This is a genomic window from Pseudonocardia terrae (assembly GCF_021343995.1).
Taxonomy (GTDB): Bacteria; Actinomycetota; Actinomycetes; order Mycobacteriales; family Pseudonocardiaceae; genus Pseudonocardia; species Pseudonocardia terrae.
Genome location: NZ_JAJTTE010000016.1, coordinates 1 through 115,343 on the forward strand (window position 1 = coordinate 1; position 115,343 = coordinate 115,343).

Here is a 115,343-nt window from a genome sequence, read left to right on the forward strand (position 1 = left end):
GTGCGGGGCCGTGCTGTCGTGCGGGGCCGGGCTGTCGTGCGGGGCCGGGCTGTCGTGCGGGGCCGGGCTGTCGAGCGGGGCCGGGCTGGCGTGCGCGGTCGGGCGGCCGAGGGGCGTGGGGGTGTCGTGCGTGGCGGGGCCTTCGAGAGCAGCCGGTCGCGACGACGGGACGGCCAGCCACTCCGGGTCGGCCGGCAGCACCTCGGCGACGGCCGTGGGCAGGGCGCACCACGGCCCGGCCCCGGGTCCCGGGCGCCGGCTGAGCAGACCCCGTCGGAGCAGGGCGCGCAGGAGCGGGTCGACCGGAACGCCACCGGCGAGCCCGTCCGGGAGCACCGCGGCGCACCGGGCCGGATCGACCAGGGGCAGCCCGGTGGCCCGGACGGCTTCCAGCACCTCGCGCTCGGCGGCAGGCAGGACGGCCAGCGCGATCCGGGCCGCGGCTCGGGCGGCCGCCGCCGCGTCGAGCGGCCGGGCCCAGGCCGTCGACGGCCCCGTCGAGGTCCCCGTCGACGCCCCTGTCGACGCCCCTGTCGACGCCTCGGTCGACGCCCCCGGCAGCTCCTCCGACAGCTCGTCCGTCAACGCCCGGAGCGCGGCGGCCGGCGTCGGGCAGGCGCCCGCGAGCAGGCGCACCGCGAGCGGCGACCCGTGACACGACTCGAGCAACACGACCCCGGGCTCCGGACGGCTCGGCGCCGGGCACAGGACGGGCACACCGGGATTCGCGGGGTCCGCGGGGTCAGCGGGGTCAGCGGGGTCAGCGGGGTCGGCGCCCGGCAGCAGCGCGGCGGCCGCGGCGGGCGGCAGACCCCGCACCGCGACCGGGGCCAGGCCGTCCAGGTGCAGCTCGTCGAGCGGCTCGGTCGTGGTCACCAGCACCGCCGAACCACCGCCCGGGAGCAGTGCGCGGACCTGCGCGGCCGAGCGGGCGTCGTCGAGCACGAGCAGTGTGGGCGCCGCGGAGAGCACCGCGCGCAGCAGGGCGGCGCGGTGCGGCGTCGACGCCGGGATCTCGCCGGCCCGCACGCCGAGGTCGCGCAGCAGCTCGCGCAGCACCGGCCCCGGATCCGGGCCGGTCAGCGGCACGAAGCGGACCCCGCCCGGGTACCGGCCGGACAAGCGCGCGGCCGCGGCGAGGGCCACGGCGGTGGTCCCGATGCCGCGCCCGCCGGCCAGCACGACCCCGGGCGCGCCGGCGGCGAGCGTCCGCAGCACGGCGCCGAGCTCGGCCTCGCGGCCGACGAGCCCCGCGAGGGTGCCCGGGTCGACCGGGGGTGCGGCCGCCGGCTCGAGGAGGACCCGCCCCACCTGCACGACGGTCCCGACGGGTGCCGCCACCCGCAGGTCCAGCTCCGGCTCCCTCACCTGTCGCCCCGGCGGTCCGGCAGGCCGATCGTGAGGCCGCCGTGCAGCTCGCGCGCCTGGACGACGGACCCGGCCTGGCCGCCGTCGGCGATCTCGATCCGCATATCGGGGACGTCGGGCTCCTCCGGCCGGACGCCGGCGGACCCAGCTGCGTCGAGCAGCGCGGGAAGCGGGCCACCCGTGTGCAGCCAGGCGTGGCCGGAGAACACCTTCGCCGGCTCGAGGACGAGCACGCGCCGGAAGTCCTGCACCGGGAGCACGCCGCTGAGCTCGGTAAAGAGCGGATCGGACAGCGCCACCGCGAGATCGGTGCCGGGCCGGCGGACCAGCTCGGCCCGCAGCGCGCGGGACCCGAGGAGCCGGCAGGTGCGCACCACGCCGCTGCCGGCGAACCCGTTGCGGGCGGGGCGGCCCGGGCCGCGGTGGGCGGCCGCGCGCAGCCGGAGTCGCTCACGCGGGGTGGAGCGGTTGAGCGCCTCCAGCCCGGCGCCCAGCGCCTGCAGCATCGCGACGACCGCCCCGGGCTCCGCCGCCGGGCCGAGCAGGGCCACCTCGCCGTCGCCGTTGGGCTGGCGCAGCGCCTCCGTCCGCGCAGCCCGCCACGCCGCGTCGAGCAGCCCGGCGAGGGCCTCCTGGGCCCGTTCCTGGCCGGCGTCCGAGCGCCGGCTGTAGCCCTCCAGGTCGACCGCGACGCACAACCGGTCGCCCGGATCCCCCCGGCGTCCGATCACCCGTCCCCCTGTACACCCGACCGCCGTCCACGGGGAGCCTACGAGGTGGGGGCACCTTCCGGGTAGGTTCGGCATGTGGACCGCCCGGTCCGCGGGGCACCCGGGGGTGACCGGTCGGTGACGACCCAGGAGCGGACGGACGGCCGGTGGGCCGGCGTCGGGTCCGACCCTGCCCTCGATCCCGCGTTGTGGGCGGCGTTGCGCGCCCTCGGGCACTCCGCCGAGTTCGCCGCCGGCGTCACGATCCTCTTCCAGGGCTCGCCCTCGGAGTCGATGCTGCTGCTGGAGGAGGGCCTCGCCACGGTGAGCGTCACCGCCGCGGACGGGGCCGAGGTGTTCCTCGCCTTCCGCGGGCCCGGTTCCCTGCTCGGCGAGTTCGGCTACGTCGACCGCAGGCCGCGCTCCGCGATGGTCCGAGCCGCCGTGCCCACCCGCTGCCGGGTGGTGCCCCGTCCGGCCCTCGACCGGTTCCTCGGCGCCGACCACGAGGCGCAGCGGGCGGTCACGGCCGCCGTCGTCGCGAAGATGCGGGCGGTCACCGACCGCCGGGTCCGGTACACGCAGGGCCGCATCGGCGTCCGGATCGCGCGGGTGCTGCTCGACCACGCCCGCGAGTTCGGCGTGCCGGGCCCCGGCGGGGCGGTGGTGATCGACGTGCCGCTCGCCCAGCCGCGGATCGCCGACCTGGTGGGCGCCAAGCCGCGGATCGTGGGGCTCGAGCTGGCCCGGCTGCAGGAGGCCGGGCTGGTCGACACGGGCTACCGCTCGTCGCCGCGGAAGCTGCGGGTCCTCGATCCCGACGGCCTGCGGCGCAGGCTGGGCGAACCCGCCGGCTGAGCCCCGCAGGTGGCACCGGTGCGACATCACCGGGCCGGATCCCGGCGATCATCGGGGCCCGACGCCCGGCGACGGGAAGGAGCCGCGGTGAGCGCTGAACCCGATCCCGACGAGGGACCGGCACCGGCCCCGTCCGGTTTCGCCGTGGACGAGGACATGCTCGCGTTGCTCGGCCACGACGGCGCGGCGCTGCCGACGGAGCTCCCGTTCGACTCCTGGTGACCCAGGGCGGCCAGCCAGCGGCGCGCCCTCGCCTCACCGGTCCGGTCGCCCGCCGCGACCGCGGCCCGGAGCGCCGCCCCCAGCTCGACCGCCGCCGCACCCGCCCGCCCGGCCGCGGCCAGCGCCTCACCCAGCCCCTGCCGCGGGGCCGCCGGCTCCGGCCCGCCGAGGTCCGCGTGCAGCGCGCAGCTGCGGCGGTAGGCCTCGACGGCTCCCGCGGCGTCGCACGCGGCCAGGCGTGCGTCGCCGAGGCCGTGCCACACCGCGGCCTGCCCCGGCCCGTGGTCCAGCACCCGGAACCGTTCCAGCGCCCCCGCCCCGCAGTGCAGGGCACGGTCCGTGCGGCCGCGCGAGCACGCCACCACCCCGAGCCCGTGCAGGGCCCACGCCGTGGTCCCCACCGCCTCCGCGCCCCGGTGTGCGCGCAGCAGCGCGATCACGCGCAGGTAGAGCTGCTCGGCGCGGCCCCCGTCGCCCAGCTCGCGGTGCACCTCGGCCCGCGCCAGCACCGCCCCGGCCGCCCCGACCGGGTCGCCGGCGTCGAGGAAGCGGCGCTCGGCCCCGTCGAGGGCACCCAGGGCGAGGTCGGCGCGGCCGCGCTCGCGGAGCGCGACGGCGATCCGCACCTGCAGCTCCGCCCGCCGCTCCGGCGGACCCTCGGCCTCCGCGCACCGCAACGCCGCGGCCTGGACCCGGTGCCAGTGCGACCAGGGCGCCGGGAGTGTGTCGCGGTCCGCGAGGACGTCGGCGACCTGGTCGAGCCCGATCCGGTCGGACCGCTCGAGGTCCTCGGCGACGACGACGAGGTTGTCCCACTCGGCCGCGAACCAGCCGTGGTCCGCGGGTCGGCCCGGGGTGGGGCGGGCGCGGTCGAGTGCCTGCAGGTAGGCGTGGGCGACCCGCTGCCGGGCGGCCGTGGCCATCCGCTCGCCGCCCGTGTCGCGCAGCGCCTCCTCCGCGAACCGCCGGGCGGTGCCGCGCAGGGCGTACCGCGGGGGCGTGCCCGCCCGCCGGTCGACGAGCCGGGCCACCGCGAGCACGGCCAGCGCCGGCCCGACGTACTCGACGTCAACCCCGGCCAGCGCCGCCGCCGTCGTCGGCGTGACGTCGGCGAGCGGCATCGCCCCGAGCGTGCGCAGCACCCGGCGCTCGGTCGGCCCGAGCTGGGCGTAGGCCGCGGCGTACGACGCCCGCAGGGTCCGGTCACCGATCCGGAGCCCGGCGAACGTGCGGTGCCGGTCGCGCAGCTCGGCGGCGAGCCGCTCCGGCGTGAGGTCCGGGTCGGCGGCCAGGCGGGCGGCCGCGATGCGCAGCGCGAGCGGCAGGCGGTCGCAGACCGCGGCGAGCTCGTCGACGCCGGGGCCGGGGCCGCCGAGGAGGACACGGGCCTCGTCCGGGTCGAGATCGCCGACCTCGACCCGAACGGCGGCGCCGTCGGGCAGTGCGAGCGGGCAGGCCGCGGTGAGCAGGGCGAACGAGCCGGCCCGGGTGGGCAGGAGCCCGGCGACCAGCCCGGCGTCGGGGACGTCGTCGAGCAGGAGGAGGACGCGCCGCTCGGTCAGGGCGGCCCGCAGCGCGGCCCGGGCGTCCACGGTCCGTTCGGGGACGGGCAGGCCCAGCCCGGCGAGCAGCCGGCCCGCCGGGCCGGCCGTCCCGGGCGGCCGGTCGCGCAGGTCCTCGGCGAGGACGCCGTCGGGGAAGAGCGGGGCGAGCCGGTGCGCGGCCTCGACGGCCAGCGCCGTGGTGCCCGCGCCCGGACGGCCGGTCAGCAGCACCGCCCGCACGGGTCCGCGGACGGCCCGCACGATCTCCGCCAGCTCGCGGCGCCGCCCGGCGAAACCGTGCGGGCGCGGCGGGAGGGCGCCCGGCACCGCTCCCGACGCAACGCCCGACCCACTGCCGACCAACCCGGCGAGCGGGACGGCGACCGTGCCGACCTGGACCGCGGCACCGACAGGGGCGTCGAGGCGCAGGGTCAGCCGCCCGACGGCGTGTGCGGCTTCGCCCACCCCGTGATCACCTCCTGCCCGGTCGAATACCCAGTGTCGTCGATCGCTCGATGCTCCGTGACCGGGGCGCGTTCCGTGGACGTGCACCGGACAGGTGTAACCAACGGCAACGTTGCAGCGACCTGATCAGTGCTGATCGACGGGACGTCAGCGGGGCACATCGGCGGGGGACACCGGCGAGGAGGAGGCGGGCGGCGATGCCGCAGAAGGGGCTGGACCCCCTGCAGGAGGACCTGCCGGAGCCCGTGCGCGAGGTCGTCACGGTGCTGCGGGCGATCTACACCGACGGCCCCTTCGACCGGCTCCGCCTGGTCGAGGAGGCGATCGTGCGGGCCCGCACCGACCGTCCCGACCTGGTCACGGTCTCGTCGGCCACCTGCTCCCGGATGCTCGGCCCACGTCGCTCGCCCGACGGTCGCAGCGCCCTGCCGCGCTGGCCCTCGGTGCGGGCCTTCCTGGTCGTGCACGGCGAGGACCCGGAGCCGTTCGAGACGCGCTGGACGTCGGCCCGGGACGCGTGGACGGCGGGCGAGGACGCGGAGGACACCGGGAACGCCGCGGAGGTCGGCGGTACCGGCGTCGGCAACGCCGCCGGTACCACCGGCCGCACCACGGTCGGAGGTGCGGATACCGCCGGGACGACCGCCCGCGAGGGCGCGCAGGCTCCCGCCGACCCGCCCCGGCGGAGTGGCCGCACCCGGTTCCTGGCGCTCGCGCTCGCCGGGCTCGCGCTCTTCGGGGCGGGCACGGTCTTCGGCCTCCTCCTCGGCCGCGGATCCTCCGAGCAGCAGACCGTGGCGGTGTCGCCGCTCGCCCTGCCCGGCGTGGCGACCACCGAGCCGGCCGGCCCCGGCGGGGTGAACTGCGGCGACGGCGGCGCGGGCGCCGACGTCCGGTTCCTCTCCGTGGCCTCGGACGACGGGCAGCCCGGGATCCCGGCCCGGATCCGGGTCGACCTCGAGGTCGTCGAGCCCGCGGACCCGGACCACACCTACTGGCTGATGCTGCGCCTGTTCACCGAGGGCCTGCCCTTCTTCGCGAAGGCCCCCGTCCGGGCCGACTCCGGGCCCGCCTCGTTCGTGCTCGCCTTCGACTCCCCGATCGGGTCCGTCCGCGATTTGTTCGTGGTGGAGGCGGACGCCGGTGCGGGACAGTGGCTCCGGGAGAGCTACGAGCACGACGGCGACAGCAGCTGGGCGCAGAAGCGCGGGTCGCTGCCGCCGGGCACCGACATCGTCTCCGGGACCTGCCGGGTCGAGCGCACCCGCTGAGCCGCGGTGGCGAGCGCCACTTTCGTCCCGGTTCGGGCGAAATGTCCCCCGTGTCGGTAGCCTGCTCCCGGAGGGCGGCGACGCCGACATCGACTTCAGGAGGCCGGGTGCTCGAGGTCAGCGGGCTGGCGTGGGCCGTGACGATCGGGGCGATCGTCCTGCTGCTCGCGCTGGACCTGATCGTGGCGGCCCTGAAGCCCCACCGGGTGGGCTTCCGCGAGGCCGTGCTCTGGTCGGTCTTCTACATCGCCGTGGCCGTGCTGTTCGGCGTGGTGTTCTGGGCGTATGCCGGCAGCGAGTTCGGCATCGAGTACTTCAGCGGCTACCTCGTCGAGAAGAGCCTCTCGGTCGACAACCTGTTCGTCTTCGTGATCATCATGACGACGTTCGCGGTCCCCGAGGAGCACCAGCACAAGGTCCTGACCTTCGGGATCGTGCTCGCGCTGATCATGCGCGGCATCTTCATCGCCGTCGGTGCCACGCTGCTCAACGCCTTCTCGTTCATGTTCCTGGTGTTCGGCCTGCTGCTGCTCTACACCGCCGTGCAGCTCTTCCGGCACCGCGACGAGGACCCGGACGTCGAGGACAATGCCGTGGTCAAGGGCGCGCGCCGGCTCTTCCCGGTCAGCGACGAGTACCACGGCGGCAGGCTGTTCGCGAAGGTCGACGGCAAGCGGCTGGCCACGCCGCTGTTCATCGTGCTGGTCGCGATCGGCGGCATCGACCTGTTGTTCGCGCTCGACTCCATCCCCGCGGTGTTCGGCGTGACCAGCGAGGCCTACATCGTCTTCGCGGCCAACGCCTTCGCCCTGCTCGGCCTGCGCGCGCTGTTCTTCCTGGTGAAGGGCCTGCTGGACCGGCTGGTGTACCTCTCGACCGGGCTGTCGGTCATCCTGGCGTTCATCGGGGTGAAGCTGATCCTGCACTGGCTGCACGTCGACATCAGCCCGTCGGTGCCGGAGATCCCGACGACGCTGAGCCTCGCCGTGATCATCGGAATCCTGGTGGTCGTGACGGTCGCGAGCCTGATCAGGACGCGCAACGACCCCGGCCAGCGGGCGCACGCGGGTTCACTGCGGGCCAGCCGGAAGGCTCCCGGCGCGGTGGGGGCGTCGGAGCAGGAGCGGGACCGCTAGGATGGCAATGTGCGCCACGCGCTGACCTCCCGGCGGGAGATCATTACCCGGCGCGCCGGCTGAGCCAGGTCGCCGGCGCGCTGTTCCTGTGCGCCCGCCCGGGACCTGGCCCGGATCCCCACCTCGCGAAGGAGATCCGATGACCGCCGCCCTGCCGTCCGCGCCCGCCGCCCCTCGTGTCCCGGGTGCCGTGACCGTCGCCGTCACCGTGACCGGGGGCCTCGACGGCGTCCAGCGCGTCGTGACCCTGCTGCGCGGCCGCGGCTACCCGGTCCGCGAGCTCACCGCCGACCTCGCCGACGACGACACCGGCGCCCTCGGGGTCCGCCTGCCGCTGACGCCCGAGGAGGCCGAGCTGCTGGTCGCGCGCCTGCACCGGCTGCCGGCCGTGCTGCACGTGACCGTCGGCTGACGCCGGCCGTCGCAGGCCGAGCCGTCCCAGCAAGCCGTCGCAGCCGAGCCGTCTCAGCCGAGCCGTCTCAGCCGAGCCGCCTCAGCCGAGCCCGGGCCCGCCCACCGGGGTGAGCTCGATGTACTCGGGCGGGCCCGCGAGCAGCGGCAGCACCGCGCCGAGGCCGGCCTCGCCGAGGTCGCGCTCCAGCGCGGCTTCGGACGCCGCCTCGTCCGCCCACACCTCGGTGACCCAGACGGCGTCCTCCTCGTCCGGAGCGCGGTTGACGATGTACAGCTCGCAGCCCGGCGCCGACCGCATGCCCTCGGCGACCCGGAGCATGCCCTCGGCCAGTGCGCCCCCGTCCCCGGGGGTCGCGATCATGCGGACGTACCTGCCGACGCGGGCGCTCATGCGGCGACGGTAACCGCGCCGGGGTCAGGCGGCGGTGACCGGGTCGGCGGCCGCGTCGACCGACGGCGTGCCGAAGCGCCGCAGCACCCGGCCCTCGGCGGTGAAGGCCGGCCAGCCCGGTGCGCCGGTCCGGGCGAACGCCGTCCAGGCGGCGACCATCTCGTCGGCCAGTGCGCGAGGCGGGTCCTCGCCGGCCAGGGCGTCGGGCCCGGCGGCGCGTTCCGGCGTGCCGAACACGAACGGCAGGTCCAGGGCGTGGCAGGCGCCCAGCCCACCGCCGAAGGCGGGGGAGCGCCAGCCGAACTCGTAGACGTGGGTGGCGCCGGAGCCCGTCCCGGTGTGCGCGAGAGCGAGGCGCAGCGCCGGACCGCGGAACACCAGATCGGTGAGCACGGCGCCGTACCGCTCGCCCGGCGTGGTCCCGGTGCCCGCGGCCAGCAGCTCCGCGGCCTGCGGGTGTACGGCGCCGAGCCCGGCGAGGGCCTGGGCGTCGGTCAGCGCGCCGAGCACCCCGGTCGGCACGAGGTAGAGGTTCATCTCCTCGGCGTTGAAGCCGGTGATCACGTCAATGCCTGCGGCAGAGCCCTCGGCGACGGCGTCGAGCGGGGAGCGCGGCAGGACGTCGTCGCCCACCACCGGGCAGAACCCGCCGAGCCCGAAGCCGGGATCGACGCCGTCGGGTTCCCGCAGGTCGCCGCGCTTGAGCGGATCGGCCATGCGGTCCTGCGCGGCCAGGGTGTCGGTCAGGGAGCGCCCGCGGAAGGCCTCGGCGGTGGGCTCCACGCCGAGCTCGGCCGCCACGCGCGCGGCGAACCCGCGCAACGGCCCCTCGCTGTGCACCATCTCCGCGCCGCCGCTCTGCACGATCGCCCGGCGGAACAGCCCGGCCGCGCGCGGCGAGCCGAGCAGGCTGCCGACGCTCATCGCGCCCGCGGACTCCCCGAACACCGTGACCTGCGCGGCGTCGCCGCCGAACGCGGCCGCGTTCTCCTGGACCCATGCCAGGGCCGCGAGCTGGTCGCGCAGCCCGATGTTGGTGGCCCCGCCGGCCAGCGGGAGGAAACCCTCGATCCCCAGCCGGTAGGTCACCGACACGAGCACGACGCCGGCGCGGGCCAGCGCGGTCCCGTCGTAGACCGGGGCGCCCGGCTCGCCGGCGACGAACGCGCCGCCGTGCACGAAGACCATCACGGGCAGTCCGGAGCCGCCGGGGTCCGGCGTCCAGACGTCGACGGTCAGGTAGTCGTCGCCCGGCCGCCAGCCCTGTCCGACGACGGGGGAGAGGTCCAGGGCGCCGAAGGTGCGCGGCGGCTGCGGGGCGTTCGGGCCGGCGGTGGTGCAGTCCCGCACCCCGTCCCAGGCGGGTGCCGGCGCGGGCGCGGCGAACCGGAGCGGGCCGACGGGCGGTGCCGCGTAGGGCACGCCCAGGAACCGGGCAACCCCGTCCTTCTCGACGCCCCGGATCCGGCCTGCGGTGGTGACCGCCTCCGGCGCCCGGCGGCCCTGGTCCTCGACCGACCGCTCGCTCGTCTGCACGGTCTCCGGTCTACCGGATCACGGCAGCGGAAGCACGAGAATGCGGTCGTCGTCGGGGCCGGGGTCGCCCCGGCCGTCCCGGTTGCTGGTGGTGAACCACAGCGACTTCCCGTCCGGCGCCGCCGCGACGGTGCGGATGCGGCCGTACGTGCCCTGGAACAGCACCTGCGGCTCGCCCAGCGACCCGTCCGGGTTCACCGGGTAGCGGAAGAGCCGTTCGCCGCCGAGCGCGCCGGCGTAGAGCGCGCCGTCCGCGTAGGTCAGGCCGCTCCACGAGGCGTCGTCCGTGCGCTGCTGGGCCAGCGGGTCGACGAAGCCGTCGCGGCCCTCCGGGCCCTCCACCTCCGGCCAGCCGTAGTTCGCACCCGGCGTGATCAGGTTGATCTCGTCCCAGGTGCTCTGGCCGAACTCCGCCGAGTACAGCCGCCCGGACGGATCCCAGGCCAGGCCCTGCGGGTTGCGGTGGCCGAGGCTGTAGACCGCAGTGCCGAACGGGTTGCCGAGTGCCGCCTGCCCGTCCTTGGTGAGCCGCAGGATCTTCCCGCCCGGGTCGTCCCGGTCCTGGGCCGGCTCGCCGCGGCCCGCCTCGCCCGTCGCGACGTACAGGAAGCCGTCCGGGCCGAACGCGATCCGGCCGCCGTCGTGGTTGCCGCCCTTCGGGATCCCGATGAGGATCTCCTGCTGCCGCGACCCGTCGATCGTGCCGTCCGGGTTCGCCGTGAGCCGGACGACCCGGTTGTCGTCCGAGGTCGTGAACATGACGTAGACACCGCGGTCGGTGGCGTAGTCGGGGGAGAGCGCGATCCCGAGCAGCCCGCCCTCCCCGGTCGGCGTGACGCCGTCGACCCTGCCCAGCCTCGTCACCGCGCCGTCCGGGGCGACCCGGGAGATCGTCGCCGGGATCCGTTCGGTGACCAGCGCGGAGCCGTCCGGCAGGAAGGCGATGCCCCACGGCACCTCGAGGCCCGACGCCAGCACCCGCGGCTCGCCGGCCGTCGGTGCGCTCTGTGGGGAGGCGGACGGGGTGCCGGGCGGGCCGGGCGACGTGGGCGCCGGGGCGGACCCGGCGCAGGCCGCCGTGAGGGTCAGCGCGCCCGCGAGCAGCAGCGCGGCGCCGGTCCGGAGGGGGAGGGCGGTGGGGGAGCGCACGGGCCGAACCTAGCCGTCGGAACCCTTCCGGGCGCGACGAACCCGACGGGATGGGAGGAAAGCGACATCCGGGTGGGGCCTGCACCCGGGCGGTCCGGTGGGTGGCCCCGCTCCGCCGCCCACCGACGTCGGGCACTCTGGAGGGCATGACCGTGGACCACATCCTGCTGGCGATCCCGCCGCTGGCGGTGTACCTGATCGTCGGGCTCGTGGTGGGTGTGGAGAGCCTCGGCATCCCCCTGCCCGGCGAGATCGTCCTGGTCAGCGCGGCGCTGCTGGCGTCGCACCATCAGCTGGCGGTCGACCCGGTCGCGGTGGGTGGGGCCGCGATCGCCGGCGCCGTCGTCGGCGACTCGATCGGCTACCTGATCGGCCGCCGCTACGGCATGACCCTGTTCGACCGGCTCGGCAGGCGCTTCCCGAAGCACTTCGGACCGCGGCACGTCGCGCTGGCCGAGCGCTTCTTCGGCCGCTGGGGCATGTGGGCGGTGTTCTTCGGCCGGTTCGTCGCCCTGCTGCGGATCTTCGCGGGGCCGCTCGCCGGGGCGCTGCGGATGCACTACCCGCGCTTCCTCGTCGCGAACGTCGCGGGGGCGATCGCGTGGGCCGGCGGGACCACCGCCGCCGTGTACTACCTGGGGATCGTCGCCGAGAAGTGGCTGTCCCGGTTCTCCTGGGTCGGCCTCGGCGTGGCGGTCGTCGTGGGTGTCGCCGTCGCGCTCGTGGTGCGGCGGCGCACCCACCGGATGCTCGACGAGGTCGAGGTCCCGGATCAGGCCGCACCGGTGTCGGCGGGCGACGACACGGCGGGCTCCGCCGGCACCACCGGTCCGGCCGGCACCGCCGGCTCCACGGCCCCGACCTCGGCCCCGTGACCGAGAACCGGCACGTGGCCGGCGGCATCGAGCTCCGGGGAACGCACCCCCAGGGCGCGCAGGGTCGCCGCGACCACGGCCGGGACTGGCCGTGCGGCGCCGTCGAGCACCGTGAGGGCCAGCGCCCGACCGTCGGGTAGCGAGGCGGCGAACACGCCCTCCGCCCCGTCCTTCGCGACGAGCCCGGGCACGGCCCGCAGGATGCGCGTCACCGGGCGGGCGGGCCCGCCGAGCCACTCCGGGTACGCCCGGACCGCCGCGGCGACCCGGCCCTCGGGGCTCGCGGGGTCGGCGGTCGCGATCGCGGCGAAGGCGCGGGCCAGCCCGGCGACGGTGCAGGAGAACAACGGTGCACCGCAGCCGTCGACGGCCACGTGGCGCACCTCGTCGCCGGTCAGCGCCTCGACGTGCCGGCGGATCGCCCGCTGCAGCGGGTGCGCGGGATCGAGGTACGTGCCCGTGTCCCACCCCGCGGCCACGCAGGTCGCGAGCATCGCGGCGTGCTTGCCCGAGCAGTTCTGGGCGACCGGCTCCGGTGCCGAGCCTGCGGCGCGCCAGGCCGCGGCGGCGCCGGGGTCGAGCGGGAGGTCCGGGGTGTTGCGCAGCGCGCCCGTGTCGAGCCCGGCCGCGGCGAGGATCCGGGCCGCGCCCGCGCGGTGCATCGGCAGGCCGGCGTGGCTGGCGGCCGCGAGCGCGAGCAGCTCGCCGTCGAGGTCCAGCCCGGCGCGCAGCATCGCGGCCGCCTGGACGGGCTTGAGTGCCGAGCGCGGGAAGAAGGTGGTGCCGGGCCGGCCGATCTGCGGCCCGTCGATCGTCGCCAGGTGCCCCAGGTGCACCGACTCGACCACCCCGGACCGGACGACGGTGGCCAGGGTCCCGGCCCCCGTCGCGACACTGCTCGCCTCGCCCACGGACGGGCACGCTAGCCGCCGCCCGCCCGGCCCGCTGCCCGTCACGGCGAGGATCACGCGCCGACGACGCCCGGGGCCAGCCTCGGCGGGTTCGGTCCGTAGGCGTTGCCGCGCGCGGCCCGGGCGCGCACACCGGGCAGCCCGAAGACCCACCGGAGAGCGGCCGGCGGGGCGATCGCGCGGTCCCGCTCGCGCGCCTGCACCACCCGCCGCTCGGTGCGGACCTGCTGGGCCTGCACCGTGCGGATCGCCGGCTCCCGGTCGCCCTGCACCGCGATCAGGTCGCTCTCGTGCACGCCGCCCGCGCGCAGGGCCGGGACCAGCCGGTTCGCCGCGGCGACGGCGTCCTGCAGGGCCATGAGGATGCCGTTGCCGCCGACCGGGGAGATGACGTGCGCGGCGTCGCCGATCAGCAGCAGGCCCGGCCGCCACCAGCGCTCCACCCGGGCGATGTCGACCGACAGCAGGGTCGTCTGCCGCAGGTCGGTGAGCAGGTCGACGCGGTCGGCCAGCCACGGCACGTGCGTACGCAGGAACGCACGGATCGGCTCGACGCCGGCCTTCCGCGCGGCCGGGAAGCCGCCCTTGGGTAGCGACCAGCCGACCTGCCAGTCCTCCGGCCCGCCGAGCAGCCCGACGTAGTGGTCGGCGCCGAAGTAGAGGTCGACGTCGGCCTCGGGCGGGTCGTCCGGGCGGCGGGGCAGCGTGAACCACAGGATGTCCGTCTGCGCGCCGAGCGAGCGGGCCGGCAACCCGGCCAGGGCCCGCACCTTGGAGAAACGGCCGTCGGCGCCGACGACCAGGCTCGCCGGGAGCTCCTCCTCGCCGATCCGCACGCCCGTCACCACCCCGTGCTCCTCGAGTAGCGCCGAGACCCGCGCCGAGGTGCGCAGCTCGAACGCCGGCAGCGCGGCGGCCTTCGCCGCGAGGAAGTCGAGGAACCGGGCCTGCGGCATGAGCGCGACGTACGGGAAGCGGCTGTCGAGCGCGCCGTAGTCGGCCGGGGTGAGCGTGCCGGCGGGGGTGTGGAAGCGGAAGTACCGGGCGGGGAAGTGCGGGAGCCGGAGCAGCTCGTCGGCCAGCCCCAGCTCGTCGAGCAGCTCGAGGGTCCACGGATGCAGCGAGTCGCCGCGGAACCGGCGGTCGAAGTCGCGGTGCGCCTCCAGCAGCGTCACCGGCACCCCGGCCCGCGCCAGCAGGTAGGCCAGCAGCATCCCGCCGGGCCCGCCGCCGACCACACGGACCGGTGTCGTCGCGCTCATGGTCCTCACGCTACCCGCTCGACGGCAAAGCCTCTCGATGATCGAGTGATCATTCCGGGCTGTCGGCCACGTTCCGGGCCTGGCACGATGCCCGGCATGGCCACGCCGCGGCGGACGAGGGTGGAGACGGTCGGCGAGGGCGCGGCGGTCACCACGCTCGAGCTCTTCTTCGACCTCGTATTCGTGTTCGCGCTCACCCGCGCCACCGACTGGATGGCCGAGGACCCGACCGCCGAGGTCGTGCTCCGGGGCGTGCTGATCCTCGTCGTCATGTGGTGGGCGTGGGTCGGCTACTCCTGGCTCGGCAACGTCGCCAAGGCCGACGAGGGCCTGATCAGGGTCGGCATGCTCGTCGCGATGGCCGGGGTGTTCCTCGCCTCGATCACCATCCCCGAGGCGTTCGACGACCTGCCCGGCGGCCTGTCCGGGCCCGTCGTGTTCGCGGTCGCGTACTTCATCGTCCGGATCGTGCACCTCGGCATGTTCTGGATCTGCAGCCGCGACGACCCGCAGCTGCGCGGCCAGGTCGTGCGGTGGATCCCGTCCGTGGTGCTGGGCACGGTGCTGCTGCTCCTCGCCTCGCAGGCCGAGGGCTGGGTGCAGACCGCGCTCTGGGCGGGCGCCCTGCTCGGCGACTACGTGGGCACCGCGCTGGCCGGCGCCTCCTGGCGGCTGAACTCCGCGAGCCACTTCGCCGAGCGGCACGGGTTGATCATCATCGTGGCGCTCGGCGAGTCGATCGTGTCCATCGGCATCGGCGTGGCCGCACTGCCGATCTCCTGGCCGATCATCATCGGGAGCGTGCTCGGACTCGCGGTCGCGGGCGCGATGTGGTGGGCCTACTTCGACGTCACCTCGATCCTCACCGAGCACGCCCTCGCCGAGGCGACCGGCGAGCGGCAGATCAGGCTGGCCCGCGGCGGCTACACCTTCCTGCACCTGCCGATGGTCGTCGGGATCATCCTCATGTCGCTCGGCCTCAAGAAGGCCCTGACCTTCATCGGCGGCGGCGAGGGGCACACGCTCGGCGAGCCGCTCTACGGCATCCCGCTCGCCGCGCTCTACGGCGGCGCGGCGATCTACCTCTTCGCGCACGTCTGGTTCAAGCGCTACATGATCGGCACGCTGAACGTGGAGCGCATCGTCGTCGGCGTGGTGCTGCTCGCGATCACGCCGCTGGTCGCGATGGTCCCGGCCGTCGTCGCGCTGCTGATCCTGGCCGTGGTCCTCTGCGGTCTCGTCGGCTACGAGACCCACCGGTTCCGCGAGCTCCGCCACCAGGTGCGGCACGGGCAGGCGGGGCGCGCGGAGCAGTGAGTCTCGCGGCGCCCACGAGAGGCCTGTGAGGCCTGGCGCATCGTCATCCCGACGTGGTCCCCGCTCCGGTCGTCCCGGGCTCGTAAGCCGCCCTCCGCACTGCCCGCCACCGGAGGTCCTGGATCAGGACTCCCGGCACGCGAGCCCCGCGTCGCCTCGCTCAGTTGAAGCGGGAGTACGCGGGCTCCGACCACCTCGAGGGGAAGGCGTTCTCGGTCCAGACCGCTCCGGTGATCCGGAAGACGGTCTCCCGTCCCGTGGCGGCGCGCGAGGCCGCAGCCCCCACCGACGGGCGCACCTCGGACGTGCCGGTCAGCTGCAGGGTCCCTCCCGACCGCCAGTCCGGGAGGAACAGCCCCGCCGCGGGGTTCACGCGGAGGTTGCCCGCCGTCATCATCATCGCGTTGCCGACGTAGTCCGGCCAGGTCAGCTCGGTCGGCGAGACGACCCTGACGAAGCCGGGGTCGCCGCCCTTGTGCGAGACGTCCGCGCCGCCCGCCGCGGCCGTCGCGATGAAGAAGGTGTCGGCGGCCGCCACCAGGTCCGCCTGACCGGGATCGAGTGCCGTACCCCGTGTCGCCATGGGCGGGCGGTCCATCGGCGGTCCCTGCTGCACGGCGCGGGCCTGGATGTACTTGGGGCAGTTGCCGAACGCCTGGTGCACCTCCACCTCGGCGCCCCCGTCGACGCGCCGCCACCGCCCGTTGATCCGCAACCGCTTGCGCGTCACGAGGTCGATGACCAGAGTGCCGACGTCCGTCTCGTCCCGCAGGACGTCGGCCAGGGGGTCCGTCGGCGGCACGTCCGCCGTCGCCCGCAGCGTGTACGGGTCCGCGGCGGACAGGAACCCCTCGGGGCCGTTCAGGCTGGTGGCCCAGACGCGTCCGTCGCGGTCGCGGGCGCCCAGCACCAGCATGCGTTGCCGCTGCAGGAACTCGAACGCCCCGCGGGGGATCGTGCTCGCGATGATCGGCCGGACCCGCTCGGCCATCTCGGAGGTCCCGGCCTCCCGCTGCGCGATGAGCTCGCCGTCGTGGAAGGCGAGGTGGTCGATCCGGTCGGCCATGACGTCAGAAGACCAGGACGCGGTAGCCGGACCGTTCCAGCTCCCGGAGGCTCGCGACGCCGGGGGTCCCCGGTGCGTGGTTCTGGCCGACCTGCTCGATGCCCTCGCCCGCGACGCCCTCGGTCGCGCCGAAGACCGTCGCGCACCCGTTCGGCGCCACCGTCGCGACCTGCTTCTTCACCGCCGTGTAGAGCTCGTTGGCGGGGTGCGCCGGATCGGCCAGGACGGCGGGCCAGCGGGTGCCGGCGCCCTGGAACAGCACCAGGGAGTCGCCGCCCTGCCCGTACTCCCAGGCCGTGGCGAGGGCGTTGAACACCCGGCCCAGCGCCTCCTCGGTCCCGGTCGACGGGTCGGCCAGGACGACCACCGCGGTCTTCTCGCTCATCGGGTTCTCCTTCGGTCGTGGGGACGGCTTCAAAGTTACCGAATGATCGGTAATTTTCAAGCGTGAATCGAGGCGTGCCGTGCTGAGCCTCTGACGTGGCTAGTCCGCCGCCTCCGGCACGAGCAGGGTCGGCAGGAGCGCGACGGCCTCGGCGAAGGCCCCGGTGTCGCCCGTCACCCGGCCCAGGACGAGCGCTCCCTCGATGCGCACGAAGGCGTCCTTGGCCGCACGCAACGCCGCATCGGGCCGGTGGCCGGCGCGTCGCGCGGCGTCGGTCATCGCGTCGATCCACGCCGCGGCGAGCGACCGGGCGTGGTCCCGGACCGCCGTGGGTGCCCCGGCCAGCGTCATGGTGTCCAGCACGCACGACAGTGCGCCCGCCCCGTAGAACTCGCCGATCCTGCGCGCCGTCTCGGCGATCCCCCGGGCGACCTCCGGGTCCTCCCGCATCGGCTCGAGGATCCACCCGAAGCGCTGCCCGACCTTGCCGAGGGCCACCTCCGCCATCTGCTCCTTTCCTTCGGGAAAGCGGTGGTAGAGGCTGGCCCGCTGGAGTCCGGAGGCTGCGGACAGGTCGCCGATCGCCGTCCCGTCGAACCCCTTCTCCCGGAACACCGACACGATCAGGTCGATCAGCTTGTCGTCCTCGATGGAGGGTGGGCGCGCCATGAGCCAACATTACCGAACTTTCGGTCAATATGATTGAGCGGCCGACCGTGCCCACGAGCCAGAGTCCGACGACCCGTGCCGCGCGCGCCGGCGCCCACCACCTCCCCGGGGCAGCGCCGCCGCTGGTCCCCGCTCTGCAGTCGAACGGGCGCTCCCGCCACGGACCCGGCTGCTGCTCGTCGAGTCCCTCACCAACCCGACGCTGCGGGTGCCCGACCTGCCTGCGCTCGCCGTGCTGGCGGCGGGCGTCGGGGCCGTCCTCGTCGTCGACTCGACGTTCACGAGCCCCGCACTGGTGCGGCCCCTCGACCACGATGCCGACCTGGTGTGGCACAGCATCCCCCAAGTACCTCGGCGGCCATTCCGCGGCGATGGGCGGCATCGTTGCGGGCGACGCCGAGCTCGTCGCCAGGGTCCGTCGGTCCGTCGTGCATCTCGGTGCGACCCTGGGGCCCTTCGACGCGTGGATGGCGCTGCTGGGACTGAAGACCCTCCCGCTGCGGATGCAGGCGCACACGCGTGGGGCGCTGGTCGTGGCCGAGTTCCTCGCTGCGCACCCGGCGGTCACCGGCGTGCACCACCCGAGCCGCCCCGACCATCCGCACGCCGAGATCGCCGCCCGGCTCCTCCCCGGCGGCACCGGCGGCATGCTCTCCTTCGAGCTGGCCGGCGGCCGTCCCGCCGTCGCCGGGCTGATCGCCCGGCTCGGGAACGCCGTCCCGCTGTCGCCGAGTCTCGCCGACGTCGCCACCACCCTCGTGCACCCCGCCACGACCACGCATCGCTCGCTGCCGCCCGCCGAGCTCGAGGCGCTCGGGATCACCGACGGGCTCGTCCGCCTCTCCGTCGGCATCGAGGAGCCCGCCGACCTCGTCGCGGAGCTTCGCGACGCGCTGAACGGCCTGGCCGCCGAGGGTGCCGGGCCGAGCGGGCTTTCCGGGGCTCTGACCTGAGGCGTCGGAGAGCGGATGCCCGGCATTCAGTCGCGCGACCGACCTGAGGGAGTGACGCCTCACCCGGCCGTCGATGTCGTGTCGAGCCCGGCACTGCGCCGGTTGGCCACGACAGTCGCCGCGATCCACTCGTCGACCCCGGTCCAGGCGTCGTCGAGCCAGGCGGACAGCGCGGCGTGGTCGTGGCGCGGGATGTCGGCGGCGGCCACGCGGACGGTGTGCACCAGCAACGTGCGATGGGTCGGGAGGCGCCACAGGGGACGGTCGCGGCCGTCGTCCGTGAAGCCGGAGTGTGCGAGCAGGACGACGTCGGCGCCGGGCGCGGCGGTGAGCGCGGCGAACGTCCCGCCGAGCCGCGGCGGCAGCGTGTAGGTGTTGCGACGCAGGTTCTTCAGCCTTCTGACGGCGCCCGAGTCACGCAGGGCGGTGAGCGAGCGGAGCCAGCGGGCTCGGCTGAAGTTCTGGCCCTCGGGGAACAGCAGGAGCGCGTCGCCGGCCGTCATCGACCGGGCGACGTCCTCGACGCAGGCCCGGGAGCGCCCGCGTCGGGGACCGATGAAGCACAGCGGGAGGTGGTCGCCCGCGAGATCGACGCTCGGTTCGAGCCGCAACAGCGCGGTGAGGACGACCCGCAGGCGCAGGCGGTGATGCACGGCCAGGAGCCATGCGATGAACAGCGAGTCGCCGGGCCCGCAGTGGCGAGCGAGGACGATCACGCCGCCCTCGCCGCGCAGGTCCGCCGACGGGACCGAGCCGTCCTGCTCGACGACGGTGACGTCGAGGATGCTCCGCAAAGCGCGGTAGCCGCGGCCGAGCACGTCACGCAGCAGTGTGTTCCAGTCGTGCTCATCGGCGGAGATCAGCCGGGGCAGGACCGAGAGCTCGATGGCCGCGTAGGCGACGAACAGCGCGACGGTGCGCAGCGGCAGGCTCGACCGCGCCGGGAGGCAGACCAGCGCGGCGACGGCGAGTGTGATCGGGGCGGTTCCGAGGATGAGCAGATCCAGGAGGGCCACCGTCGGGACGGTCACGGTGCGGCGCAGGGCCGCGCCGACCCTCATCCCAGCCCGGCCAGGTAGGCGCGCGTGGCGTCGTAGGCGCGGCCGGCGCTCGAGGTGATCCGGCCCGTGTCGCGGTAGCGCAGGTTGGACCACGTCGCGGCCGGTCGCGCGGGGAGGCCGGTCGGGAGGACGTGCACCGTGACGCCGTCGGGGACGAGGGCGAGGTCGGCGTGGAAGCGGTGCCGGCGGGCGATCTCGAACGACACGAAACCCACCTCCCAGGGCCGGCGCGGAACGCGCAACTGCTCCTCGATTCGTCCGACGTGCAGCACCCAGACCGTGTCCGCGCCCTCGCCCACGGCGCGGGCGAGCGGGATGCTGTTCACGAGTCCCCCGTCGATGAAGTGCTCGTCCCCGATGCGCACGGGCGGGAAGACCCCGGGCAGCGCGCAGGAGGCGAGGACGGCCTCGACCAGGTCGCCGCCGCTGAACCAGTGCTCGCGGGCCCGTTCGATGCTCGCCGCCACGCACTCGAACGGGACGACGAGATCGTCGAACGTCGCCACCGGGAGATGCTCACGCAGCAACCGGCGCAGGTCCTCGGTGTCGTGCAACGACGTCCCGCTGCGCACGACCTGCCCGACCCTGCCCAGCAGCGACCCGCCCAGCACCCCGCCGGACGCGAGCACGTCCCAGGTGCGGATCAGGTTCCGGGCGCCCCGGGGCGTCGGGTCGGCGGCGATGGCGGCCCCGTTGATCGCCCCGATCGACGTGCCGTGGACCAGGTCCGGCACGATGCCGGCCTCCAGCAGCGCGCGGGCCATCCCGGCCTCTGCGGCGCCGAGCACGCCGCCGCCTCCGAGAACGAACGCCGTGCACACCACGGCAGGTGGTATACGCCGACCGCGGCGAATCCGCCCGACGGAGCCGCTCCGGGCCGGTTCACCACGGCCGTTCGGCGCCCGTCAGTACTCCTTCTTCCGGTTAGTACTCCTTCTTGATGGTGAAGTACGAACCGCGGATGGTCCCGGCCAGCTTCGACTTCTGGCGCGCGAACTTGAAACGCGTGGCGAGCTCCTCGGGGACCTCCATCCCGTCGGACAGCTTGAACCCGACCGCCCTCTTGCCGCCGTCGTCGAGGCTGTACATGACGTTGATCGACAGGCCGTTCTCGTAGAAGACGTAGGCCATCCGGATGTTCTCGACCTGGAAGGCCGTCGCCTCGAGGGGCGGGGACGAGATGACGATGTCGCGTTCCTCCCGCAGGATCCGGTGCACCCACTCGACGGTCTCCTCGGCGTCGGTCGCGGGCACCACCGTGAACTCGTGGTCGTACTTGTTCTTGAAATAGCGGGCCTCGTTCGCCCGCAGGCCTGCGAGCGCCTCCGCGGCCGGTGACGACTCCAGGCCGACGGTCGACACGGTCTGGAAGTCCACGGTGTAGGTCATGACACGGAGTCCCCTCGATCGACGGGATGCCCTCTGGGCCCATCACCGGGGATCCTGCCAGCGAGGAGCGTGTCCCCGGAAGATCAAAAGCCACCAACTCCGCCGGCGGCGGCCGAGAACGCGAGCAGGCCAGAGCGAGAACGCTCTGACCTGCTGCTTCTGTGCGCCGCGAGGGAATCGAACCCCCAACCCGCTGGAGGGGAGTCGGGTGGTCTCCCAGAGTCCACGAACGACGATCCTGCTGGTCAAACGGTCATCGCTCTGCTGACGATCTTCTGCCGTGGTCGGTCGAACGGCGGGATGTCAGGAGCGACGGGCTGCGACGGCGTCGGCGCTGGCATGGTCGGTGGCCGACCTCAGCCCGGGCATCACCTCGTCGACGTCCGCGGCGGAGCGATTCTGACTCAACACGAACGACGCCTGGCTGCGCGGGCTATCCGTGCAGGCGGTTGAGCAGTGCGGCCAGTTCCGTGGGGGCGCTGATCATCGCGAGGTGGCCGGTTTTCATCCACTCGACGTCGGCGGAGGTCAAGGCGACCGAACGCTCCTGTAGGTCCGGGGTGTAGCAGTGGTCCGCGGTCAGCCGGATGTACGTGCGGGGGATGGGGCTCGCGTACCCGGCCAGGTCGACGGGCTCGGACAGCAGGGCGGCGGAGTCGTCGACGAGGCGGTCGAGTGCGGCGGTCGCGGTGGCCTCGTCCATGTCGTTGCACAGCATGGTGTGTGCGGCCACCCTTTCCTGGTGGTAGATCCCGCCGGCGAGTGACTGCTCCACGAGTCCGCGGACGTCCGGGTCGATCTGGTCCAGCACCCGGGTGCCGTCGGGCGGGACGACCGCGGAGAGCAGGACGACGCGGCGGATCCGCCCGCCGAGCGCGGTCATGATGCGCGGCACGGTCACCCCGGCGAACGAGTGGCCGACCAGCACGACGTCGGTCAGGTCGCGGGACTCGACGTCGGCGACCACGGCGTCGGCGCAGTCCTGCAGCGTGACCCTGGTGAGGTCGGTGCCAGCGCGCGATCCGCGACCGGGAAGGTCGACCGCGAGGGTGTCGTGCTCCAGTAGCGGGACGAGCTCGTCCCAGCAGGATGCGCCGTAGCCGGCGCCGTGGACGAGGACGAACGACATCGTGGGCTCCTCGGTGAGTCGGGCGGGAATCCGCGACGGCAGCCTAACTGAACTCAGCTCAGTCGGTTAGAGTCCGGTGTCAACGACGGGAGGCACAGGTGCGCGCATATCGGATGACCGGCGCCGGCCGGGCCGCTCTGGTGTCGGTGCCCGACCCGGAGCCGGGGCCCGGCGAGGTGCGGCTCGACGTCCTGGCGGCCGGGATCTGCCACTCGGACCTGAACGTGCTCGACCACGGCGTCGGCGCGGGCTGGCCGCTGCCGATGACGCTCGGGCACGAGATCTGCGGGCGGGTGGCGGCGCTGGGCGCCGGGGTGGAGGGGCTCGAGATCGGTCGCCAGGTCCTGGTGCACGCCCCGCTCGGCTGCGGCCACTGTGGCCGCTGCGACCAGGGGCGGAGCAACTACTGCGACGAGCAGGACAGGCTGCCCGCGGCGGGTGTCGGCCTCGGTGTCGACGGGGGCATGGCCGACGCCGTCGTCGTCTCCCAGGAGCGGCTGGTGCCCGCCGACGGCCTCGATCCGGTGGCGGCAGCGACCCTCACCGACGCCGGGCTCACGTCCTTCCACGCGATCGAGAGCTGCGCTGCGGATCTGGCGGATCCGGGCTCGGTCGCCGTCGTGATCGGGGTCGGCGGGCTGGGGCACCTCGCAATCGGGCTGCTGCACGCGCTGCGTCCCGCCCGGGTCGTCGCGGTCGACACCCGGGAGGCGGCCCGGCAGCTGGCGCGGGACTGTGGCGCGGATGTCGCCGTGGCGCCGGACGAGGCCGCCGCTGCGGTGGCCGCGGTGGCCGGGCGGGGCGCCGAGGTCGTCCTCGACTTCGCGGGCGCGCAGACGAGCATCGACCTGGCCGCGTCGCTGCTGCGGACGGCGGGGGTGCTCGTCCTCGTCGGGAGCGGCGGGGGAGTACTGCAGGTCGCCAAGCCCGGGGTGCTGCGCACGGGATTCCGCCTGCAGCTGCCGTTCTGGGGCTCGCGCGCCGAGCTCGCGGCCGTGGTGGACCTGGCGCGCCAGGGGGTCCTCGCCCCGCACACCACTGTGTTCCCGCTCGCCGACGCCGACCGGGCCTTCGACGAGGTGCGCGGCGGCAGGCTGACCGGCCGAGCGGTGCTCGTGCCGGACTAGCGAGCCGACCAGCCGCCGTCCACGAAGATCTCGGAGCCGGTCGTGTAACCGGCGTCCCCGCTCGCGAGGAAGGCGACGGCCGCCGCGACCTCCTCGGGGCGGCCCAGCCGGCGCATCGGCGTGTTCGCCAGCATCGCGGCGTGCCGTTCCGTGCCGGCGAACCGCTCCAGCAGCGGTGCGGTCCCGATGAAGGCGGGGACGACGGCGTTCACCCGGACCGCGCGCGTAGCCCAGTGCAGGGCGGCGTTCATGGTCATCGAGCGGACGGCGCCCTTGGCGGCGGCGTAGGAGAAGCTGTTGGCCAGGCCGCCCGTCGCGCCGAGGATCGAGGCGATGTTGACGATCGCCCCGCCGCCGCTGCGTTCGATCACGGGTCCGGCGTGCTTCATGCCGAGCCAGGTCCCGAGCTGGTCGACGTCGACGACCTGGTCCCACCGCCCGCGGCTCTCGGACTCCACGGTCCCGGTGCTGCCGATGCCAGCGTTGTTGACCAGCACGTCCACGCCGCCCCAGTGGTCCGCGACGGCGCCGACGACCTCGGCCCAGGCCTGCTCGTCCGCCACATCGAGACCCAGCGCGAGGGTCGGCCCGTCGAGCTCGGCGCCGAGCTTCTCGCAGGCTGTGGGGTCCACATCGGTCAGCGCGACGCGAGCGCCCTCGGCGCTCAGTCGGGCCGCGATCGCGGTGCCGAGGCCGCCGGTGGCGCCGGTCAGGATCACGCGGGTGTCGTCGAGTCGTCGCACAGGGTCTCCAGAAGGGTCGGGTCAGACGGCGGTGTAGCCGCCGTCGACGGGGACTGCGGTGCCCGTGATGAACGATGCCTGCGCCGAGAGCAGGAACGCGACGGCGGTCGCGATCTCCGCGGGCGCCGCCGTCCGGGCGATCGGCGGGGTGACCCGGCCGGCGATGGCGGTGCGCGGCTCGGGCCGCAGGCCGTGCGGGTCGTCGGCGCTGGACCGGGCCAAGTCCGTGGCGACCGGCCCCGGGCAGACGCAGTTCGCACGCAGCCCACGGTCCGCGTACTCCGCGGCGAGGCTGCGGGTCAGGGCGAGCACCGCCCCCTTCGACGCGTCGTAGGCGCTGGACCGTCCGGCCGCCACCAGGGATCCGACGGAGCCGATGGTGACGATCGCCCCGGCATCGGCGCGCAGGAGGTGGGGGAGGGCCGCGCGGACGCAGAGGAAGGTCCCGGTGAGGTTGACGTCGACCAGGCGCCGCCACACAGCGAGCGGCATCTCGTCGGTCGGGGTGCCGTCGGTGACTCCCGCACAGGTCACGAGCCCGTCAAGGCCGTCCAGCGCGTCGACCGCCGTGGCGAGGGCGGCGTCCACTGAGTCGGCGTCGGCGACGTCGCAGCGAAGCTCGCGGGCCGCGGCGCCGCCGTCGGTCAGGGGCCGGATATCCAGAGCTGCAACGGAAGCGCCCTGCGCCGCGAGCAGGTCGACGGTCGCCCGTCCGATTCCGCTCGACGCCCCGGTGACGGCGATCCGCCGCCCCCGCAGCGCAGGGTCCGTGGTCGGCAGCGTCATCGCGCCTCCTCGTCGTGTCGGTGACGGCAAGAACTTAACTGAACTCAACTCGGTAGGCCAGCGCTCTTGTTGCGGCATCGCCGCCGGTCTACTCTTCGGCCCCGACTCGAACTGAACTCACCTCAATTGCATTTCACGAAGGAGTGGAGATGCGTCCTCGACCGACGAGCGCGCTGGCGGCGCTGGCGGCGGTGCTCGCCATCGTGCTGACCGCCTGCGGCGGATCCCCAGCCGGCGGCGGGGCCGCCGACGACGGGTCCGGCCCGATCAAGATCGGCGCGTGGATCCCGCTGTCCGGCCCGCAGGCCGCGTCGGGCGTGCCCCAGATGGAGGGGGCGAAGGCCTACTTCAGCTGGGTCAACGACCACGGCGGGATCAACGGCCGTCAGATCGACTGGATCGTGAAGGACAACGCCTACGACCCCCAGCAGACCGTGCAGGCCGCACGGCAGCTCGTCGGGCAGGAGAACGTCGTCGCCATCGTCAACGCGAACGGCGTCGCCCCGTCCGAGGCCGCGTTCCCGTTCGTCCTCGAGCAGTCTCAGGTCCCGATCGTCGACCACTACGGTGGCATCGCGAGCTGGTACACCCCGTCCCGACCGCTGCTGTTCGGGACGCAGACGCTCTACGAGGACCAGGCCGCGGCGATGGCGCAGTGGGCGGTCCAGTCCGGGGCCCGCAAGCTCGTCGTGGTGCACGACGACCCGAAGGCGTTCGCCGACGTGGCCGGGCAGATCGGGCCCGCGGCGGAGCGAGAGCAGCCCGGCGTCACGACGACCGCGGTACCGGTCAAGCTGGGGACCACGGACTTCGCGCCGGCGGTCAGCCAGGTGAAGGCCGCGGGTGGTGATGCGGTGATGCTGGTCCTCCCGGCTCCGGAGGCCGCGGCGTACCTCAAGGCCGCCGCCCTGCAGGGCGTGTCGCTACCGACCTACGGCTACGCACCGACCGCGTCGGGCACCACGGTGACGCTGGCGGGCCCCGCAGCCGAGGGCTACCACTCGGTGTCGCTGGTCCGCTCGCCCACCGAGCAGACGCCGGAGATGCAGCAGTTCCGGGACGCGATCGCGAAGTACTCGCCGGGACAGCCCGCCGACTTCTCCACCCTGCTCGGCTACGCCAACGCGGCGGTCTTCGTGGAGATCGCCAAGACCATCCAGGGGCCGGTGACCTCGAAGTCGATCGCGGACGCGTACGGCAGGGCGTCGGACGTGAAGACCGGGGTCGCGCCGGACATGTCGTTCTCGGCGCAGTCGCACCTCGGCACCCGGGACGTCCAGCGGGTCACCGTCCGGAACGGTCAATGGGTCTCCGAGGGCGACTTCGTCAGCGCGCCGGAGCGGGGGTAGGCCGTGGACCTCGACGAGGCACTCGCCACCACCCGCGCCGTACGACGGCGCCTCGACCCCTCCCGCCCGGTGCCCGCGGACCTGGTCCGCGAGTGCGTGACCCTCGCGATGCAGGCCCCGGCGGGGTCGAACGTCGCACGGACCCGGTTCGTCGTGGTGCGCGATCCCGCGTTGCGCGGCGCCGTCGCCGACCTCTACTCCGACGTGTACCTGAACTCCTACAAGGACTCCGAGGGGTACATCGGGCGCGTGCAGGTCGCGGACGCCGAGGGGGCGACCGCGCAGGAGCGCACCGGCCGCTCGGCCGACGCACTGGAACGCGCGCTGCACGAGGTCGACACCATCGTCATCGCTTGTCTCGACGGTGCCCGGCTCGACGGTGCCGCCGGGTTCGCCAGCGCGTCGCTGCTGGGCGGGGTCCTGCCCGCGGTCTGGAGCATGATGCTCGCCGCGCGGGCCCGCGGCCTGGGCACCTGCTGGACGACGATGCACCTCGCGCGGGAGAAGGAGGTCGCCGAGCTGCTCGACATCCCCTTCGACACGGTCCAGCAGGTCTGCCTCACGCCGCTGGCCTACACAGTGGGCACCGACTTCCGGCCCGCCCGCCGCCCGCCGGCCGACGACGTCCTGTTCTGGGATCGGTGGGACGCCTCAGCACCGCGCCCGCCCGCCGTCACGGGACTGATCACCCGATGAGCGAACTGTTCCTCGTCGTGGTGAGCGGGATCGCCAGCGGTGCCGTCTACGGCCTGCTCGGGCTGGGTCTCGTGATCATCTACCGGGCCACCGATGTGGTGAACTTCGCGCTGGCGAGCATGGCCACGCTCGCCGTGTACGTCGCGCTCATGGTCGTGCAGCGCGGGCTCGGGGTGGGGTCCGCCGTGATCGCCGCGGTCCTCGTGGCCGTCGTTCTCGGGCTCGTCGTCCGCGAGCTGGTGATCCGCCCGCTCGGCACGGGGCGGCTGTTCGCCGCGTTGGTGATGACGATGGGGGTCTCGCTGATCGCCGAGGCGGTGATCAGCGACGTCTGGGGGACCGAGCCGCACGCCCTCCCGCCGCTGGTGGGAGGCACCGTGATGCTCGGCTCGGCCACGCTCGCCACGCAGGACCTGATGGTGATCGGGGTGTCCGCCGTCGCGATGCTCGCCGTGGGCTACCTCTTCACCCGCACCACCCTGGGCTCGGCGATGCGCGCGGCGGCCGAGTCGGCCACCACCGCGCAGATCGTCGGCGTGCCCGCGCAGCGGGTCGCGCGCATCGCGTGGGCGCTCGGTCTGGGGCTCGCCGCGCTCGCGGCGGTCCTCTACGTCCCCCGGGTCGGACTCGCGCCGACGGTGCTGGCCGCCCCGCTGTTCCGGGCGTTCGCCGGCATCTTCCTCGGTGGGCTGACGAGCATGCACGGTGCGGTGATCGGCGGCGTGGCGATAGGGGTGCTGGAGAACCTTGCCGCCTCCTACGTCTCGGCGAACTTCCGCGACACCTTCGTCTTCGCGCTGACGATCCTCATCCTGCTGCTGCGGCCGCAGGGCCTCTTCGGCACCCGCAGCTTCGAGAGGGTCTGAGCGCCATGATCCTGACCTGGAAGGTGGCGGTGCGAGCGGTCCTCGGCCCGGTGGCCGCGGCGCTGCTCGTGGTGCTCGTCGAGAGCGGGCTCCTGCCCGGGTACCAGGCGTACTCGGTGGCCCTGGCCGCGACCTACACGATCCTGGTGCTGAGCGTCGGGCTGCTGGCGGGGTGGGCGGGCATCTGGTCCGTGGGCCATCCCGCGCTGTTCGCCATCGGGGCCTACACCGTCGCCTACGGCTCCGCGCACGGCTGGGCGTTGGAGCCGACGGTGCTGGTGGCGATGCTCCTCGCCGGCGGCTGTGGTGCGTTTCTGGGGTTCGCGGGCGCGCGCTTCTCGGTGCTCTACATCGCCCTGCTCACCCTGGCGTTCAGCCTCGTCGCGCTCGAGGTGATCAACCGCTGGGTCGACGTGACCGGCGGGGACCAGGGCGTGGCGGTCACCGAGCTGCCCAGCCTGACGGGCGCGGGCGCGCTCGGTGCCGGCGGCTCGGAGGCAGTCGTGGCCGCGATCCTGACCGCCGGGGTCGTCGTCGGGGGCGCCGTGCTGGCCCGGTCGACGAGCCTGCGGATGCGGATGGTCGCGGCGAAGTCGCATCCGGTGGTGGCCCGGTCGGTCGGGATCGCGCCCGAGGCCCAGAGCGCCCTCGCGTTCGGGGTGAGCGGTGCCGCGACCGGGCTGGCGGGCGTGCTGCTCGGGTTGATCACCGGCTTCGTCAGCCCGGAGACGTTCTCGCTGACCCTGGGGATCAACACCGTCGCCGCGGCGGTGCTCGGTGGCGTCGGCGCGGTCGGCGGCGGGGTGTTCGGCGGGATCTTCCTGGCGTTCGCGCCGAGCCTGGCCGGACTGCTGGGCGTCGACCAGATGATCCTTCAGGGCGCGCTGCTCATCCTCGCGCTGCTGCTCCTGCCGGCCGGCGTGGTGCCCGCTCTCGGGAACGTGCTGCGCACGCTGCAGCGGCGGGTGCGGCGGCCGGGTGGACCGCCGGTCGTCGAGATTCCGGACGAGCCGGCTCCCGCCCCGGCCGCGAAACGACGGACCCTCGAGGTCGCGGACCTGGGCGTGGCTTTTGGCGGTCTGCAAGCCCTCGAGGGCGTGTCGCTCTCAGTGTCCCCGGGTGAGGTAGTCGCGATCATCGGACCGAACGGCGCGGGCAAGACGACGCTGGTCAACGCCCTGTGCGGCCTCGTCTCGGGCGGCCGGACGACGGGCTCGGCGACCTTCGGCGGCGTCGACCTGCTGCGAGCGCGCGCGACCCGCCGCCGGCGCCTCGGCATCGGCCGCACATTCCAGCACGCGGAGGTGTTCACCGAGCTGACGGTCGCCGAGAACCTGCTCTGCACCACGCGATGGACCACCCCGGCGCGTCGTCGGGCGGTCGACACCCTGCTCGGCCGGATCGGCCTCGCCGGTCAGGGGGACGTGCATCCCGACCAGCTGCCCTTCGGCCCGCAGAAGCGCCTCGACCTCGGGCGTGCCGTCGCCGAGCAGCCCGGGCTGCTGATCATGGACGAGCCGTTCGGCGGGCTGGACGCCGAGGAGCGCAGGCTGCTCGCCGGCCAGATCCAGGGACTGCGCGCGGCGGGCACGTCCGTCGTGGTGATCGACCACGTCCTGGAGGACCTGTTCGCCGCCGCGGACCGGGTGGTGGCTTTCGACTTCGGCCGCCCGATCGGCTCCGGCGCGCCGGACGAGATCCTGGCCGACGACCGCGTCCGCAGCTCCTACCTCGGGACGACTTCCGCGCGGCAGCCCCGCACGCCCACCCGCGCCGAGGGGCCTCCCGCGATCGCGCTGTCCGGGGTGACCCACCGGTACGGCGGGGTCACCGCACTCGACGGTGTGGACCTGGCCGTGCCTGGGGGCGTCGTCCTGGCGGTGGTCGGGGCGAACGGTGCGGGCAAGAGCACGTTGGGCCAGGTCCTGCACGGCACGCTGAGTCCCACCGCGGGAACGCGGACGACCGACGGCGCGGTGCGCAGCAGCCTGGTCCCGGAGGGACGGGCGCTGTTCCGGACGCTGTCAGTACGGGAGAACCTGGAGGTTGCCGGGTACGCCGCCGGCGTCTCGGGGCGGGACCTGCGGTCCCGGATCGACCAGGCCGTCGAGTGGCTTCCCGAACGGGTCCGGACCCGGCTGTCCATTCCGGCGGCGGCGCTGTCCGGAGGCGAACAACAGCTCCTCGCCATTGCCCGTGCGTTGATCGCCGATCCACGTCTCGTCGTCGTCGACGAACCGGCGCTGGGTCTCGCCCCGGCCCTCGTCGACGAGGTGTACAGGCGGATCACCGGCCTCGCTGAGGACGGGGTGACCGTGGTGGTGCTGGAGCAGCTCCTCACCCGGGCCCTCGCTGTGGCACACGAGGTGGTCGTGCTGCATGAGGGCGTCATCCGGGCAACCGGCTCGCCCGACGACACGAACTTCGCCACGCGGGCCGAACAGGCCTACTTCGGGACCCCGGTCGACGGCGGCGTCCGCGCCACCTGATCGCCCCTTGACAGGGGACACGTCGGTCCGCAGTATCAGAGGTGAATTCAGTTCAGTTTCAGGAGGAACCATGGCAGTCGAGGACGACATCCAGTTCGAGCGTGACGGTCACGTGGCGCGGATCTGGCTGAACCGACCGCACAAGCGCAACTGCATCACCGTCCCGATGCTGCACAAGCTCGACGAGTACATCACCGAGATCGAGGCGGACTCCGAGCTGCGCGTCGTGGTGGTGCGCGGCCGGGAGAACACCTTCTCCTCGGGCTTCGACCTCGACAGCCTGCAGTCGGACTTCATCGGCACCAGCACCGCGATGGACGTCGCGGTGGTGTCGGCGAAGGTCTGCGACCGGCTCTACAACATGACCAAGCCGTCGGTCGCGGTGCTCGAGGGCTACGTGACCGCGGGCGGGTTCGAGGTCATGATCTCCTGCGACTTCGCGATCGCGGACGAGACCGCGCAGATCGGCGACTTCCACATCCGCCGTGCCCTGTTCGGCGGGGCCGGCCCGATCTACCGACTGCCGCGCATGCTCGGCATCCGCAAGACCAAGGAGCTCATGCTCACCGGCAAGCTGCTCTCGGGCAAGGAGGCGGACGACTTCGACCTGGTCAACGCCAGCGCGCCCGCCGAGAAGCTCGACGAGACGGTGGAGGAGTTCATCAGCCACCTCACCGACAAGAGCCCGTTCCAGATGAAGCTGACCAAGATGGCGATCGACCGCGGCCTCGACGCCGACATCGCGTCGCTGATGGTGCTGGAGCACCTGGCCGTCGGTGTCACGCTGAACTCGCAGGACGCTGCCGAGGGGGTCGCGGCCTTCCTGGAGAAGCGCGACGCAAAGTGGACCGGGCGCTGACCTCGCCGTGATTGCGTCGGCGGTCCTGCGCGCCGCGTGGGCCGCCGGCGCCGCGACCGGCCGGGCTCGGTGGAGGAGTGAGATGACGGAGACAGTGGACACGGCAGTCGATGCGGACCCGGTCCTCGCGAACCGGGTGCGTACCCGCCTCGGCCTCGGCGGGACTCACGCCCTGGCCGTCCTCGAGGGCGGCCGCTCGGGGCTGACCTACACGATCGGCGCGGGTGCGGTCAGGGCGGTGGTCAAGGCGGTGCCGCCGGGCCGGAAGGCGCTGGGACGCAACGATGTCCTCCACCAGGCCGCGATCCTGGAGGCGCTGGCCGGAACGGCGGTCCCCGCGCCAGCGGTGCTCGCCCGCGACACCGAGCAGCCCGCCTGGTTCGCGATGGAGTTCGCTGCGGGGCAGGCGGCGGAGCCGGTCCTCGAGGTCGACGCGGCGGTCGAGCCAGCGCTGGCTCGCACGCGGATGCTCGAGGCCGCCCGGATCCTCGGCGTGCTGCACGCCGTGCCGCTCGACGTCGTGGAGCGGAGCTTGAGCAAGACCGGCGGGACCCTGCCCGAGGCGATCACCGCCGATGGCGAGGTGGCCCGCTGGGCGAAGACGATGGACGCCGTGCCGGAGGACCTGCGACCGGGTGGCGGGGAGCTGGTCGAGCGGTTGGCCGCCGTGGTCCCGGCACCCGTGGCCCCGGTGATCGTGCACGGCGACTTCCGACTCGGGAACCTGCTGTTCGAGGGCGCGACGCCGACCGCGCTGGTCGACTGGGAGATCTGGAGCGTCGGCGACCCGCGGGTGGACCTCGGCTGGTTCGGGGTGTTCACCGACGGGGCGCTGTTCCCCGGGTCCGGCCGGGTCGTCGAGGGGCTTCCGAGCGAGGCCGAACTGGCCGAGACGTACCGCGCGACCCGCGGTGCAGATGGTGGCACCTCGGCGGACGCCGTCTGGTTCAGCGCGCTGGGCCGGATGAAGATGGCGGCGATCATGGGGCACAACCTGGTGCGCCACCGCAGCGGCGCCCACCACGATCCCGTCCAGGAACAGCTCCCACGGACCATCACGGTGTTGATCACGGACGGCCTGCGGCTGCTGGAGGGGGCCCGATGAGCGTTCCCAACCCGGCCGAGTTGTTCGACCTGACGGGGCGCACCGCGTTGGTGACCGGGGCGTCGTCCGGGCTGGGGGAGCGGTTCGTGCGCGTGCTCGCCGCCGCGGGCGCCACGGTCTGGGCGGCGGCGCGGCGCAAGGAGCGCCTCGACGCGCTGGCCGCCCAGGTACCCGGGCTGCGGACGGCGGCGGCCGACGTGTCGTCGGAGGCGGACCGCGCCGAACTCGTCGAGCGGGTGGTGGCGGAGTCCGGCCCGATCGACGTGCTGGTCAACAACGCGGGCTCCGGTAGCCCGGCCAAGCCGCACCGGGAGACCAGTGCCGAGTTCGCGGACGTCCTGGAGCTCAATCTCACCGGCCCCTTCCACCTGGCACAGCTCGCCGCGGCCGCGGCGGGCGGACGTCCGTTGTCGATCGTGAACGTCAGCTCGATCGTCGGGCTGGTCTCCACGGCGCCGCGCGGCGGCGCGAGCTACGCGGCGAGCAAGACGGGCCTGATCGGCCTGACCCGGCAGCTCGCAGGCCACTGGGGTCGCGACGGCGTGCGCGCCAACGCGCTGGCCCCTGGCTGGTTCCGGACCGAGATGAACGACGCGATGTTCACCGACGACGCGTCGGTGCGCTGGATCGAGCGCAACACCCTGCTGCGCCGCGGCGGTGACCCGGGCGAGCTGGACGGGGCGCTGCTGTTCCTCGCCTCCGCCGCCTCCACCTACTGCACCGGCCAGGTCCTGGCGATCGACGGCGGGTGGACGGCCCGATGACCGCGGTGACCGAGAGCGCCCTGGCGGACTACGCCGCCACCGCCCGGACCTGGCTGGTCGAGCGGCTCGCTCCGCGGGGCGACGCGCCGCGCGAGTCGGTGGCGGTTTTCCACGATCTCCCCTTCGACGACGAGCGTGCCCTGTTGGGACGCATCCAGGACTGGCTGCGTGCGCGGTACGACGCCGGCTACGGCGCGATCTCGTGGCCGGTCGAGCACGGCGGCGCGGGTCTGTCGGCGTTGCACGAGGAGGCCTTCGCGGAGGTCGAGCGTGAGTTCGAGACGCCCGGGCAGCACGAGCTGACCTCGGTGTCGACCGAGCTGATCGCGCCGACGGTGCAGCTGTTCGGCACGCCGTCGCAGAAGGAGATGCTGGTTCGGCCGCTACTCCGCGGGGACGCCCTGGCGTGCCAGCTGTTCTCCGAGCCGTCGGCGGGGTCGGACCTCGCGGGGCTCGCGACCCGGGCGGTCCGCGACGGCGACGAGTGGATCGTCAACGGGCAGAAGGTGTGGAGCTCCGGCGCACAGTTCGCGGGCTGGGGCGAGCTGATCTGCCGCACCGACCCGGACGTGCCGAAGCACAAGGGGCTCACCGCCTTCCTGCTGCCTATGGACACCCCCGGAGTGGACGTGCGGCCGCTGCGGCAGATGTCCGGGGGTTCGTCGTTCTGTGAGGTCTTCCTCGACGACGTCCGGATCCCGGACTCGCTGCGCCTGGGCGAGGTCGGCGGGGGCTGGGGCGTCACGCTCGCCACGCTCGGCTTCGAACGGGGGGCGTCCGGGGCGAACATGGATCTGGGCGGCGGGTTCGCCCAGCTCGCGGACGACGCCCGCCGGCTCGGTCGGACCGTGGACCCGGACGTCCGGCGAGTGCTGGCGGACGTCTGGACGGCGGAGAAGGTCGCGGCCCTGTCGGCCCAGCGCGATCGAGAAACCCGGCTGGCCGGCGGCGAACCGGGTCCCATGGGCTCGCTGCGCAAGCTCGACTGGGCCCAACGACTCAAGCTCGTCTCCGAGGCGGCGGCGCTGGTGCTCGGCCCGCGGCTGGTCGCGGACGTCGGGGACGGAACCTACCGCTGGACCGAGCACTACCTGGGTGCGCCGGGCTACCGGATCGCCGGGGGCTCGGACGAGGTGCAGCGCACGATCATCGCGGAGCGCCTATTGGGGCTGCCGCCGGAGCCGCGCGCCGATCGCGGCGTGGCATGGAAGGACATCCCGAGATGAGTGTCGAGGAATCGGTGAGGGCGGCGCGTGCCGTCGACCAGCCCCTCGCGGGGCGCACGGCGCTGGTGACCGGCGGGTCGCGCGGGTTGGGGCGGGAGATCGCGATCGCGTTCGCCGCCGCGGGTGCGGATGTGGCGGTGGCGTCGCGGAAGAAGGACGCCTGCGAGGCGTTGGCCGAGGACCTCGTCGCCGCGACGGGGCAGCGGGTGACCGCGCACGCCGCCCATGTCGGCGACTGGACCCGGCTCGGCACCCTGCTCGACGAGGTCGAGGAGGCGCTCGGCCCGGTCGACGTGCTGGTCAACAACGCCGGCATCGCGCCCGTCTACCCGAGCCTGGTCGCGGTGAGCGAGGAGCTGTTCGACAAGGTCTTCGCGGTCAACGTCAAGGGCCCGTTCCGCCTGATGGCCGCCGCGGGCAGGCGGATGGTCGCCCGCGGTGGGGGGGTGATGCTGAACATCTCCTCGATGGGATCGCAGCGCCCCACCGCCGGCGACCTGCCCTACACCGCGGCGAAGTCCGCCCTGAACACCCTCACGGCCGGGTTCGCGCAGGAGTACGGCCCGACCGTGCGGGTGAACACGATCCTGGCGGGTCCGTTCGCCACCGACATCAGCAAGGCCTGGGACCCGGAGGCGGTGGCGCGCATGGCGCAGGACTGGCCGGCGAAGCGGGTCGGCGAGCCGCACGAGATCGTCGGTGCGGCGCTGTACCTCTGCGGGCCGCATGCCACGTACACGACCGGCGCCTTGCTCGCCGTCGACGGCGGACGGCTGGCCGCGCCGTGATCGCCGGCAAGACGACCGTCGACGACGCGCTGTTCGTCGAGACCGCGGAGGGGCCGGCGCTGCTCGGCAGCCGGTGCACGGACTGCGCGGCCCACACCTTCCCGCGCCAGGGCGGCTGCCCGCGCTGCACGGGCTCGGCGATGGAGGACGTGCCGCTGTCCCGGACGGGCACGCTGTGGTCCTGGACGGTGCAGGGGTTCCGGCCTAAACCGCCGTACACGGGCACGGAATCCTACGAGCCCTACGGGGTCGGATACGTCGAGCTGCCCGGGCAGCTGATCGTCGAGACCCGCCTCGTCGAGACGGATCCGGAGCGGCTGGAGATCGGGATGCCCGTCGAGATGGTGCTCACCCCGTTCCGAGATGACCAACACGGGTGGCCGGTGCACACCTTCGCCTTCGTGTCGAGCAAGCCGGGAGCGTCCGATGTCTGAGGTGTCCGGGTCTGGGGTGGCGATCGTCGGGATCGGGATGCACCGATTCGGTCGCACCGAGGGGGTGTCGGGGCGGGCGCAGGCCGTGCACGCCGCCCGCGCCGCGCTGGCCGACGCGGGCCTGAAGTTCTCCGACATGCAGTTCGGGTTCGGCGGCTCGCACTCTGCGGGCGACGCGGACACCCTGGTCTCCGAGCTCGGGCTGACCGGGCTGCCGTTCATCAACGTGGCCAACGGCTGCGCGACGGGCGGATCGGCGCTGATCGCCGCAGACGCCGCGATCCGCTCCGGGCAACACGACGTCGGCATCGTGATCGGGTTCGACAAGCACCCGCGCGGGGCCTTCAACACCGACCCGGCCGAGCACGGAATCGGGGCCTGGTACGGCGAGACCGGGCTGATGGTCACCACGCAGTTCTTCGGCCTGAAGATCAAGCGCTACCTGTACGAGCACGGCATCGCGCCGGGCGTGCTGGCCACGATCGCCGAGAAGGCCTTCCGCAACGGCGCCCGCAATCCGATGGCGTGGCGGCGCAAGGAGATCGACGCCGCGGAGATCGCGGCGGCCCCGATGATCTCCCACCCGCTGACCCAGTACATGTACTGCTCGCCCGCCGAGGGCGCGGTCGCGTTGGTCCTGTGCCGGGCGGACAAGGCTCGCGGGTACACCGAGCACCCGGTGTTCCTGCAGGGCGCGGCGTTCCGCTCCCGCCGGTACGGGTCGTTCGAGGTGTTCTCGCCCTGGACGGCCGCGGAGCGGGCGGGCTCGCCCACGGCCGAGGCGGCCGCGGCGGCGTTCGCGGCGGCGGGGATCGCCCCGTCGGAGGTGGACGTGGCGCAGATCCAGGACACCGAGTCCGGTGCGGAGCTGATGCACACGGCCGAGACCGGGCTGTGCGCGCACGGCGAGCAGGAGGAGCTGATCGCCTCCGGAGCGACCGCGATCGAGGGAAGGCTGCCGGTCAACACCGACGGTGGCTGCCTGGCCAACGGCGAGCCGATCGGCGCCTCCGGGCTGCGGCAGGTCTACGAGAACGTGCTCCAGCTGCGCGGGGGCGCGGGGGAGCACCAGGTCCCGGGGGACCCGCGAGTCGGGTTCACCCACGTCTACGGGGCGCCGGGCATCTCCGCCTGCACCGTCCTGACCCGGTAGGAGCGAGTCGATGAGCTGGGGATTCGAGAACGACCCCGAAGTCCAGGAGGAGCTCGACTGGGTCGAGGAGTTCGTCCGCAGCGAGGTCGAGCCCATCGACCAGGTGATCGAGCACGCCTGGAACCCGCGGGACCCGGTGCGCAACGCGCTGATCAAGCCCCTGCAGCAGCGGGTCCGTGAGAAGAAGCTGTGGGCGTGTCACCTGGGCCCGGAGCTGGGTGGGCCCGGATACGGCCAGCTGCGGCTGGCGCTGCTGAACGAGAAGCTGGGCCGCACCCACTCCGGGCCGGTGGTGTTCGGCTGTCAGGCCCCGGACTCGGGCAACGCGGAGATCCTGGCGCACTACGGCACCGACCACCTCAAGAAGACCTACCTCGAGCCGCTGATCGAGGGCGACATCGTGTCGTGTTTCTCGATGACCGAGCCGCACGGCGGGTCGGACCCGACGGGCTTCCGCACCACCGCCCGCCTCGAGGGCGACGAGTGGGTCATCAACGGGGAGAAGTGGTTCTCCTCCCACGCCCTGTGGGCGGAGTTCCTGATCGTGATGGCGGTGACCGAGCCGGACGCTCCGGCGCACAAGTCGATGTCGATGTTCGTGGTGCCCGCGGACACCCCAGGGATCGAGCGGGTCCGCGACGTGTCCGTGTGGGGGCACGACGAGCCGGTCGGCAGCCATAACTACCTGCGCTACACCGACGTCCGCGTGCCGGCGGAGAACATCCTCGGCGAGCGCGGCCAGGCTTTCGCGGTGGCCCAGACCCGCCTCGGCGGGGGCCGGATCCACCACGCGATGCGCACGGTCGGGCTGGTGCAGTCGGCGTTCGAGATGATGAAGCGGCGCGCGGTGTCCCGTACCACCAAGGGCGAGCGGCTCGCGGACAAGCAGCTGGTGCAGGGGATGATCGCCGACTCGTGGATCCAGCTCGAGCAGTTCCGGCTGCTGGTGCTGCGCACGGCGTGGCGGATCGACCGGTACAACGACTACCGCAAGGTCCGTGCCGACATCTCCGCGGTCAAGGCGGCGATGCCGAAGGTGCTCGCCGACGTGGCCGGGCGGGCCATCCAGGTCCACGGCTCGCTCGGCATCTCCAAGGAACTGCCGTTCGGGAAGTGGGTGCTGGAGTCCTTCCACATGGGACTCGCCGACGGCGCCACCGAGGTGCACAAGGTCAACCTCGCGCAGTTCCTCCTGCGCGGCACCGAGCCGGACGACGGCCTGTTCCCGCCCTACATCGTCCCCATCCGTCAGGCGGAGGCCCGCGAGCGGTTCGCCGACGTGCTGGCTGCCGTGGACGACGGTGAGCCCGCATGATCCCCCGGCTCACCCCGGACGCCGACGCCGAGGACCTGCGCGCGGCGGTCCGTGACTTCTTGGCACGGCACACCGAACCCGCGCGAGAGCCCGACCAGCCATGGGACCGGACGGTGTGGAAGCGGCTGGCAGGCGAGCTCGGCGTCGTGGCCCTCGACGTCCCGGAGGCGGCGGGCGGTGCGGGCGCGACCTTCCGCGAGGTCGGCGTGGTCGCCGAGGAGCTGGGCCGGTCCCTGGCCCGACTGCCGTGGTTCTCCACGGCGGTCCTCGGCGTGGGCGTGCTGCTCCACACCGGGGGGAACGACGAGCTGCTCGCCGAGCTGGCTGCGGGATCGACGACCGCGACCCTCGCCGAGCGCGAGGCGCCCAGCGGGCAGGCCACCCGGGCGGAGGAGGATGCCGGCGGGTGGCGGTTGACCGGGGGCAAGACGCTCGTCGTCGAGGGCGCCACGGCGGACCTGCTGTTCGCCGTCGCCGCGGTCGACGGGCAGTCCGCGCTCTTCGTCGTCGACGCGGAGGCCGACGGCCTCACCCGCGCGCCGATGCGGGCGCTGGACCCCAACCTGCAGCTGGCGGACGTGGTGTTCGACCGGACCCCGGCGACGCTGCTCGCCGCCGACGCGCAGGCGGTGCTCGACCGCGTGCACCACCGCGCGGCCGCGGCGCTGGCCTGCGAGCAGACCGGGGGAGCAGCGGCGGCCCTGGAGCTGTCCGCGACCTATGCGGCACAACGGCTGCAGTTCGGCCGCCCGATCGGCAGCTTCCAGGCGATCAAGCACCGGTGCGCCGACATGGCCGTGCGGGTGGAGGCGGCCCGCTCGGCGTCGCTCTGGGCCGCGGCCACCGCCGCGGACGATCCCGCGGAGCTGCCGACCGCCGCGGCCACCGCCGCCCTCGTGTGCGGCGACGCCTACCGTTGGGTCGCGGCCGAGACCGTGCAGGTCCACGGCGGTATCGGCTTCACCTGGGAGCACCCCGCGCACCTGCACGTCCGGCGGGCGGCGACGACGGCCGTCCTGGTGGCCGAGCCCGCCGCGCACCGGGAGACCCTGCTCGCACGGCTCGGCATCTGAGAACACTTCGACGCAGAGAGGCGACGACGCATGCCCGACGCACCGACCCCGACCGACCCGGTCGACCTCCTCGTCCTCGGCGGCGGCATGGCGGGCATGACCGCCGCCGCCCGCGCCGCCCGGTCCGGGCTGCGGGTGGCCGTCGTGGAGCGGGCCCCGGAGCTGGGGGGATCGGCGCAGTTCGCCGGCTACCTCTGGACCGCCCCGGACACCGCGACTATGGACGAGATCAACCCGCACGGGGATCCGGAGCTCAAGGCCGCCGTGGTCGGCCGGTTCGCCGACGCCGTCGCGTTCCTCCGGGACCTGGAGGTCCCCGTCGCGGACGCGGTCACGATCCTGCGGTTCGGCCGCGGCCACGCGTTCGACACCAGCCTCTACATCGACACGTGCCGGCGAGCCGTGCTCGCCCAGGGGTCGGTCACCACCGGCGCGCGAACCACGAAGCTCACGATCGACGCCGAGGGCCGGGTCTCCGGCGCGGAGCTGCTCCTCGCAGACGGCTCGACCCGCACCGTGCGGGCCGGTGCGACCCTCCTGGCGACCGGTGGGTTCCAGGCGGACGCGGAGCTGCGTGCGCGGTACGTGCACGCGCAGGCCCGGGACGTGGCCCTGCGCTCCAACCCCTGGAGCAGCGGTGACGGGCTGCGGCTGGCCACCGAGGCGGGCGGGGCCGTGACCGGCGAGGGGAGCGGCTTCTACGGGCACCTGATTCCGGCCCACGTGGACCTGGAGCCCGAGCACTTCGTGGACCTCGCCCTCTACTACAGCGAGCACGCGCTGCTGTTCAACCTCGCCGGCGAGCGCTTCGTCGACGAGACCGTGGGCGACCACCTGACCACCATGGCGCTGCTCGACCAGCCGGAGGGCCGAGGCCTGCTGGTGACGGACGCCCGCGGCTACCGCGAGTACATCACCGGGTCCTATGTGGAGGGCGCGCCTGCCACCGACAAGTTCGCGCTGGCCCGGCGGGAGGGCGGCCGGTGCGTCGTCGCCGACGACGCGGACGACTTCCGCGCCATGCCGGAGGAGTGGGGCTACGACGGGGAGCGGATCGCCGACGAGGTGGCCCGGCTCGCCGGCGGGGCGGCGCCGAGCCCGCCGCGCACGATCGACCCGCGGCCGCTCGCCGAGGCGCCCTACTACGTCGTCGAGGTCGCGGCCGCGCTCACCTTCCCGTTCGCCGGGATCCGGATCGACGCGCGGGGGCGGGTCCTCGGCGCGTCGGGGGACGTGGTGCCCGGGCTGTACGCGGCGGGATCGGACGTCGGCGGGATCTACGCCGGCGCCTACGCCGGCGGCATCGCCGCGGCCGCCGCGACCGGCCTCGCCGCGGCGGACGACGTGGTGAGCGCGAAGTGAACCCGGTTCGGGCACGTGGCTAGGCTGAGCCACCGGACGAGGGAGTGGTGACGTGAGCATCGAGGCTCTGACCGAGGCGGACGACGGGCCGCGGTCCAAGCGGCCCGCGATCCTGGCCGCGGCCGTGGAATGCTTCGGGGAGGTCGGCTACGAGGCCACCAAGTGGTCCGAAGTGGCGGACCGGGTCGGCATCGGGCAGACCGCGCTCTACCACTACTTCGAGTCCAAGGCGCACTGCCTGCTCACGATCATGCGGCTCGGGCTGCGCAACTCCGACGCCGCGTTCCGCGAGGCCACGGCGGGGGCGCCCAGCTCGTCGCACGCCCTGCGGGCCGCGGTCGAGGCCGCGTACGCGCTCTCGCCGCAGGAGGTGCAGCAGAACCGCATCCTGCAGAGCAACATCGCCCTGCTGGCCAACGAGCGGGCCTCGCGCCGCGAGGAGACCGAGCGGCAGGCGTGCCGCGAGCTCGTGGCGCAGGTCGAGCACAACTGGGCGGAGCTGCTCGAACGCGGGATGGCCGCGGGGGAGTTCCCCCGCCGCGACCCGCAGATGATGGCCCGCAGCCTGCTCGGCCTCGTTGTCGGCGTCTGGCGCTGGTACCGGCCCGGCGGCCCGCTCGAGCTGCGGACCATCTCGGACTTCATCACCGGGTGCTGCGTGCGGATGGTGGCGGGCCGGGAGCCGGACGCCGGCTGAACCCCTTGCCTCCGGGTGGGGGCTTGCCTAGTCTGAACTCAATCAAACTGAACTCAGCTCAGTTTTGAGCCGGTCGGTCGTGGACCCTCCACGCGGGGCCCACCGTCAGGGAGGACGGTCGACATGATCATCGAGGACTACTACGCGCGGCTCGACGGCACGACGCCGCTGGCCGGGCTCGACCTGGTGGAACCGGACGTCGAGTTCCTGATCGCGCTGCCGGGCCAGGAGATCACCGGTTCCGGCCGCGCCGATCTCGAGGCGTACATCGCCGGGCGGCCCGCCGTCGGACGGCGCCACCGGATCGTCTCCCGTGGGACCGACGGCGACCTGGAGATGGTCTACGGGATCATCACCGAGGGCGACGGCCGGGGGACAGGCTCGTTCTCCTCGGTGGCGCTGGTGTCGCCGGACAAGCGCCTGGTCCGCTACCAGGCCTTCTTCCACCCCACGTTCGGCATGTTCCCGCTGCCCACGGGCGGTGCCGCGTGAGCGCCCCGTTCCTGGCGAAGTGGTTCGACACCCTCGACGGCGGTTCCCCGGACGACATCCTCGGCATGATCGCGCCGGACTTCCGCTTCTCGATCGTGTTCGGCACCGGCGGCGAGGCGGCCCGGGACTTCGCAGGCGGCCGGGAGGCGATGGAGGCGTACCTCCGCCAGCGGGAGAAGGGCGTGCTGACCCATCACGTGCTGTCCGCCTCGACCGTCGGGTCCGACGAGCTGGTGCTGGGTCAGGCGCGGCGCGGCGGGAAGTTCGAATCGACGTTCGTCGCCGCGGCTCGGCTGGACGACTCGGGGCAGGTGGTCGGTCTGATGATCGGCCGCTCCCCGGAGTTCGACATCGAGGCCTGAGACTCAAGAGGAGACCGGAGATGTTCAACCTCGCCCTGCTCGCCGCCCGTCCCTCGGACTGGACCCACGAGCAGTTCATCACCTGGTGGCGCGGCGAGCACGCCGAGGTGACCTACCCCCTGCCGGGGCTGCGGGCCTGGCGCCACACCGCCGTGTCGAGCGCGCTCGAGCCGCGGTCGGAGGGCTGGGACGGCCTGTCCGTCCTGAGCTTCGACGACGAGGCAGCCGCCCGCGCCGCCCTCGCGAGCGACGAGTGGGCCGCCGCGGTCCGGCACGTGGGCGCCATGCGGGGCAAGCGGATCGCCCTGCTCGGCGACGAGCGCGAGATGTTCCGGGCCTGACGATGCGACAGCTCGTTCTGGATCTGGACCGGCGCGCCGCGGCGGCGCCGGACGACGTCGTGGCGATCGGCGCCGACGGCCCGCACCGGCTCGCCGCGATCCTGGAGCAGGGCGCCGCGCTGGCCGCGGCGCTGCGCGAGGCGACCGGCCCCCGCCCCACGCTGCTGGTGCAGGCGGACAACTCGTGGCGCACCGTCGTCGCCGCCGTGGCAGTGGGCAGGCTCGCGGGCACACTCGCGCTGATCAGCAGGCACGCGACTCGGCAGGAGTTCGCCGCGGCGTGCGAGGACATCGACCCGGACGCCGTCGTCGCCGCCCCCGGCATCAGCCAGGACTGGGCGGTCGGGCTCCCGGCGGCGGCCGACGTCCTGGACGGCTGGCGGCTCGCGGCCCGGCCCGCCCGCGACGGCGACCGCTGGCGGGGTGGGGTCGTCATCGGCCTGACCTCGGGGTCGACCGGTCGCGCCAAGGGTGTGGTGCAGTCCGAGGCGTCGCTGCGCTACGCCGGGCAGGCCACGATCGACGCGGTCGGGCTACGACCCGGGGACACGGTCGCCGCACTCGTCCCGCTGTCGTCCGCCGCCGCCGTCTGCTTCGGCCTGTACCTGCCGCTCATGCTCGGCGGACGCGTGCTGCTGGCGGACCGCTGGGACCCGGCCGCCGCGGTCGACCTGATGGCCGAGCACGAGGCCCGCTGGACGATGTGCGTGCCCACGATGGCGCTGCAGATGGGCGGGGCCGCCCGAGAGCCGGGCCTGCTGACCGCGATGACGGCGATGACCGTCGGCGGGGGGCCGATGGACGCGGGCGCGCTGGGCCGGGCCGAGCAGCACCTCGGGACGCGCTTCCTGCGGGTCTTCGGGATGTCGGAATGCCTGGGCCACACCACCTCGCTCCCCGGCGACACCCCCGGGAAGCGGCTCGGCACCGACGGCGTCCCCTTCCCGGGCACCGAGCTGCGGGCCGTCGACGAGGGCGGCGCGCCGCTCCCGGCAGGGGCGACCGGACGGGCCCAGGTGCGCGGCCCCTCGCTGTTCGAGGGCTACGCGGGGGCCGGGGCCGTGGACCCGCCCGAGCTGACCGCGGACGGGTTCTTCCCGACCGGCGACCTCGTCGAGACCGCTTCGGACGGCACGATCTCGATCAAGGGCCGGGAGAAGGACATCATCATCCGCGGCGGGCGCAACATCGACATCACCGAGGTCGAGACCGCGGTGGCCCGCCATCCGCAGGTCGACCAGGTCTGCGTGGTCCCGGTGCCGGACGAGGTGCTGGGGGAGCGGATCGCGGTCCTGCTGGTCACCGAGCGAGCCGATCTCGACCTCGCCGAGCTGCAGCGTCACCTCGGCGAGCTCGGCCTGATGAAGGGCAAGTGGCCGGAGTTCGTGTTCCGGGTGGAGGCGCTGCCGCAGAACCGGGTGGGCAAGCTCTCCCGTGCCGACGCGTCCCGGCTGGCCCGCGAGCTGCGGGACGGGGCCCCGGCGTGACGACGGTGGCCCGCCGGTTCGAGGGCTCGGTCGCCGTCGTCACCGGGGCCGGCTCCGGCCTCGGGACCGCCGCGGCCGAGCGGCTGGCCGCCGAGGGCGCCACCGTCGCGCTGCTCGACCGCGACCTGCGGGCCGTGGCCGAGCTGGCCGACGAGCTCCCCCACGCCACCGCGCACGAGGTCGACGTGACCGACGCAGCCGCCGTCGACACCGTGATCGACACGGTGGCCGCCCGGCACGGTCGGATCGACGCCCTGGTCAACAACGCCGGCGTGGTCGGCCCGCAGGTGCCGGTCCACGAGACGACCGACGCGATCTGGTCGACCGTCATGCGGGTCAACGCCGACGGCGCGTTCCACGTGCTGCGCGCGACCCTGCGGGCCATGGTCGCGGGCGAGGGCGGTGCCGTGGTGAACATGGCCTCCTCGTCCGGGTTGTCGGGCAAGCCCAACATGGCGCCGTACAGCTTCTCGAAGGCCGGGATCGTCGGGCTGACCCGCTCCGCGGCCATCGAGTACGCGGCCCGCGGGGTGCGGGTCAATGCCGTTGCCCCGACCGCCGTCCGTACACCGCTGGTGGAGCAGCACATCCAGAATGCGCCCGACCCGTCCGCGATGGAACGCCGGGTCACCTCCCAGACACCGATCCCCGGCCTGCCCACGCCCGCGGACGTCGCCGCGGTGGTGGCGTTCCTGCTCTCTGCCGAGGCCGCGTGGATCACCGGCCTCACCGTCCCTGTCGACGGCGGATACCACGCCACCTAGCAGTCAGCATCCACGACCTACGGGCCACGCCCGGGTCGACGCAGCGCGAAGGAGCGCCGATGTCCCAGGTCACCCCCGAGGAGGCGGCCCGCACCGGCCGGCGGGCGAGCATCGCCGCCGCCGTCGGTACCGCCATCGAGTACTACGACTTCGCGATCTACGGCTACCTCGCCGTCGTCCTCGCGCCGTTGTTCTTCCCGAGCCAGGACGGGCTCGTCGGCGTCCTGTCGACGCTGGTCGTCGTGGCCGGCGGGTTCGCCGCCCGCCCGCTCGGTGGAGTGATCTTCGGGCGGATCGGTGATCGACGTGGCCGGCGGATAGTGCTCATGGCGACGGTGAGCCTGATGGGGGTCTCGACCGTGCTGACGGGACTCCTGCCGACCTTCGCCACCATCGGCGTCGCCGCGCCGATCCTGCTCGCCGTGCTCCGGGTCGTGCAGGGCATCTCTGCCGGCGGCGAGATCGGCGGGGCCGCCTCGTTGGCGACCGAGTCCGCCCCGTCGCGACGCCGCGGCCTGTTCGGCTCTGCAACGTCCGTCGGTGTCGCGTTCGGCTTGGCGGGTGCTGCGGCCGCTGTCGGGACCGTCACCGCGGTCACGACTCCCGAGCAGCTCGCCTCGTGGGGCTGGCGCATCCCGTTCCTCATCGCCGGCCCTCTCGTGCTCGGCGCGGTGCTCTACCGGATGCGGGTGGAGGACTCGCCGGTGTTCAAGGAGCTGGTTCAGCACTCTGAGCCGGTGAAGGCCCCCGTGACCGAGGTTCTCCGCAATCACGGAAGTGCCGTGCTGCGGACCGTCGGCATCGTCTATGCCACGTTGACGACCGGCAGCCTCGCCTCGGTCTACATCCTGGTGCACCTCTCAGCGGTGCTCGGGTACCCGCTGACGGGTTCGCTGTGGTTGATCGTGTTGATCGTGCTGCTGCCGGTCGGGTTGGTGCCGTTGGCCGGCGCGCTGAGCGACCGGTTCGGGCGTCGAGCCGTGCTGGCAGCGGCGGCGCTCGGGTTCATCGTCCTGGCGGTGCCCTGTTACTGGGTGATGCAGCAGGGCTCCCTGGTCTGGGCCATGGTGGCGGCGATCATCCTGAACATCCCCTTCGCCGTGCAGCAGGGCGTGCTCTACACCCTGCTCCCCGAGCTGTTCCCGACACGCGTTCGCTACACCGGCGTCTCGATCGGCTTCAACATCGGTGGAGTGCTGGGCTCGGGCCTGGTCTCGGTGATCGCGACCGCCCTGGTCACATTGACCGGCAACACGTTGGCGCCCGCGTTCTACTTGATCTTCGCCGCCCTCGTCGGCCTCGCGTTCGTCGCGATCACCCGCGAGACCTCCCGAGACACCCTCGGGAGCGAGGACACCGAGAGCTCGACGCTGGGCAGCTCGCGTACTGTTTGACCTTCCCCCGCCTGTATGGACTCGGTGATCCTCGCCGGCATCTCGGGGGCACGCTGCACGCGGCGGTCCGCAACCTCGGCGGTCACGACATGCTGGCCTTGGACGACGTGTTCGGCCCGATCGACGACACCCGCCCCACCGTCATCTTCGTCTCCACGGTCAAGGGTGGGGCTTGGCCGGCGAAGGACATCCGCAGAACGGCAGCCTACTGCTCTCCGCCGGCTGCCGATCCCGGCGATTTTCTTCGCCTTCGTCGCCTCGGCCCTGCCCGGCGCAGTAGTGGTCACGGTGGTGCCGCGGCGGTCGGCACCCGACGCGGTCAGGGCGGCGCGGGAGGTCACTACGTGGTGAGTCGGCACGCCTTCTTCGATCTCGGCGAACCACGGAGCGGCCGCCTCGTCGAAGCGGGCGCGCTATTGAGCGATTTCGCCTGGGTGTCGCTGACGTGAGCATGCAGCTCTTCGCGGATTGCTTCCGCCGCGGCGCTGGTCTGGCTCATCGCCTCGGCCAGGTCGTCGCCCGCACCATCGCCCTTCAGATCGGCGTGGCCATGGTGTCAATGGCCTCGCCGAACCCGCCGCGCATCGCCGTGGGCTGCAGCACACAGCCAACGCCGTCGCCTCAACAACCGCGCGCCGCGTCATCGACGCCCACAGCACGAGCGTGCTCGTGGGGAGCGCGACGCAGGTGGGGCTGGTCCGGCCCTGTCGCTGACCCTCAGCTGATTGGGCTCACCACGTGACGTCGAGGCGCGCGGGGCCGCAGAACATCGGGCTCGTGACCTCGGTGACCCCCGTGCCGGGAGCGAGGCGCAGGCCGGGCATCCGGTCGGCCAGGGCCTCCAGGGCCGTCGAGATCTCGATCCGGGACAGCTCGGCGCCCAGGCAGAGGTGGATGCCGTGGCCGAACGAGACGTGTCGGCGCGCGCTCGGGCGGCGCGGGTCGAACGCGGCGGCGTTTGGGCCGAACACCACCTCGTCAAGGTTCGCCGACTCCAGCCCGACGATCACCCGTTCGCCGTCGTGCACCGCGGTCCCGCCCAGGTCGTGGTCGCCCACCACGGTGCGCAGCACCCAGCGGATCGCCGAGCCGTGCCGCAGACCTTCCTCGCGCACCCCGTCGAGCAGGGCGCGGTCGGCGCACAGCTCCTCCCAGAGCGTGCGGTTCTCCAGGAGTTGCCGCAGCGTCGAACCGATTGTGTAGGCGGTACTCTCCAACCCCGCGACAAACAGCTGCCACGCGTGGAAGGCCACCTCGCGGTCGCTGAGGTCGTTGCTCGTCGCCAGGAGGGTGATGAGGTCGTCGGTGGGGTGCGCGCGGCGCTCGCGGGCGGCCGCGGAGAAGTACTCCTCCAACCGCCGCCACGCCTCGGTCTCGGTGAACGCGGCGGGGAGGATCGCGGTGATGTCCAACGACAGCCGTGCGAGCTCTGCCGCGTCCTCCGCGGGCACCCCGACGAGCCGGGCGATAACCCGCGCGGTCAGGGGAAGGGCGTAGTCGCCGACGAGGTCGGTGGGCGCGGCGAGCCCGTCGAGCAGCGCGTCAGCGTACTCACGTATCCAGGGCGCGGCCTCGGTGATCGCGGCCCGGGTGAAGCCGGGGCGCAGCAGGGCGCGCAGCGCGCTGTGGCGCGGTGGGTCACTCTGGGTGATCAGCTCGGGCGGGGCCGGCCCGTCGCCCGCCTCGAGCACGAAGTTGCCGTTGTTGCTGTACGCGGAAGGGTCGAGCAGCGCTGCGCGGACTGTCTCGTGCCGGGCGGCGAAGTGCAGGCCGGGGGCGATCCCGGCGACGGGACAGCGGGACCGCACGTGGACAAGGGTGCGGCGGTTGTCGTCCAGCTCGGTTGGGGCGAACGGATCGAAGGGTGCGACCTCGGGGCTGACCATGAGCACGCTCCTTTGCGTGGTGGGCGGCTCGACCGTAAGCGTCGTCTGACGACTGAGTCAATACTTCGACGAGTTCGAAGGTGAACTGTCTGACATGGATGAGTGGCCCTGGTGCCGCAATGGGGGCTGCGGGGCCTGCACCGCGGTCGTCGACGGACGCCGCGTCAAGATCTGCCTGATCCTCGCCGGTGCGCAGAGGGCGCCCGCGTCGACACCGTCGCCGGGCTCGGCACCGAGGAGGCCCCCCATCCGGTGCGGGAGGTTTTCATGGTCGAGTACGCCTTCCGGTGCGGGTTCTGCCTGTCGCGACCGGCCTCACTGAGGACGAGGTGCGGGCTGGGCTCGAAGCCACCTCCAGCCTGCGCCGGCTCGTCTCGTTGGCGGAGGTCGTGGACGTCGTCTTTCTCTGCTCGCCCCCGGCTGCTGCGGTCACCGGTGACGCAGTCGGCGTCGCGGGCGGCGACCGGGGTGCGGTGCACTACTGACGATTGCTCCGCCAATCGACCTTCATCTGCCAGCTGATTCGTCCATGACCCGACGGCCCACCGTCAGGTCAGCAAGCCGAGGGCCGGAGGAGCACAAGGCGGCGCCGAGGTTGGTGCGTCTGCTGGCCAAGGGCCTAGCGATGCTGCTGGCCAGTTGACGCAGGTTCGAGACGCTCGGCGGGCACACCTGGAAGCTCGTCGGTCAACTCGTCCCGCTCGGCGCAGACAGGCCGGCCTACCGGTCGAGGTTGGTGATCGTAGCCGGGGTGGGAGGAACCGGATGCCGACCGTGATCAGTCGACTCCACTTTCCGCTGTACCGGCGAATAAGCGGTCAGTATGATCTTGGAAAAGCACTGCAGGCCAGAGCGACAACGCTCTGGCCTGCAACTTCTGTGCGCCGCGAGGGAATCGAACCCCCAACCCGCTGGAGGGGAGTCGGGTGTTCGCCCAGGTTCCTCCAGAGTCGTTCTTGCTGGTCGCGAGGCAGGTGCAGGCTAAATTGATCATCGCTCGTGGTGTCTGCCGCTCACGGTGTTCTGGCGTAAGCGGTGACCAAAACGGTGACTCCGGAAGATCAACGAATGCCCGCGGTGACGACCGCCGTCGAGGAGAGGTCGTCCGGGCGGGGGCGCCGGCGCGAGTCTAACCCGAGGAACGCCCGGCCGCGGACCGTCTTGCGTGCGTCGTCGATCGTCAGATCGCCAAGCCCGGTCACGCGATGTCGACTCTCTTCAGGGGCTGAAAAGCGCTGTGCGTAACGAGGCCGAACCTGGCCCCGACTCATGATCCATGGCAAGGATCAAGGCGCGACTCTCGGCTCGCTCGCAGCGCTTGTCCTCTTTGCAGGGTGTGGCAGTCCCTCGGAGCTGGCTCCGGCGGCCGCTCCCGTCGCTTCGGCCCCGATCCCTGCCCCCTCAGCGGCGGCCGCCCCAGTGGTGGCCGCGGAGGTTACGAGCGCAGCGCCGGCAACCGACGCCCCGGACGCGCTCTGGGCGCGGTGGAAGGCGCTCAACGACGACTGCCGCGGCAGGTCGCCGGGGCCGGCTACGGGTCGGGCGTGCGTCGAGCGCGACGAGGTGATGGAGCAGCAGGCCGTGGCGAGTGCGGACGCCTTCCTCGCTGCCTGGCGGGCCGGGGACGCGGCAGGAATGACCAGGCTGTCAACCGCGGACGCGACGGACACCTTCGGGCGGCCGCTGGTCGGGAGCCTGTTGCAGTTCGCCCCGGCGGAGCGGCGGTTCGAACTTACTTACGACGTGGAGAGGACCGGCAAGGTCTCGGCGTACATAAGCACCTCGGGGCCCGATCTCTACTTCGAATGGGACGACGACTACCAGCGGGGATGGCTCGTCCGGAGCTACGCGCTGGACGTCGGCTGAATGCGTCTCGGTCCGACAACGCTGCGCCGCCCGGCCGTTACGTTGTGCCGCCCTGGAGCGATCTCCTCGTCGTCAGTGTCCGATCGGTGATCTGAGGTGCGGGTGCGTTTCCTGAAGGGGCGGGTGCCGGCGGCGGTCATCAGCGCCGTCGTTGTGGCCGGGCTGGTGGGGTTGGCGACTGTCGCGATCGGGACCGCAGGGCCCGCGGTCGCCTTCGCGCAGTCGGGCCACTGGGTCTTCAACCGCGCGGAGAGCGCCGTCGTGCACGTCGACAGCGGTACGCGGGCCGTCGACGCGCGCGTCGCCGTGCCGCAGGCCGGTGGGGACGAGGCCTTCGCTGTCCAGGGGCCGACGCAGGGCTTCCTCGTCGGTCGCCGAAACATCACCGTGTTCGGGAAGTCCACGCTGACCGTCGAGACCACTATCCCGAGCGGCCAGGACGAGCTTCCCGTAGGGATCGAGACCGTCGGCGGGCCATATCTCGTCTACAAGCAGGCTGGGACGATCGTCCGCCTGGGCGTTCCGCCGACGACCATCCCCGTCGGCGGCCCCGTGAGCAGGCCCGTCTACACCGACGACGGCACGGTCTGGGTGCACCGCACGGACAACGGAGACATCTGCTCCCTCGCCGCTGGCGAGTCCGAACTGGACTGCTCGATCGGGACCCCCGCCGGGGCGCCGGGCGCTTTGGCGATCACGCAGGCCGTGGCCGGTTTCGTCGACACGTCGGACGACGCCGTGGCGATCGTGCAGGGCGCCGGGCTGTTGCCACCGGTCGGGGTCGGCACGGACCTGCCAAACGGCGCGTTGATCGCCGACCGGGACTCGGAGAACCGGCTGCCCGCCGTGACGGCGAACCCCAACCGGCTCGTCCTCACCGACGACGGCGGGGTGCTCGCCGGACGGGCCGGTGCGGCCCCGGTCGTCGTCGAGCTGGGGCCGGGTGATTTCTCGGCGCCGGTCGCCGCGAACGGCGTCGTCGCCCTGATCGACCTGACCCGGCACCGCCTGTTGACCTTCGCGATGGACGGGCGTCCACTGGGGACGGCGGACCTCCCGCCGGGGGAGGGGCAAGCGACCATCGCGCGTGGGAGCGACGGCCGGCTGTACATCGACGACGCGAGCGGCGCCCAGACCCACGTCATCGGCCGAGACGGGTCGATCACGTCCGTCGCAACGGGGACGCCGTCCGATGCCGTGGTCTCGGCCCAGCCGGACGCCCTCGCGGCCGTACTCCCCGCGCCGCCGGAGCTCTCGTCCCGCCGGGGAGACGTTCCGCCGGTCATCCGCGACGGTGGGGAGGCCGTCCCGGACGAGGGTGGCGAGTGGACCCCGGCTCCGCAGGACGGCCGACACGAGGACGCGCCGTACGTCCCGCCGGTCGAGCCGGAGGTCAAGGCTCCGCCGACGCCGACCGGCGTCGCGGCTCGCGTGGGTGCTGGCGGAGCCGTGACGGTCTCCTGGAACGGAGGCGGTGGCCAAGGGGTCACCTACACCGTCACCGGCGGTGGGAACTCGAAGACCGGCGCCGGCACGACCGCCCAGTTCACCGGCCTGGAAGCGGGGGAGACCTACACCTTCACTGTCGTGGCCACCAACGAGGGCGGAGACAGCGGAGCAGCGACGAGCAACACCGTCACGATCCCCGGCGGGCCTCCGGGCGCGCCGACGGGGCTGAGGCTGACGAAGGATGGATACCAAGGGGCGCGCACGGCGTGGCTGGAGGCGGCATGGAATGCGCCGGAGCTGAACGGCGGGACGCTGGTGCATTACGTTCTCACCGTCGCGGACCGGACGGGAGCCCAGGTCACCAGCAAGACAACGACCGCCACGGCTCTGGGGGAGATTTGGCAAGACCGATGTGCTGGCCCGTTCACGATCTCAGTCGTCGCGGTTACTAATGTCGGCGGACGCCAGATCACCGGACCGCCCGCGACGGTGAAGAGCGCCAATGCAGGGAAATGCGCCATCTACTTCACAGTCGACGCGGTAGCCAACGGTCCCACCAACGTGACTGCCACCCTGAATGCGCAGGAGACCTCAGATGGCGTGACCGCGCCATGCAGTATGCAGTTCAACGGACGAACTGTATGGAACGGCCAATGCGGTGGGGCTCTCATGACCACCAACGGTGGGAAGACACGCGTTCCCGTAGACGGCTTGACGCCCGGAACCACCTACAATGTCGTCCTCAACATGAAACAGCTTGACGGCTCGACGCGGACCTCGAGGACCACTGTCACGACTCCGGCGGGCGGCGGCGGATGACGCCGCGCCCGCGGAAGACGGGGGCAACTGAGGTTCGGTCGTGGGGCGGGTGCCGACGGCGGTCCTGAGCGTGCTGGTGGTCGGGGCCGTCCTGGCGTCGGTGATGCTGACGACTGGAGCGCGGACGGCAGCGGCGTTCGCGCAGGCGGGGCACTGGGTGTTCAACGGAGCGAGAACGCGGTCGTGCACCTTGACAGTGGCACGAGGGCCGTGGACGCACGGCCTGGTTAGACGCGGCAACCTCAACGGGGGACGCTGCAGAACTACCTCGTCGAGGCCACCGGGAAGTTCGGGGGTGCCTTCACGAAGACGACAACGGCCACGGCGATGACCGAGATCTGGATGGACCGCTGCGCCGGCCCCTTCATTGTCACGGTCCGCGCGGTGACCACCGGCGGCGGGAAGACCCTGACCGGCCCCGCAGCGACCGTGACGAGTGCCCGCGGCGTGGGCTGCGCCATCGACTACGACATCACTGCAGCGGCGACGGGGCCGACGGCGGCCAGCGTGACGATGACCCAGCTGGCCCCCGCGTGACCCGGCCGTCGCGGGTGACTGCTCGCTGCGGCTCGTCATGCTGTGTGGAACGGCCGCTGTGGCGGTTCGGCGGCCGCCATCAACCCGACCTCCACGGTGCCCCTCACCGGGCTGCAGGTTGGCACGACCTACGACCTCTTCCTCTAGGTGACGCAGATCGACGGCAGCACCAGCACCGCCACCGCGACGCTGACCACGCCAAGCCGGCCGTGCGCGGCGACGTCACAGGGGACGGCAAGGTGAGCTGCTACGACCTCAACCTCGTCCAGCAGCAGTGGGGCAGCAGGGCGACGATCTCGACGGCGACATCAACGGCGACGGAGCGGTGAACCTCACCGACATGAGCATCCTGCTGTCCAACTGGGAGACCGGCGGCGCGGACGGTAGCACCTGCACGAAGCCCGAGAGCTGATGACGTGTTGCAACATCCTCGGCCTCGCGAACGATTGATCGAACGCACCGCTCCGTCGAGAGGACCTCAGTGAACGCCTTTCCCGACCCGACCACCGCCTACCGGATGCTCGCGGACAACATCCAGCGGGTCGTCCAGGGCAAGCCCGAGATCGTCCGCATGGCGGTTGTGGCGCTGTTCGCGGAGGGGCACCTTTTGCTTGAGGACGTGCCGGGCCTGGGCAAGACCACCCTGGCCCGCAGCATCGCCCGGAGCATCGGCGGTGAGTGGAAGCGCATCCAGTTCACACCGGACCTCCTGCCCAGCGACATCACGGGGACGATGGTGTGGCACCAGGGCAGCGGCGAGTTCGAGTTCCACAAGGGCGGGATCTTCGCCAACGTCGTGCTCGCCGACGAGATCAACCGCGGCACCCCCAAGACCCAGTCCGCGCTGCTGGAGGTCATGGCAGAGCGGAAGGTGACCGTCGACTCCGAGACGCATGCCGTGCCGCGTCCGTTCCTGGTGGTCGCCACTCAGAACCCGATCGAGCTCGAGGGCACCTACCGGCTCCCGGAGGCCCAGCTCGACCGCTTCATGATGCGGCTGACGGTCGGCTACCCGGACCACGACGCCGAGGTGCGCGTGGTCCTGGGCGACACCACCGGGCTCGATCCCGACCGGCTCCAGCCGGTGCTCGACGTTGCGGCCCTGAAGCGGATCATCGCGCAGGTCCAGCAGTTGCACGTGGACCCGCAGGTGGCGTCGTTCGCGGTGCGGCTCGCCACCGCGACCCGCTCCCACCGCGATATCCGGTTCGGGGCGAGCCCCCGCGGCAGCGTCGCGCTCATCCGGGCGGCGCGGGCGTCGGCGGCGATTGAGAACCGCCGCTACGTCACGCCCGACGACGTCAAGTCCGTCGCGTACGCGGTCCTCGAGCACCGGCTGATCCTCACGCCCGAGGCGGAGCTCAACCGGCGCTCCACCACGGACGTCCTGACCGACGTCCTCGGCACGACGTCCGTCCCGATCGCGTCGGCGGGCTGAGGTGCGCCCCACCCCTCGGGGCATCGCGGTGCTGGTCTGCGCCGTGGTGCTCTACGTTGCCGGGCTGCTGCTCGGCCTGCCCGTCCTCCGGGCGTTGGGCGGCTGCGCGCTCGGCGCGTTCGTCGTCGCCGTGCTGCCGGTGGTGACCCGGCTGAAGCCCGCCGTCACCCGGCACGTGAACCCCGACCGGGTCCAGCGCGGCGGGACGGCGATCGCCGAGCTCGTCGTCGGGAACGCGGGGTCCTTCCGCCAGGCCGCGTTCGTCGCGCGGGACACGATCGGCGACGAGGTCACGGAGATCCCGGTCCGGGCCCTGCCCGCGGGCGGCTCGGCGCGCTACCGCTACGAGGTCCCGACGGACCGGCGCGGGCGGATCCCGCTCGGGCCGCTGTCGATCGAGCGCTCGGACCTGCTGGGGCTGGCGCGTGCCCGCGGGGAGCTGGGCGAGGTGTCCGAGCTGCGGGTGTACCCGAAGCGGCATCCCGTCCGGCTCTCGCCCGCCGGGCGCGCCCGCCACCACCACGAGGGCGAGCCGCCGCTGCAGCCGATGCCCGGGTCGATGGACCTACGGTCGCTGCGCGAGTACGTCGTCGGCGACGAGCGCAGGCACCTGCACTGGAAGGCGACCGCGCGGACCGGGCAGCTGATGGTCCGCGAGTACGTGGATCCCGCGCAGCCGTGGATGGTCGTGCTGCTCGACACCCGGTCGGCGGCCCTGTCCGCCGAGCGGTTCGAGGAGGCCGTGGAGGTCGCGTCGTCCCTGCTTTGGGAGGCGAGCGAGCAGGAGCGGCCCTCCAGGCTCTGCACCACGTCGGGGCTACGGCATTTGGTCGCGGGCGGCGCCGCGGGTATCCGCGAAGTCCTCGACCTGCTCTGCGACGTGCGGCAGGACGACCGGCTCGAGATCACCCTCGACCTGGCCCGGCTCGGCGTGGGCCGGGGCGACGGTCTGCTCGCGTACGTCGGCGGGTCGGCCGCCGAGTTGCGGGCCCCCGGACGCCGGTTCGCGCAGGCCGTGGCGTTCGACCTGACCGTGACGACGCCGAGCCGCGGCGTCGACGGCCTGCTCACTGTGCGGGCCTCGTCCGCCGCCGAGGCGCTGGCGACGTGGAACGCGGTGGTGGCGCGATGACCTCCCGGGTCGCCGGCGCGGGGGTCGTGCTCACCGCACTGGTCGCCGGCCTGTCGTTCAGCGAGGTCTTCGCGCCGACCGCACTGGTCCTCCCGCTGCTGGTGGTGCTCGTCCCGGTCGCGGTCGTGGACCAGCTCGCGCTGCGCTTCACCGGGCTCGCACCGGTGCGTCCGCTGCTCGGGTTCGTCGCGGGCGCCGCGGTCGGGCTCACCGTGCTGACGCTGCCGGGCCTGCCGTGGGAGGCCGCCGGTCGGGCGGTTCTCGACGGCGCCCTCGACGGCTGGCTGCACACCCTCGAGTCGACCTTCCCGGCCCGCCCCGAGGGGCCGCTGCTGGCGTTCGTGCCTCTGCTCGCCCTGTTGGCTGCGGTGATTGGCGTGGAGTGGCTGCGCCGCGGGTTCGCCCCGCTCGCGACGCTCATGCCCAGCGCCGCCGTCGTCATCCTCGGCCAGGTGTTCCGCGCCGCCGAGGGCTGGACCGCCGTGCTGCTCGCCGTCGGGTACGGCGTCGCGGCGGCGGTCGCGCTCGCCGCGGGCAGGCAGTCGCCGGGGAAGGGGTTCAACGCCCGACGGCTGGTCGACGTCACCGCGCTGGTCCTGCCCGTGCTGCTGGTCGCGGGCCTCGGCGCCTGGGGACTGGCGGCGGCCGACCCGCTCGGCCTGCCGACCTACTCTGTGCACGACCGGTTCCAGCTCACCCAGGTCCCGGCGGGCACGGTGAGCCCGCTGACCGAGATCGGCGGCAGGCTTGACGCCCCCGAGACCGTCGTGTTCACCGCGCGCACCGAGGCGCCCGTCGACCGGTGGCCCCAGCTGGTGCTCGACGGCTACGACGGCGCGGGCTGGACGAGCAGCGCCACCTACCGGCCGCTCGGCGCCGCCCTCCACGCCGACCCGGCCGTCACGGTTGGCACGCAGGCCTTCGACGCGGACATCACCCTCGGTGCCGGCGCGGACGGTCCGTGGCTCCCGAGTCAGAACCGCACCGTGTCCGTCGACGGGCTGAGTCCCGCAGTCGACGCCGTCACGGGGACGTTGCTCGACCCGGACCGGGGCGGCGTCGCCGACTACCACCTGCGGTGGAGCGCGGCCCAGCCCGCGCTCGAGCAGCTCGTCGGCGCGGCGATCGACCGGGGCGCGCCAGGGTCGGTGCAGGTCGCCGACCTGCCCGCGGGCATCGCCACGGCCACGACGGCGGCGATCGGGCAGGATCCGCCGTCGTTCGCCACGGCGCAGAAGCTGGAGAAGTGGCTTAAGGACAACCACACGGTCGCGACGGGCGATGAGCTGCCGACCGGCAGCGGGAACGCCCAGCTGCTCGACTTCCTCAACCGCTCCAAGCGCGGGACCAGCGAGCAGTTCGCGGCCGCCTACGTGCTCATGGCGCGGCAGGCGGGGATCCCGGCCCGGCTCGTCGTCGGGTTCCGGTCGCCGAAGTCGGACGGGTCGGGGACCTACGTCGTGCGCAACGCGGACGCGTTCGCCTGGCCCGAGGTCGCGGTGGCCGGGGTCGGCTGGGTCCCGCTTGACCCGACCGGCGGCGCGCGGGAGAACCCGGACAAGGCCCCGCCCGTCACCCAGGCCGCGGACGCATCGGCGGAAAACCCGCAGCAGCCCACCCAGGCCGTGCCGCAGCAGTCGTCCGGGCCCGGGCAGGCGGCGCCCGCACCCGCGATGGGCGAGGACGACCGGCCCCTGTGGGTGGTGCCGGTGGTGATCGTGGGAGCACTGGTCCTCGCGTGGCTCGCCGGTGTGCCCGCGGCGAAGTGGTTCCGACGGCTGCGGCGCCGCCGGGCACCGGGTGCTGAGGGGGTCGTGGGGGCGTGGCTGGACACCCGCGACCGCCTGCGTGACCACGGCGTGCCGACGACCACCGGCATGACGGTGCGCGACGTGGTCGAGCCCGGCCGCGCCGTCCTGAACGGGTCCTCCGGCGAGCTCGAACGGCTCGCGCGGTGCGTCGACGAGGCGCTCTGGTCCGGCGAGGCGGTCCGCCCCGAGCTCGCCGACGAGGCGTGGGCGGCCGCACGGACCGTGCGTCAGGCCTTGCACCACCGCCCGGTCGGCGAGCGACTTCGGGCCGCGTTGGGACTGCGCGGGCTGCGTGGAACTCGAAGTCCGAAGGAGAAGACGACCGTCAGGAGCTCGTGAACCGGCAGACGGCGTCCCGGACGGGCTGCACGTTGCTTTCCGACACCGTGCCCGCCTGGTTGCTGCCCTGGACCTGAAAGCAGTACTGGGTGCCGGGCTCGACCGGGACGGTGTACGAGGTCACCCGGCCCACCAGCTCGACCGCGGGCGCGGCGCCCGGCTGTCCGATCAGGACGGCGTAGTCCAAGGGGCCGGGGTCCTCCGCGGCCCAGGTCAGCTCGACGGTGCCGCCGTTGTCGACGGGTCGCGCGAGCTCGATCCGGGCGTCCGCGGTGGGCTGCTGCCCGGGCGGGGCCGCGCTGGTCGTGGGGACCGGGGTGGGATCCTCGCCGCCGGTCCCGAGAAAGGCGAACAGCCCACCGCCGATCGCGAGGACGGCGACGAGCGCCGCCGCGGTCGGGACCAGCCACCGTGGCCGCGCCCGGTCGTCCTCCTGCGCAGGCGGCGGGGTGCCCGCGCGCAGGCGGGTGTCATCCTGACCAGGGGACGGGGGAGCGTAGGTCGGCCCCGTCGGGACCGCTCGCAGCCGGGTGTCCTCGCCCGGTGGCGGCGGCGCGTACCGAGACCGTGTGTCCTGGGGCAGTGCCCCCGGGACGTCCGACGGGGGTGCGTAGGCGGGCGGCGCAGCCGGCCCGCTACCCGCGTCGAGGGTGTCCGCGACGCCGACCAGCGACGGCCGGGCGGCCGGGTTCTTGGCCAGCATCGACGCCAGCAGATCGGCGAGCCAAGCGGGCCCGGCCGCCCGCGGCGGAGCCTCGGTGAGGATCCGGCTGATGTGCGCGGGGTCTTGCTCACCGGGGCGGGGGGCGATCGGCGGGGCGCCGGTGAGCGCGGCGTAGAGGGTGGAGCCGAGGCCGTAGACGTCGGTGCGTTCGTCGATGGCGCCGTCGTAGCGCAGGGTCTCGGGGGCGGCATGGGTCAGGGTGAACCCGCTAGCGACGTTGCCCTGGTAGTCCCGCAGGACGGCGAGGCCGAAGTCCGCGAGCACCGGCGCGCCGGTGGCGCGGAGCAGGACGTTCTGCGGCGTGACGTCGCCGTGGAGCACCCCGGCGGAGTGCGCGAACAACAGGGCTCTGGCCAGGGTGAGCCCGAGATCGACCACCTCGTCGGCCGGGCGCGGCCCGCGCTGTGCCAGCAGCGCGGCCAGGGAGATGTCGCAGGCCTCGGTGACTAGATAGGGCCGCCCGTCGGGCAGGACGTCGGCGTTGTAGACCTTGATCAGGTTGGGATGCCCGTCGAGCCGGCCGACCGCCTGGCACTCGGCCCGGAACTGTTCGGCGGCAGCGCGTTCGGCGAGCGTAACCCGGAAGACCTTGGCTGCGACGAACCTGTCGAGATGGGCTTGCCGGCCTCGGTACACGTCGGCGAACCCACCCCGCCCGAGCAGGTGCAGGTTTGTCAGCCCGGGCAGGTCGGGGGTCACGGGCGCCACCGGCCGAGCGTATCGGCAGTCGATCTGGAGGTCAGGTGCACTACCGGCTCACCGTGTCCGACGGGGCCACGGGCATTCGCTCCGACGTCGTCGTGGAGTGCGAGCCGACCGACCCGGTCGGGGTCGTCCTGGACCTGGTGGCCGGCGTGCTGCCGGTGCGTGGGGCACCCACCGTGTCCGGCGCGTTCCTCGACCCGTCCGCTGCGGTCGCCGTGTCCGCACTCCGCGAGGGTGCCGTACTCGCTTACGGGCCCCCCGCCGCCGGGGCGCCCGACCCGTTCGGGACGGCGCCGGGCAGGGAGGCGCGGCTGCGGGTCGTCGCCGGTCCTTCTGCAGGCCTGATGGTCCCGGTGGTCGGCCACCTGGAGATCGGCCGGGCACCGACCGCCGGACTGGTGCTGGACGACCCGGACGTGTCCCGCGTCCACGCCAGGGTCCAGGGTGGCCCGGCAGGCGTGCAGGTCAGCGACGCGGGCTCAGCCAACGGGGTGTTCGTGGACGGGCGTCGGGTCGAGGGCGCGCACGCGCTGCGCGAGGGTGAGGTGCTGCAGCTCGGCGGGACTCGGCTCGTCCTGGAGGACCCGGCGCGGGCCCGGGCCGCCCTGAGCCGGACCGCGGACGGCGCGTACCTGCTCAACCGTGCCTTCCCGGACCGGCGCGCCCCCTTCACCGCGCCGACCGTCACCCTCCCGACCCCGCTGCCCGAGGACGACGCCCGCGGCATTCCGCTGTTGGCGATGGGTATCCCGCTCGTCCTCGCGGTCGTGCTCGCCCTCGTCCTGAAGTCTCCGATCTATCTGCTGTTCGGCCTGCTCAGCCCCGTGATGCTGGGCGCCAACTGGTGGACCGAGCGCCGGCGCCGCAAGGCCCGCGAGCAGCGCGCCGAGGGCTCCTACACCGAGAAGCTCCGGGCCGCGCGGGTCCAGGTCGAGGCCGCCGTCGACGACGAGGACGCGGACCTGCGTCGGGCGTATCCGGATCCAACGACGGTCGTGCGCATGGCGACGGAGCTGCGCCGCGAGCTCTGGTCCCGCCGGTCGGGCGACGACGACTGGCTACGCCTGCGGGTCGGTACCGCGGACCGCCGCGCCGCCGTGGTGGTGCAGGGGGAACGCCCCGCGGACTGGGCCGATGCGATGCTTCGCGCAGCCCCGGTCGGTATCGACTTAGAGGCCGCCGGGGTCCTCGGTCTCGCGGGTGCGCAGTCCCACGAACACCTGGGCTGGGTGCTGACCCAGATCGCGACCGGCCACAGCGCGGACGAGTTGGCCGTCGCGGTCCTCGCGCCGGATACCGCCGAGGACGAGCTCGGCTGGGTGCGCTGGCTACCCCATGCCCGCACGGCGAGTGGCGGCGTGCTCGCCGCCTGGGACGACGAGTCGGTCGCCCTGCTCGTCCGTGAGCTCGGTGAGCAGCTGGACCGGATCGAGGCCGAGCGGTGTGGCCCGCTCGGGGCGCCAGGGCGCGCGGTGGCGGGCCAGGTCGTCGTGGTGCTCGTCGGTGCGGGTCGGCTGGTCCGGTCGCCGCAGGTCGCGGACCTGCTGGTGCGGGGGCCTGCGCTCGGCTTCCGGTTCGTGTGCACCGACCGGGACGAGCGGCTGCTGCCGGACAGTTGCCGCGCGGTGGTGTCGGACCGGGGCGGGCAGACCGTGGTGCGGATCGACCGCGGCGATGAGCTCGTCGTCCGGCCGGACCGCCTCGCCCCGGGAACGGAGGAGCGGGTGGCCCGCATCCTCGCCCCGCTCCGGCGTGTCGGCGACTCGCCGCTGGGCGGGCTGCCTGCGGCGGTCCGATTCACCGAGGTCGTCGACGTCGGCGATCCTGACGCCATCCGTGCCGCCTGGCGGCTCGTCCCGGAACGGACGGATATCATCCTCGGGCGAAGCGGCGACGGCTTGTTCACCCTCGACATCGCGGCCGACGGCCCCCACGCCGTGGTGGCGGGCACGTCCGGAGCTGGCAAGAGCGAGCTGCTCCAGACCTGGGTCGGCGCGCTGGCGCTGGCGAACTCACCGGAGCGGCTGTCCGTGGTGTTCATGGACTACAAGGGCGGCGCCGCGTTCCGGGACCTGGTCGCGCTGCCGCACGTCGTCGGGACTGTGACCAACCTGGACGAACGCCTGGCCAGGAGGGCGCTCGCCTCGCTGCGCGCCGAGCTGACCCGCCGCCAGCACCAGCTCAAGCTTGCCGACGCCCAGGACCGCAACGACTACCTGCGGCGCGCCGAACGCGACCCGGGCCTGCCGGCCTTCCCCCGGCTGCTGATCGTGGTGGACGAGCTCGCGGAGCTGAAGGACCAGCTGCCGGAGCTGGTCGAGGGGCTCGTCGGGGTCGCGCGGATCGGCCGCTCGCTCGGCGTGCACCTGGTGCTAGCCACCCAGCGCCCCGCGGGGGTCGTGGACTCCCAGATCCGCGCCAACGTGAACCTGCGGGTCTGCCTGCGCACCCGGGATGAGGGCGAGAGCATCGACGTGATCGAGACCGGGGACGCGGCCCGGATCCCGGTCGACCGCCCCGGTCGCGCCCTCGTCGGCAGCGGCGGGCCGGTGGCCACACTCGTCCAGACCGCCCGGATCACCACCCCGGTGCCCGATGGGAGCGGGGCCGCCCGCCGAGCCGTTTCGCTGGCGTGGTCGGCCCCGGCCGCGCCCGTCGCCGCGGCGACCGGCGGTCTGCGCACCGATCTGCACGAGCTCGTCGAGCGTGTCGCCTCCGCCGCGGAGGGCGAGGGCCTCGTCGCGCCGTTCCGGCCGTGGAGCGCGCCGCTGGCCGACCTCGTCCTGCTCGAGTCGCTGGAGGTGACACCGGGCCACCTGCTCCTTGGCCTCGTCGACCGGCCCGCGCAGCAACGGCAAGACGTCCTGTCGGTGCCCCTGGGCACCGGTCACCTCGGCGTCGTGGGAAGCAGCCGGACCGGGCGGACCGCGACCCTGAGGTCGATCGCCGCCGGGCTGGCGATGAGCGATCCGGCGGACACGGTCCATGTGCACGCCGTCGACGGAGGTCGCGGCCTCGCCGCGCTGGCCGCGCTGCCCAACGTGGGTGTGGTCGCGGACGACGACGATCCGGAGCGGACGGAGCGCCTGCTCGTCCGGCTGACCGACGAGGTGCGCCGCAGGCGTCGGCTGCTGGCCGAGCACGGTGCCGCGAGCGTCGCGGAGCTCACGGACCCCCCACCGGCGATCGTGCTGCTCGTCGACGACTGGCACGGCGTGGTCGACGGCGACGGGCCCGCGCAGGCCGCCCTGCAGGAGCTCCTGGGATCCGGGAGCGCCGCGGCGGGGGTGACGGTGTGTCTCGCGGGCGACGAACGGCTGCTGCGCGGGCGCCTGCTGACCCGCCTCGACCACCGGCTCTGCCTGCGGCTAAACAACCCTGCCGACGCCACCGCCCTCGGCCTCGGCCCCCGCAACCTTCCCGACGGGCTCCCAGCCGGTCGTGCTCTCTGGGCCGACGACGGGTGCGAGGTACAGATCCCGCTGCTTGGTGCCGAGCGGTCTGGGCCCGCCCAGGTACAGGCGCTGCGCACGATCGCTGCGACCGCCCGCGCCCGGCACGGCGAGCCCGCCGTCGAGCGCGCGCCGATGCGCCTCGACGCGCTGCCATTACGCATCGGGCCCGCCGCTGCCGAGCCGTTGCCGACCGCCCGCTCGGGCCACGTGCTCGCCGGCGTGTCCGGGGACCGGCTGTCCCGGATCGAGCTTCCTCTCGCGCCCGGGGCTCCGGTGCTGGTCGCCGGTCCGCCCCGGTCGGGTCGGAGCACGGCGATCGTGCAGTTGGCGACCGACGCGGCCCGGCGCGGACTAGACGTCGCCCTGGTCGCGGGCCGGCCGTCCGAGATACACGAGCAGGCGATCCGGGCGGGGGTGCGCGTCGTGGCTCCCCCGGACGTCGCGGGCGCGGACCTCGTCGCCGTGGACGACGCCGAGCTGCTGACGGTGGACGACGAGTTCGTGGCGGCGCTCTCCGCCCGGCCCGGCCTGATCGTCGGCGCGACGCTGGACGCCTTCGGCTTCGGGGCTCGCGGCCTCGTGCAGGCCGCACGGCGCCGACCGGGCGGTGTGGTGCTCCTGTGCCCACCGAACAACCTCGCCGCAGAGAACGTGGGCGTGAAGATCGAGCGGGGGAGCGGTTTCACCGGCCCTCCCGGCCGCGCCCTCTTCGCCCTCGGCGGCGAGCTCATCCTCGGCCACGTGATCGATCCCGCCGCGGACTGAGCCTGCTCCCTCGACCATCGCTGAGGAGACCCGCGACCTGCGGCGGTCCACCCCCGTGCGGTCCGCCGTCCTGCTGTTCGCCGGAGGGTGTGGCGCTGAACCATCGCCGCCCGCCGCGGCCACCCCGGTGCCGCGACCGACAGGGTCTGTGTCGAACGCGACCAGGTGATGGCGCAGCAGGCGAGCGCGGCCGCGCTCCTCGCCGCATGGCGAGCCGGTGACGCTGGCCGGATGCGGCAGCCGAGCACCGCCGCCACGCAGGACCTCAGCGGGCCGCTCGTGCCGACGCTGCTCCAGGTTCGGCCGGGAGAGGAGGCGTTCGCGACGACCGAGGACGTCAACGGCGAGGGGAGTGTCGGCGCCTACCTGCGGGTGAGCAGCGGCCACAACCACTACTTCGAGTGGCACACGAGTACGCCCGGGGCTGGCTGGTGGACAGCTGGGCCCCGGACGTCGGCTGAGTCGGGTTACGAGAAGCGCAGGGTGCGGGCGATGGCGTCGAAGACCTCGTCGAACTGGTCGACGAGGTCCAGGTTCGGCGTCATGAACGACAGCGCCGCCATCCGGGACATCCCCTGGACGGGAACGAAGTAGCGGCGCAGGTGGGCGGGCTGCGGCTGGTCCCACGCCGGGTCGTCGACCTCGGTGACACCGGAGACGAGTACGGCCTCGCCCGCGGGCAGGTCGACGGGCATGACCTCGACACCGTCGCCCCCCAGCAGCTCCTCTAGCACGTCCGCCCCACCGATCGGCGGCGACAACGCTAGGGTGACCTGGGCGGACATGACGAACGGCGTCTCCTCGCCCTCCACCTCGACCAGGTCGGTGTAGAACCCGGCGAGCACGACGTCCGCCACCGCGGAGAGCCTCCCGAGCCGCACCGCGAGCGGGGCCAGGAGCGCGACGGCGAGCTCTCGGTTCTCCTCGGCAGCGAGGGGGATCTTCGCCGCGAGCTCGGCCGCCACATCCCCGACCCGCGGGTCGATCTCAACCCAGCCGGGCGGCAAACTGATGCCGACGGAGTGCGGCGGGACAGTGGGGGACTCACTCATCGGGACTCGCCATCGCCTTCACGGTTCGCTTGACCACCGGCTCCGCCACAGCGCCCGCGGAATCCGCGAGCCAGTCGTACTTCGTGTGCTCGCCCAGCATCTCACCGGAATTCGACACGACCTGACCCGCGAAGCTCTTCCAGTTGTCCGGGCCGCGGTCTTGCACGGTGGGATCCCCGAACTCCTGAATGTCCTTCTGGAGGTCGGTCCACCCGTCGCGCAGCTCGAACCCCGCATCCACCGCCTTGCCCCCGGTCCGGAAGGCGGCGGAGGCTCGGATGTACCCCTTGGACCCGATGTCCAGGCTCCTGCCGATGGCCTCCTCCGGGTTCGTCAGCTTCCGGTACTGCGAGGGCGCGCTCTGGATGTCCCGCACGATCCAGTTGCTCGGCTTCCCTGCGTCCGACAATCCCTTTGCCGCCTTGATCGCGCCCAAGCCGCGCAGCCCGAGGGCAGAGAAACCGAGATCGACACCTCGACCCGCGACCTGAGACCAGCTCGCGTTGCCGTAGCGGACGCTGAGCAGAGTGCCGAGGAAGGCAAGGCCCTTGAGCGCGACGGAGGTGATGATCATGGCGGCGGCGATCGGGCCGACGCCGGGGATGAACGAGAACCAGCTCAGCACCGTACCCACGGTTCCGACGATGTCGCCGACGGTGCTGAAGATGTTGAGCCAGGACTGGAACGTCGCGCTCGACGTGAGATCGCGGAAGAAGTCGTCGGCACCGGACAGGAGCCGGTCGATTCGCACCGGTGTCGTGGCGGCGTCCCACGCCTTCTCCCACAGTCCACGGTCGTCATAGCCGGGGGCATCGGCGGCCTTGATCCGGGCGGCGGCGGTGCGGGCGGCGTCGTCGCGGACTGCTTCCGCCTGGGCCGCGAGCCGTTTAGCGGCCTCGACCCGGGCCTGTGCCTGCGCGGCCTCGGATGCCGCGGCGCCCGCCCGGCGGCGGGCGTCGGCGGCCTGGGAGCGGGCGGCGTCGCGCTGGGCTGCGACCCGGCGCTCCCAGTCCTGCATGGCGGCCTGGTAGGTCGGGTCCAGCGGCGCGGCGATCGCGGCCTGTGCCCGCGCCGCGACGATCTTGCCGTCGGCGAAGAGGGCGGTCCCGTCCGCGGTGCGGGCGTCCCGGTTCGCCGTGTCCCGCCGGGAGGCGGCGGCGTCCCGGTCGATCAGGGCCGAGCCGGCGTCGGACTCGGCGCGGCGTGCGGCGGCCTGGGCCTCGTCGAGGCTGCGGGCGAAGTCCCGCAACGCCTCCGACGCCTGGCGGTAGTGCGTGGCCATGGTGATCAGGTCCGGGCCGATCTTGGCCAGCTTGTCCCGAAAGGCGTCCGCGGCCTGGCCGCGCCAGACCTCGGGGCCCGAGCCTCCGTCGAGCGCGCGTAACCGGGAGGTGATCTGCTCGGCCTGGTCGCAGACCTCGCCGTAGGTCGAGGCGAGCCGCAGCGCTACGCCGGGATCGCCCGGGACGGGGTTCCCGCCCAAGGCCTCCCAGCTCATGACGCCCCGCCGTCCATCGTGTCCTCCAGCATCGTCTCGGTCTTCGTGTAGTGCTCCAGCGCCAGGGCCGCGTATTCCTGGCACGCCCGCAGGTTCTCGATCAGCTGGTCGCGCCCGCCCTGCCAGCTCTGCTCGAAGTGGCCGACCGCGTCGGCCACTTCGCGTGCCCCGATCTCGTCCCCGGGCAGCGGTGCCCGCCGGGAGCCGAGCTCGCTGAGCGCGCCGATGAGCGTCGAGAGCTCCTGCTGGATCCGCCCGAGCTCGTCGAAGTCGACGAACAGCTCACCCGGCGCGCTCACCGCCCGGCTCCCGCTCAGCGACCGGCGGCCTGCTGGAGGCCCTGCTCGGTCTGCTCGTAGGTGTCAGCGGCCGTCTGGAGGAAGCGCCCCATGTCGTCCATGGCCTGCTGGATGGACTGGGCGCCCGACTGCCACTCCTGCCAACGGGACTGGAAGGCCTGCGACGCACCGCCCTCCCAGCGCGCGGCCAGGTCGGCGATCTGCGACGTCAGTCGGGTGAGGATGTCGTTGACGTCAGCGGCACCGGTTTGGACGGCGGCGGACTGGGTGCGCAGATCCTCGAAGGTGACAGCGAGCTGAGCCATGGTGATCTCCAAATTGAGTGGGAGCAGGGGCGTGATCCCCGTTGTCCTTCGGGGTGGGTGGGACCACTGTTACCGACCCGTCGCGCGCCGTCGACGAAGAACTCTTCGGTCCGCGCCGGGCGTAACGATTCTCCTTGTCGCGCCGACGTTTCGCTGATGTGAGGGGTGGGGTCATGAGCGCGCAGGAGCCGGTCGGGCGGATCTCCGGGCTGCTCCCGCCGGGCTCCGCGTATCCGGCGCCGGTGGACCTGCGACCGGGTCAGGTGTGGACGGTCGGCCGGCGGGACGAGCGGTTCCTCGCCGAGCGCCCGGACCGTGCAGCACGCCATCTCGGGGTGCCCGACGCACGCCCCGACCTCTCGGTGAGCCATCTCGAGCTCCGGGTCGGCAGCCTGGCTGTGGCGATCAGCTCCAGCCGTAGCGCGGGGGTGGCGGTGGACGGCGTGATCCGGCCGAGTCCTGCGGTGCTGGCGTCGGGGACGAGCTATGTGAGTCCCACAGTCGACGGCCTTCACCTGGACTTCGTCGTCGACATCCTGGTGGGGGACAGTTTCGCGGCCGGAACGGACATCCTCCCCGTCAGCGGCACCACACTGACCCTGCGGATCGACCTCGAGATCGGCTCCGCTCTGTGGCGGGTCGCGCACGCGCTCGCCTGGCCCTGCACCTCGGCGACCCGCCGTCCGCACGTCGTCGGCTGGTCGGGCCGGGACGTCATTGAGAGGCTCACCCAGCTTGGTTGGCAGTCCGCCACTCGTAACGTCACGACCCTGGGGCAGCAGCTGCACACAATCGCGGACAAGGTGGCGAACTGCCTCTTGTCCGACGGGCGTCGCGCCGACCTGGTCTTCCCAACCTGGCCTCCGTGGTCGGAGGGGGAGCCGGACGAGACCCGTGACCAGCGTGCCGAGCGGCGCAACCGAGTGGTGGCGGAAGCCCTGTGGCGGGCGCGAGCAGTGGAGTCGATGGTGATCGACAACGCACGCTGAGTCAGCCAAGGACGGTGGACTCCCCGGAGAGCCGGTCCGCGGTCACGATCGTCCCTCCGTCCGTCGCCTGCCGCGTCACGGGGTTGAGCTGAGGCGCCGGGCTTCGGACGTCGCCCCGCTTGACGATCCCGACCTGGTTCCCGTCAGGCAGGACGATCCAGCCGATGCGAGTCGCGATCCCCGCGACGGTGCGGCGGCTCTGGTAGAGCCCTTCGGCGTCCTTGGCGACCTGCGCCGAGAACGATCGCTGCACACCGCCGACGGTGACGGTGCCGAGCAGGGACAGCTGATCAGCGGTCGCCTCGACCGACGTGCCCTGGGCGCCGCCGTGCAGGACGACTCGGTCACCGTCGATGGTTCCCTCTAGCCAGGCTTCGACGGCCTTGCCGTCGCAGAGATAGCCCGCAACCCGACCGTCCTTGACGCCGATCGCCACCGTCAACTCGTTCCCGCTAGTGCGGCCGGTGTATACGGCCTCCCCGACGACCGGGGTCTGCCTGGTGGGGGTGGCGGCGACGGGTGGAATCGCGGCGGGAGCGGCGGTGGTCGTGGCGCCCGCACGTGTGTCGACCGGCGCGTTCGCCTCAGCGGACGCGCCCCGCAGGGACGCACCGACCGCGACCAGCACCGCGAGCACAGCGACCCCGGCCGCTGCGGGTACGAGTCCTCGGTGCCCGACCACGCGCTTCAGACGCGGTCGCGCGGTCGCCTCAACGGGCGGAGAGGCGGCTCGGCGCCGAGTGGTGTGACCAGAATCCGGGGTCTCCTCGCGCACCGCTGCAGAGGCCTGCGCTGCCGTCGCGTGCGGCACGTCGAGGGCCTCTCGTGCCGCTCGCGCGAGTGCACCGGCAGAAGAGAACCGCTCGGCCGCGTCCTTCGCCATGCCCCGGCCGACCACCTCGTCGAACGCCTGCGTGTGAGGGAGCACCTGGGAGGGATGCGGCGGCGGCACCTTCATGTGCGAGTGCATGAGCATTGGGAGACCCTCGCCCGCGTACGGCGGCCTGCCCGTGATCATCTCGAAGAAGACGCAGGTGAGGGCGTAGACGTCGGATGCCGCGGACACCGCGCCGTCGAATTGCTCGGGTGCCATGTAGGCGAGGCTGCCGAGCAACGCGCCGGTCCGGGTCAGGGAGTGGCTGCGTCCGGTGGTCATCGGGCGGGTGATGCCCCAGTCCGCGAGGTAGCAGAAGTTTGCGAGCCGACCGTCAAGCAGGATGTTCGACGGCTTCACGTCCCGGTGCACCAAGCCGCTCTCGTGGGCTTCGTCCAGGGCGCTCGCGACCTGTTCGAGGAGCACGACCGCGCGCTCGACCGGCAGCGGGCCGGAGCGCTCGATCAGACCGAGCAGGTCTCCGCCGTCGATCAGTTGCATGTCTATGAAGAGCCGGTCGTCGATGGACCCGTAGCGGTGGATGGTCACGACATGGGGATCGCGCAGCTTCGCGACATGGTGTGCCTCGCGGCCGAAACGGTGCTGGAACTCCGTATCGTCCGCGAGGTGCGGAGCAAGTCGCTTGAGCGCCACGTATCGGTCGTGGTCAGTGTCGAGTGCGCGGTACACCTCACCCATGCCGCCGCGGCCGAGGAGCTCCACCAGCCGGTACGGACCGAAGCTCTCGCCCTCACCCATCGCCACACGAAGCCATTCGAGAAGCTGCGAGAACTCGTTACGTTCATCATCAGTTCTGCGGAGCCGGGCTCGCGCCCACTCCGCAGTCGCGCGACTGCGGAGGTCCGTGCCTGCGGCGGCGCGGCTCCCATCAGAGAAGCACGGTGGCATCCGTGTGACATGGCTTGACAGCGTAGGAGCCTGTCGAGGGAAGTGATCTCCGCTATCCGCAAGTGTTCGGCGACGGCGAAGACTGCAGCGCCGGCGCTCGTCCTGGGGCCCAGGACGGACATTCTGGCGTGGAACCGTTGGCGGCCAGGGTCTACGCGGACTTCGACGCCGTGACCGTGCGTGAGCTCAACTACGTCCCGCTGATCTTCACCGACCGCCGGATGCGGGAGCTGTTCGCCGACTGGACAGCGGTCGCCCGGGCCTGCGTGGCGATCCTGCGGCGGGCCAGGACGGGTCAAGAAGGGGGTCCTGGCGGGCGCGGAGGCGGGTCACGACGAACTCGGGGAGCGGGACGACGCGGAGAGCCATGGCGCTCTTGCCGTCATGGACGACGAGGCCCCTGCCCTTGATCGGGTAGACGTTCTGGCGGACGGCGACGACAGGCACACGGCGGACCTCACCGGGGCCGACAATGCGGAGGCCGTCGAGGTCGAGGTCCATCCAGCGGACGGCGCAGATTTCGCCGACGCGGAGGCCGGAGCCGAGGGCGAAGCGGATGAGGTCCGGCATGTCGGCACGGACGGCGGTCCGGTCGGTGTCGACGAACTCGAGGAGCCGGCGGCGTTCCTCAACCGTGAGGCCGCGCGGAGTGGTGGTGGTGAAGCCGCGAGGTGTCTCGATGCGATCCAACTCGCGGACCGGGTTCGTCGGGATGACCTGGTTGAGGACGGCCTGCTGCATGACGCCGCTGACGATGGCTCGGATCATGCGGCGGGTGTTGGCGGCGTGGGCCGGCTTCTCCTCGAACGTGCCGTCACGGTGGCGGACGACCTTCCGGGCCTGCTCGAGGTCGGCGAAGAACGTGTCGAGGCGGGCGACGGTGCACTCGGCCAGTCGGAGCTCGCCAAGCTTGGGGATCGTCACCGGGTACGGAAGCGCAACGGCGCCCTTAAGGCGCGGCGCTCCTCGATGACCGCCACCCTGCGCAGGTCAGCCATTGACTGCCCGGACACACCGCGGAGCAACTCGTTCGCCCAGCCTTGACGTGCCCCGGCGAAGGTGCCTGTCAGTCACGGAGGATCGGCTCCTCATGCACCGCTCGGGTCAGGCCGGGTCCAGACGTGTAGTCGGGTGGTCGCGACCACGAGCGTCCGGCCGGTGTCGGAGAACCCGGCGGCCCGGACCGGCCCGTAGCCGCCCGCGACGACGAGCTGCGAGGCGGTCGGGTCCTCCAGCGGGTCGGGCGCGTCGGGTGGGACGAGCACCACCCCTTCCTCGGGCCAGTCCGGTGCGATGACGGTGACCCACCAGCCGTCGGGCGTGAAAGCACGCAGCCCGCCGCCCCACAGCCCGGCAACTGCGATCCGTTGCCCCTCGAGTGGTCCGATGCCGGGGGCCGACACGGGGTAGGGGTCGTCCTCGAAGTCTGTGTCGTCCGATCTGGCAACCACGTCGCCAGTAACCGCGTCAAGGACCCCCCGCCCGCTGTGCGAGAGCACCAGGAGCAGGTCCGTTCTGGGGGCGAAACCGACAGCAGTCACGCCGGCGATGAGTTGACGCACCACACGCCAAGGCGAGGGCGGGTCGCCGACCTGCTTCACTCGGAGCAGTTGGACGGTGTGAGCGATATCGGTCATGGGCGGCGCTCCTCACGGCCGGTGCCCTGGATAATAACCAGCCGCAGCGCGGCGATGTGGGCAGCGCGCAGACCGAGTTGCGTGCCTCGAGGCGGGTCGGCCGAGATGATAGGCCGGAGTTTGTTCGACTTCGGCTTGTTGACGTCGCGCTCGTTTACGGCAATGGCCAGCAGTCCGACGTAGAACTCGAGCGGCACCTCAAAGGAGCGGATCCGCACGTCCTTTGCGCCCATCCGAATCTTGTCCCGGGCGACCTCCTCCGCACGCTGAGGCTGCCCGAAGTTGAGCCACAGCACCCGGCTGTCAGGGCCGAGCACCTGGGCCGTTCCGCCGGGACCGATCACGATCCTGCGGCCTCTGCTGCCCTCGACCTCGACCCGGTAGACCCGGATCGTGGGGCGGCGGGGAGGCTCGTCGTCGTCGGGTTTCGGCAGCGGTGGCGGGTCGTCGGTGCCCTCCTTCGGCTTGGTCTTCTCGTCCGGGACGGGCTTGTCGACCGGCGGGGCATCGGTGATCGGCGGCGCGTCGGTGACCGGTGGCGCGAGCGGCCCGACCGGTGGCGCGATCGGGCCCACGGGGGGCGCGATCGGGCCGATCGGCGGCACGACGGGCCCGATCGGCGGCGCCTCCGGCACCGGTACGGGCGGTGCCACGGGTGGCAGCGGCGGGGCCACCGGCGGTGCCACCGCTGGCGGGATCTCGGGCGGCGCCTCCGTGTCGGGCGGGGCCTCGGGTGGCTTCACCTCGGGCGGGAGCTCGATGGGTGGGGCGGGCACGTCGTCGTCGGAGAAGTACTTGTAAGCCGCGATACCCCCGAGCGTCAGGCCAGCGACGGCCGCTACCACGGCGTAGGCCACCCATTTTTGCGGAACTATGTCCGTCGGCTCGGGAATCGCGATGTCGGCGCCGATAAAGCCCAGCGCGCCGGTCGCCGCAGCAGCCGCCTCGTTCACGAACGCCCCGGTCGCGTCGGTGTACCGGACCGGATTGTCCCGGGCGTAGGCGTACGGGTTGGTCCCGTCCACCAGGGGCATCGGGTCGCAGGCCGTCCACCGGCCCAGCCAGGGCGAGTAGTACCTGGCCCCGTAGTAGACCAGGCCGCTCTCGGCGTCCCGCTCCTTCCCGTTGTACCGGAAGCGTTTCGGTGACTCCAGGTGCGCGCGCACGGCCAGGTAGCTGGTCGTCCCGTAGGCGGAGAACTCCTCGTAGGATACGACCCTCGCCTTGTCGTCCAGCTCCAGCACGCAGGAGCCGAGCAGGTCCCCGAGCTGGTAGCGGGTGGTTCGCGCCGCCTTCCGGCCCGGCGACGTGCGGGTCTCGACCAGGGCGAGCCGGCGCTGCCCGTCGGCGATGTCGAGGGTGTGCCGCACCTGCCCGGCACGCCGCCCGCGGTGCTCCCGGTCGACCTCGACGCCGTCCAGGTAGACGGTCTCCCGTCTGGGTCTCCCGTCGGGGCCTACCGTCACCTTCCGGACTCGCCTGCCGTCGCCGTCGTAGACGTAGTACGTGCGGTCGCCGGCCGCGCCGCCCCTGACCCGTTGCCGCCGGGTAAGGCTGAGCTGGTCGCGGTGGTCCCAGACGAGCTCCGTCAGGTGCGGCATCGCGGTGGCGTTGCCGTGCTCGTCGTAGTCGTAGCGGACGGGATCTCCACCGCTGTCGACGCTCTCGGCCAGCCGGTTGCCCGCGGCGGCGTACCGGAACCTGCGGGTCCAGCCCGGGTCGCCGGCCGAGGATCGCCGGTGCCGCAGCTCGAGCAGGTTGCCGACCCGGTCGTAGCGGTAGGCCTCGTGGTACCGGGTCATCGCCTGCCCGTCGCCGGCCTGACGCAGCTGCGAGGGCCGGCTTCCCCTCCACGGCGACGTCGGCCCACCCGCCTGCCCGAGATGCTCACGGCCGCTGGCCTGGACCAGGCGGTAGGTCGGGTCGTACTCGTAGTCGCTGCCCGCAACGACCCTCGCGTTGTCGAAGAAGACCGCCTGGCGGGAGCTGTCCTCGACCTGGCTGACGTTGCCGACGGGGTCGTAGCTGTAGCGCAGGTCCTGCACCCGGCGTCTGCCGCCGGAGGGTCGGCGGGTCCGCTGCCGGGTCAGCCGGAACGTCTCGGGGTCGTAGTCGTGCCGGGTCCGGGCGCCGTTGGCGTAGCCGATGGCCAGCCGCTGGCCCTTCGGGTTGTAGTCGATGCCGGTGACGACCGCCTCCCAGGCGGCCGCGGGCTCCCGGCGCAGCTCGACCGCGGACAGCCGGCCGGACCGGTCGTAGGCGTAGCGCACCGCGGCGACCGGCATCCCCCGCGGTGCGGGTCGCTTGGAGATGATTACCCGGTTCAGCGCGTCGTACCTCGACTCGCCGCGGTACCCGCATTCCTCCAGATCCGGGGCCGCCGACCAGTCCACCGGCCGGTCGAACTGCGCGGCCAGCCGCCGCGTGGTCGCCAGCAGGTTTCCCTTGAAGTCGTAGCCGGCGATCTCGACCAGCCCTGCCTGGTCCATCCGGCGGACCACCCGGCCCCGCAGGTTCCTGGCCGTCGCCTCGTCCTCGCCCTCCCCGTAGTCGATCAGGCCGGTCAGCAGTTCGCGGTCGTGGTCCTCGGGGTCGGCGCCGGTGACGTGCTGGGCGACCTTGCGGCGGGCCGTGTCGTAGCTCGTCCGGACGGTGTGGCCGCGCCCGTCCCAGTTGCGGATCGTCTGCCCGGTCGCGTCGTCCAGCAGCCAGCGATGGCCGGAGTCGGGGCTCCACCGGTGGATCTGCCGTCCAGTGACGTCGACGTCCTGCCGCATGGCGACCCGGCCACGCGGGTCGGCGCTGTCGTCGGCGTCGCGCACGACCCGGTCGGTGCCCTCGACGTCGATCTCCCGGCGGGTGGCCAGCAGCTCCCGCTTGCCGTCGCGGTCCAGGCCGTTGTCGGCGAGCGTCAGGAACGGTCGTCCCGCGGGGTCGGAGTGCGTCACCGTCGGCGTGTTCGCATGCGTGGCAGCCTTTTCCGCCGATCGCCTGGCGACCGGCCCGAGCTGACCGGCGATCCTGCGCTGGTACCAGGTGCCGTCCGGGAGGGACCTGGCCGCGTACCCGGCGAGGTCGGAATCGCTGCGCGGGTCCAGCAGCACGGTGTCGTTGACGTCCCAGGTCGCGAGATGCCACGAGCTGAGGACGACCTTGTCGTAGCTGCCGTCGGGGTGGACGGTGGCAATCGGGCGGCCCAACGGGTCGTAGGCCACCAGCGCGCTGACTCCCACGAGCGGCTCGAACTCGAAGCGGTGCGTCCGGCTGGCGAAGGGCTCGTACCGGCGCACCGGCTTGCCCTGGTTGTTCAGGATCGCCCAGCCCGAGCCCACCCAGCGCTCGGTCCCGTCGGCCCCGCCCTCCGCCTGGCCCTTGGCCTGCACGACGCGGCCGAAACCGTCGCTGTACGAGAATGTCTGCTGGAGGCGCACGTCCTCGCCCGGCTGCAGATCGGACGTGTGCCGTTCCCGCGCGATGGTCGCGACGACGGCGGGTCGCCGCTGCTCGGGCGCGCGCGCGTAGGCCCAGAGGTCGTGCACGATCCGGGTTCCCGCGCCGCCCAGCAGGGGCCCGGCGCGGCCCTCGGGGTCGTCCAGGTAGGCGAGCACGGTGTCGTCGTCGGGATCGGTGACGAGGTCGCGCAGGCTGTCGCCGACGTGCTCGCCCCGGCGGCCGCGCACTGCCGTGGCGACCACGAGACCGAGCGCGTCGAAGGCCACCTCGCTGCGGTTGCCGTTGGGGTCCGTCACCTGCGCCGCCTTAAGCACGCGGTAGTCGCGGCGGCTGGCCCGCACCACGTTGCCGACGGCGTCGGTGCTCCGAGCGGGGAGCAGGTCGAACCGGTCGAACGCGACCGAGCTCTCCGTGTCGAAGCCCGGCTGGTAGACCGCGTCCCGATGCCGCAGCGGCAGGAAGAAGTGTTCTGCCGCGTACCGGAACTCGCCGGCCGGGTCGGCCTGCTCGGCCGGGTCGAGGAACGTCCTGCCGGTGGGCAGCCACCAGGTGCCGGCTAGGTGCTCCGGGAACCAGCCACGCCGGTGGGCGGTGGCGCCGTCGATGTAGCCGGCCTCCGTCAGGAGCGCGTGGTCCGGCACCAGCGGCCGGCCGTCCCGGACGAGCACGTCGTCGATTAGGCCGTCCGTCAACGCCAGCGCGAGACTCACGCCCTGCACCGCCCGGACGCCGGCGCGGCCGAGCGCGAGCAGCGCCAGCGGGTCCCCGGCGGCAGCTCCGAGGTCGTCCGGCCGGTACAGCACTCTCGTCCACTCGATCACCCGGCGCTGGGGCGACGCGTGGTCGGGTTCGCGGTGGTAGGCGATCTCGGGGATCGCGGCCACGGCGGCCCGCTCGAAGTCGCCGGCGCCGAGGTGCTCCCCGGTTCCCGCGGTCAACCCGGTGAGCTCGTAGGTGAGGTTCTCGGCGGGTCGGGGCACCGCGTAGTCGTCGGGGTGCGCCTGCACGTCGTCCACCGGCTGGGTGACGGCGTGCTCGGAGTACACGACCAGCGGCCTGCCCTGGACGACACGGTCCGAGTCGGTGGGGAGCGCGCCGTCAGGACGTCGTCGCCCGCAGGCGACCAGCACGTCCCGCCGGACGAGGCCGTACCCGTCGACCTCCAGCGTGATCTTGTGCTCGACCCGCGGGTCGAGCGGGTCACGCTCGAGATGCGTGTTTACGGCCTCGTACACGTGGGAGTGGACGACGGCGTGCCGGTTCCGCCCACGCGGCTGCAGGACGGCGACCCGGTGGCGCTCCTCGGTCACCACGTACGGGTGTTCCTGGCGGTCCGTGCCGTCGAGCGCGTACACCTCCCGGCGCAGGGTGAGGCCGCGCAGGGCGCGCAGGGCTTCGCGCCGGTCCTCGGGTGCGAGCCCGGCCGGCAGGTCCGGCTCGGGCAGCGTGGGCGCGTCGGCCGACATCCCCTGGCGGGGCAGCGGGGCACCGACGTGGAACCAGGTGCGGTTGTAGACGGGCGGGACGTCGGTCTCGTCGCCGAGGTTGGTCCAGTCGGCCGCCGGCACGGCCTCGTAGTTCTCGTGGTTCCACTCCTCCACGAATGCGAAGCCGCGGAACTCGCGCTCGATGCCGTCGAAGTACCCGTCGTGGTAGGCGTACCGGGTGCAGAACCGGTTGCGGCCGATCAGGTCCAGGGTCTCCACCCGCTCAACGACGTGCACCGGAAAGGGTAGGCGCGCCCGCCACGGCCGGCCGGCGAGCCGGTCACGCACGCTGAACCGGGTGGACGGCGCGTACGTCAGGAGCGTCTGCGTGCCCAGGTTGTTGGTGATGCCGGTGAGCAGGAACGGCTTGACGGAGCCGAGCAGGTCCACGTAGCGCAGCTGGCGGCCCACGTCCGAGGGGAGCGGCGAGGACCAGACCAGGCAGGCCGTGCCGGTTCCGAGCAGGTCGACCAGCGACACGTCGACGAGCTGGCCGGAGTACTCGCGCAACTGCAGCCGGTGCGCCGGGGACCAGCCGTTGCCGCTGAGGTTGAGGAAGAGCAGGGCGCCGTCGTCGTCCAGGTAGACCAGGTCGGCCGGGCCGGTGCCGTCCACGTCCCCGATCCGGACCCGCTCCGGCGAGAACGCGTCCGCGGCCGCGAGCCGGGGCGAGTCGTGCATGGTGACCTTGGCGCCGAACCGTCCGTAGCCGAGATTCGGCCAGTAGCAGACGTTCCCGTTGCGGACCCGGACCAGGTCAGTCAGCCCGTCCCCGGTCATGTCGGCCAGGTGGATGGACTCGGTCAGGTCCGAGAAGACCAGCCGTGGCCCGGCATCGTCGTCCCCCGGCACGGGGCGCCGCTGTTCCGCCTCGAAGCCGGCCTCGTCCAGCGACCGGTGCCAGACGAGTGCGTCGTCCCCTGCGATCAGGACGTCGGCGTGCCCGTCGCCGTCCAGGTCCACCAAACGCAGGTCGGGGTCGTCGAAGTCGCGGTTCAGGGCGTGGGCGAAGGGGGCGAAGGGATGCCAGCCTTCGGCGTCGTCGTGTTCCCAGAATCCAGTGACGGGGCCGGCCAGGGCCACGAGGTCGACGGTCCCGTCGCCGGCCAGGTCGAGCAGCTGGACCTGTCCGCCGGGTGACTGGTTCGGGTGCACGGGGAGCTGCCGGACCGGCCCGAACCGGACGCTGTCGAGCGCCGGGCTCTCGTTGCGCTGGTAAAGCCAGCTCGCCTCGGTGGCGGCGAGCACGCCGGCCACCCCGTCGCCGTGCAGGTCCACGAACTCGTATCCGGTGCCGATGCCCTCGGGCAGGTTGCCGAGCACCGAGGATGCGACCGTCCTGACCTCGGGGTGCAGCTCGGGCTCGGAGTAGTCGAACTGCAGCGGCGGGATGCTGCGGGACAGGTACCCCTCGCCGTCCCGCCGGTACCCGGTCTGGCCGACCGCGGTCAGCAGGCTCAAGCGGGCATCGCCGGTATGCGAGAGATCGGTGGAGCGGACCAGGCAGTCGCGGCCGACGCCGTCCTCGTCGGGGAAGTGGTGGAACATCAGCACCCGGCGCAGCAGCCGCAGCGTGCGGACCTCGAAACCGGCTCTGCGGCTGGAGAAGGCGTCCGCCCGGGCGGGCCACGGCCGCTGCACCGCGGAGGTGGGCGTTTCCGGGTCATGGTCGCCGTAGTCGAAGACCACCTCGAAGAGCCAGTCATCGTCGGCGAGGCCTGCGTCGGTCAGCGTCTGCCGGCGCCGACCGGCTGGGTCCAGCGCCGTCCGGCGGTTGCCGTAGCGGATCCTCTTCAGATAGCGGTTGACGGCTCTGGCCGGGCTGTCCGCGGCCCCCCGAGCGAGCTCGTCGGGCCGGGTGACGTCGACGCCGGCCGCGTCGTCCTGCCGGTAGCCGTAGCTGATCGCGTTGCCTTTGTCGTCCTGCTGCTCGCAGATCAGCCAGCTGAAGATCCGGGCCGGGTCGTCGGGGTCGCGGACCCGGGACTCGTCGGTGCCGCCGTAGCGGGTTAGCACGTTGTCCGCCGAGATCGTCCGCCAGAAGACGTCGGCGGGGTCGGTCCGGCTGCTCCACCGCTCGATCCGGGAGAAGGACGACTCGACCCGGGGGCGGTAGCGGCGGACGGTGTAACCGTCTCGGCGGACCTCCGGCACGTCGACGGGCACGAGGTCCTCCAGGCCCGACATTACGAAGACGTCCGACTCCCGCGCGTCGTCGTAGCCAGGCAGGCCCTTCTCCGTCCTCCGGGAGACGGCCACCAGGTCCAGCCGCCAGCCGAGCCCCGCCACACCGTTGCCGAATCCCGAGTCGTACGTGAGGTTCAGCCGGGGGCCGAAGCCCGACCGCCCGGTCGAGGTGGCGACGGGAACGCTGAGCGACCCCGTCCCGGTGCCCGAGTTGACGCTGAACTTCTCGTCGATCCCGCGGACGGCGCCACCACCGGTCGGTAGTTCCACGGCCGGTGCTGCGGTGGGATCAGTGGCCGCGACCATCGCTGCGCTCTAGGTCGTAGTGGACGACGAGGAACACCCGCTCGACGTCGCTGACGGGCTCCTCGAAGTCGAAGACGCCCAGCAGTCGGGGCTCGCCCGAGCGCACCGGCCCGACCTCGACGTCCACCGCGCCCTGGAAGAAGCCGCACCAGGGCGCGCCGCAGACCATCGTGAAGGTGAGGTCGACGTCGGACCCCCACCGATCGGACCAGCGCTCGATCTGGAACTCGACCTCGCGGTGCGCCGAAGGCTGCGCGCCGGCGGCCTCGACGAAGACCTCCAGCCGCTTCACCACCGCCGACCGGTCCCCGTAGGCGTACGCGAAGCAGTCCCGGGACAGCCGCAGCTCCAACCGCCGCGATCCCTCCTGCTCCACGAAACGAGCCCACTCCTGCGGCATCTCGCGCCGGACGTCGATCAAGCGGGTGCCAGCGTCCGGGAGCTGCCGCCGCGCCTCGCCGGTCGCCGCCGCGCGCAGCAGCGGGCCGCCGTCCCGGGCCGTGTAGTTCACGTGCATGATTACGTCGCTGAGCGAGTCCAGATCGAAGTCGTTGTTCTCGGGCGGCATCTCGATCCGCCACCGGCTCACCGCCCCTGCTAGCTCGAACGGCAGGTACCGCTCGTCGCGGAAGTTCAGCTCGAACAGGCCGCTGTCGTTGATGCCGGTCGAGGTCGCGATGGCGTTCCGGGCGGCCAGCACCCTTACCGCGCGCGGGTCGCAGGGTTGCAGGGCATAGCCCGGGGTGCAGCCGCAGTCCTGGTCGCAGGCCTTCCCGCAGGAGCTGCAGTCGGCGGGGCAGCCGGTGCCGCACCCCGTGCAGCAACCCCCCTCGGCGCAGCAGTCGCCCCCGTCCGCGCAGCAGCCGCCCTGCGGGCCGAGCAGGAGGGTGTTGACCCGGGTCGTGCTGCTCAGCAGCGTCAGCCGGCAGTGCACCCCGGCGTAGGGAGTGACCACGCACGGCAGCGACAGCGAAACGCTCTTGATCCGGCGCAGGTAGTGCCCCGGGTAGTCAAGGTCGAAGAGCCACTCGGGCAGCTCTAGCACGCAGGTGCCGGTGACCTTCAGCGACAGGAACGCCGCCGGGAAGAACTTGCGCAGCGAGACGTGCTTGGTCAGCTCGAACTCGCGCTCGTTCTCCGTGGAGAAGGCCTGGTCCATGGTGTGCAGGGACAGTGCCAGCCGCTCGCCGGCCAGCAGGCCCTTGTGCGCGTCCTCCCACGGGGTGTCCGGGAGGAACCGGCGCTGCGTGAAACCCCGCTCGGCGTTGAACGCCCGCTCCGCCTGGGTCGCGGCGCGCAGCGCCAGGTCGTACAGCTGCCGGTAGAGGGCGGCTGTCTCCTTCTGCAGCCACAGGAAGTGGGCGCTAGAGGTGGTCTTGTCGCGCTGCAGGTCCAGCAGCTCCGCGGTGTTCTCGACCTGCCGCTGGGCCGTGTTCAGCTCGCGCAGGGCTGCGGCCCGGCGGCGTTCGGCCGCCAGGATCTGGCGTTCCGCCGCCTGGATCTCGAGCAGGAAGATCGCCCGCTGGTGCTGCCACTCCGCGAGCCGGCGGTCCCAGCCTCCCTGGGTCGAGCGGAGTCCGGCGTTGCCGCTGAGGACGGCAGAGACCTGTTGCTGGATGCGGGCCACGCCCTGGAAGACCTCGGCCAGCTTGGTGCCGATGGGCAGGTGCGTGAAGGCCGTCGTCCCGACGAAAACGTCGGGGATGACGCCCAGCACCGTCCCAATCGCCTCCTGGATGGTGGCGGCCGTGGTGGATGCCGTGCTTGAGGTGGTCAGCTCCTGGTAGTCCAGCTCGCCCGCGCCGAGGCCGTTGGTGATCAGCAGGTCGTAATAGGAGTAGTTGGCCTCCGCGATCTGCTTGGTGATCTGCAGGGCCTGCACCTGCCAGTCGGCGTCGCGCCACTGCTCCTGGCGGACCGTCCGGGCCAGGCCGGCCACCTGGTGCTCCTGCCGAGCCCGGACCGTCGCGAGGTGCTCGCCGTCGCCGCGCTCCAGGGCCGCCTGGAACTGGCCGCCGAAGCTGGCGGCCTGGGCGGCCAGTTGCGCCGCCCGGGCGTGCACGACGCCGAAGCGGTATGGGCTAGTGCCGCAGCAGTCGGCGTCGCACCCGCCGCAGCAGCAGCCGTCGGGGTGGCCGGGGTCTCGGCGCAGCAGTTCCTGCCGCTCCGCGACCTCCTCCCACAGGACGACGAGCCGCGGGTTCAGTTCCGCCGCCGCGGCGACGTAGTCGCGGACCCGGACCTGTGGGTCACCGCCCCCCGGCTCGTGCACCGTCACGGGTGCCGGGCCGAGCAGTCGCTCGGCCGCCGCGTAGAGCAGCCGGGCGCGTGCGTCGCCGGCGGCGGTGCCGCACATCCGCTCGCCATCGCCCCAGGCGAGCAGAGTCTCGATGGACGAAATGGTGACGTGCCGCCGTTGCGCGGTCAGCTCGCCGACCTCGACGCCGGTGCAGCACAAGCTTCGCCGGCCCGTGGCCAGCGCCGGGTGCTCCATCTCCGCGCGGGCCCGGGTCCGGCGGCCCCGCGCCGGCCGGCGGGCCGGGACGGCGACGTCGTCCACCCTGTCTCTCGGCCTGCACCAGCGGTTGTCGCTCGTGACCGAATCGAAGGACACGCCGTACCAGCGCAGCGCCGCCTCGTACGAGCAGCGGGTACGCAGCGCCTCGGCGACCGTGACGGCCTCGCTGAAGGGGTCGAGGGGGAAGAGAGGTGCGCCCGGGTCGCTGTAGACGAAGAAGGGGTAGGCGGGCAGTTCGGGCGGCTCTTCCTCGTCGTCCTGGTCGTCCCCGCCATTTTCGTCGGCGGGCAACGGCGGGACGAACTCGGGGATCGGGTAGGCCTGGTCGGGCACGAGGTCGTACCGGAATCCCGGGTCGGGCGGGGGGACGGCGCCGGGGTCCGCGGCACCGCCGGTCACGCACAGCAGGACGGAGTCCCCGGATCGCCCGACCAGCACCAGGTCCACGTCGGTGACGTCGACACCCTCGCCGATCCGGAGGCCTTCCACCGAGCGCCGTGGCTGCTCGAGCTCGCCGTCGTGCAGCCGGCTCCACATCAGGTGCACCATCGGGTCGGGGGTCCACACCAGCATCGGGGCGGCGAGGTCCTCCTCGTGCCAGCCGGGCCAGTCGGCGACCTGCTCGATGTCGTCATACCAGCGGGTGTCCACCAGCCAGAAGTAGTACTCGCCCACGTAGGCCGCGAGATCCCCGCTCTCGCAGGTGACATCGCCGACGTCCGGGCGCGGGGCGAAGGGCTGGGACGCCGCCGGCGGGCCCGCCGCCGCGACCCTCAGGAAGCGCGCGCCGAGGCGGACCGCCGCCTCGATCCACAGCGGCGAGACCCCGGTCGCCGTGCCGGGCACCTGGCCCGCGGCCGCACGGACCACCGGCGGTACGGGGGCCGCGGGTGCGTTGATCCCGCCGCCATCGCCGTTCCCATCCTCGTTATCGTGCCCGTCGTTGCCGCCGTCCTGCGGGTCGCGGACGACAAACGCGGGTTCGGGCGCGAGCCAGGAGCGTTCGGCCCCGGCGTCCGGCGTGCCGAGGACGTCCAGCCCCTCCCGGACCGGGCTGAGTCGTCGGAGTCTCGAGGCCTCCCGCTGCTGCAGCAGGACCAGGCCCGGATGGGTGGGCAGGCCCTCGGCGTCCCAGTACTCCAGGCCGCCGGGGATGGGGACGGTCAGGGTCGCGCGGCGCAGCTCGTCCTCCAGGAAGCGGAAGGCCTCGGAGGCGCGGTCGCGGTCGCGGCTGACCTCGGCGATGCGGTCCTCCGGGTAGAGCTCCCGCCGCCGCCAGGCCGCCCAGGCGGCGCAGTCCGCGTAGCGCGTGTCCCACTCGCAGAGGAAGTTGCTGTCCGGGCGCCAGGGCGGCTCCAGGCCCAGCCGCGCGCGGGAGACGAGCGTGTTGATCGCGGCGACGGCGTTGCTCACCCGCGTGGCCACCGGCTCGGGCCCGCTCTCGACGTCCATCAGCAGCAGGGCGCTGAGGTCGGCCGCGGCCGTCGCGAAACCCGCGCCCGGCCAGGGCAGCGCGACGCGGTCCATGCGGCACAGGTAGGCCACCAGCGCGTCGCGGGCGTGCACGCGCAGGCAGTCGTCCAGGTGCTGCAGATCCACGAAGCGCCGCGGGGCCGAACCCACGAACCCGCTCCGGACGACGGCCGCCAGGTTCTCGTTGCCCTCGCCGGGAGCGCCGGGATCGTCCGCCGCCCAGAGGTCGGGCCGGGCGTCGCGGATGTCCTCGAAGGCGAATACTGCGACCATCTCCCGCACGATCCGGTCCGCGTGCCAGGCCCTGGTCGCCCACCGCTCGTCGGTGAGATCGCTCGCCGTGACGGCGTACCCGGGGTCGTAGTTCAGCACCAGCTCGGCGTCGCTGAGGTCCACCCCGAGATGCCGCAGCAGTTGGGCAGGATTGTCGGGCTGGTTCTCGGCCGCCTCGTCATACAGCAGCCAGACGGGCTTCTCGGGTGCCGTGCCAGCCGCGGCACGCAACCAGGTGTGGTCGAAAAGCCTCTCCCAGAGGTCGAACAGCGCGGCCCGGCGGACCGTCGAGGGTGCCACCCGGTCGTCTTCCGCGGGGGCTGGCGGATGGTAGCTGTCGAACAGCGGCAGCAGGTTCGGATCGAAGTCGACGCGGTGCGGCTGCCAGCCGGCGGCGTCGTAGAAGGCCAGGCCGGCCATCTCGTCCCGGTGGTCCAGCAGGTAGCCCAGTTCGGACTGCGCGTAGTCCGCGAACAGCTCGGCGGACAGGCCGAACCGCTGCGCGACGAGCACCGCCTTGAACGCCCGCTGGTACGTGCGCCGGGCGTCCCGGAGGCTGCTCACGTAGGTGTCGGACAGCAGCTCGAAGACGACCCCGTTGACCACCGAGTCGTTCGTGCCGGTGCTGAGCCGGTCGCGCTTGGCCACCAGGTACAGGCGCTCGGTCGGGATGACGGTCCGCTCGCCGTCGGTGTCTGGGCCGCGGTACTCGATCCGCAGGCCGGTCCGCAGCGGGCGCTGGTCGTCCAGCTCGTCGTCGCCGGGGCGGTCGCGGATGAGCTCGATCTCCACGTCGTAGGTGCCGCGCCGAAGCCGCAGCCCGGCCGTCTCGAAGCAGTCCTGGTCCTCCTGCCAGTTGTGCGCCAGCAGCACCCAGCTTTTCTGGCCGCGGCGCAGCAGCACCCGCCAGTGCCGTCCCTCGCCGGCGTGCCGGCCCGGCTGCGCGTCGGGTTCGCCGCCCCAGAAGTCGTACGCACCAGCGCGTTCCACCAGCAGCGCGCCTGACCAGGTCACCCGGTAGCCCTCGACACCACCGAGCACCTCGGCGTCACGGGCCGAGATCAGGATGCCGTTGCGGGATCGCGCGTACCGCTGCTGGGCGTCGGGCAGGTCGGCGGACAGCGCGGGGATCAGCGTGGGCGCCGGCGCGTTCCAGGCGTTCGTGGAGGGCCGGATCAGGTCCGTGGTCGGCTGGATCGCCCGCCAGATCACCGTGTCGTCGTCCAGTGTGCGGTACTCGGCCAGCAGGCCGGTCCCGGCGAGTCCCGTAATCGCCGCGAACGCGCCGCCGACCGGGGTCGGGTCCCATCGGACGTCGGGCCGGTGTCCGTCGTCCCGCGTCCACGGCAGCGAGTCGGCGGCGTTCTCGTCGGCCAGCAGCACCGGAAGCAGCCGCCACGCGACGGCGATCGCCTCGGCGCGGGTCGGCGTCGGATCGAGCGAGACCTCCCGGGCGTCGGGGTCCGCCGTCGACAGGACGTGCTCGGCCAGGTGCTCCACGATCACCGCGCACCGCGCGTGGAACAGCGCGAACCGGGCCCGGAACCAGGCCCACCGAGCGTCCTGGTCGGCCTCCGCGTGTAGCCGAGCGCGGGCCTCGTCGAGGTCGTCGAACAGGTAGCCGAAGGCCGCGAGCTCGACCAGGGGAAGGTGGTAAAGGGAGCGGACGGCCTCCTGCTCCGCGGCCTGCAGCGGCCTGATCCGGCTCAGCTTGGTCAGCACGGCGTCGTCGTCGAAGGGCACGGCCAGGGTGAGCTGGTCGGGCCCGGAGGCGTATCGGAACGGGCTGTCGGGGGTGTTCCACATCGAGGCCGGGCTGCCAGGAAGGCCGACTGCATAGCGGCGTTCGGCGGCCGCGACCGGCTCGCCGGCCCGCTCCAGGACGTCGGGGAAGAGGTGCGCGCCGAGGTCGTGCAGGGGGTCGGTGCCGGCGGCGGGAGTCCATCCCAGCTGACTGCCGAGCACCTCCCGGATACGCGTCCAGGTGTAGCCGTCGGGGTCCGGCTCCACCTGCAGCAGCCGTCCGCGCAGCTGCCAGAGCGAATGCTGCTGGTCGTCGTCGGGATCCTGCAGCGGGTCGAGCTCGGCTTCGTCGGCGGGCGCGACCACGGACGGGTCGTCGCCGGCCAGGTGCGGCTGCGCCGTGCAGGCGAACAGCAACTCGCCGATCCCGAACGTCGAGGCGTAGATCTTGGTCAGCTCCTCGACGAACCGCAGCGTGTGGCTGGGCCGGGCGCGCCAGGTGGCCGCGGCGTCCAGCGGGTCGAAACCGCCCAGCTCGGAGAGGACGTCGAGGTTCGTGGCGAGCAGCTTCTCGAAGTCGGGCCCGCGCCTTCGGCAGTCGTGCCGAGCCTGCGCCGCGGCGGCGGTCCGGTCGATGAAAGTCTCGACGTCCTCGGCGTCGAGCGGCGCCGCCGGGTTCCGCCACAGGTCGAGCAGGTCGCCGATCGGCAGGGCCGCGAAGCCGAGGTCCCACCGCAGCATCCCCAGCGCGGCCAGTTGGGGGATGAAGTCGGGGTCGACGCCATTGCCCGAGAACATGCCCAGCACGTCGGCGACGTCGGCCAGGTCGGCGAAGGAGTACCCGCCGCCCGGTTGGCAGCGCAGCGTGCGCCACAGCCGGACGAGGATCGCGAGCCGGCCGAAAGCGATTGTGGCGTCCTGCTCGTCGAAGAAGACCACGTAGTCGGCCAGGCAGCAGGGTTCGCACTCGGGCAGGTCGGCGGCGTCCTCGACCGAGCCGACCGAGCGGACGTGCATCGGCACCAGACCCGAGTTGCTGAGCTCGTACAGGTCGCAGTAGTCCAGGCCCAGGCGCGACAGCAGGACCGAAAGCTGCCGGACGTCGCGGCTCCAGTCCTCGGTCTCGGGCGGGTAGCCGTACAGCTGGACGACGAACGGCTCATTCACCGGGCCGGTGTAGATCGCGTCGTACTCGACCGTGCTGATGCAGAGGTATTCCAGGGCCAGGGGCAGGCGCACCGGGTAGCGCCGAACGTGGCGGGGGAAGTCGGCAGGCTCGGCCTCCCGGTCGCGGACGAACTCGCTGATGTCGCGGCGGAACCCGCGCATCGCGGTGTAGCGGTCAATGCCGAGCGCCTCCAGGTGCCGCCGGTTCAGGTCCAGGGGCTGGGAGTAGGGCAGCTGCGGCGCGGAGAAGTCGGTGGCCAGGGCCGCGTAGGCGCCGGGAGCGCTGACCGGCGTCGCGGGGGACGAGTACTCGGGGACGGCGCGCAGCCAGGTCTCGGCGTCGATCGCGCCGCCGACGTCCGGATCGGTGTCGTGCACCACCCCTGCCGGGACTCCGGTCTCGGCGACGGCCTCGAGGCACTCGTTGACCAGGTCGATGACGGGCACCGGCACGGTGGCGTTCGCCGAGGTCGCCGCGAGGTCGCCGAGCGGGCCGCGGCGACCCTGGACGCCGTCCTCCAGCCGGCCGCCGCCAACCGGGATGTCCAGCAGCGCGCGCAGGTACGCCAGGTCCCCGGTGGCGGAGAGCTCGCACGGCGGCCGGCAGTCGGTGAGATCGCCTGGGTTGACGGGATGGAAGGTGCCCGGGCCCTCCTCGGGTGTGCCGGTTCCTTCCGCGAACGTCCAGATGTCGGAGGCGAAGGCGTGCGCGGGGCTGCCGATCAGGACGTCCGCGAACTCCTGGCGGGTCAGCCGGCGCACCTGCTCGACCGTCGTGAATCCCCGGGCGTAGAGGGCTTCCGCGAGGCTGAACTGCAGTTCGGGGGTGACACCCAGGCCCGAGGTCAGGTCGAAGACCGCCTCGACGGCGGCCACCGCCTGGGCCAGCCATGCCCGGCCCTTGTCGTCCATCGGCACGGAGGCCACGGCCGCATCGCGGTCGGTCGCGTCCAGGCCGTCGCCCCAGCCCCAGCTGGCGTGACCCGGCAGCGCGCGGTACGCGTCGACAAACGTCCTGATCGGGTCGAAGGCAGGCAGGGCGAATGTGGCTGGGGCGAGCGGGCCCTCGTGATGCGGACCGCCCGCCGTGCTCGTCACCTCGAAGTAGGCCCGCAGCCGGGCGACGAAGCGGCCGACCTGCTCCTCCAGCGAGCCCGTGCCGCCGATGATCGGCGGGAGGACCTCGGGGTGCGCGGTGAAGAGCGCGAGCCAGTCGCCCTGTTCCAGTTCGGGTGGGTTGCCGGCCCAGGGGTCGGCGTCAAGGTTCTGCACGCTGGTCAGCGCGGGGAACGGAGCCGGCATCGTCGCCGCCGCGGCGATCAGGGGCCGCGGGTCGGCGAGCTGGAAGATGGCCGCCAGGACGAACTCGAGGTGGGCGGCGGCCTGCGGCGCGTTCGCGATTACGCCGTTCCAGAAGGGCGCGATGTCGTCGGTCGGGTCGGTGTCGGGCGGCGTCGTCTCGTAGGCGGCGTAACCCTGGGTCAGGGCCAGCCCGACGCCGGACGCGCCGACCGGGGTGATGCCCTGGACGCTGCCCAGCGCGCGCAGGCGGCGGGCGGCCATCTCGACGGTGACGGCGGCGTCCTCGACGATCGTCGCGTCCTCGATGGCCTTTCGCAGCACGTCGAGGATGGTCTTCTCGTCCGAGAGCGTGGCCAGCCGGTACCGCACCTCCGGCGTGACTGTCGTCGGCAGGCCGGCCGCGAGGGCGTAGAAGTACTGCGGCGGTACCTCGAAGGACGGGATCATTGGGACACCACCACGGGCAGCGTCGCCGGCGAAGGCAACCCCGGCAGGACGGGAATGGTGAGCCCGACCCGGGTGGCCGCCTGGGTGTGCTGCTGGCAGGCGATGGCCGCGCTCACCGAGTACGCGAACGTCGCGATCACGTCCGCGTTGGTGGCCTGCGTAGCGTAGTACGTGACGAGGTCGGCCTCGAACTGCTGACGCGCCGTCTCGTCCCCGCCGCGGTAGAGCGTCTCCAGGTCACGGGTCGGGACCGGCAGCGGGTCCAGGGCGTGGTTGGAGACGATCTCCCACGCCAGGTGGCGGCACTGGGCCGGCGTCAGATCCGCCAGGGACGGCGCGCCCGCGCCCGGATCCTGCGCCAGGACGGTCTCCATCGCGGTCCGGACGGCGGCGTAGGGCGGTGCCGAGCCGTCCGTCGGGGTGGCGACGTAGGCACTGCCGGGGGCCAGGCCGACGAGCGGTTTCGGCAGATAGAGGTACGCGGCGACGGGTTCGAGCCCGGCGTAGGCGATCGGCGTGTTGTCGCCGGGGTTCGGCAGGGCGTTCGTCGAGGTGTCGACATTGAAGTGGAACTCCTTCACCTGCACCGTCTGCGGCGGGTTGGCGCCCACCGTGCGGGTGATCACGAAGGCGAGATCCACCGTCTGGTACTCGGGGAAGGGCAGCGGGTCGGGGATCTCGATCGCAGCCGTGGCGACCGGCGCGCGGTCCGCCAGCAACGGCGGGCGCAGGTGCTGCACGATTGTCGCGTCGGGGTCGCCCTCGGTCAGGTAGGCCGCCGACCCGAGCTGGTGCCCGGCGTCCATGCCGCTGGGATCCTCGAAGGACCGGTCGGCGATGGAGATCTCCAGGCCCTCCAGGTAGGGCATGAAATCGTCGCCCTCGACGGGTTTTTGCGGCAGCAGGCGGACGACGACGACGGCCATGACAACCTCCCGGATACGGGCTCTGCAGAGCCTCACCAGACAACCCGGGAGTCGCGACCGCGGTAATGTCCGATCCGCGATCGTGTGTTCATTTCAAGTGATCACGGGAGGGTGCGGCTCGCTAGTTCCCGGCTGTGCCGCACGAAGGAGTGCACCAGCGGCGAAGGGTTGCCCGCACGCCACAGCACCGACTGCTTGTAGTGCACGACTGGATCGGCCAGCGCAACCCAGCGGACGTGGGGGGCATGAGGCCAGACGGCGCGCGGCGCACAGAAGGCCACGTCCTCACGCTGCACCAGGTCGATCGCCGCGCGCACGCCGTCCACACTCCCGGGCCGCGTGTTCGGTGAGAAACCCTCGCGACCGCACAGCTCGACGACGAAGTCGTTGTACTCGGGCGCCTGGTCGCCGTCCCCGCGCAGCAGGATGACGGAGCGCAGTTCGCGCACGGGGATGCTGCGCAGACTGGCCCAAGGGTGTTTGGTGCCGACGAAGACGCCGGCCGGGTCGAGGGCCAGCCGGGCCGTGGAGATCTCCGCCGGCGCGAACCGGGCTAGCCCGACGCCGATGTCGAGGTAGCCACGATCGAGGGCCTCGAACTGCTGCGGCAGGCTCATCATCCGCTGGTGCACGTGTAGGCCGGGGTGTTCCGCGACCACGGTTTCCACCACGGCCGGGATGTGCTCGTAGCTGGCCTCGGTGAAGCCGAGCCGCAGCACCGGGTGTTCTGCAACGGCATGGCGGGCCATAGCGGCGGCCCGGTCCAGGTGCCGCAGGATCCGCTGGGCCTCGGCGATGAAGACCCGACCGGCTAGGGTCAGGGACACTTGGTGCGTGTTCCGGTCGAACAGCCGCGCGCCGATCTCGCGTTCCAGTCGGCGGATTTGCTGGCTCAGCGCCGACTGAACAATGTGTTCGCGCTCCGCCGCGCGGCCGAAGTGCAACTGATCGGCAAGGGTCACGGCATAGCGAAGCTGGCGGATCTCCATCGCGTACTTCCCCCTGTACTGCGGAGTGCGTCGTTGTCATCCGGAATGCCGGTGAGGCCCGTCACGAAGGGGCCACGGGAACAACCATGCGGACCGTGGGGCCATCTGGGGCGTGGCCCAGGGGTGGGATCTGGAACGACATCTACGCCGCAGAGTGCGGCAACCCTTTTGGAAACAAGGATGGCCACCACCCAACGACCCGGGAACGGCGGTGTCCGCGAGCGCCTGCTGCATCTGCTGACGGGAGTCCTGCAGGCATGAACGGTGTCGTGCGCGTGCACGCAGGTGGCCATGGTCGGCCTGCGTTGGTTAGGCCTGTGCGGTTGTTCATCGTGTCCCGCCCAAGCACTCGAGCGCGCACAGGCCAGTGCGAAACCAGCGAACGGCGACGGAAATTTCCTCGAACCGCGGGTGACCAGTGGTTGGGCGCCAGGCGACTCAGTCGGAGATCCCTCAGCCCAAGGTAAGAATGCCGTCGTCGGACATCCGGCGCAGTGCCTTATAGACGGTGTCCTCGGAGCGCGCACCGCATCGTTCGCCTGCAGCATGGCGAGGACGTCTTTGCACCTCATTGGTTCATCTGCCGCAGCGGTCGGTGTTAGCCAAGACGTGGAGGATCACGAGCAGGGGCATTGTGGACCTCCGGAGGGTGGAGTTTCGCTTCTCGGCGCCAACCCGGCCGGCGGAGCCGAGGACATCAAGGGCGCCAGCCATATGATCAACTCACCCACGGCCGTACCGACATGCGTAGATGTACGTATTGAACTCAGAGCGAAGCGGAGTCCTTGCTGGAGGTTCTCGCAGGCTAGGAGTGCATAACGGCTGATGGAACCATGTGGCTCAGATTGGCAGTGGCCAGTCGATCCTGCAGCACCTAGCTGTCAACTTCGCGCCCCCACGGGGGCGACCTGCGCCGACGCCGTGTGATGGCGAAGAGCGATGGCTGGTGTCCTAAGGAGTTCGCTGGCTCCGTCAGGTCGCGGCAAACCGCGGCAGTTGCATGCCTCAAGTTGTCCAGGTCGAGACATCTTCAGAGCAGGTCGGTGTGTCGAGCGATCCTGTAACGCTCTTGCCCTGTGTGACGTGCACTGACATGTGAAGCCGCCCCCCCAGGACATCTTGCGTGATGACTATGCGCGATCACTCGACGTCTTCAAGACGCTTGTTGACGTGCGCTTCCGACTTCTGGTACTGGTACCTGGTGCGGCTGCTGTGACTACAGGATTACTGGGGGCGAAGAATGATCCTGGAGCAGCCCGCTTTGCCCTCGCGCTCCTCGGACTTGTTGCCACTTGTGGCGTTATTGTGTACGAAGTGCGCAACAGTCAGCTTCACGATGCCGTTGTGCATCGCCTAAAGTTCCTCGAGCTACTGCTCGGGCAACCAGCCGCAAGTTTTAGTGGTGTCGGCGGCCTGATGAACGAGCGGCCATCGAAGCCTACGGTTTTGTTGGTGCCACTCTGGCATGATCTGGCGCTTTCTGTTGTTTATGGGGCATCCATTGCCGCCTGGGTGTGGCTGCTCATAAGCTCGCCTTCCCCGGTTCCTGATTTATTGAATGCTAGTTGTGCGAACGGTGTTCCTGCACCGTCTCCGGCATGGTGGCCTTTGGCGTGCTGGCCGTACAGTCCGCTGATTCTTGTCGGGACAAGTGTTATGGCTGGATTGCTCGCTTCTCGCTGTGTCATCGTGCTGTCACGAAGCAGTCGTCCCTCGTCAACCTGTACTGCGATTATCCGCGACCCAAAAGGCTCAATCGAGAGATTGGACGTTGTCGATTCGACGAAGCTTCTCCTGGACAAGCTTGTCGAGCATAAAATGAAGAAGAGTCGGATCTGCGAGCACGATGCTGACCTCGCTTGTCTTCTCGGTTTGGCAGTCCGCGAGGATGTGCGCGGAGTGCTGTTTACTCGAAGACTGCGGTTCATTTTGAGGCATGCTGGCTGTCTAGAGGTTGGGAGCAAGCGGCGCTGCCCGGAGAAGGGTCGGTTTCGCATTGTGGGAGAGCGACGTCGCGCGATCACCTGGATCCAGGCTACCGAAGAGGGAGAGAAGTATCAGGCAATCGAAAGTGCGAGTGAACGTCGAGCCGAGTTGTCGAGGATCCTGACAAGAAGGATGTACTTCTATCAAGAAGTCAAGAAGTTAGTTCCATTGGTCAACGACGCCGAAGAGCTCCACCGGATAGTCTCAGCCGGTACGTACGCGCCCTGGCTTGATCTAGCGCAGATTCGGTTCCGTGTTGATTTGAGTCGCGAGCTAGAGTCCCCTGAGGTCCGTCCGCCTATTTAGACTGTTCCTACTGGTTCGGATAGCTGCGGCGAGATCGGAGCGCATCGAGCAACGCCAGCGTACTTTCAACATTGGTCGGACCGTGGCCGAGTGGGTATCAACCACTACTCGGATTACTCCGCAGAATGATCCCAAGCAGCTGGTAGCTGCGTTGAGGTGTGCCGACTCTGGCAAGGACGTGCTGCAGCCGATCTCCATCGTCTCCGCGCCCAGAACGCATCCAGCCACCGCATGTTGGAGTGCGCGGGCGCTACTGCGGAGTTAGCAGATGTCGGACCACGGCGGCCATGACCGGCTGTGCGGACGGAGGCGGATCGTCGGGTTCGGCGTGGCGACACATCCAGGTGTCGAGATTGCATAACCTCCTCGGCGATGGCCTCAAAGTCGGCGACGGGATCGGACGAGCCGGTCACGAGAGTCACCTCTTTGCGGGTAGCGGCGGATGCAGTGCCGACGATCTCTTCAACGGGCGAGTCCTGGGTGCTGCCAGCTCGCGCGAGGCGAACAGCGGCGACGAGCACTTTCTGCGCGTGAGCAGCAAGACGGACTGCATCCACCACGAGTGCACCGGGGTTCGAGATCGACTGGGTGTCCGCAGGGCACTATGCCGCGAGCAAAGGTGGAGACTGTCCTCCCTGCCTCGGCGAGTTCGAGCTCCGCCACAACTACAACCAGAGTCTCCGGAGCGGTCGCGGTCAGACGGCTGATCTCGGGCATGTCCCGACGGTAGGACCGATCGTGGCTCGTGAACGCGCCAGTTCTTGGGGCTGTGAATAACTGACTGCAGGGCGTCGGCGTGCCTCGGACCGGCCTGTGGCCGGGCTCTTTCTTCGCGATGGGCCGCTTACTCCGCCCGGTCTCACGATCAAGGGTGCTTCGCATCGGCAGCGCCGACGGCTGGGCCGCCCTTCAGCGCGAGCCTCGCCGGGCGGAGTCGGGCGCGGACGGCAGGGGCGGGCGCTTCGCACCGCGCCCCGCTACCGGCCCACCGGCTACATCAGCTTCTCGGGTCGGTTCCGTTCCGGAGCAGAGGAGCCGCGGCCATGACGACCCCGACCCGCAACCACGAGAAGACCCCCGACGCCACCACCCAGAACGGCCCGATCTTCGGGCGCGTCGTCACGGAGCCGCCGATCTCGCAGCCCTGCCCGACCTGCGGGCAGTTCGCCGATGAGGCCCTGGTGCCGGTTGTCGCGCCCGGTCCGCCGGTTCGCGATCTGGTCCCGGATGCGGCGGCCGTCCGGATCGCGTTCCAGACGCTGATCCTGCTGATGGAGGTGCTCGACCGCCGTCGCCCGTGGCTGCAGGTTGCGCACCTCGCGGTCCCCGGTGTCGGTCGCTACCTGCGGGCGGCCCCAGTAAATCCGCGGCTGGGGACAGGGGTAGCGAAGGTCGTCAGCTTCCACCCGTCGCAGCCGAACCGGTGCCGGATCGAGACCGCGAGCTCGTTGCAGGTGCGGGGCCGGCGGCGGGCGCTGGTAGCGACGTTCCAGATCACCGGCGAGGAGGAGTGGATCTGCACGATGGTTCGGATCCTGTGAGCGGCGGCCCCGGCGAGGACACGACACCTCGCCGGGGCCACTCCGGTGGTCGGCTCAGCCTGCAAGGTGCCGCTGGACGGGCGGAAAGATCTGTTCGACGGGGATCAGAGCGGACAGGGCATCGACTCGAACCCAGCGGACCTCGGCCACCGCCGGATCGCTTGCCGCGGGTGTCGAAGCTGTCGCGATCGCAGCGAAGTAGATCATCGACGCGCCGGTCACCGGATGGACGCGCCGGCCCAGCTCATCCGCGACCGTGACCTCGACGCCGGTTTCCTCCAGGACCTCGCGTCGTGCGGCTTCCGAAGGCGTCTCGCCGGCCTCGACCTTGCCGCCAGGGAAGACCCAGGGCGGCTCCCCGTCGCGTCGTTGCACGACCAGCACGCCGCGAGGACCGGTGACGACAGCGACCACGACGAGGTCAGGCACGCTCTCAGCTTCCCGGAGCTCGGTCGCGATCGGGGCATTCTTGGTCAAAGCGCCGCGAAGTCGCCGTCCCCAGTGCGATCATGATCGACAGGACGCGAGATCACGAGCGTGCGGGGGCCGGATGCAGGCAAGGGCGGATCGTGGAGAAGCATGGCTCCACGTGGCCGAGACCGTGGCAGCTGCGCCTCCCGACGGCTCCGACGTCGGGGAGATCATCCGCTGGTACCGGCAGCGTGAGGGGCTGACCCAGCAGGACGCGGCGGAGCTGCTGAACACGACCCAATCGCGGCTGTCGAAGCTGGAGAAGGGGTCGCAGGCGCTACGCGACGTCGTTGAGCTCCGGCACATCGCGGCAAAGCTTGGGATCCCACCGGAGCGTCTCGGGGTGCTGCCGGACAACTCCCGGGATGCGATGCCGAAGGCGGGCGCGGTCAGCGAGGAGCCAGGGCCTGTGCGGACGAGCCAGGAGCGGTGGTGCGAGGTCCGTCATGAGCTCAACGGCAACCGTGCGCTGCTGGGCGATCTCGCATCTGAGCTGTACCCACAGGAGCAACGCGTCGCTGGGACGACGGTGCTTGCCGGGCCCGGCTGGGTACCGGATCAGCCGGTGGATCTCGCCGACGTCGAGATGACCTGGCTGGCTGAGTCTCCGACCCCGATCATCACGGGCAAGGTCGACGAGGCGGCAGCCGTGCGGTCGCTGCGCGCCACGGGCGAGCCCTACGACCGGTACTCGCGCGCGCTGCGCGATCTCGCGCGGCCGAAGCTGCTCGACAACAGAGCGAGCTATCGGCTGCTCTCCGCTGACTGGTCTGGCGGGCGCGGACGGTTCGGCTTCAACTACACCAGCTACTTCGACGTCCTGGACGTCTGCGAGGCCGTCGGACACGAGTTCGCCGATGCGTGGCAGCAGCGCGGGCGCAAGCGGCCCAGCCCGGCAGATCTTCCGCTGCGGCGCCTGATCGAGGATCCCTTCGACCTGGTGGCGCGGCCGATGCTGCCGAGCATCAACACGCTGACGATCCGGCGGGACCCAATCGACGGGCACCGGATGTACCTGCATCAGCGGAATGCGGGCGCGGTCGCGGCGGCTGGTGGGATGTTCCACGTCGTCCCGGCGGGCGCGTTCCAGCCTGCTGCGCTCGCGCCGGCCCATCAGGCCAACGACTTCTCCATCTGGCGCAACATCCAGCGTGAGTACTCGGAGGAGTTTCTCGGCAACGCCGAGCACGACGGCAACAGCGTCGACCCCATCGACTACCTGGGCGAGGAGCCCTTCGCATCCTTCGAGCGGGCTCGCCTGGCCGGCGACTTCCGGGTGTCGGCCTTGGCGCTGGTGCTGGAGCCGCTGACGTTGTGGGTCGAGTTGCTGACCGTCGCGGTGATCGAGGCGCCGGTGTTCGACGAGCTGTTCCGCGACATGGTCTCGGTGAACGAGGAGGGCGCCGCGGTCAGCACGGACGCGGACAAGCCCGCCGTCGGGATCCCGTTCACCTCGGAGGCCCGGGAGCGGCTGCGGGACGAGCCCCTCTCCCCGATCGCCCGAGCGTGCATCGAGCTGGCATGGCAGCACCGGCAGGGACTTCTCGGTCGGTGAGGTCAGCCTCTCGAAGATCACTTCAGTCAATGACTCGACGGCGGCGATTTGGCTGCTTCTCCGAGAAGTGAGACCGAGGATCGAGTGATTGAAGGTGCTTCGAGGCCTGACCGTCGACCTCCAGGACCGTGGGGAGGGTTGTGATGAAGGGTCAGGGTGAAGAAGGCGGCTGGCCGGGGCATAACCTGATCAGTTGATGAGGGTCATTGTCACCGGTGCGACCGGTTTCGTCGGCTACGCGCTCGCAGCCGCGCTCGTGGGAGCAGGTCATGACGTGGCGGCGCTAACGAGGTCGAAGCGCGAGCTGCCAGCCAACGTTCGCCGGGTCGAAGCCGAGCTCCTCGACGCCCCGAGGGTTGCTGCGGCCATGAAGGCTGAGCGGCCTGACGCCGTGTGTCACCTCGCGGCGCTAGTGCGAGTTCGTGACTCGCGCGCGGATCCGGTCGGCTACTGGCGGACGAACGTCGGTGGCACGCTCGCGCTGCTGGAGGCACTTGTCGCACAGGACGAGCCCGTACGGCTTGTGGCCGCGTCGACCTGCGCGGTCTACGGCGAGGACGTGCCGCAGCCGATCACTGAGGCGCAGGTGCCGCAGCCGACGAACCCCTACGGCAGCACGAAGCTCGCTGCGGACCGGGCGATCGCCGATGTTACTGCGACGGGCGCCATCGGGGCGGTGAGTCTCCGGGCCTTCAACATCGCTGGCGGTATCGGCGGTCACGCGGACCCCGATACGAGCCGGCTGATTCCGAAGATCGTTGCTGTGGCGCGCGGCGAGGCGCCCGAGCTGACGGTGAACGGCGATGGGTCGGCTGTCCGGGACTACCTCCACGTCGCCGACATGGCGGACGCCTTCCTTCGTGCCCTGGAGGCGTGCGAGCCGGGCACGTGGAAGGCCTACAACGTCGGTAGCGGGAACCGCTCGACCATCGCCGACGTGATTGCGGCGGCGGAGGAGGTCATCGGGCGGCCGTTGCCCGTCCGGCACAACCCGCCGGCGGACGAGCCGAAGGTGCTGCTCGCGGATCCCTCTCTCGCTGAGAAGGAGCTCGGCTGGCGGCCCGAGAGGTCGGATCTTCGTCAGATCGTCCGAGACGCCTACAACGCTGTGACCAGGAGAGATTCCGTCAGCGAATAGTCGTGCGAGGAATACGCCGCTTCCGACTCGCGACTCCCTCTTGCGGCACCCTGATCTGCGGTTCTCTGTGGTGCATGACAGAGATCGCAGAGTTTCAGCAGCGGGTGGCGGTGCTGCGGAGCCAGCTCGACGAGATCGCCGAGTCGATCGCGGAGCTGCGGGCTATTCGCCTTCGTCGGCTTGCTGCTGCTCGAGCCGGTCGAGCCGGGCGCGAAGCGAGGCAACCTCCTCCTCGAGCCCCTTGAGGGCCTTGAGGACCGGATCCGACGCTTCGTCCGCGTGAACGGATGCCGTCTCGCCGCGGAGGACCTGCTCCAGGTAGGCCGCGGGCCAGCCGAGCGCCTCGGAGATCGCCGCGAGCGTCTGAGGGCGGCGACGACGGGGGTTCAGGTTGTGCTGGAGCTCCCTCAGCGTGGTGAGCGAGACCTTGGCGCTCGACGCGACCTCCATCTGCGTCATGCGCGTCTCGGCGAGGCGTGAGCTGATCGCGGTCGCCACCGCCGACCAGTCCTCACGTTCGCTTTCCACCACGCGCGAAGGGTAGGGCACGCCGATCTCGCTGGCACCGATCGGTGCCGGTGTTGCCCACAAGTCTGTCCAGTGAGCCGCAATATTGACCACAACTGATGCTAATATCAAGTAGTTGAGGGGAGCTGATCATGAGCGAACGCATCGAGGTGCCGGAGCGGTCCGGCTTGCTGATGACCGTTGAGGAGGTCGCAGTCCTGTGGTTCGGCGCAGTGGGGGAGCACGGCTCCGCCAGCGCGAACTGCCAGAAGATCCGCCGGCTGATCCCGGCGCATCTGCCGGCTCGGCGGATTGGGAACCGCTGGTACGTCAGCCGGGCCGCTGCCGAGGCGTGGGCCGCCGGGGGCGACGACGCGCTCGTGATGGCGCACCCGGACACCCGGGCCGCCCGGAGTGGGGAGGTCGCGTGATGGGCGCAGTTGGAGTGCTGATCTTCGTTGCCATCGTCGGGGCCTTCATCTGCTCGAAGGCTCGGTCGGCTGGCGGAGCGATCGCGTTCTCCCTGCTGGCCCTGGTCCTGTTCATCGCCACGCCGGTGGGGCAGGGCCTGCCCGCAGCGATCGGCACGTTCATCAATGCCGTCGACGGGGCCGCGACGCCGGCTCTTACGGGCGGCCCGCAGGAGGCGGGTGCGGGTCGATGACCGACGAGTGGACGCGATGGCGAGACCAGGTGGGACGGCCCGGCGACGGGTTCTTGGCGGGACACAGCCGCCGGGCGGTTCTCACCGCACATCAGCCGACGGCAGGTGAGCTCACGATGGTAGGGCCGCAGTGGATGGCGCGAGCGGCGTGCCGGGACGTCGACCCGGAGGTGTTCTTCCCGGTCGCGGAGTCGGGTCCGCTCCGCGAGCAGGAGGTCACCCGGGCCAAGGAGATCTGCGCCGGCTGCCCGGTGCGTTCGCAGTGCTTGGCCTGGGCGTTCTACGCGTTGCCGTACGGCGTGGCGGGCGGGCTGGATGCCGACGAGCGCAGCGAGCTGCGGGGCGGCGGGGAGAAGATCGCGGCGGAGGACCTCACCGCGCTGCAGCGGTGGTCGCTCCAGCGTGGCGAGGTGATCGCGGCGGGCCGGCGGGCGTTGGCGGCTGGCACCTCGCGTGCGCGGGTAGCGCGGCAGTTCGGCGTCTCCCGACGGACCGTGGATCGCTGGGCGGCCGCGCTGACCGTAGGAAGTGTGCGATGACCGGGGCGCGAGAGCAGCTCCATCGCCTCGCCGAGCGCATCGCCGTCGAGCAGTTCGGCGGCGAGATCGTCGAGGAGCCGATCCCCGGCTACCAGGTGTTGACCCGACGACGTCTGGTGGATCCGTTGTCCGGGGTACGTGCCGCGCGGGCACTCGCGAGCGCTGCGCGTGGCCTGCTCGTCGAGCAGGCCAGGGAGGCGCGCGCCGTCGGTCGCTCCTGGGAGGAGATCGGGGAGGCACTGGGGCTCTCGGACGGCGCTGCGGACGAGGAGCGGGCCGAGGCGGCGTTCGCCGAGATCGTGGAAGGCCGCCGTGCCGAGTCGTATTGGCCCTCGGTCCGGAGCCCGTCGACGTCCTGGCGATGCGGGCCCTGCGGCGAGCTGGTCACCGACTACGGCCTCAGCGGCAGCTCGCACCCGGACGACCAGGAGTCCGGGCACGCCGACACGTGCACTCGGCATCGGGCCGCGCTCGCGGCATGGCGTGCTGACACAGGGTGGGACGACTGATGGTCGACATTGATGTCCTTATCAGTCCGACCCCGCTGATACTGCTGGGACTGGTGGTCGCCGCGGTTCTCGCGTGGAGCCGTCGTGCCCGCGGGATCGCTGTCGGGATTCTGCTCATGGCCGCGTTCCCGCTGGTGACAATCGTGCAGGCGCTGTCGTGGCCGTTCTTGGCTGCGGTTGCCGTGCTCAGCCTGCTGGTCGTGCGGCACCGGTGGTCGCGCTCGTCGTCGATCGTGTCGCGCTGGGGCGCCCGGTCGCGACGGAAGTCCGGTGTGGCCTCGACCATCGATGTGTTCCGGTTCGCCGGATCGGGCGCGATGCTCCGGAAGGCGGGGACCGTACGCCCGTCGCTCGAAGGTGCGACGCGGCGCGAGCTGCTGGCGCTGCCGATCAGCGACGTAGCGGTGCGGCTCTGCCGATCGGGGTCGCAGTGGGTGTGGTCGTCCGTCGAGGACGTCGTGGTGACCGTCGGCGGCCCGCGGTCGGGGAAGTCGGGTTGGCTCGGCGGTCAGATCATCGATGCGCCCGGCGCCGTCCTGGCCACGAGCACTCGGCTGGATCTCCGTGAGCTGTGCACCCCGTACCGGGAGCGGAAGGGGCCGGTCGTCACCTTCAACCCGTCCGGCCTGGGCGGCGTGCCGTCGTCGATCACGTTCGACCCGCTGACGGGGTGCGAGGACCCGGTGGCGGCCGCTGAGCGGGCGGCGGACCTGCTGTCCGCGGTGACCTCTCGCGGCAACGGGGGAGACCGCGAGTACTGGGAGCTGCAGGGCCGGCGGGTGCTGGAGGCCCTGCTGCACGCCGCGGCGCTCGGGCACCGTTCCATGCGCGAGGTCCTGGACTGGACCGCGAGCCCGGAGGCGGCGCACAAGGAGGTCACGGGACTGCTGCGGCGCTCGCCCGAGCCGGCATTCCGGGTGTCGTTCGAGCAGTTCGTCGGCACCAACGACCGCACCCGGACCTCGATCACCTCGACGATCATGCCCGCGCTCGGCTGGCTGACCTCCGCGGCCGCGCGCGAGGCGGCCGGGCTCGGGCCCGAGGGTCCGCGGCCGTTCGACGTCGCGGAGCTCCTAACGACACGCGGCACGGTGTTCCTGCTCGGCGGCGAGGAGTCGCACGCCGCCCCGCTGGTCACCGCCCTGACCGGCTACGTCGCTCGCGAGGCACGTCGGATCGCGGCGACGAAACCCGGTGGCCGCCTGGACCCGGGGCTGCGCTTGGCGCTGGACGAGGCGGCGCTGATCTGCCCGGTGCCGCTTGAGGCATGGACCGCGGACATGGGCGGGCGCGGGGTGACGATCCTGATCGTCGTTCAGTCCCGGGCGCAGCTGCTGGCCCGCTACGGCGAGCACGGCGCGGCGACGATCCTGAACAACGCGGGCGCCGTGATGGTGTTCGGCGGCACCCGGGACCGCGAGGACCTGCAGTTCTGGTCGACGCTCACCGGCGAGCGCGACGAGCCCGCGGACACCCTCGACCCTCGGGGCCGGACCGTGGCGCGGACAACGCGCAAGACACCAGTGCTCGCGCCGGCGCAGATCGCGAACCTTCCCACGGGGAAGGTGCTCGTGATCCGGCGCGGCATCGCCCCGGTTGTCGGACGGGCGCAGATGGCGTGGCGGCGACGTGACGTGCGCTGGTCCCGGTTCTGCGACCGCCGCCCCCGCACCACCGCGCGGCTCGTCGGGCTGGCCGGACGTCTGCCCGGCGCGAAGACGGCGATGGGTCGGCTTGTCCCGGGCTGGCCCGGTCCGGCATTCACCCGCCCCGCCGTCGCCCAGCTGGCCGGGGACGCACTCGTCGTCGACGGCCAGGTCGTCGAGGTCCGAGAGGAGGCCTGACCATGACGACCGACTGGCAGGAGCCGCTGACCGCGGCCGAGGTCGTCGATCGACTCACCATCGCGACCGGGCGGGATCCCGAGGTCGCGTCGGCGATGATCCGCGACTACCTCGACGACACAAGCGAGCGGCTCGGCGTCTCCGTCCACCGCTGGGGGCTCGACGCCGGCGACGTCGACGAGATCCGCCGTGCTTACGAGTGGGTCGACTATGAGCGCGGCGAGACTGCAGCTCAGGCCCGTGCGCGAGCGGCCGAGTACGCCGAGGGTTGGGCGGAGATCGCCGGGACGGCCGACGACAGCCCCGGCTATTCCGGTCATGTCGGTCGGCAGGCCTCCCTCTGGGCCGAGCGAGCGCGCGGCTTCAAGCCGCGAGTCGAGGACGAGGCAGCCCGCGAGGCGGTGTCGGCTGCGACGGTCCGGGACCGACCGGCTGCGTACATCGTCGGCGGCGAGCAACAGGACGGCGACGAGGACGGGTGGTCGCAGTGATCCCGCCGGAGCCACCGGCGGACGTCGCCGGCCTGGCACGGGAGGTCGACGGCCTGCGCCGTGAACTCATCCCGCTGCGCGTGCTGCCCGGCCGAGTCGACGAGCTGTCCCGCCTGCTGGCGGACCTGGCCGAGACCGTGACTGCGCTCCGCGCGCGCTCGACCACCCCGGCGCCGTCCTGGCTCATGGCACCCACCGACGCGACGACGACCGGAACCCTCCTCGACGAGCTCGCCGCCTGGCTCCGCGCGATCTACCTCCGCTACCCGGACGCCGCCGAGTCCTTCCCGGACTGCTGGTGCTGGCACCCGCACGTCATCGAGGAGCTGCTCTGGCTCATGTACGCATGGGCAGCGGCGTACCAGGGGCCGTCGGCGTCGGTCGCACTGGTGGGGGAGTGGCACGACCGCTGGCGGCCAGGGGTCGTGCGCCGGATCAAGGCGACGGCCGGCATCTGCTCGCAAGAGAACCACCAGGACCGCCCCGGCTGGCCCGAGGTGCCCACGGGCGCGCCGGTGGTGCCCGGCGAGGACCAGTTGGGTGCGCTCGCCAAGTGGTGGGCTGATCGCCGCGACGAGCGGGCACCCGAGCCACCGCCGCGTAACAGCGTCACCGGTGACGCGCTGCGAGGCACCCGATGAGCCGGATGGTCGTGTGGCTGCCCGGCCTCGCCGTCGCCATGGGCGCGGCGGCGGCGACCGCCCACGGGCTCTACGAGGTCGCCGTCGCGTCGCGGGTACCGACCGGGATCGCGTGGCTCTACCCGTTGATCACCGACGGCCTGGCCCTCGTCGCGTACGCGGCGACGGCCCGGCTCTCGGGATCGGCGGCGCGGTACGCGTGGGCGGTCGTGGTCATCGCGGCTGGGCTGTCAGGGCTCGCGCAGGCGATCTTCCTGGCGTCCGACGAGACCCTGGAGGCGTCACCGGGGGTGCGGTTCGGGATCGGCGCGTGGCCCGCGGTGGCGGCGGCCGTGGTGGCACACCTGCTGTACCTCCTCGCTGAACCCCAGCCCGTCCACGACGAGGCTGAACGCTCGGGTGTACAGCCGGATGAACGGCGCGTCGTACAGCCCGCAACCGGCGTGCCTGCGGCCGCCGAGCTGGAGACGGCTGGACCTGCCAGACCGGCGGAGTCGCCCCAGCGCGACCGCGCCGAGAGCGAGGCGCGTGCTCATCGCGCCGAGCACGGTCGGCTCCCGACCGTCTCCGAGCTCCAGGACCGCGCCGACGTCTCCCGCGGCACCGCAGCCAAGGCCCTCAAAGCCCTTCGAGACCAGCAGACGACTCCACATCCACTCCAGCTCGTCCCGGCTCCCCAGAACCACGAGAACACGGACTCCAGGACCACCTCATGATCAAGGACCAGACCAGAAAAGATGCTTCACACCTAGGCATCGTGATCAACAGGGCCGGTTCCCGGCGGTGGGCCGGATGCTGAGCATCGCGGTCGGCTACAGCCCCGAGTACCTCCTGAAGGCCGTCGCGACGGGCCGCGAGAACTACTACACCGGCGCCGTCACCGAGGGCGAGCCGCCGGGCCGCTGGTGGGGTGCGGGGGCGGAGAAGCTCGGCCTACGCGGCCTGGTCGACGCCCAGGACATGACCGGCGTCTACGAGCGCTTCCTCGATCCGCGCGAGGAAGGTTTCCGCGACAAGGACCGCTGGGACGAGGTGTTCACCCTCGGCCACACCGGGCGGCGGTACCAGTCCGAGGACGAGTTGTACGCCGCGGCGTTGGCACGCGAGCCGAAGGCGAGCCCTGAACGCCGTGCTGAACTCCGGGTCGAGGCGGGCAAGTCCGCGCGGCGGAATGTCGCCTTCCTGGACGTCACGTTCAGCGTTCAGAAGTCGGTCACCCTGCTGCACACCGCGTTCAACGCCGAGGAGGTCAAGGCCCGTACAGCGGGGGACGAGGTCACCGCCGAGGCCTGGGGCCGCTACCGGCAGGCGGTCGAGGACGCGATCTGGGCGGGCAACAACGCCGGCCTGGCGTACCTCTCGGACAAGGCCGGATATACCCGGCTCGGACACCACGGCGGCGCTGCAGGCCGGTATGTCGACGCGCACGACTGGGTCGTCGCCTCGTTCTTCCAACACGACTCTCGCGAGCACGACCCGCAGCTCCACATCCACAACGCCGTCCTCAACCGGGTCGAGACGCCCCAGGGCGACTGGCGCACTCTCGACTCCCGCGCGATGCACCGATGGCGGGCCGCGGCGGCGGCGGTCGCCGAACGGACCGCCGAGGAGCGGCTGACCCACGCGCTCGGCACGACGTTCGCCACCCGGCCGGACGGCAAGGCCCGCGAGCTTCGGGGTGTCTCGCCAGAGGCGATGGACCTGATCTCCTCCCGACGACGCGACGTCAGCGCCAAGGCTGCCGAGCTGATCGACGCGTTCGAGGAGCGCTTCGGTCGCACACCGAACGGTCTCGAGCGAGACCGGCTCTCCCGGCAGGCGACGTTCGCGACCCGCAAAGCCAAGTCGAACAGCGGCGAGACCCGTGAGGCACTCCTCGACCGCATCGACAGCCGGCTGCGTACGGAGGTCGCCGACGGGCTGGCGGGCGTTGCCCGCTCCGCCCTCGACGCCCGGCCGTCTGCACCCGCCGCGCAGACCTGGTCACCGCAGGCCGTGATCGAGACCGCGCTCGCCGACGTCCAGACCCGAAAGGCCGGCTGGACGCGCTCGGACCTCACTCGAGCGATCAACGCCGCTCTGCCGGACTACCTCGATCTCCCGGCGGGGTCCGACGTGGCCAGGCTGCTCGACGACCTCGCCGACGAGGCGCTGAAGTACGCGGTCCCGCTCGACGTCGCCCGGCCCGGCGAGCCGGACCTGCCCGCCGAGCTCCGCCTGGCGAACGGCCAGTCCGCCTACCAAGCACCGGGCGCGCAGCTCTACGCCACTCGGGACCAGGTTCGCACCGAGCGCATCCTGCTCGCGGCCACCGCCGACCGCGACGCGACCGCGCTGTCCGAGGCTGCGGCCCAGCGGTTCCTCGACGATCTGCGCACCACCGGGATCGAGCTCGGCGCAGACCAGGCCGCAGCCGTCCGCGGCGTGCTGACGTCCGGGGCGCGGATCGAGTCGCTGGTCGGTCCGGCGGGGACTGGGAAGTCGTTCGTGGTCGGCGCGATCGCCCGCGGCTGGACGGACCCCGTGCTGCACGACGGTTCGAGCGAGCGTCGGGTATTCGGGCTCGCCACCTCGCAGGTCGCGACCGAGGTCTTGGCGGGGGAGGGGCTTCGGGCGCGCAACGTCGCGCAATGGCTGGGCGCCCAGGAACGCGGCGAGCCGGGGTGGCGACTGCGAGCGGGCGACCTGGTGGTCGTCGACGAGTCTGCGATGACCGACACCCCGGCGCTCGCCGCTATCCACGAGCGGGTCGACGCAGCCAGCGCGAAGCTGCTGCTGGTCGGCGACCACAAGCAGCTCGCCGCGGTCGGCGCCGGCGGCGGCATGGACCTGCTGGCCGGGGCCGGTGCCCGCTACGAGCTCAGCGACGCCCGCCGGTTCACTGCGGACTGGGAACGGGCGGCGTCACTTCGGCTCCGGGCCGGGGACGAGTCGGTGCTGCGCGAGTACCACCGGCAGGGCCGGTTGCTCGACGCCGGATCCGCGGAGCAGGCCGAGGCGTCGGCGTCGCGCGCGTGGCTGGCCGACACCCTCGCCGGATGTCGCTCGATCCTGTTGGTCGACACGAACGAGCAAGCGGCACAGCTGTCGGCGTCCCTGCGCGCCGAGCTCGTCCGACTCGGGCGGGTCCAGGAAGCCGGGGTACCGCTCGGGCTGCAGGGGACCTACGCCGGCGTCGGGGATCTCGTCGAGGCGCGTGCGAACGGCTGGGACCTGGCCGGGCAGCTCGGGAACCGGCGCGGCCCGATCAACCGGGAGACCTATCGGGTCACCGGGCTGCGCGAGGACGGTGGCCTGGACGTCGAGACGCTCGACGGCGAGCCGATCGCACTGCCCGCGTCGTACGTCGCCGATCGGCTGGCCCTGGCCTACGGGTCCACGGTGCACTCGGCGCAAGGGTCGACGGTCGACACCAGCCACGTCGTCGTGACGCAGCGGACTGGGCCGGCGGCGCTCTACGTCGGGATGTCGCGTGGGCGGATGTCGAACACAGCTCACGTGACCACGGAGTTCGTCGTCGCTGATCCGGCCGACGGGCGGCCGGACCAGACTCTGCGGCGCGATCCCGTCTCGGCGCTCGCCCTCGTCCTCGATCCGGATGGGCTGACCACGCCGCGCTCCGCGTTGGCGACAGCGACGGAGTCCGCGGTGGAACGCGGGTCGATCCGCACCGCGGCCGAGCTGCTCACCGACGCCGCCCACCTCGCCGCTACCCAGCGCACCGCGACGTGGCTCGACGATCTCGCCGCCGAGGGCGTCCTGAGCATCCGGGACCGGGCGCGGATCGCCGCTCAGGACGGCGCGGCGTCGCTGACCCGCGTCCTGCGCAGCGCGGAGCTGGCAGGCCACGACGCGCGGCAGGTGCTGACCGAGGCGGTCGCGGGCCGTTCGCTCGACGACGCCCGCAACGCCACCAACGTCCTCTACTCGCGCATCACCGATCGCCACCGCTTCGACCCGACCGGCACGACCTGGACCGACTGGACCCCGCGCGTCGACGACCCGGAGTGGCAGCGCTACCTCGACCGACTCGCGTCCGCCGCCGACGGCCGCGCCGTCGAGCTCGGCGAGGAGGTGGCACGCGAGGCACCGCGGTGGGCGGTCGACGCGTTCGGCCAGCCACCGGCCGAGGCGATCGAACGAGAGGCGTGGGTGTCCCGGGCCGGGCCCGTGGCCGCGTACCGAGAGCTGCGCGAGCACACCGGCGAGGACGCGCTCGGGCCCGCGCCGAGCCCGGGCCAGGTCGAGGCGTTCGCCGCCTATCGCGCGGCTTGGCGGGCCCTCGGACGCCCGGAGATCGACCGCGAGGAGATCGAGATGTCCGACGGCCAGCTCCGGCTGCGGGTCCGCGCGGCCGAGCGTGAGGCGGCGTGGGGACCGCGGTACGTCGCCAACGAGCTGGCCGGCACCCGTCAGGCTGCTGAGGCTCTTCGGCAGAAGGCGGTGCTGCTGGCCACCGAGGCCGCGCAGAGCGACGAGCCGGATCGGCTGCTGCGCGAGAGCTGGGACGCCGAGGCCCTCGCCGCCACGCTCGACGAACGCCAGGGGCAGCTCCAGGCGCTGGATGACATCCGCTCGCGCTGGCTCGCTCACACCGCCGCCACCCGCGCGGCGGGAGACCGCGCCCAGGCCGAGCTCGCCCTCCGGCACGCCGACGACGTCGAACCCGAGCCGCGGGTCACCGCCGAGGAGTGGCTGGCGGCGCACCGGGCCGCCGATGCCGAGGACGACCGGCACCGCGAGATCACCGAGGAGTACGAGCTCGACGCCGGCCAGACCGACGAGCACGAGGCGCCGCAGGACATCCGGGAGATCGCTGCCGCCGAGGAGCCCGTACGCGGTGAGGACGCCGTCCGGGTGCCGTCCGCGGACGAGACCTCCGCAGCCATCGACCGCGCCCACCGGGCGCTCGCGGAGATCCAGGCCCGCGAGGTCTACGACGTCGCGCGCGAGGCGGAGGAGCAGCAGTACGTGCAGGCCGACGAAGCCGAACTCACCGAGGAGGACGCGTGGGAGCGAGCATGAGGTCAGCTGACCGGCGTCAGGTCCGGTACCGGACCACTGGACCGCCACGCCCAGCGCAGGGTCGCGGCGACCGCCTCCACGAAGCCCGGCCGCGTCGCGACGAGCGGTGGGGGAGGAGTGCGCGCGGCCATCGTCTCCGCCGCCAGGAACTCGGCCTCGATCAGCTCCTCGGACGCAAGGGCCGTCGCCTTCGTGATCGGCGCCGGCGTCGGCATGCGGTGGCCGTTCGAAGTCTCGGTGACTGCGCGGGCCATCCAGCGGCACGTCAGCGCGACACCGCCCGCGGTCCAGTCGGTGATCCCGCGCTCGCCCTGCGCTCGCGACTGCTCCTCCGCGGCGCTCCAGAGCGCGGCGAACTCCCCGAGGGGCACGCGGAGGTTGCCCGGCGGCATGCGGTCGAGGTGGCGCTCGGTCACGCGCACACACCGAGGATCCCATCCAGGACCGACGAGGTCACGGCGCGAGGTGAGCACGATGCCTGAACTGCTCCGGGCTGCGCTCGGGCACGCTGCGCGCGAATGGCGGGTCTTCCCACTGCGGGCCGGGGACAAGCGGCCGGCCATCAAGAACTGGGAGGCGCGGGCCACCACGGATCCGGCGCGGATCCGAAGGGCGTGGCTGCGGGACCCGCGGTTGAACGTGGGAATCGCCTGTGGCCCTTCAGGCCTCGTCGTAATAGACCTGGACACCTCGGACCACGGCTCGGTCCGACCGGCGGAGTGGGACCGACCCGGCATCCGCGACGGCGTCGACGTGCTGGCTGCGCTCGCGGCCGACCACGACGAGCCGTTGCCCTGGGACACGCTGTCCACGCAGACCCCCTCCGGAGGGGAGCACCTCTACTTCACTGCACCTGCCGGGTGCCGGATCCGGAACAGCGCTGGCCGGCTTGGCTGGCTGATCGACGTCCGCGCGGCGGGCGGGTACGTCGTCGCGGCCGGCTCGGTGGTGCGCGGGCGGCGGTACCGCAGCAGCGAGCACGACGAGGTCGCTCCGCTGCCGCCATGGATCGCCGAGCTCCTGCACGACCCTCCGGCCCCGCGACCGGACCTCGGGCCGGTCCTCGAGATCGTCGGCCGCCGTTCGCAGTACGCCGCCGCGGCGCTGCGCGGCGAGGTCGACCGCGTCCTGGCCTCGGGTCGAGGCAGCCGCAACTCCACGCTGAACAAGGCGGCCTTCGCGCTCGGGCAGCTCGTCGCCGCCGGGCTGCTCCCGGACGGCCTTGCCCGCTCAGCGCTTGCGGAAGCGTCCGCGGCCGTCGGTCTTCCGGCGAGCGAGGCGGACCGCACGATCCGCTCTGGGCTCACCGCCGGCGCCCGGCAACCCCGCACCGCACCGATCGGGAGTGAACGACCGTGACCCAGCGCCGCAGCGCGCGCGACATCCTCGCCGGTCTGGACGCCGACCGCCGCCTCGCCGTCCTGCACGGCGAAGACGCAACACAGCCGCAGGGGTGGGAGGCCGACCCGACCCCGCTGACCCCGCGCCGCCTGGTTCCGCCGTTCCCGGTTGATGCGCTGCCGCCGTGGGTGGCCGACATGGTGTTGGCGGTCGCGGAGTTCACTCAGACCCCGCTCGACCTGCCGGGCTGCCTGGCCCTGGCAGCGCTCTCGACCGCCGCGGGCGGTCGGGCGGACCTGGAGGTCCGGGCGGGCTGGCGGGAGCCGCTCAACCTTTACACGGTGGTCGCGATGCCGCCGGGCTCCCGGAAGAGTGCGGTCTTCGCGGCGATGACGGCGCCGCTGCTGGAGGCGGAGCGGCACCTCGTCGAGCAGTCTCGCCCGCGGATCGCCGAGGCGGAGCTGGCGCGGAAGGTCGCGGTCGCGGAGGCCGAGCGGCGCGCGAAGCAGGCCACTGCCGCGCGCGACCGGCTGACCCGGGAGGAAGCGCTCGCGTCGGCGGCCGAGGCTTCCGTCGAGGCCGAGCAGCTGGTCGTGCCGCCGCTCCCACGCCTGATCGCCGACGACGTGACCACAGAGGCTGCGGCATCGCTCCTCGCCGAGCAGGGCGGTCGGCTCGCGGTGCTTTCAGCGGAGGGCGGGATCTTCTCGACCCTCGCGGGCCGCTACTCTAGCGGCGTCCCGAATCTCGAGGTGTTCCTGAAGGGCCACGCCGGCGACCTCCTCCGGGTCGACCGGAAGGGCCGCCCGGCCGAACACATCGCCGCCCCGGCCCTCACCCTCGGCCTGGCCTTGCAGCCGGAGGTCCTCACCGACATCGCCCGCATGCCAGGATTCCGCGGCCGAGGCCTTCTCGCCCGGATCCTGTACTCGTTGCCGGAGAACACCGTCGGCCGCCGCCGCGTAGGCGCGCCAGCCGTACCAAGCCCGATCGACCGCGCCTACAGCTCCCGACTGGCCCGCTTGGTCGTCACCCTGGCCGCCCAGCACGAGCCACTCCACTTGCGCCTGAGCGAGGAGGCTAACCAGCGCGTTCTCGACTTGGAGCGCGCCGTTGAGCCCCGACTCGACGCGCACGCCGACCTGGCCCACGTCACGGACTGGGCCTCCAAGCTCACCGGCGCGACCGCCCGCATCGCGGGCCTGCTTCACCTTGCCGAGCTCCTCCCGACGGCATGGCCCCAGCCCGTCGAAGCTCGTCACGTCGAGGCCGCGGCGCGACTCGGTCAGTACTTCCTGGCGCACGCCCTGGCCGTCTTCGACCGTATGGGCGCCGACCCAACGGTGGACGACGCCCGCGCTGTCCTGGATTGGATCGCCCGCACCGGGGCCGAGCACTTCAGCCGCCGCGACGCCTTCACCGGCCTCTCCCGCGCCCGCTTCCGCAAGGTCACCGACCTGAGCCCTGCCCTGGAGCTCCTGGAGGCTCACGGATTCACCCGCCTCGCCGCACCGTCAGCGCCAACCGGCGGCCGCCCGAGCTCACCGCGTTGGGAGGTCCACCCCCGTGCCGCGAAAGCCGCACAAGCCGCAGAAATCGGGGTCTGAGCACCTTCTGCGGCTTCTGCGGCTTGCGCGGCTCGAGCTCGTACTCGCCGAGCACCAGATCCGGAGTCACCCATGGTGCCTCGTGGAGTATCAGAAGGCCGCGTCGGCAATCGGGTTGTGGCCGTACAGTTCATGCAGGTGCTATTCGCGCCGGACTGATCGCTTGGTAGCGTCAGCCCCTTGGGGTCAGCTCACCTAGCTACCACACGCGGGAACGAACTCGACGTCAGAGCGCATCGCTTCGTGCCATGACGCCTCATCCAAGCTGCTGCTCGCGCAGATCCGGCTCTTGAGGACCTCCGCGTCGAGGCTAAGGAGCAGCACAATCCCGTTCGTTCCACCGACCGCTAGGGTCCTGCCGTCCGGGCTGAAGTCGAGGGAGCTCACTGCGGTTCCCTGGTTGCGTAGAGAGTCCCCACGGGGGGCGGCATCGCCCGATTCGTTGACGGTGTACAGGCGGACCTGGGAGTCCCAGCTGCCGGTGGCCAGCAGGGCACCGTCGTCCGCCCAGGCCACGGACATCAGGAACGAGGAGGCGTCGTCGATCGGTTCGCCGGTCGCCACAAGGTTCAACGTGTTGTCTAGCCGCCACAGTCGGGCGGTGTTGTCGTAGCTCGCCGTCACGATCGTGAGGCCGTCGGGCGAGTAGCTCACAGTGGTGCCGAGATCGGTGTGGGCATGCGGGCGATGCGAGAGCTGGGTGGGAGTGGCGGGGGCCGCCACATTCCACACGCGGATGTCCGTATCGGTTCCGGCGCTCAGCAAGGTGCGGGAGTCGCGGCTGAAGGTCAGTGAGGCCACATCCCCCTCGTGGCCGGTGAGGGTGGTGGGGTAACTCGAAGGCGTGGGTGTTCGGAGATCGACGAGCCTGATCTCTCCCGAGGTCCCGCCGACCGCCAGCAACCCAGAGTCCTGGTCGATCTCCATCGCAGTGATCCACCCAACCTCGGACTGAAGCGAGGAGACGTACTCGAAGCCCCCGGTGCCCGCTTTCCAGAAGTGGATGAACCCGTTCTCGTCACCCGCAGCCATCCACCTGGAGTCCTCGGATAGTGCGAACGCGCCCAGCTTCCCGGGATAGGGCGAGGCCCAGGTCCGCTCGACGCGCGGCGATCCGCCCTCCGTCGCCACGTCCCAGATCTGGATCCCTGACTCCGTCCACAGCGCGAGCCGATCACCCTCCGGCAGGTAGTCGACTCCCCGCACTGGGCCCGGGACGGCGATGTAGCTGTTTCGGAGGTGCCACACCCGAGCGAGATGGTCCCGTCCGCCTGACGCTAGCGTCTTCCCGTCGGGACTGAAGGCGATCGAGCCGACGTCCCCGAGGTGTCCGCGCAGCGGCATCCACTGATACCGAGGCTCTGTGGGGTCAACCAGCGAGTACATGACGACCTCGCCCGTATAACCCGCTACCGCCAGCGTCAGATCGTCCGGGGAGTAGGCCAAAGAAGCGACGGCCCCGACTCCGGGCGTCAGGCGCTCCGCCTCGGTCGTCAACGACGACTTGTTCTGTGAGCCGAGGAGCTGCACGGTTCCATCGAAGCTGCCGCTAGCGATCAGCCTCGCATCGCTGGAGTACGCGACGGCAGTCAGCCGCTCGTCGTGGACGGGCATCGTGGCGAGGAGATATGGGCGGTCGAAGTTGCGAACGTCCCAGGTGGCAATGGAGCCGTCGGCGCGGCCCTCAACGAAGGTGGATCCGTAGGCGTCGAAGTCCAGCGAGGTCACCCCGACCCCGGCTGTCGAGATGTCGCGGCCCGCTGGCTCGAAGGGAAGGCCACTCCGTATGGCCCAGAAGCGAATTGCCCCCTCCTCACCCGCGGACGCGAGGATGCCGGTGCGGGCGCTGTAGCTGAGCGCGTTGACGTTCTCACGATGAGCCTGAAGGACCGAGCCGACCCGGCTCGCGTCCCGCACTCGGAAGACCTCGATCCCGCCACCGGACTCGCCGACGGCAACAGTGTCGCCGTCGACGAAGGCGATGCTCAAGACCGGTCTCGCCGTGACAGCGACTCCCGACAGGACCGGGGCCGCGGTGCCTGCCAGACCCCAGAACCGGATGGAGTCGTCGGCTCCGCCCGTGGCAAGAATCCGCCCGTCAGGGCTATACGCGACCGCCATCACATCGGAGGTATGCCCTTCTAAAGCAAAGGAGAGGCTGGCGTTGCCGGACTCGACGAGGTTGGTGTACGCGGTCCCGTCCGGGCGCAGGTCGTAGGCACGCATGTCGAGCTGGGCGGCGGTAGCCACGTCGTCCAGACGCAGTCGGTCTGCGTTTGCGCTGATCGCGCTGGCGAAGGCGAGGCGCTCCTGCTCGCTCGCAATACGAGCCTGCTGGAGTGCGGCCACTCCCCCGACTACGGCGACGAGCGCCAACGTCATCAGCAGGGCGAGCACGGCTCGTCGGATCCGGCGTTGTCGGGTCGCGTGGCCGGTCGACGTGTTGATGAACAGGCGGGCGGCGCTATCAACCTCACCAGTCGTTGTCGACACCCAGGCTGTCGCTGTCTCAAGCCGGGCCCCCCGGTAGAGGAGGTCAGGGTCGCCGCCGGAGCTGGCCCACTCCGTCGCTGCCAGCCGGATTTCCTGACGGGTGATGTTCCCGGCTCGGTCGTCATCCAGCCATGAGCGGAGGCGGGGCCAGGCCTGCAGCAAGGCCTCGTGGGTGATCTCGACGTGGTCCCCGTCCCGGGCGAGGAGCCGCTGCGCGGTGAACCGTTCCAGCACATTGGAGAGGTGCGGCGAGTCGACGGCCTCGTGCAGCTCGGTGGCCGACACCCGCCGGCGGGCGACCTCAAAACCGTCCCCGATCCAGGTAAGCCGGAGGAAGACGGCACGAGCCACGCTCTGCTGCTCCTTCGAGAGCGAGGAGAAGATCGTCTCGGCGGACTGGGTGACAGCGCGACTGACGCCCCCGGACTCCCCGTACCCAGCGATCGTCAGGGTGTCTCCGTGTCGCTGGCGCCACGTCGAGCGCAGGGCGTGGGCGAGAAGGGGCAGCTTCGCAGCGGCCCTCTCGACCTCGGCGTCACCGGACGCTGCGCCAGCGGCGAACCCCAGGTCCCGGAGGAGGACCTCGACGAGCCCCGACTCGAGCGTCAGGCCGAATGTTGCGGCGGGTGCGGTGATCGCGGTGCGGACCTCGGCGATCGACATAGGACCTAGGACTAAAGCCCGCCGCTGCAGCGACTCACGCAGGGTCGAGCTTCGTGCGCAGGCTTCGAAGAAGTCGGACCGCACTGCCACGACCACCAGACAGCGCGGATCCGCTCCGCTCGACGAGATCTTTGAGAGCAGCTGGACGAAGCCTTCCCGGCGGTCCTCCGGACACGCCGTGTAGAGCTGCTCGAACTGGTCGACGACGACGAGGAGCGGCTCCTTGCTCTCGACCTCGCGAAGCCGATCCGACAGCTCCGCAACGGGGTCGTCTGTCGGCGTGAGAGCCACCACCGTCCAGCCTGCCGAGCCCGGGAGGACCCCGTGGCGGAGCCGGGGGATCACGCCGGCATGCAGCAGCGACGTCTTACCCGCCCCAGACGCGGCGAGGAGGACGTGGATTCCGCCTACAGCCACATTCTCGTCGATCAGCGCGAGTAGCTCGGCTATCTGGCGGTCACGGCCGAAGAAGATGTCCTGCTGGTCCGCGGTGAAGGCTGCCAGCCCCGGGTACGGCGCCTGCGTCGCGGGACGCACGGGAATGGCACGCCGGACACCCTGCTCGAAATGAACGTGCAGATCTCGGCCTGCTTGGTTAACAGTCGACTCGTTGTCGGCCAGTGCCTCCATGCGGACCGCGGGGCTGGTCCCGTTTTCTGGATCCCGGTCGGTCTCCGGTTCCACGTCACTCGCCGATGCGCAGGTCTCGGCCTGCCTGGCTTATCCGCGACTTGCCGGACGCCTTCGCCCGCATTGAGACGCGGTACTCCTGCGGCATGCCGGTGTCCGCAGGGACCGCGAACTCGTTGACTATGTCGCGCAGCGGATCAGCAAGCTCCGGATGGGCGGTCAGCAGGCGCTTGAGCCGATTGACGAGCTCGGCCCGAGTCGCCTCTGGGTCCTTCCCTGCGCCAGCCCGCATTTCTTCGAGCTCCGCTCGCATCGTCTTCGCCCGGCCCGATCCAGCCTTCTTCCACAGCGCACTGAACGCCTTGACGACCTGCTCCCAGGCGTCCGTCGCCAAGGTCGTCACGACCGTCGTCGCGGCCTTGTCCGCAAGCGCGTCGAGATCGACACTCAAATCCACGGTTCCTCCGCCTCCGACCTCGCGCCGCGCGGAGTCTTGATCGCTACCTCGGCAGAGGCCCGGGTCGCGTTACCGACCAAGCACGCGCCGTCATCGCCAACGACATCAACGGCCCCTGAACTTCATGGCGCACCTCGCGGCGTGCCGAACCCGCTACGCGAGGCAAACCGCCCGGACGCTCAGAGCGCCCAGATCGGTTGCTGATGGCCGGACTCTGTCGCGCTGGCTTCCCTGTAGGCGTCGAAGAGGGCGTCGAGCAACGTGTCCGTGATGGCCGGGACGAAGCTGCCTCGGCCGATATCAGCGCCCCCAGCAGCCGAGACAGCGTCGATGCTGTGCGGGGCTCGGCGATCGAATACCGAGCGCCACCACTGCAGTGCCGGGCGGCCGTCGCTCCGGATGTAGATCGACACGAGCCCAGATCCTTCGGGCAGCAGGCGGGGCAAAAGGACGACCTCGCCACCCTTGCCGGTGTAGGTCTGGACGTTGGCGAGCCCAGCGGCTGCGATTCGCTCGCCCCAAGCGGCACACGCTTCAGCTGTGGCTCGATGCTCGGGAGAGACTGTCGCGAGATGCTCGCGGAAGGCATCCACGCCCGGAGTTGTGACGCCAGTGCTGCTCGCGGTTTGTGCCGGGGCGGGGTCGCTAGCCGAGCGGTCCGAGAGGTCGATCTTCTCGGGCTCGATGCGCTGCGGGACGACAACGCGCTTGCCCTCGACCTCGTAAGAGGTCACGGTGACGAGGTCGACGATTAGGCCGTGGGTGACGGCCTCGAGGTAGCCGATGAGCCGGACAAGCTCGGCGGGGACTTGGTCAAGGACGAGGACCAGCCGGAGCGCGCCGTCGAGGAGGGCTCGGTCGAGCGTCTGGTGGAAGTCGTCGGGCTCCGCGGCCTCGGCCTGGGCGGTGTCGCGGACGGTGTCATGGAGGCTGCGTCCGGCCAGGTGCTTGGCGAGGATGCTGCGTTCGAACTCCTCAGCGCTGCGGCCGTGGAGGGCGGCGGCGTAGGCCAGGATCTGGGCGACCACCGCCCGGCGAGACTCGGCGTTGTTGCGGAGCTTGACCTCGATGACGACGGGGCGTCCGATGGGTTCAATGGCGACGACGTCGGCGTACCCAACCCGCCGCCGAGCTGGACCTCCCGGCCAAGGACGACGATACGTGGTGAGCCACTGAGAGGTAGCAGGTCCGGCGCGGTGGCGACGAGCTCCTGGAGGGTCTTCTCATCGGGGAACCCCGCCGGGCGCAGGAGCTCCCAGCCGTCCTCGCCCTCCGACCAGATCGCGGTCACGCCGCGACCTTAGCCAGCGTGAGGCTAGGGGCGAGGCGCGGCCTCCGACCGGAGAGGAAGCCGACGCGCGCCTGCGAGCGTCCCCGCTGGCTCGAGGCACCCAACCGGACGAGGAACGGACAGGCTGCGCCGACACGACGAACGCGCTTCGGACATCGCTGTGCGTTCCTGTAAGACTCCAGCCTGTGAGTCCAAGGACGAAGGAAGCCGAGCGCTCCGAGCTGCACAAGACCATCTGGCGCATCGCCAACGACATGCGCGGCAGTGTCGACGGCTGGGACTTCAAGGCCTACGTCCTTGGCATGCTCTTCTACCGGTTCATCTCCGAGAACCTCACCGCCTACCTCAACGAGGCTGAGCGGAAGGCCGGTGACCCCGACTTCGACTACCGCTACCTGTCAACCGCCGACGCTGAGTTTGGGCGCGAGGAGACGGTGAAGGAGAAGGGCTTCTACATTCTTCCCCAAGACCTCTTCGCCAACGTCTGTGAGCGCGCCCGCAACGACGACAACCTCAACGAGACGCTCTCGCGCGTCTTCCACAACATCGAGGCCTCGGCGGTTGGCACTGACTCGGAGGACGACATCAAGGGCCTCTTCGCCGATGTCGACGTAAACAGCCCGAAGCTCGGTCCGACCGTCGCCAAGCGCAACGAGAAGCTGGTCAAGCTCCTCGACGCGATCGGTGCCCTCCACTTCGGGAACGGCGGCTTCACGCACAACACCATCGATGCCTTCGGCGACGCGTACGAGTACCTCATGGGGATGTATGCCGCGAACGCCGGAAAGTCTGGCGGTGAATATTACACGCCTCAGGAGGTCTCTGAGCTTCTTGCTCGGATCGCTGTGGTTGGCAAGACCGAGGTCAACAAGGTGTACGACCCAGCCTGCGGCTCGGGCTCGTTGCTGTTGAAGTTTAATAAAGTGCTTCCGGGCGGAGTACGCAAGGGCTTCTTCGGTCAGGAGATCAATCTGACCACATACAACCTGTGCCGGATCAACATGTTTCTGCACGACATCAACTACGAGAAGTTTGACATCGCTCACGGCGATACGCTAACTGATCCCTTCCACTGGGATGATGAGCCGTTTGAGGCGATCGTCTCCAACCCGCCCTACTCGATCAAGTGGG

General features: G+C 72.1%; 91 protein-coding genes and 2 pseudogenes (1 of these 93 running past the window's edge). 58 read left to right on the forward strand and 35 right to left on the reverse strand.

Annotated elements, in window-relative coordinates; translation table 11 throughout:
* Positions 1-1,368: pseudogene (locus LWC33_RS12770) on the reverse strand (hypothetical protein); the annotation flags it as partial.
* Positions 1,365-2,099, reverse strand: a complete 735-nt coding sequence (locus LWC33_RS12775) for a hypothetical protein (RefSeq protein ID WP_233304551.1) — start codon at positions 2,097-2,099, stop codon at positions 1,365-1,367. The pseudogene LWC33_RS12770 and the gene LWC33_RS12775, both read right to left, overlap by 4 nt.
* A 117-nt stretch (positions 2,100-2,216) precedes the next feature.
* On the opposite strand from LWC33_RS12775, the gene LWC33_RS12780 reads away from it, so the two are divergent.
* On the forward strand, positions 2,217-2,936 hold the full coding sequence (locus tag LWC33_RS12780; RefSeq protein WP_233304552.1) for a Crp/Fnr family transcriptional regulator: 720 nt from the start codon (positions 2,217-2,219) through the stop codon (positions 2,934-2,936).
* A 26-nt stretch (positions 2,937-2,962) separates the two neighbouring features.
* On the opposite strand, the gene LWC33_RS35955 is transcribed toward LWC33_RS12780, so the two are convergent.
* Positions 2,963-5,167: a tetratricopeptide repeat protein gene (locus LWC33_RS35955; RefSeq protein ID WP_233304553.1), complete on the reverse strand. Its 2,205-nt coding sequence runs from the start codon at positions 5,165-5,167 to the stop codon at positions 2,963-2,965.
* A gap of 197 nt (positions 5,168-5,364) precedes the next feature.
* On the opposite strand from LWC33_RS35955, the gene LWC33_RS12790 reads away from it, so the two are divergent.
* The 3 genes from LWC33_RS12790 (at position 5,365) to LWC33_RS12800 (ending at position 7,986) form a co-directional block, all read left to right on the forward strand.
* Positions 5,365-6,438, forward strand: a complete 1,074-nt coding sequence (locus tag LWC33_RS12790; protein ID WP_233304556.1) for a hypothetical protein — start codon at positions 5,365-5,367, stop codon at positions 6,436-6,438.
* Between the two features lie 107 nt (positions 6,439-6,545).
* A complete protein-coding gene (locus LWC33_RS12795) occupies positions 6,546-7,574 on the forward strand; it encodes a TerC family protein (protein ID WP_233304557.1) in 1,029 nt (342 codons plus the stop codon).
* A gap of 139 nt (positions 7,575-7,713) precedes the next feature.
* Positions 7,714-7,986: a hypothetical protein gene (locus tag LWC33_RS12800; protein ID WP_233304558.1), complete on the forward strand. Its 273-nt coding sequence runs from the start codon at positions 7,714-7,716 to the stop codon at positions 7,984-7,986.
* Positions 7,987-8,067: 81 nt separating this feature from the next.
* On the opposite strand, the gene LWC33_RS12805 is transcribed toward LWC33_RS12800, so the two are convergent.
* Genes LWC33_RS12805 through LWC33_RS12815 form a run of 3 tightly spaced genes read right to left on the reverse strand, consistent with a single transcriptional unit; the run spans position 8,068 to position 11,064 of the window.
* The gene (locus LWC33_RS12805) at positions 8,068-8,379 is read right to left on the reverse strand and encodes a putative quinol monooxygenase (RefSeq protein WP_233304559.1); all 312 of its coding nucleotides are present in this window, start codon (positions 8,377-8,379) and stop codon (positions 8,068-8,070) included.
* Between the two features lie 24 nt (positions 8,380-8,403).
* Positions 8,404-9,915 (reverse strand): carboxylesterase/lipase family protein, encoded by a 1,512-nt coding sequence (locus LWC33_RS35960; protein ID WP_233304560.1) that lies wholly within the window; start codon positions 9,913-9,915, stop codon positions 8,404-8,406.
* Positions 9,916-9,933: 18 nt separating this feature from the next.
* Positions 9,934-11,064: a PQQ-dependent sugar dehydrogenase gene (locus LWC33_RS12815; protein WP_233304561.1), complete on the reverse strand. Its 1,131-nt coding sequence runs from the start codon at positions 11,062-11,064 to the stop codon at positions 9,934-9,936.
* Between the two features lie 146 nt (positions 11,065-11,210).
* Between LWC33_RS12815 and LWC33_RS12820 the strand changes: the two genes are divergently transcribed.
* Complete coding sequence (locus LWC33_RS12820) at positions 11,211-11,939, forward strand: DedA family protein (RefSeq protein WP_233304562.1); 729 nt, start codon at positions 11,211-11,213, stop codon at positions 11,937-11,939.
* Here the strand turns inward: LWC33_RS12820 and LWC33_RS12825 are convergent.
* Both LWC33_RS12825 and LWC33_RS12830 read right to left on the reverse strand, forming a co-directional pair.
* On the reverse strand, positions 11,837-12,850 hold the full coding sequence (locus tag LWC33_RS12825) for an asparaginase (RefSeq protein WP_233304564.1): 1,014 nt from the start codon (positions 12,848-12,850) through the stop codon (positions 11,837-11,839). The two genes, LWC33_RS12820 and LWC33_RS12825, sit on opposite strands and share 103 nt — an antisense overlap.
* Before the next feature lie 53 nt (positions 12,851-12,903).
* On the reverse strand, positions 12,904-14,112 hold the full coding sequence (locus LWC33_RS12830) for an FAD-dependent oxidoreductase (RefSeq protein ID WP_233304565.1): 1,209 nt from the start codon (positions 14,110-14,112) through the stop codon (positions 12,904-12,906).
* Between the two features lie 96 nt (positions 14,113-14,208).
* Here LWC33_RS12830 and LWC33_RS12835 point away from each other — a divergent pair, with 96 nt between their 5' ends.
* A complete protein-coding gene (locus tag LWC33_RS12835; protein ID WP_233304566.1) occupies positions 14,209-15,429 on the forward strand; it encodes a low temperature requirement protein A in 1,221 nt (406 codons plus the stop codon).
* 160 nt (positions 15,430-15,589) lie between these two features.
* Here LWC33_RS12835 and LWC33_RS12840 read toward each other — a convergent pair whose 3' ends face one another.
* The 3 genes from LWC33_RS12840 to LWC33_RS12850 all read right to left on the reverse strand — a co-directional run bounded on the left by LWC33_RS12840 (position 15,590) and on the right by LWC33_RS12850 (position 17,549).
* Positions 15,590-16,495, reverse strand: a complete 906-nt coding sequence (locus tag LWC33_RS12840) for a pyridoxamine 5'-phosphate oxidase family protein (protein WP_233304567.1) — start codon at positions 16,493-16,495, stop codon at positions 15,590-15,592.
* A 4-nt stretch (positions 16,496-16,499) separates the two neighbouring features.
* Entirely contained in the window at positions 16,500-16,880 is a 381-nt protein-coding gene (locus tag LWC33_RS12845) for a hypothetical protein (protein WP_233304568.1), read from the reverse strand.
* Positions 16,881-16,979: 99 nt separating this feature from the next.
* The gene (locus LWC33_RS12850; RefSeq protein ID WP_233304570.1) at positions 16,980-17,549 is read right to left on the reverse strand and encodes a TetR/AcrR family transcriptional regulator; all 570 of its coding nucleotides are present in this window, start codon (positions 17,547-17,549) and stop codon (positions 16,980-16,982) included.
* Positions 17,550-17,721: 172 nt separating this feature from the next.
* On the opposite strand from LWC33_RS12850, the pseudogene LWC33_RS36510 reads away from it, so the two are divergent.
* Positions 17,722-17,829 (forward strand): annotated as a pseudogene (locus LWC33_RS36510) (hypothetical protein); the annotation flags it as partial.
* Between the two features lie 34 nt (positions 17,830-17,863).
* Complete coding sequence (locus LWC33_RS12855; RefSeq protein WP_233304571.1) at positions 17,864-18,502, forward strand: PLP-dependent transferase; 639 nt, start codon at positions 17,864-17,866, stop codon at positions 18,500-18,502.
* Positions 18,503-18,561: 59 nt separating this feature from the next.
* Here LWC33_RS12855 and LWC33_RS12860 read toward each other — a convergent pair whose 3' ends face one another.
* The 4 genes from LWC33_RS12860 to LWC33_RS12875 all read right to left on the reverse strand — a co-directional run bounded on the left by LWC33_RS12860 (position 18,562) and on the right by LWC33_RS12875 (position 22,081).
* Positions 18,562-19,518 carry a 1-acyl-sn-glycerol-3-phosphate acyltransferase gene (locus LWC33_RS12860; RefSeq protein ID WP_233304574.1) on the reverse strand — a complete coding sequence of 319 codons (957 nt, stop codon included), beginning with the start codon at positions 19,516-19,518 and terminating at the stop codon, positions 18,562-18,564.
* Positions 19,519-19,559: 41 nt separating this feature from the next.
* Positions 19,560-20,387 carry a patatin-like phospholipase family protein gene (locus tag LWC33_RS12865; RefSeq protein WP_308190940.1) on the reverse strand — a complete coding sequence of 276 codons (828 nt, stop codon included), beginning with the start codon at positions 20,385-20,387 and terminating at the stop codon, positions 19,560-19,562.
* Positions 20,388-20,487: 100 nt separating this feature from the next.
* Positions 20,488-20,952: a DUF8821 family protein gene (locus LWC33_RS12870; RefSeq protein WP_233304577.1), complete on the reverse strand. Its 465-nt coding sequence runs from the start codon at positions 20,950-20,952 to the stop codon at positions 20,488-20,490.
* Positions 20,953-21,385: 433 nt separating this feature from the next.
* Complete coding sequence (locus tag LWC33_RS12875) at positions 21,386-22,081, reverse strand: alpha/beta fold hydrolase (RefSeq protein ID WP_233304578.1); 696 nt, start codon at positions 22,079-22,081, stop codon at positions 21,386-21,388.
* A 98-nt stretch (positions 22,082-22,179) separates the two neighbouring features.
* Between LWC33_RS12875 and LWC33_RS12880 the strand changes: the two genes are divergently transcribed.
* On the forward strand, positions 22,180-23,208 hold the full coding sequence (locus LWC33_RS12880; protein WP_233304579.1) for an alcohol dehydrogenase catalytic domain-containing protein: 1,029 nt from the start codon (positions 22,180-22,182) through the stop codon (positions 23,206-23,208).
* Here LWC33_RS12880 and LWC33_RS12885 read toward each other — a convergent pair.
* Positions 23,205-23,951, reverse strand: a complete 747-nt coding sequence (locus LWC33_RS12885) for an SDR family NAD(P)-dependent oxidoreductase (protein WP_233304580.1) — start codon at positions 23,949-23,951, stop codon at positions 23,205-23,207. The genes LWC33_RS12880 and LWC33_RS12885 overlap by 4 nt on opposite strands.
* 21 nt (positions 23,952-23,972) lie before the next feature.
* Complete coding sequence (locus LWC33_RS12890) at positions 23,973-24,737, reverse strand: SDR family NAD(P)-dependent oxidoreductase (protein ID WP_233304582.1); 765 nt, start codon at positions 24,735-24,737, stop codon at positions 23,973-23,975.
* A gap of 149 nt (positions 24,738-24,886) precedes the next feature.
* Here LWC33_RS12890 and LWC33_RS12895 point away from each other — a divergent pair, with 149 nt between their 5' ends.
* The 22 genes from LWC33_RS12895 to LWC33_RS13000 all read left to right on the forward strand — a co-directional run bounded on the left by LWC33_RS12895 (position 24,887) and on the right by LWC33_RS13000 (position 46,202).
* A complete protein-coding gene (locus LWC33_RS12895; RefSeq protein WP_233304583.1) occupies positions 24,887-26,086 on the forward strand; it encodes an ABC transporter substrate-binding protein in 1,200 nt (399 codons plus the stop codon).
* A 3-nt stretch (positions 26,087-26,089) separates the two neighbouring features.
* The gene (locus LWC33_RS12900) at positions 26,090-26,782 is read left to right on the forward strand and encodes a nitroreductase family protein (protein ID WP_233304585.1); all 693 of its coding nucleotides are present in this window, start codon (positions 26,090-26,092) and stop codon (positions 26,780-26,782) included.
* Positions 26,779-27,648 carry a branched-chain amino acid ABC transporter permease gene (locus LWC33_RS12905; RefSeq protein WP_233304586.1) on the forward strand — a complete coding sequence of 290 codons (870 nt, stop codon included), beginning with the start codon at positions 26,779-26,781 and terminating at the stop codon, positions 27,646-27,648. Before LWC33_RS12900 ends, LWC33_RS12905 begins: the two co-directional genes overlap by 4 nt.
* 5 nt (positions 27,649-27,653) lie before the next feature.
* The gene (locus LWC33_RS12910) at positions 27,654-30,137 is read left to right on the forward strand and encodes an ATP-binding cassette domain-containing protein (protein WP_233304587.1); all 2,484 of its coding nucleotides are present in this window, start codon (positions 27,654-27,656) and stop codon (positions 30,135-30,137) included.
* Between the two features lie 70 nt (positions 30,138-30,207).
* Positions 30,208-30,996 carry an enoyl-CoA hydratase/isomerase family protein gene (locus LWC33_RS12915; RefSeq protein ID WP_233304588.1) on the forward strand — a complete coding sequence of 263 codons (789 nt, stop codon included), beginning with the start codon at positions 30,208-30,210 and terminating at the stop codon, positions 30,994-30,996.
* Between the two features lie 82 nt (positions 30,997-31,078).
* Positions 31,079-32,101 carry a phosphotransferase family protein gene (locus LWC33_RS12920; protein ID WP_233304589.1) on the forward strand — a complete coding sequence of 341 codons (1,023 nt, stop codon included), beginning with the start codon at positions 31,079-31,081 and terminating at the stop codon, positions 32,099-32,101.
* Positions 32,098-32,865: an SDR family NAD(P)-dependent oxidoreductase gene (locus LWC33_RS12925; protein WP_233304590.1), complete on the forward strand. Its 768-nt coding sequence runs from the start codon at positions 32,098-32,100 to the stop codon at positions 32,863-32,865. Before LWC33_RS12920 ends, LWC33_RS12925 begins: the two co-directional genes overlap by 4 nt.
* Positions 32,862-34,091: an acyl-CoA dehydrogenase family protein gene (locus LWC33_RS12930; protein ID WP_233304591.1), complete on the forward strand. Its 1,230-nt coding sequence runs from the start codon at positions 32,862-32,864 to the stop codon at positions 34,089-34,091. The genes LWC33_RS12925 and LWC33_RS12930 overlap by 4 nt, the downstream gene beginning before the upstream one ends.
* Positions 34,088-34,879, forward strand: a complete 792-nt coding sequence (locus LWC33_RS12935) for an SDR family NAD(P)-dependent oxidoreductase (protein WP_233304593.1) — start codon at positions 34,088-34,090, stop codon at positions 34,877-34,879. Before LWC33_RS12930 ends, LWC33_RS12935 begins: the two co-directional genes overlap by 4 nt.
* A complete protein-coding gene (locus LWC33_RS12940) occupies positions 34,876-35,313 on the forward strand; it encodes a Zn-ribbon domain-containing OB-fold protein (RefSeq protein WP_233304595.1) in 438 nt (145 codons plus the stop codon). The genes LWC33_RS12935 and LWC33_RS12940 overlap by 4 nt, the downstream gene beginning before the upstream one ends.
* Positions 35,306-36,466 carry a thiolase family protein gene (locus tag LWC33_RS12945; protein WP_233304597.1) on the forward strand — a complete coding sequence of 387 codons (1,161 nt, stop codon included), beginning with the start codon at positions 35,306-35,308 and terminating at the stop codon, positions 36,464-36,466. The genes LWC33_RS12940 and LWC33_RS12945 overlap by 8 nt, the downstream gene beginning before the upstream one ends.
* 10 nt (positions 36,467-36,476) lie before the next feature.
* The gene (locus tag LWC33_RS12950; RefSeq protein ID WP_233304598.1) at positions 36,477-37,781 is read left to right on the forward strand and encodes an acyl-CoA dehydrogenase family protein; all 1,305 of its coding nucleotides are present in this window, start codon (positions 36,477-36,479) and stop codon (positions 37,779-37,781) included.
* Positions 37,778-38,854, forward strand: a complete 1,077-nt coding sequence (locus LWC33_RS12955; protein WP_233304600.1) for an acyl-CoA dehydrogenase family protein — start codon at positions 37,778-37,780, stop codon at positions 38,852-38,854. The genes LWC33_RS12950 and LWC33_RS12955 overlap by 4 nt, the downstream gene beginning before the upstream one ends.
* A gap of 30 nt (positions 38,855-38,884) precedes the next feature.
* Positions 38,885-40,216 carry an FAD-dependent oxidoreductase gene (locus tag LWC33_RS12960; RefSeq protein WP_233304601.1) on the forward strand — a complete coding sequence of 444 codons (1,332 nt, stop codon included), beginning with the start codon at positions 38,885-38,887 and terminating at the stop codon, positions 40,214-40,216.
* A 52-nt stretch (positions 40,217-40,268) separates the two neighbouring features.
* Positions 40,269-40,913: a TetR/AcrR family transcriptional regulator gene (locus LWC33_RS12965; RefSeq protein ID WP_233304603.1), complete on the forward strand. Its 645-nt coding sequence runs from the start codon at positions 40,269-40,271 to the stop codon at positions 40,911-40,913.
* A gap of 123 nt (positions 40,914-41,036) precedes the next feature.
* Complete coding sequence (locus LWC33_RS12970; RefSeq protein WP_233304604.1) at positions 41,037-41,405, forward strand: nuclear transport factor 2 family protein; 369 nt, start codon at positions 41,037-41,039, stop codon at positions 41,403-41,405.
* Positions 41,402-41,767, forward strand: a complete 366-nt coding sequence (locus LWC33_RS12975) for a hypothetical protein (RefSeq protein ID WP_233304605.1) — start codon at positions 41,402-41,404, stop codon at positions 41,765-41,767. Before LWC33_RS12970 ends, LWC33_RS12975 begins: the two co-directional genes overlap by 4 nt.
* A 20-nt stretch (positions 41,768-41,787) precedes the next feature.
* On the forward strand, positions 41,788-42,108 hold the full coding sequence (locus tag LWC33_RS12980; protein WP_232872612.1) for an EthD family reductase: 321 nt from the start codon (positions 41,788-41,790) through the stop codon (positions 42,106-42,108).
* Positions 42,109-42,110: 2 nt separating this feature from the next.
* Positions 42,111-43,595 (forward strand): class I adenylate-forming enzyme family protein, encoded by a 1,485-nt coding sequence (locus LWC33_RS12985; protein WP_233304607.1) that lies wholly within the window; start codon positions 42,111-42,113, stop codon positions 43,593-43,595.
* Positions 43,592-44,359, forward strand: coding sequence for an SDR family NAD(P)-dependent oxidoreductase (locus tag LWC33_RS12990; RefSeq protein WP_233304609.1), 768 nt, complete (start codon positions 43,592-43,594; stop codon positions 44,357-44,359). Before LWC33_RS12985 ends, LWC33_RS12990 begins: the two co-directional genes overlap by 4 nt.
* Positions 44,360-44,418: 59 nt before the next feature.
* Positions 44,419-45,753, forward strand: coding sequence for an MFS transporter (locus LWC33_RS12995; RefSeq protein ID WP_233304611.1), 1,335 nt, complete (start codon positions 44,419-44,421; stop codon positions 45,751-45,753).
* Between the two features lie 89 nt (positions 45,754-45,842).
* Positions 45,843-46,202, forward strand: coding sequence for a hypothetical protein (locus tag LWC33_RS13000; RefSeq protein WP_233304675.1), 360 nt, complete (start codon positions 45,843-45,845; stop codon positions 46,200-46,202).
* Positions 46,203-46,484: 282 nt separating this feature from the next.
* Here the strand turns inward: LWC33_RS13000 and LWC33_RS13005 are convergent, their stop codons facing one another.
* On the reverse strand, positions 46,485-47,639 hold the full coding sequence (locus LWC33_RS13005; RefSeq protein ID WP_233304613.1) for a cytochrome P450: 1,155 nt from the start codon (positions 47,637-47,639) through the stop codon (positions 46,485-46,487).
* A 1,635-nt stretch (positions 47,640-49,274) separates the two neighbouring features.
* Between LWC33_RS13005 and LWC33_RS13010 the strand changes: the two genes are divergently transcribed.
* The 7 genes from LWC33_RS13010 (at position 49,275) to LWC33_RS13040 (ending at position 57,030) form a co-directional block, all read left to right on the forward strand.
* On the forward strand, positions 49,275-49,505 hold the full coding sequence (locus tag LWC33_RS13010) for a hypothetical protein (protein WP_233304615.1): 231 nt from the start codon (positions 49,275-49,277) through the stop codon (positions 49,503-49,505).
* Between the two features lie 102 nt (positions 49,506-49,607).
* Complete coding sequence (locus tag LWC33_RS13015; protein ID WP_233304616.1) at positions 49,608-51,773, forward strand: fibronectin type III domain-containing protein; 2,166 nt, start codon at positions 49,608-49,610, stop codon at positions 51,771-51,773.
* A 327-nt stretch (positions 51,774-52,100) separates the two neighbouring features.
* Positions 52,101-52,310 carry a hypothetical protein gene (locus tag LWC33_RS13020; RefSeq protein ID WP_233304617.1) on the forward strand — a complete coding sequence of 70 codons (210 nt, stop codon included), beginning with the start codon at positions 52,101-52,103 and terminating at the stop codon, positions 52,308-52,310.
* A gap of 274 nt (positions 52,311-52,584) precedes the next feature.
* A complete protein-coding gene (locus tag LWC33_RS13025; RefSeq protein ID WP_233304618.1) occupies positions 52,585-52,722 on the forward strand; it encodes a hypothetical protein in 138 nt (45 codons plus the stop codon).
* Between the two features lie 105 nt (positions 52,723-52,827).
* Positions 52,828-53,748: an AAA family ATPase gene (locus LWC33_RS13030; protein ID WP_233304671.1), complete on the forward strand. Its 921-nt coding sequence runs from the start codon at positions 52,828-52,830 to the stop codon at positions 53,746-53,748.
* A 1-nt stretch (position 53,749) separates the two neighbouring features.
* Positions 53,750-54,880, forward strand: coding sequence for a DUF58 domain-containing protein (locus tag LWC33_RS35965; RefSeq protein WP_233304619.1), 1,131 nt, complete (start codon positions 53,750-53,752; stop codon positions 54,878-54,880).
* Entirely contained in the window at positions 54,877-57,030 is a 2,154-nt protein-coding gene (locus LWC33_RS13040) for a transglutaminase domain-containing protein (RefSeq protein WP_233304620.1), read from the forward strand. The genes LWC33_RS35965 and LWC33_RS13040 overlap by 4 nt, the downstream gene beginning before the upstream one ends.
* Here the strand turns inward: LWC33_RS13040 and LWC33_RS13045 are convergent.
* Complete coding sequence (locus tag LWC33_RS13045) at positions 57,017-58,462, reverse strand: protein kinase domain-containing protein (RefSeq protein ID WP_233304621.1); 1,446 nt, start codon at positions 58,460-58,462, stop codon at positions 57,017-57,019. The two genes, LWC33_RS13040 and LWC33_RS13045, sit on opposite strands and share 14 nt — an antisense overlap.
* A 35-nt stretch (positions 58,463-58,497) precedes the next feature.
* On the opposite strand from LWC33_RS13045, the gene LWC33_RS13050 reads away from it, so the two are divergent.
* On the forward strand, positions 58,498-62,679 hold the full coding sequence (locus LWC33_RS13050; RefSeq protein WP_233304622.1) for a type VII secretion EssC family protein: 4,182 nt from the start codon (positions 58,498-58,500) through the stop codon (positions 62,677-62,679).
* 467 nt (positions 62,680-63,146) lie between these two features.
* Here the strand turns inward: LWC33_RS13050 and LWC33_RS13055 are convergent, their stop codons facing one another.
* Genes LWC33_RS13055 through LWC33_RS13070 form a run of 4 tightly spaced genes read right to left on the reverse strand, consistent with a single transcriptional unit; the run spans position 63,147 to position 65,833 of the window.
* Positions 63,147-63,731 (reverse strand): hypothetical protein, encoded by a 585-nt coding sequence (locus LWC33_RS13055; protein ID WP_233304623.1) that lies wholly within the window; start codon positions 63,729-63,731, stop codon positions 63,147-63,149.
* On the reverse strand, positions 63,724-65,229 hold the full coding sequence (locus LWC33_RS13060; RefSeq protein ID WP_233304624.1) for a WXG100 family type VII secretion target: 1,506 nt from the start codon (positions 65,227-65,229) through the stop codon (positions 63,724-63,726). Before LWC33_RS13060 ends, LWC33_RS13055 begins: the two co-directional genes overlap by 8 nt.
* A complete protein-coding gene (locus LWC33_RS13065; RefSeq protein WP_233304625.1) occupies positions 65,226-65,528 on the reverse strand; it encodes a hypothetical protein in 303 nt (100 codons plus the stop codon). Before LWC33_RS13065 ends, LWC33_RS13060 begins: the two co-directional genes overlap by 4 nt.
* Positions 65,529-65,542: 14 nt before the next feature.
* Complete coding sequence (locus LWC33_RS13070) at positions 65,543-65,833, reverse strand: WXG100 family type VII secretion target (RefSeq protein ID WP_233304626.1); 291 nt, start codon at positions 65,831-65,833, stop codon at positions 65,543-65,545.
* 335 nt (positions 65,834-66,168) lie between these two features.
* On the opposite strand from LWC33_RS13070, the gene LWC33_RS13075 reads away from it, so the two are divergent.
* The gene (locus tag LWC33_RS13075; protein WP_233304627.1) at positions 66,169-66,822 is read left to right on the forward strand and encodes a hypothetical protein; all 654 of its coding nucleotides are present in this window, start codon (positions 66,169-66,171) and stop codon (positions 66,820-66,822) included.
* A gap of 1 nt (position 66,823) precedes the next feature.
* Here the strand turns inward: LWC33_RS13075 and LWC33_RS13080 are convergent, their stop codons facing one another.
* The gene (locus LWC33_RS13080) at positions 66,824-68,455 is read right to left on the reverse strand and encodes a serine/threonine-protein kinase (RefSeq protein WP_233304628.1); all 1,632 of its coding nucleotides are present in this window, start codon (positions 68,453-68,455) and stop codon (positions 66,824-66,826) included.
* Positions 68,456-68,733: 278 nt separating this feature from the next.
* Here LWC33_RS13080 and LWC33_RS36515 point away from each other — a divergent pair, with 278 nt between their 5' ends.
* Both LWC33_RS36515 and LWC33_RS13085 read left to right on the forward strand, forming a co-directional pair.
* Positions 68,734-69,015, forward strand: coding sequence for an MmyB family transcriptional regulator (locus LWC33_RS36515; RefSeq protein WP_372476602.1), 282 nt, complete (start codon positions 68,734-68,736; stop codon positions 69,013-69,015).
* Positions 68,990-69,649, forward strand: coding sequence for a hypothetical protein (locus LWC33_RS13085; RefSeq protein ID WP_233304629.1), 660 nt, complete (start codon positions 68,990-68,992; stop codon positions 69,647-69,649). Before LWC33_RS36515 ends, LWC33_RS13085 begins: the two co-directional genes overlap by 26 nt.
* A 44-nt stretch (positions 69,650-69,693) precedes the next feature.
* Here LWC33_RS13085 and LWC33_RS13090 read toward each other — a convergent pair whose 3' ends face one another.
* From LWC33_RS13090 to LWC33_RS13110, 5 genes are all read right to left on the reverse strand, one after another.
* Positions 69,694-70,056, reverse strand: coding sequence for a hypothetical protein (locus tag LWC33_RS13090; protein ID WP_233304630.1), 363 nt, complete (start codon positions 70,054-70,056; stop codon positions 69,694-69,696).
* Between the two features lie 182 nt (positions 70,057-70,238).
* Positions 70,239-77,639 (reverse strand): SpvB/TcaC N-terminal domain-containing protein, encoded by a 7,401-nt coding sequence (locus tag LWC33_RS13095; protein ID WP_233304631.1) that lies wholly within the window; start codon positions 77,637-77,639, stop codon positions 70,239-70,241.
* A 19-nt stretch (positions 77,640-77,658) separates the two neighbouring features.
* Positions 77,659-86,598 carry a Tc toxin subunit A-related protein gene (locus LWC33_RS13100; RefSeq protein ID WP_233304632.1) on the reverse strand — a complete coding sequence of 2,980 codons (8,940 nt, stop codon included), beginning with the start codon at positions 86,596-86,598 and terminating at the stop codon, positions 77,659-77,661.
* Positions 86,595-87,524, reverse strand: a complete 930-nt coding sequence (locus tag LWC33_RS13105; protein ID WP_233304633.1) for a hypothetical protein — start codon at positions 87,522-87,524, stop codon at positions 86,595-86,597. The genes LWC33_RS13100 and LWC33_RS13105 overlap by 4 nt, the downstream gene beginning before the upstream one ends.
* A 101-nt stretch (positions 87,525-87,625) precedes the next feature.
* A complete protein-coding gene (locus LWC33_RS13110; RefSeq protein WP_233304634.1) occupies positions 87,626-88,513 on the reverse strand; it encodes a LysR family transcriptional regulator in 888 nt (295 codons plus the stop codon).
* A gap of 1,095 nt (positions 88,514-89,608) precedes the next feature.
* On the opposite strand from LWC33_RS13110, the gene LWC33_RS13115 reads away from it, so the two are divergent.
* Positions 89,609-90,805 (forward strand): hypothetical protein, encoded by a 1,197-nt coding sequence (locus LWC33_RS13115; RefSeq protein ID WP_233304635.1) that lies wholly within the window; start codon positions 89,609-89,611, stop codon positions 90,803-90,805.
* 1,043 nt (positions 90,806-91,848) lie between these two features.
* Positions 91,849-92,346, forward strand: a complete 498-nt coding sequence (locus LWC33_RS13120; protein WP_233304636.1) for an Rv3235 family protein — start codon at positions 91,849-91,851, stop codon at positions 92,344-92,346.
* 54 nt (positions 92,347-92,400) lie between these two features.
* On the opposite strand, the gene LWC33_RS13125 is transcribed toward LWC33_RS13120, so the two are convergent.
* On the reverse strand, positions 92,401-92,775 hold the full coding sequence (locus tag LWC33_RS13125) for an NUDIX hydrolase (protein ID WP_308190941.1): 375 nt from the start codon (positions 92,773-92,775) through the stop codon (positions 92,401-92,403).
* 160 nt (positions 92,776-92,935) lie between these two features.
* Between LWC33_RS13125 and LWC33_RS13130 the strand changes: the two genes are divergently transcribed.
* Complete coding sequence (locus LWC33_RS13130; RefSeq protein ID WP_233304637.1) at positions 92,936-94,372, forward strand: helix-turn-helix domain-containing protein; 1,437 nt, start codon at positions 92,936-92,938, stop codon at positions 94,370-94,372.
* Positions 94,373-94,568: 196 nt separating this feature from the next.
* On the forward strand, positions 94,569-95,510 hold the full coding sequence (locus LWC33_RS13135) for an NAD-dependent epimerase/dehydratase family protein (protein ID WP_233304638.1): 942 nt from the start codon (positions 94,569-94,571) through the stop codon (positions 95,508-95,510).
* Positions 95,511-95,672: 162 nt separating this feature from the next.
* Here the strand turns inward: LWC33_RS13135 and LWC33_RS13140 are convergent, their stop codons facing one another.
* Entirely contained in the window at positions 95,673-96,041 is a 369-nt protein-coding gene (locus LWC33_RS13140; protein ID WP_233304639.1) for an XRE family transcriptional regulator, read from the reverse strand.
* 128 nt (positions 96,042-96,169) lie between these two features.
* Between LWC33_RS13140 and LWC33_RS13145 the strand changes: the two genes are divergently transcribed.
* The 9 genes from LWC33_RS13145 (at position 96,170) to mobF (ending at position 105,730) form a co-directional block, all read left to right on the forward strand.
* A complete protein-coding gene (locus LWC33_RS13145) occupies positions 96,170-96,448 on the forward strand; it encodes a hypothetical protein (protein WP_233304640.1) in 279 nt (92 codons plus the stop codon).
* Positions 96,448-96,681 carry a hypothetical protein gene (locus LWC33_RS13150; protein WP_233304641.1) on the forward strand — a complete coding sequence of 78 codons (234 nt, stop codon included), beginning with the start codon at positions 96,448-96,450 and terminating at the stop codon, positions 96,679-96,681. The genes LWC33_RS13145 and LWC33_RS13150 overlap by 1 nt, the downstream gene beginning before the upstream one ends.
* A 116-nt stretch (positions 96,682-96,797) precedes the next feature.
* Positions 96,798-97,220, forward strand: coding sequence for a WhiB family transcriptional regulator (locus tag LWC33_RS35970; protein WP_308190942.1), 423 nt, complete (start codon positions 96,798-96,800; stop codon positions 97,218-97,220).
* Complete coding sequence (locus LWC33_RS13165) at positions 97,217-97,729, forward strand: hypothetical protein (protein ID WP_233304642.1); 513 nt, start codon at positions 97,217-97,219, stop codon at positions 97,727-97,729. Before LWC33_RS35970 ends, LWC33_RS13165 begins: the two co-directional genes overlap by 4 nt.
* Before the next feature lie 116 nt (positions 97,730-97,845).
* Entirely contained in the window at positions 97,846-99,573 is a 1,728-nt protein-coding gene (locus LWC33_RS13170; RefSeq protein ID WP_233304643.1) for a type IV secretory system conjugative DNA transfer family protein, read from the forward strand.
* A 2-nt stretch (positions 99,574-99,575) separates the two neighbouring features.
* Positions 99,576-100,064, forward strand: a complete 489-nt coding sequence (locus LWC33_RS13175; RefSeq protein WP_233304644.1) for a hypothetical protein — start codon at positions 99,576-99,578, stop codon at positions 100,062-100,064.
* Complete coding sequence (locus tag LWC33_RS13180; RefSeq protein WP_233304645.1) at positions 100,052-100,705, forward strand: hypothetical protein; 654 nt, start codon at positions 100,052-100,054, stop codon at positions 100,703-100,705. The genes LWC33_RS13175 and LWC33_RS13180 overlap by 13 nt, the downstream gene beginning before the upstream one ends.
* On the forward strand, positions 100,702-101,421 hold the full coding sequence (locus tag LWC33_RS13185) for a hypothetical protein (RefSeq protein WP_233304646.1): 720 nt from the start codon (positions 100,702-100,704) through the stop codon (positions 101,419-101,421). Before LWC33_RS13180 ends, LWC33_RS13185 begins: the two co-directional genes overlap by 4 nt.
* A gap of 76 nt (positions 101,422-101,497) precedes the next feature.
* A complete protein-coding gene (gene mobF / locus LWC33_RS13190; protein ID WP_233304647.1) occupies positions 101,498-105,730 on the forward strand; it encodes a MobF family relaxase in 4,233 nt (1,410 codons plus the stop codon).
* A gap of 2 nt (positions 105,731-105,732) precedes the next feature.
* On the opposite strand, the gene LWC33_RS13195 is transcribed toward mobF, so the two are convergent.
* Positions 105,733-106,146 carry a hypothetical protein gene (locus LWC33_RS13195; protein WP_233304648.1) on the reverse strand — a complete coding sequence of 138 codons (414 nt, stop codon included), beginning with the start codon at positions 106,144-106,146 and terminating at the stop codon, positions 105,733-105,735.
* Between the two features lie 58 nt (positions 106,147-106,204).
* On the opposite strand from LWC33_RS13195, the gene LWC33_RS13200 reads away from it, so the two are divergent.
* Together LWC33_RS13200 and LWC33_RS13205 are read left to right on the forward strand one after the other, a co-directional pair.
* Positions 106,205-107,089, forward strand: a complete 885-nt coding sequence (locus LWC33_RS13200) for a bifunctional DNA primase/polymerase (protein ID WP_233304649.1) — start codon at positions 106,205-106,207, stop codon at positions 107,087-107,089.
* Positions 107,086-108,678, forward strand: coding sequence for a YfjI family protein (locus tag LWC33_RS13205; RefSeq protein WP_233304650.1), 1,593 nt, complete (start codon positions 107,086-107,088; stop codon positions 108,676-108,678). The genes LWC33_RS13200 and LWC33_RS13205 overlap by 4 nt, the downstream gene beginning before the upstream one ends.
* Positions 108,679-108,873: 195 nt before the next feature.
* Here the strand turns inward: LWC33_RS13205 and LWC33_RS35975 are convergent, their stop codons facing one another.
* The 3 genes from LWC33_RS35975 to LWC33_RS13220 form a co-directional block, all read right to left on the reverse strand.
* Positions 108,874-112,518, reverse strand: coding sequence for an nSTAND1 domain-containing NTPase (locus LWC33_RS35975; protein ID WP_233304651.1), 3,645 nt, complete (start codon positions 112,516-112,518; stop codon positions 108,874-108,876).
* A 1-nt stretch (position 112,519) separates the two neighbouring features.
* Positions 112,520-112,921, reverse strand: coding sequence for a hypothetical protein (locus LWC33_RS13215; protein ID WP_233304652.1), 402 nt, complete (start codon positions 112,919-112,921; stop codon positions 112,520-112,522).
* Between the two features lie 179 nt (positions 112,922-113,100).
* Positions 113,101-113,949 (reverse strand): hypothetical protein, encoded by an 849-nt coding sequence (locus LWC33_RS13220; RefSeq protein ID WP_233304653.1) that lies wholly within the window; start codon positions 113,947-113,949, stop codon positions 113,101-113,103.
* 448 nt (positions 113,950-114,397) lie between these two features.
* On the opposite strand from LWC33_RS13220, the gene LWC33_RS13225 reads away from it, so the two are divergent.
* Positions 114,398-115,343 carry the 5' portion of a type I restriction-modification system subunit M gene (locus tag LWC33_RS13225; protein ID WP_233304654.1) on the forward strand. It continues 635 nt past the right edge of the window, so 946 of the gene's 1,581 nt are visible here — the first part of the coding sequence; its start codon is at positions 114,398-114,400; the stop codon falls past the right edge of the window.

Excerpts from the sequence above, each read along its gene's own strand:
- LWC33_RS12790 (WP_233304556.1), top strand. The coding sequence starts at position 5,365 with ATGCCGCAGAAGGGGCTGGACCCCCTGCAGGAGGACCTGCCGGAGCCC.
- LWC33_RS12800 (WP_233304558.1), top strand. The coding sequence starts at position 7,714 with ATGACCGCCGCCCTGCCGTCCGCGCCCGCCGCCCCTCGTGTCCCGGGT.
- LWC33_RS12805 (WP_233304559.1), bottom strand. The coding sequence starts at position 8,379 with ATGAGCGCCCGCGTCGGCAGGTACGTCCGCATGATCGCGACCCCCGGG.
- LWC33_RS12820 (WP_233304562.1), top strand. The coding sequence starts at position 11,211 with ATGACCGTGGACCACATCCTGCTGGCGATCCCGCCGCTGGCGGTGTAC.
- LWC33_RS12830 (WP_233304565.1), bottom strand. The coding sequence starts at position 14,112 with ATGAGCGCGACGACACCGGTCCGTGTGGTCGGCGGCGGGCCCGGCGGG.
- LWC33_RS12835 (WP_233304566.1), top strand. The coding sequence starts at position 14,209 with ATGGCCACGCCGCGGCGGACGAGGGTGGAGACGGTCGGCGAGGGCGCG.
- LWC33_RS12840 (WP_233304567.1), bottom strand. The coding sequence starts at position 16,495 with ATGGCCGACCGGATCGACCACCTCGCCTTCCACGACGGCGAGCTCATC.
- LWC33_RS12845 (WP_233304568.1), bottom strand. The coding sequence starts at position 16,880 with ATGAGCGAGAAGACCGCGGTGGTCGTCCTGGCCGACCCGTCGACCGGG.
- LWC33_RS12850 (WP_233304570.1), bottom strand. The coding sequence starts at position 17,549 with ATGGCGCGCCCACCCTCCATCGAGGACGACAAGCTGATCGACCTGATC.
- LWC33_RS12855 (WP_233304571.1), top strand. The coding sequence starts at position 17,864 with ATGCCGACCTGGTGTGGCACAGCATCCCCCAAGTACCTCGGCGGCCAT.
- LWC33_RS12870 (WP_233304577.1), bottom strand. The coding sequence starts at position 20,952 with ATGACCTACACCGTGGACTTCCAGACCGTGTCGACCGTCGGCCTGGAG.
- LWC33_RS12875 (WP_233304578.1), bottom strand. The coding sequence starts at position 22,081 with ATGTCGTTCGTCCTCGTCCACGGCGCCGGCTACGGCGCATCCTGCTGG.
- LWC33_RS12890 (WP_233304582.1), bottom strand. The coding sequence starts at position 24,737 with ATGACGCTGCCGACCACGGACCCTGCGCTGCGGGGGCGGCGGATCGCC.
- LWC33_RS12895 (WP_233304583.1), top strand. The coding sequence starts at position 24,887 with ATGCGTCCTCGACCGACGAGCGCGCTGGCGGCGCTGGCGGCGGTGCTC.
- LWC33_RS12905 (WP_233304586.1), top strand. The coding sequence starts at position 26,779 with ATGAGCGAACTGTTCCTCGTCGTGGTGAGCGGGATCGCCAGCGGTGCC.
- LWC33_RS12910 (WP_233304587.1), top strand. The coding sequence starts at position 27,654 with ATGATCCTGACCTGGAAGGTGGCGGTGCGAGCGGTCCTCGGCCCGGTG.
- LWC33_RS12915 (WP_233304588.1), top strand. The coding sequence starts at position 30,208 with ATGGCAGTCGAGGACGACATCCAGTTCGAGCGTGACGGTCACGTGGCG.
- LWC33_RS12920 (WP_233304589.1), top strand. The coding sequence starts at position 31,079 with ATGACGGAGACAGTGGACACGGCAGTCGATGCGGACCCGGTCCTCGCG.
- LWC33_RS12925 (WP_233304590.1), top strand. The coding sequence starts at position 32,098 with ATGAGCGTTCCCAACCCGGCCGAGTTGTTCGACCTGACGGGGCGCACC.
- LWC33_RS12930 (WP_233304591.1), top strand. The coding sequence starts at position 32,862 with ATGACCGCGGTGACCGAGAGCGCCCTGGCGGACTACGCCGCCACCGCC.
- LWC33_RS12935 (WP_233304593.1), top strand. The coding sequence starts at position 34,088 with ATGAGTGTCGAGGAATCGGTGAGGGCGGCGCGTGCCGTCGACCAGCCC.
- LWC33_RS12945 (WP_233304597.1), top strand. The coding sequence starts at position 35,306 with ATGTCTGAGGTGTCCGGGTCTGGGGTGGCGATCGTCGGGATCGGGATG.
- LWC33_RS12950 (WP_233304598.1), top strand. The coding sequence starts at position 36,477 with ATGAGCTGGGGATTCGAGAACGACCCCGAAGTCCAGGAGGAGCTCGAC.
- LWC33_RS12955 (WP_233304600.1), top strand. The coding sequence starts at position 37,778 with ATGATCCCCCGGCTCACCCCGGACGCCGACGCCGAGGACCTGCGCGCG.
- LWC33_RS12960 (WP_233304601.1), top strand. The coding sequence starts at position 38,885 with ATGCCCGACGCACCGACCCCGACCGACCCGGTCGACCTCCTCGTCCTC.
- LWC33_RS12970 (WP_233304604.1), top strand. The coding sequence starts at position 41,037 with ATGATCATCGAGGACTACTACGCGCGGCTCGACGGCACGACGCCGCTG.
- LWC33_RS12980 (WP_232872612.1), top strand. The coding sequence starts at position 41,788 with ATGTTCAACCTCGCCCTGCTCGCCGCCCGTCCCTCGGACTGGACCCAC.
- LWC33_RS12985 (WP_233304607.1), top strand. The coding sequence starts at position 42,111 with ATGCGACAGCTCGTTCTGGATCTGGACCGGCGCGCCGCGGCGGCGCCG.
- LWC33_RS12995 (WP_233304611.1), top strand. The coding sequence starts at position 44,419 with ATGTCCCAGGTCACCCCCGAGGAGGCGGCCCGCACCGGCCGGCGGGCG.
- LWC33_RS13000 (WP_233304675.1), top strand. The coding sequence starts at position 45,843 with ATGCTGGCCTTGGACGACGTGTTCGGCCCGATCGACGACACCCGCCCC.
- LWC33_RS13005 (WP_233304613.1), bottom strand. The coding sequence starts at position 47,639 with ATGGTCAGCCCCGAGGTCGCACCCTTCGATCCGTTCGCCCCAACCGAG.
- LWC33_RS13010 (WP_233304615.1), top strand. The coding sequence starts at position 49,275 with ATGACCAGGCTGTCAACCGCGGACGCGACGGACACCTTCGGGCGGCCG.
- LWC33_RS13020 (WP_233304617.1), top strand. The coding sequence starts at position 52,101 with ATGACCGAGATCTGGATGGACCGCTGCGCCGGCCCCTTCATTGTCACG.
- LWC33_RS13030 (WP_233304671.1), top strand. The coding sequence starts at position 52,828 with ATGCTCGCGGACAACATCCAGCGGGTCGTCCAGGGCAAGCCCGAGATC.
- LWC33_RS13040 (WP_233304620.1), top strand. The coding sequence starts at position 54,877 with ATGACCTCCCGGGTCGCCGGCGCGGGGGTCGTGCTCACCGCACTGGTC.
- LWC33_RS13055 (WP_233304623.1), bottom strand. The coding sequence starts at position 63,731 with ATGAGTGAGTCCCCCACTGTCCCGCCGCACTCCGTCGGCATCAGTTTG.
- LWC33_RS13060 (WP_233304624.1), bottom strand. The coding sequence starts at position 65,229 with ATGAGCTGGGAGGCCTTGGGCGGGAACCCCGTCCCGGGCGATCCCGGC.
- LWC33_RS13070 (WP_233304626.1), bottom strand. The coding sequence starts at position 65,833 with ATGGCTCAGCTCGCTGTCACCTTCGAGGATCTGCGCACCCAGTCCGCC.
- LWC33_RS13080 (WP_233304628.1), bottom strand. The coding sequence starts at position 68,455 with ATGGGTGAGGGCGAGAGCTTCGGTCCGTACCGGCTGGTGGAGCTCCTC.
- LWC33_RS13085 (WP_233304629.1), top strand. The coding sequence starts at position 68,990 with ATGGACGACGAGGCCCCTGCCCTTGATCGGGTAGACGTTCTGGCGGAC.
- LWC33_RS13100 (WP_233304632.1), bottom strand. The coding sequence starts at position 86,598 with ATGATCCCGTCCTTCGAGGTACCGCCGCAGTACTTCTACGCCCTCGCG.
- LWC33_RS13105 (WP_233304633.1), bottom strand. The coding sequence starts at position 87,524 with ATGGCCGTCGTCGTCGTCCGCCTGCTGCCGCAAAAACCCGTCGAGGGC.
- LWC33_RS13110 (WP_233304634.1), bottom strand. The coding sequence starts at position 88,513 with ATGGAGATCCGCCAGCTTCGCTATGCCGTGACCCTTGCCGATCAGTTG.
- LWC33_RS13120 (WP_233304636.1), top strand. The coding sequence starts at position 91,849 with ATGACGACCCCGACCCGCAACCACGAGAAGACCCCCGACGCCACCACC.
- LWC33_RS13135 (WP_233304638.1), top strand. The coding sequence starts at position 94,569 with ATGAGGGTCATTGTCACCGGTGCGACCGGTTTCGTCGGCTACGCGCTC.
- LWC33_RS13145 (WP_233304640.1), top strand. The coding sequence starts at position 96,170 with ATGAGCGAACGCATCGAGGTGCCGGAGCGGTCCGGCTTGCTGATGACC.
- LWC33_RS13150 (WP_233304641.1), top strand. The coding sequence starts at position 96,448 with ATGGGCGCAGTTGGAGTGCTGATCTTCGTTGCCATCGTCGGGGCCTTC.
- LWC33_RS35970 (WP_308190942.1), top strand. The coding sequence starts at position 96,798 with ATGGTAGGGCCGCAGTGGATGGCGCGAGCGGCGTGCCGGGACGTCGAC.
- LWC33_RS13165 (WP_233304642.1), top strand. The coding sequence starts at position 97,217 with ATGACCGGGGCGCGAGAGCAGCTCCATCGCCTCGCCGAGCGCATCGCC.
- LWC33_RS13170 (WP_233304643.1), top strand. The coding sequence starts at position 97,846 with ATGGCCGCGTTCCCGCTGGTGACAATCGTGCAGGCGCTGTCGTGGCCG.
- LWC33_RS13175 (WP_233304644.1), top strand. The coding sequence starts at position 99,576 with ATGACGACCGACTGGCAGGAGCCGCTGACCGCGGCCGAGGTCGTCGAT.
- LWC33_RS13185 (WP_233304646.1), top strand. The coding sequence starts at position 100,702 with ATGAGCCGGATGGTCGTGTGGCTGCCCGGCCTCGCCGTCGCCATGGGC.
- mobF (WP_233304647.1), top strand. The coding sequence starts at position 101,498 with ATGCTGAGCATCGCGGTCGGCTACAGCCCCGAGTACCTCCTGAAGGCC.
- LWC33_RS13200 (WP_233304649.1), top strand. The coding sequence starts at position 106,205 with ATGCCTGAACTGCTCCGGGCTGCGCTCGGGCACGCTGCGCGCGAATGG.